Source organism: Streptomyces scopuliridis (genome assembly GCF_042790125.1).
GTDB lineage: Bacteria > Actinomycetota > Actinomycetes > Streptomycetales > Streptomycetaceae > Streptomyces > Streptomyces scopuliridis_A.
The window spans coordinates 211,076-324,216 of the sequence record NZ_JBHTZS010000004.1 but is presented as its reverse complement, the minus strand read 5'-3'; the positions used below and the strand labels follow the sequence as shown (position 1 = coordinate 324,216).

The following is a 113,141-nucleotide window of genomic DNA, read 5'->3' as shown; positions in this document are numbered from 1 at the left end:
CGCGGCCCGGCCGCCGCCCTCGGGCCGTGCGGTGTCCCGGGTGAGCGAGAACCGCCGGCCGCGCTGCTCCGAGGTCCCGGTCCCGTCCGGAGTGTCCGGGGCGTCGCCCGCGCCCGGGGCGTCGGTCACGGAGCCCTGGCCGGGGGCCGTACGGCGTGTGCTCTCCGTACGTCCCGTGCTCTCCGCGCCCGCCGCGCCCTTCGAGCCCGCCGCACCGTTCGTGCCCGCCGTGTCCTTCGCGGTCCGCGGTCCGGGCTCCATGACCGCCTGCCCGTCGGCCTCCGGCGCCTGCCGTGTCCCGCGCCGCGACCGGGCCGCGTCGCCCGCGCTCGTACCAGCACCCATCAGTGGCGCCCCTTTCCGGTTCGGCTCGCGTTCAGCCCGCGTCCGCGACGGCGCGTTCGGCCGCCTCGACCACATTGACGAGCAGCTGGGCGCGGGTCATCGGGCCGACACCGCCCGGGTTCGGCGAGATCCAGCCCGCCACCTCCGCCACGTCCGGGTGGACATCGCCGACGATCTTGCCGGCACCGTCCCGGCTGACCCCGACGTCGAGGACGGCCGCGCCCGGCTTCACATCCTCGGGCTTGATGATGTGCGGCACCCCGGCGGCGGCCACGATGATGTCGGCCTGCCTGAGGTGCGCCGACAGATCGCGGGTGCCGGTGTGGCACTGCGTGACCGTCGCATTCTCCGACTTACGGGTCAGCAGCAGCGGGATCGAGCGGCCGACGGTGATCCCGCGGCCCACGACCACGACATGCGCGCCCTTGATCTCGACGCCGTGGTGGCGCAGCAGCTGGATGATGCCGTACGGGGTGCAGGGCAGCGGGCCCGTCTCGTTGAGCACCAGCCGGCCGAGGCTCATCGGGTGCAGCCCGTCCGCGTCCTTGACCGGATCCATCAGTTCGAGCACCCGGTTGGTGTCGATGCCCTTGGGCAGCGGCAGTTGGACGATGTAGCCGGTGCACTCGGGGTTGGCGTTCAGCTCCGCGACCACGGCCTCGATCTCCGCCTGGGAGGCGGTGTCGGGCAGTTCGCGCTGGATCGAGGCGATACCGACCTGGGCGCAGTCGCGGTGCTTGCCGTTCACGTACCAGCGGCTGCCGGGGTCGTCACCGACCAGCAGCGTGCCGAGGCCGGGGGTGACACCTCGCGCCTTGAGGGCCGCCACGCGGGCGGTCAGATCGGACTTGATCGCGGCTGCGGTGGCCTTGCCATCGAGAATCTGGGCGCTCATACCCCCATCCTCGCGGATGACCCCTCCCCGGTTCCAATTCGCTGCATCTCGTGAGACGACCTGGGGGTTCACCCCTCCCGCCACAGGCGCCGCGCGAGGTTGCACTTGCACAACGCCCACCCAAAGCGACTGGACAAAATAAGAGGTAGATAACACGATTACGGACGCAGTACGCGGCCGTCGACGGGGGGCAGACCGCTCACTTCTGAGAAGTTCCTCCTCCACGTGGGTCGCACCGTCCCCGCATTACCAACGGAGGAACCCCGCCATGAGCTTCGGCGACCCCAACAACCCGTACGGCCAGCAGGGCCAGCCCGGATCCGGCCAGCCCCAGGGTCAGCCGGGCTACGGCTACCCGCAGGGCCAGCCGCAGCAGCCCGGCTACGGCTACCCGCAGGCGCCGCCGGTCCAGCCGTACGGCGGCGGTGGCTTCCCGGGCGCCCCGACCGAGATGCCGGGCGGGGTGAAGGCCGCGCGCGTCATGCTGTGGGTCATCTTCGGCCTCAGCCTGATCGGCACCATCATCTTCGCCCTGGCCGCCGTGGCCGTCTCCGCCGCGAAGAACGACTCCCAGCTCCAGGACGACGTGCAGTTCCAGCAGCTCGCCGACTACTCGGGCAGCCTGCTCTGGGGCATGACCGTCATCGCCGTGCTGACCACCGTGATCTCGATCTACCTCGCCGTGAAGTTCGCCAAGGGCGGCAGCGGTGTCCGTGTCACGGCCCTCGTGTTCGGCATCGTCGTCGCGATCCTCGGCATCTACCCGTTCGTCGGGTTCGGCCTGATCTACACGGTCCTGGCCATCCTGATCGCCGTCTTCGTCGGAAAGTCCGACGGCGCCGCGTGGTTCAACAACCCGCGCCACTGACGCCCCGGCAGTGCGTCTCTTAGCTCGCCGCGCCGAGCAGCAGGCATGAAGGCCGTAATACCCGTCCCCCAGCGGGTTTTACGGCCTTCCGGCGTTTCGGTGGAAGGGGTCTCAGTGGAAGAAGTGGCGCGTCCCCGTGAAGTACATCGTCGCGCCCGCCTTCCGCGCCGCCTCGACGACCAGCTCGTCACGGACCGAACCGCCCGGCTGCACCACCGCCTTGACGCCCGCGTTCAGCAGGATCTCCAGCCCGTCGGGGAACGGGAAGAAGGCGTCGGACGCTGCGTACGCACCGCGCGCCCGCTCCTCGCCCGCCCGCTCCACCGCGAGCTTCGCGGAGTCGACGCGGTTGACCTGGCCCATGCCGACGCCCACCGACGCCCCGTCCTTGGCGAGCAGGATCGCGTTGGACTTGACCGCGCGGGACGCCTTCCAGGCGAAGGCCAGTTCGCGCAGCTCGGCCTCGGAGAGCGCCTCGCCGGTCGCCAGGGTCCAGTTCGCCGGGTCGTCGCCGTCGGCCTGGAGCCGGTCGGTGACCTGGAGCAGCGCGCCCCCGTCGATCGGCTTGACCTCCACGGACGCGGACGGGGCCTCGGGACAGCGCAGTACGCGGATGTTCTTCTTGCGGGCCAGCACCTCGACCGCGCCGTCCTCGTAACCGGGCGCCACGATGACCTCGGTGAAGATCTCGGCGACCTGCTCGGCCAGCGCGACGGAGACCGGACGGTTGACGGCGATCACCCCGCCGAACGCGGACAGCGGGTCGCAGGCGTGCGCCTTGCGGTGCGCCTCGGCGACATCGTCACCGACCGCGATGCCACACGGATTGGCGTGCTTGATGATCGCGACACAGGGCTCGGCGTGGTCGTACGCGGCACGGCGCGCGGCGTCCGTGTCCGTGTAGTTGTTGTACGACATCTCCTTGCCGTGCAGCTGCTCGGCCTCGGCGAGACCGCCCTCGGCGCTGGTGTAGAGCGCGGCGGGCTGGTGCGGGTTCTCGCCGTACCGGAGTACGTTCTTCCGCGCGTACGTGGCGCCCAGGAAGTCCGGGAAACCCGAATCGTCCTGCGCGGCATAGCCGTCGGCGAACCAGGACGCCACCGCCACGTCGTACGCCGCGGTGTGCTGGAACGCCTCCGCCGCGAGCCGCTTGCGCGTCGCCAGGTCGAACCCGCCGTCCCGTACGGCGCCGAGGGCGTCCCCGTACCGCGCGGGGCTGGTGACGACCGCGACCGAGGGGTGGTTCTTGGCGGCGGCGCGGACCATCGAGGGCCCGCCGATGTCGATCTGCTCCACGCACTCGTCGGGGGTGGCGCCGGAGGCGACCGTCTCGCGGAACGGGTAGAGGTTCACCACGACCAGGTCGAAGGGCTCGATGTCCAGCTCCGCGAGCTGCTCGCGGTGAGCGTCGAGCCGGAGGTCCGCGAGGATGCCGGCGTGGACGCGCGGGTGCAGCGTCTTGACCCGGCCGTCCAGGCACTCGGGAAAGCCGGTCAGTTCCTCGACCTTGGTGACCGGCACCCCGGCGGCGGCGATCCTCCCGGCGGTGGAGCCGGTCGAGACCAGGGTGACGCCCGCCTCGTGCAGCCCGCGGGCCAGCTCTTCCAGTCCCGTCTTGTCGTAGACGCTGACCAGAGCCCTGCGAATGGGGCGCTTCGTACCTTCGGCGGTCACTGGATCGTTACCTTTCGTCCCTCAATGCGATAGCCGTGCCGGGCCAGACGCCCCACGACCTCGACGAGCAGGCGTCGCTCGACTTCCTTGATGCGCTCATGGAGAGCGTCTTCATCGTCCTCGTCCCGCACCTCGACCACGCCCTGCGCGATGATCGGGCCGGTGTCGACACCGTCGTCGACGAAGTGGACTGTGCAGCCGGTGACCTTCGCTCCGTAGGCGAGCGCCTCGCGCACACCATGGGCACCGGGAAAGCTGGGGAGCAGCGCGGGATGGGTGTTGACGCACCGGCCGCCGAAGCGCGCGAGGAACTCCTTCCCCACGATCTTCATGAAGCCGGCCGAGATCACCAGATCCGGCTCGTACGCCGCCGTCGCCTCGGCGAGCGCCGCGTCCCAGTCGTCGCGGCTCGGGTAGTCCTTCACCCGGCACACGAAGGTGGGAAGCCCGGCGCGCTCCGCGCGCTCCAGCCCTTCGATGGAGCCGCGGTCCGCGCCGACGGCCACGACGCGCGCGCCGAAGGCCACCGGGTCGTCACCGATCGCGTCGAGCAGGGCCTGCAGATTCGTGCCGGATCCGGAGATCAGGACCACGAGCCGGGCCGGGCGGTCTGAGGAGGGCGGGGAGGCCACGGCGGGCGCCTTTCTGGAGCGAGCACAGCCTGTGCGGGCGGCTGCGTGAATCGTCGTACGGTTTTGTGTGGTCGTACAAACGAATCACGTCCCCCGATACGGGGAACTCTACGAAGAAGCCGACCGTCAGCAACGATACCGGCACACCGAGCGGCCCCCACGGGACGGGGGCTTGGCCGGGAGGTAGCGTCTGGGGACAGGGTTCGTCTCCGGGACGGGCCATACGAGACAAGACCCCCGAGCACTGGGTCTGAGGGGAAGACGTTCACCTGATGCCGGACCGACGCCGCCGCACGGCGCTCCACATCCCGCCGCCTTCCGGGCCGGTGCTGCTGCCGCGGGAACGCCAGTCCTCTTCCACCGGACCTTCGGAGAGCCCCGAGCACTCCGGGACGGGCGCCGGGGCGGGTTCGTCCTCCTCGGGCTCCGTTTCGTCGGGCTCCGGTTCGTCCACGCCGGTCACCGGTTCGTCGGGGTCCGCTTCGTCGGGCTCCGGTTCGTCCGGCTCCGGTTCGTCGGGCTCCGCCGAGGACAATCCGTTCGCGCCGCCGCCCGAGGGCCGGCCCGATCAGCCGTGGCAGCCCCGCCGTCCCGAGCATGGCGGTGACTCGTCGAACGACGGATCCGGACCGGGCCGGGGCGGCTGGGGCAGCCAGTGGAGCAGCCGCCAGCCCGGTCGCTCCCAGGGCGGCTTCGGCAGCCGTCCGGGAGGCCAGAACGGGCAGCACGGCCAGGGCTCCGGCAAGGACGGACCCGACGGCCGCGGCGGACTGCGCTGGGACCCGACGGACCCGGCCCAGCGCCGCGCCCGCTACGCCCTGCTCTCCGGGATGTGGGCCTTCTTCTTCGCGCTCTTCGACTTCCCGGAGATCGCGCTGCTCCTCGGCGCGCTGGCGCTGTACTGGGGCGTCAGCTCGCTGCGCGACAAGTCCAGGAAGCCGTCGACGGACGCCGACGGCACGGCGGCCGGCGGCTCGTCCCCGGCAGCGGTGCGGTCCGCCCCCACGGCACAGGCGGCGCAGACGGGACAGGGGGGACGGCCGGGATCGTTCGGCGGGCCGGCCGCGTCCGGGGCGCCGGTCCCGGGGTCGGGCAGGCCGCAGACCACCGCGGCGGTGAGCGGGCTGGTGACGGCCGTCATCGCGCTGGCGATCGTGGCCACGACCTTCACGGTGCAGCTGGTCTACCGCGACTACTACACGTGCGTGAACGACGCGCTGACGACCACGGGCCAGCTCTCCTGCAACGATCTGCTGCCCGACTCGCTGGTGCCGGTCTTCGGCGTCAAGGAGTAACCACGCCCGGACCCTCCTCGTCCGCTTCGGAGCCGCCTTTCCTTGAGGGGGAGGGCGGCTCCGGCGCGAGCGGCCCCGACGTGGCCCGGAAGTCGGCCATCAGCCCGCCCGACGCCTCCTTGAACGCCGCCCAGCGCGCCTCGCGCGCACCGCGCTCGTGCCAGGCCTCGGCCGGCAGGAAGTCATACGGCTCGAAGCCGGAACCGGAACCGCCGTCGGGATCGGATGCCTCCGATCCCGCGGCCCTCGTGCCGCCCGTGCCTCCCGTACTTCCCGGGCTCACGCCCGCACGCGTTCCCGTTCCCGTTCCCGTACCCGTACCCGCGCCCGCTCGCGGCCCCGCGCCCACCCCCGTCTCCGCCACATCCAGCATGCCCAGGCCGCCGATCGCCTCTCCCCCCTTTGCCGTGGCGAGTGGTCCCGGGCCCGGTGTCGCCGCGCCCTCGCGCGTACCCCTCCGTCCCCTCCGTCCCCTCCGTCCCGTCAGTCCCCGCCAGGGCGCCCGCCACCACGCCCTCTCCATAGCGCCGCCGGCCTCCGCGCCCCCGGTCCCCGCCCCCACCACGGGGAGCGGTTCCGCCGCCGGTACGTCCTTCGGGCGCCGCTCCCGGAGCCGCCAGAGGCGCAGCAGCAGCGCTGTCGGTACGCCGAGCGCCAGCGTCCACGCCAGCGCCGCCGCGCCCGTCAGCCACCAGACGGGACCGAAGGCCGCCAGCCTGCCGTTCCCCAGCGGGCCGCCCGCGAGCCCGGCCAGCACGGCCGTCATTCCGGCGCACACGACGCCCCCGAGCGCCGCCGTCAGCGCCGTCCCGCGCGCGCTCCACGCCTCTTCGCGCAGGGCGTACGGCGGCGCGGCCACCCGTACCGTGAACCAGGCGACCGCCAGCCCCGCGACGACCGGCACCACGGCCGCCGCCCAGTTCAGCGGCGTGCCGGACCCCTCCGGCACGGCGGCGAGCAGCGGGAAGGACGGCAGCGCGGGGGCTCCGACGACCCCGAGCGGGGTGGCCGTCGCCGTCGTACCGAGCGCGAAGCCGGGCCCCAGGCCGTACGCGGTGCCCCAGACCGCCGCGTTCGGCACGAGCGCCAGCCCCAGCAGCAGCACGGCGACCCGCCCCGACCAGTCCCCCGCGAGCTGGACGAACGAGGTGTGCGCCGGGTCTCCGTGCCATACCAGCGAGCCCCCGACCAGGAGCGCGCCGCCGCCCACCAGCAGCAGGAAGGCCGCCGCCCCGGAGCGCCCCGCGACGACGACCCCCCGGCGTCCCGCGGGCGCCCAGACCGTACGGGCCAGAAGCCTCCGTAGCGCCCCGGGCAGCCGCTGGGGCAGCGGGACACGTGGACACCCATGCGCCGTCCATGCCCCGGCCGCCGCCGAGAGCACCGTCAGCACGGGCAGCGTGAGCGCCGCGCGCAGCGGATGCGCGGTGAGCGCGCCGCCCCCCGCGTAGAGCACGGCCGCCGCGCCGACCAGCAGATATCCCCCGGACACGGTGCATACGGCGCCGAGGCCGGTGAGCTGGGGCCGTCCCTCGTCGGGTTCCAGGGCGTCGCGGGCGGCGCGGTACGCCAGCCAGGCGGGCAGACCCATTAGGAGCAGCGGTACGACTCCGATGGGCGCGGGGGTGCCGGAGAGGGTGTCCGGGCGCACCAGCTCCACGCCATGGCCCAGCAGCCAGAGTCCGGCCGCGATACGCAGAGCACCGCCCGCACCGCTGTCGGGGAACGGTGACGTGATCCACATCGCCATCACCAGCATGGCGATCGCGCCGAGCCCCAGGAACGCGGCGATGGCTCCTCGGAGAACGGCGAAGGTCAGCGCCGCGGCCCTACCACGCTCAAGGGCCGAGGCCGAGGACAACGGCGCACTGTGTTCGGTCAATTGGGTCACGACGTCATGCTGCCCATGACACCGGCCTAATTCGCGCAACAGGCGAATAGTCGCCGTGTCGCCCAATATACGGTTATGTGCTTTTTCGCCCAGAACCGTGCTGCGGGGAGCCCGACATGACGCAGAAGACCACGCAGAGCACCGCACGAGGCACCAAGACCGGCGCCCCGTCGCTGCCCACCCCGGAACAACGGCGAAGACTGCGCGAGTCGAAGCCGATGACCGAGAAGCAGGCCGCCGCCGCGGTGGGCGTCACGCGATCGACGCTCAGGTCCTGGGAGACCGGGCGTACGGATCCGCGCGGCCGCAAAAGGGAGTTGTACGCCAAGCTGCTGGCCGGGATCGCGGCGGAGCTGCGGGAGAAGGCGGCGCAGGAGGAACGGGCCAGGAGGGAGGCGGCGAGGGCGGCCGCACAGCGCTCCGCGGCGCGGCACCGGAGCACATCCGCGTCCACGCGGGCCGTGGGTACGGCGCGGAATTCAGCGGCGCCCACGGCCGGCGCCGCACCACCGACCGCGCCCACCGCCGCCGGGCGCGGCCCGAGGGCGAGCGCGCGGACCCTGACCACCCCCGCCGCCACGAGCCGGGCGGCGACAGGAAAGACCACGACCGGAGCAAGCACGACCGGAGCAAGCACGAAGGGGGCGAGCGCGAAGAGGGCGGGCGCGACCGGAACTCGTACGGCTCGTACGATTCCCGCGAAAGGAGCAGGCGAGACGGCACCGGCCGCGCCCGTCGCCGACGTACGCAACACCGCCTGGCCCAGCCCGCTCCCCATCGGGTTTGAGGCCCGTACGCCCGACGAAGCCTTCGACATCCTGTACACGTTCACCGCGCCCGCCCTCGTACGCCAGGCGTATCTGCTCACCGGGCGGCGGGTTCTCTCCGAGCGGTCCGTCGAGCGTGCCTTCCATCTCGCGTGGGCGCGCTGGCCCGAGGTCGCGGTCGACCGGGATCCGGCGGGCTGGCTGCGGGCCGCCGCGTACGAGTACGCGATGTCGCCCTGGCACCGGCTCCGCAGCCCCCGGGAGCGCCCCGATCCGGTCCGCCGCGAACACGAGAGGCCCGAAGAGCGGGCGCTGCGCGAGACGTTGCTCGGTCTTCCCCTGTCGTACCGCCGCACGCTGCTGCTCTACGACGGGCTGGGCCTCGATCTGCCGGAGACGGCGGCCGAGACCGAGGCGAGCACCCCGGCCACCGCCGGCCGGCTGCTGAACGCGCGCAAGGCGGTCGCCGAGCAGCTGCCCGAACTGACCGACACGCGGGTGCTTCAGGAGCGGCTCGGCGAGCTGGTCCGGGCGGTGACACCACCCCCGGAGGGGGCGGCGCCGGCCATAAGGTCCGGCTGCGAGCGGCGGGCCCGGTTCTGGACGCGGGCGGCCATCGCCTTCACCGTGCTGATCGTCGGGGCGACGGGGTTCACCCTGGCCACCGCTCCGAGGCAGTACGAGCCGCCGGTGTCACCGGGCGAACAGGTCGGCGATGTTCCGGGGACCAGCGGTCCGCAGCGGCTGAGCAAGCAGGACCTGGCGCTGCGCGAGAAGCTCCGCCACGAGCAGGTGACCGGACCCCACCGGCTCGTACCGCAACCGCAGTGACCGGCCGGCCTCGGGGGGCCGAACCTCCGCGAACGCGCGTGGGCCCGCACCCGGAAGAGGGTGCGGGCCCACGCGCGTGGTGCCGTAACGGGCCTGCGGGAGGCGGAGGTTCAGCCCCCGAGGATGGAACGGGCCAGCCCGGCCGTCTCGGTCGGCGTCTTGCCGACCTTCACGCCCGCGGCCTCCAGGGCCTCCTTCTTCGCCTGGGCGGTGCCGGAGGAGCCGGAGACGATGGCGCCGGCGTGGCCCATGGTCTTGCCCTCGGGCGCGGTGAAGCCCGCGACGTAGCCGACGACCGGCTTGGTGACGTTCTTGGCGATGAAGTCCGCCGCGCGCTCCTCGGCGTCGCCGCCGATCTCGCCGATCATCACGATCAGGTCGGTGTCGGGGTCGGCCTCGAACGCGGCGAGCGCGTCGATGTGCGTCGTACCGATGACCGGGTCGCCACCGATGCCGACGGCCGAGGAGAAGCCGATGTCACGGAGCTCGTACATCATCTGGTAGGTCAGCGTGCCGGACTTGGACACGAGACCGATCCGGCCGGGCTTCGTGATGTCGCCCGGGATGATGCCCGCGTTGGACTGGCCGGGGGTGATCAGGCCGGGGCAGTTCGGACCGATGATCCGGGTCTTGTTGCCCTTGCTGCCCGCGTACGCCCAGAAGGCGGCGGAGTCGTGCACCGCGATGCCCTCGGTGATCACGACGGCCAGGCCGATCTCGGCGTCGATCGCCTCGATGACGGCGGCCTTGGCGAAGGCCGGCGGCACGAAGACGACGGACACGTCGGCGCCGGTCTTCTCGATGGCCTCGGCGACGGAGCCGAAGACCGGTACGGAGGTGCCGTCGAAGTCGACGGACGTGCCGGCCTTGCGCGGGTTCACACCGCCGACGATGTTGGTGCCGTCAGCGAGCATGAGCTTGGTGTGCTTCATGCCGGTGGCGCCGGTCATCCCCTGGACGATGACCTTGCTTTCCTTGGTCAGGAAAATAGCCATGGTGTTGGAGTCCCTGTCCCTTACTTCGCAGCCGCGAGCTCGGCGGCCTTGTCGGCCGCGCCGTCCATGGTGTCCACGCGCTGCACGAGCGGGTGGTTGGCGTCGGACAGGATCTTGCGACCCAGCTCCGCGTTGTTGCCGTCCAGACGCACGACCAGCGGCTTCGTGACGTCCTCGCCCTTGGTCTTGAGCAGTTCAAGGGCCTGGACGATGCCGTTGGCGACCTCGTCGCACGCGGTGATGCCACCGAAGACATTGACGAACACGGACTTGACGTCCGGGTCGCCGAGGATGATCTCCAGGCCGTTCGCCATGACCTCGGCCGAGGCGCCGCCGCCGATGTCGAGGAAGTTGGCGGGCTTCACGCCGTTGTGGGCCTCACCGGCGTACGCGACGACGTCGAGGGTCGACATGACCAGACCCGCGCCGTTGCCGATGATGCCGACCTCGCCGTCGAGCTTGACGTAGTTGAGGTTCTTGGCCTTGGCCGCGGCCTCCAGCGGGTTCGCGGCGGCCTTGTCCTCCAGCGCCTCGTGCTCCGGCTGGCGGAAGTCGGCGTTCTCGTCGAGCGAGACCTTGCCGTCGAGCGCGATGATCTTGCCGTCACCGGACTTGATCAGCGGGTTGACCTCGACGAGGAGGGCGTCTTCCTTGATGAAGACGGTCCACAGCTTCTGCAGGACGTCGGCGACCTGGTCGGCAATCTCGGCCGGGAACTTCGCGGCGGCGACGATCTCGGCGGCCTTCTCGGGCGTGCAGCCCTCGTTGGCGTCGACCGGGATCTTGGCGAGCGCGTCGGGGTTCTCCTCCGCGACGACCTCGATCTCCACGCCGCCCTCGACGGAGGCCATGGCGAGGAAGGTGCGGTTGGTGCGGTCCAGCAGGAAGGAGACGTAGTACTCCTCCGCGATGTCCGCGGTCTGGGCCAGCATCACCTGGTGGACCGTGTGGCCCTTGATGTCCATGCCCAGGATCTGACCGGCCTTCTCGACGGCGTCGGCCGGGTCGGCGGCCAGCTTCACGCCACCCGCCTTGCCGCGCCCGCCGACCTTGACCTGCGCCTTGACGACGGCCTTGCCGCCGAGCCGCTCGGCCACCTCGCGAGCCGCGTCAGGCGTCGTGATGACTTCACCGGCCAGCACCGGTACACCGTGCTTGGCGAAGAGGTCCCTCGCCTGATACTCGAACAGGTCCACGCGTGTCCGTCCCTTGTCTTTTAAACCGCAGCCTGGTGATCGCGGGTTCGTTGTCTGCGTGGGCGTGCCGCGAAGGGCAACGTGACTGCGCTGTCACAGAGGGAGGCGTACGCGCTGTCCGGTACGCGGCATGTCCGTCTCGCAGGTTATCCCCGTGGGCGGTAGGTCCCTAAATCGCAGATCACAGATGAGCGGTGATACCTGTCACAGAGCGGTGATACCCGTCACACGCCGCGCCGAAGCCCTCTGTGTCACCGGGAGATCGCCCCGTTCGGCAGCTCCTTGTCCGGTATGGGAAGGGGCCGCTTCTCGATCGCCGCCGCCATCACCTCGGGGAAGAGATCGGGGGTGCAGGCGAAGGCCGGCGCACCGAGCGCGGCGAGGGCCGCCGCGTGCTCGCGGTCGTACGCGGGCGCTCCCTCGTCGGACAGCGCGAGCAGCGTCACGAACCGCACGCCCGACGCCTGCATCGCCGCGACCCGCTTGAGCATCCCGTCGCGTATGCCGCCCTCGTAGAGGTCGCTGATCAGTACGACCACGGTGTCGGCGGGCCGGGTGATCCGCGACTGGCAGTAGCCGAGCGCCCGGTTGATGTCGGTGCCCCCGCCGAGCTGGGTGCCGAACAGGACGTCGACGGGGTCGTCGAGCTGGTCGGTGAGATCGACGACGGCGGTGTCGAAGACGACGAGCCGGGTGGCGAGGGAGCGCATGGAGGCCAGGACCGCGCCGAAGACGGAGGCGTAGACGACGGAGGCCGCCATCGAACCGGACTGGTCGATGCAGAGGATGACCTCCTTCTTCACGGACCGCGCGGCGCGCCCGTAGCCGATGAGCCGTTCCGGGACGACCGTGCCGTGGTCCGGGAGGTAGTTCTTGAGGTTGGCGCGGATCGTACGGTCCCAGTCGATGTCGCGGTGGCGCGGCCGGCTGAGCCGTGCCGACCGGTCGAGCGCGCCGGTCAGGGTCGCGCGGGTGCGGGTGGCGAGCCGCTTCTCGATGTCCGCGACCACCTTGCGCACGACGGCGCGCGCCGTCTCCTTGGCCGTCTCGGGCATCGCCTTGTTGAGCGAGAGCAGCGTGCCGACGAGATGGACGTCGGCCTCGACGGCCTCCAGCATCTCCGGCTCCAGGAGCAGCGCGGCGAGCCCGAGCCGGTCGATCGCGTCGCGCTGCATGATCTGGACGACGGAGCTGGGGAAGTACGTACGGATGTCCCCGAGCCAGCGGGCGACCGAGGGCGCGGAGGCGCCGAGCCCGGCGGAGCGGTCGGTGCCGCGGGCGTCGCCCTTCTCCTTGCCCGTGCCGTAGAGGGCGGACAGCGCGCCGTCCATCGCGGCGTCCCGGCCCGAGAGCGCGCAGCCCGTCCCGTCGGCGTTCTCCCCGCCGAGCACCATCCGCCAGCGGCGCAGCCGCTCGTCGGCGGCGCGGTCCGGCCCGTCGGCGCCGATGCCTTCGGTACGGCTCCTGTCGCCCGTCCCGCCGCTCATCCCGTCCCCTCCAGAAGATCGTCGCTGTGGTCGGTGCCTCCGCTGCCGTCGGCGCCCAGCAGCAGCCGGAGCACCGGCAGTACGGCGTCCGCGCGCGCCTCGTCGAGCCCGGGGCCGAAACCGGGCGCGGCGGGCTCGGGCGCCACCGGGCCGCCGGCCGCGGGCCCGCGTCTGACCAGCTCGCCCAGCGTGCGCCGGACGCCCGGTTCGTACGCGGAGAACGTGCGGCGCAGCAGCGGGAGCACATCCGTGAATGCCTCGGCCGACACCCCGGTCAGCCAGGCGTCCACGAGGCCCAGGAGGCGTTCGTCATGGATTAGGAGCATGCCTCCCGCGCTGCTCGCCGCCTGGTGGCGCCCCGCTCCGGAGGCGCCGCCGACGAAGCCCTCGATCCAGGCCGCGGCGTCGGCCGGTGGGGTGCCGGGCGACAGCGCGAGGCCCATGAACCGCGCGGCCTCGTCCTCGGCGAGCCGACCGTCGTCCAGCAGCAGCCGGGCGGCCCGGCCCCTGATCACCCCGGGGACGGCGTCCCGTCCGGCGAGCTTGCGCAGGACGGCCCCCCAGCGCCCGGCCAGATCCCGGCCGTGGCCGTCCGCGCCCTGATCGCCCGACCCCTGTTCGTCCGGGCGCCGATCGTCCGCGCCCTGTTCGTCAGGGAGGAGACCGATCGCGGTGTGCACGCTGTCGAGATGCCCGCGCATCTCGGCCGCTCCGTCCGCGTCGAGCCCGGCGCAGGCGGGCGGCAGTCCGACGCAGATCCGCTCGGCGAGCCCCGCCGCCACCTCGGCGAGCGCGCCGGTGTCGGTGGAGCGTACGTCCCCGTACCGCAGCGAGCGGGCCAGCGCGGGCAGCGCCTGGGCGAGCCGGCCCACATCGGCGTCGAGCGCGGCACGGTCGGCGAGCGCCTTCATCACCACGGGCAGGGCGTCGGGCAGCGCGGCCAGCAGACAGCGCTCGGCCAGCGCCGTGACCTCCGCGAGCGCGGTCGCCGAGAGGGCCCGGGACTCCGCCTTGGCGGTGGCGGCGGAGAGCACCGTCGTGCCCCATACGCCGGCCTCCGCGACCCGTACGTACAGCTCGGGCTCCCAGCGCAGCCGCCAGCTCTCCCGGAACGTGCCGGTGCTCCCCCGCCCGGCGGCCGGTTCGCCCCAGTCGATACCGAGCAGCCGCAGCCGGTGCAGAAGCCTGCCGCGCTCGGCGTCCGTCTCCTTGCGGAGGTCGAGGTCCAGCTCGCGCTCCAGCGCCTCCGGCTTGAGCCGCAGCGTGCGCTGGAGCGCGGTGAGATCGCGCTGGAGCGGCACGGCGGGGGCCGTGTCCGGGATCTCACCGAGCACCTCGCCGACGATGAGCCGGTCGTGGATGAGGCCGAGCGGCACATCCGATCCCTCGCACATCACCGCCCGGACCGCGTCGGTGGTCTCGGTCAGACCGGCGAGCGGACGCCCGCGCATGGCGGCCAGCGTCCCGGCGAGCCGTACCGCCTCGATGACATGAGCGGAGGAGACCGTCCTGTCCTCCTCCCTGAGCAGGCCGGCGACCTTGGTGAGCCAGCGCTCCACGGGGCGGTCGGGGACGCCGAAGAGATGGCCGTACCAGCCGGGCGAGTCGATGCCCGCGCCATAGCCGCTGCGCCGGGCGAGCCTGCGATGGGTCCAGGGCACCCATGTCATGCCGGTCTTGACCTTGGGCAGGCCCTTCAGGAGCGCGCGGTCCGCGGCGACGGTGGTCTTCCGGCCGAGCGCGGGCACATGCCAGGCCCCGCAGACCACCGCGACGCCGTCGTCCCCGAACTCCTTGCGCGCGGTCCTGAGCTGGAGCCGCATCTGGGCCTCGCGGACGAGATCGCGCCGGGGTCCGCCGTCGCCGTGCTCCTCGCGCAGCGCGCCCATCGCCTCGGCGACCGCCGTGAACGGCGCGAAGGGGTCCTCCGCGCGGCCCGGTCCCTGGTGTTCGACGACGTCCTCCCACCACCGCTCGGGGTCGTCGTACCCGGCGGCCCCGGCGAGGACGGCGAGCGGATCGATCCGCAGGCTCTCGTCGTCCTGGGACGTGTCGTCCTCGGATCCGTCGCCCCGGGACTCCTCGTCCGCCGCGGCGAGTGCCAGTGAGTGCGCCGCGGGCAGATCGATGAACCGGGCCGGTACGTCATGTGCCAGCGCCCAGCGGATCGCGACCCACTCCGGGGAGAATTCGGCCAGCGGCCAGAACGCCGCGCGCCCCGGATCGTCCACCGCGTGCGCCAGGAGCGCGACGGGCGGGCGCATCGCCTCATCGGCGGCGAGCGCCAGCAACGCGTCCCCCTCGGGCGGGCCTTCGATGAGGACGACCCGGGGCGCCGCCGCGTCGAGCGCCGCCCCCACCGCGCGCGCGGACCCGGGCCCGTGATGCCGGACCCCGAGCAGCAGCGGTCCGCCCGCGCCGGATCCGCCCCGCACCGCCGCGCCCGCGGTCGCCGCGCCCCCGCCCGGCGCGCGCGTCGTGGTCACGCGCTCACCTCGCGGCAGGCGCGGTAGAAGTCCTTCCAGCCGTCGCGCTCACGGACCACCGTCTCCACGTACTCCTGCCAGATCACCCGGTCCGCCGCCGGGTCGCGGACGACGGCGCCGAGGATGCCGGCCGCGACATCGCCCGGCCGCAGCACACCGTCCCCGAAGTGGGCGGCGAGCGCGAGGCCGTTGGTGACGACGGAGATCGCCTCGGCCGTGGAGAGCGTCCCCGAGGGGGACTTGAGTTTCGTGCGCCCGTCGGTCGTGACTCCGTCGCGCAGTTCGCGGAAGACCGTGACGACCCGGCGGATCTCGTCGATGCCCTCGGGTCCGGCCGGCAGATCGAGCGAACGTCCCATCTGGTCCACGCGCCGGGAGACGATGTCGACCTCGGCCTCCGGGGTGGCCGGCAGTGGCAGGACGACGGTGTTGAAGCGGCGGCGCAGCGCGCTGGAGAGGTCGTTGACCCCCCGGTCGCGGTCATTGGCCGTGGCGATCAGATTGAATCCCCGGACGGCCTGCACCTCTTGGCCCAGCTCGGGGACCGGCAGGGTCTTCTCGGACAGGATCGTGATGAGCGAGTCCTGCACATCGGCGGGGATACGGGTCAGTTCCTCGACGCGCGCGGTCATGCCCTCCGACATGGCCCGCATCACCGGGCTGGGCACCAGCGCGTCACGGCTGGGGCCGTGGGCGAGCAGCTGCGCGTAGTTCCAGCCGTAGCGGATCGCTTCCTCGGGCGTGCCGGCCGTGCCCTGCACGAGCAGGGTGGAGTCACCGCTGACGGCCGCCGCGAGATGCTCGGAGACCCAGGTCTTGGCCGTGCCCGGCACGCCGAGGAGCAGCAGCGCCCGGTCGGTGGCGAGCGTGGTGACCGCGACTTCGACGATCCGCCGCGGCCCCACGTACTTCGGCGTGATCACCGTCCCGTCGGGGAGCGTTCCCCCGAGCAGATACGTGGCCACGGCCCACGGCGACAGCCGCCATCTGGCGGGCCGCTGCCGGTCGTCGGCCGCGGCCAGCGCCTTCAGCTCGTCGGCGAACGCGTCCTCGGCGTGCGGGCGCAGCGCCTCCTCGGTCCCCGCGGGCGCGGTGATTTCGGGCACGGTCATGGATCCCCCTCCAGATCGTTCGACCGGATGTGAGTTCCACGGTGCACCACGCCACTGACAATCGGCCGTCACTGACGATCGGCCGTCGCCGCGGGCCCGGCGGCGCGTACGCGGACGCGCCCGCGTCCGAGGGGAGTTACCCCGCGATCGTCACCCGGCGATCGGGGAGACCGCGATGCAGCCGCCGGCCGCGGCCTTGCCCGCGTCCTTCTCCTCCTTGATGACCTCGCCCTTGTAGATGATCTTGCAGGTGACCTCGGCGCCGGACGGGTCCAGGGCGATCGGCATGACACCGGGCGGCATGATCCCGCGCAGCGTGACCGTCTTCGTCCAGGGCAGCGTGGGCTTCTCGACCGTCTCGATCTTCGGCTCCATGGCGTCGCCGCCCCCGCCGTGGTAGTCGATCGTGTCGATGTTCTTGCCCGAGACCTCGTAGGTCACCTCGTACGTCTCGTTGACGGCCTTGTCGACCTCGTCGGTCACGGCCTTGTCGACCCGGTCCGCGGTCTCGGAGCAGGCGCCGAGGCCCAGCGCGAGGCCGGTGACGGCGAGGGTGGTGAGGGCGGCGCGGACGGTGCGGTTCATCAGTGATCCCCCCGGATCTGGCGTAGGAAGCTGGCACGATATAGCAAAGGAAAAGCAAAGTCATACTGTCGGCTGTTCGCTGAAATCGCAGGTCAGCGCGATTGTCAGTGGGGCGCTCTAACGTCGTGGACATGAATCAAACGGGGGTGCGCTGGACGACGGAACAGGTGCTCGCTCTGGCTCCTGATGAGGCGTCACGCAAAGCGGGCGACAAACTGGGCACGGCCGGGCCGTGGTCGGAGGCGGGCAGCGGCTCCGCGGGCGCAGTGTGGGGCCTGTGCAAAGGCAGCGGTGGCAAGCCGTATCAGACCATTGTGGACACAACGGGCCCCGCTTACAAGTGCAGTTGCCCAAGCCGGAAATTTCCGTGCAAGCACGCGCTGGGGCTGCTGCTGCTCTGGGCGGCGGACGAGCGGAGCGTGCCGGAGACGGCGGAGGAGCCCGGCTGGGCCGGGGAATGGCTCGAAGGGCGCCGGAAACGGGGCGAGGAGCGGCCCGCCGGGGAAGCGGGCGCGGCCGGGTCCGGGAAACCGGCCGATCCCGGGGCCGCCCGGCGCAGGGCGGAGCGCAGGGCCACCCGGATCAGCGCGGGCGCCACGGAGCTTGAGCAGCGGCTGACGGATCTGCTGCGCGGCGGGCTGGCCTCGGCGGAGCAGTCGGGGTACGGGCTGTGGGAGGAGACGGCGGCCCGCATGGTCGACGCGCAGGCGCCGGGGCTCGCGGGCCGGGTACGGGAGCTGGGGGCCATCCCCGGCTCGGGCGCCGGCTGGCCGGTACGGCTGCTGGAGGAGTCCGCGCTACTGCATCTGCTGACCACGGCCTGGCTCGGCCGGGACCGGCTGCCGGAGCCGCTGGCGACGACGGTGCGTACGAGGATCGGCCTGCCGTCGCCGGCCGGCGGTACGCCGATCAGGGACCACTGGCTGGTCCTGGCGCAGGACGACTCCTCGGACGGCAAGCTCGTCACGCGCCGGATCCGGCTGTACGGACGGGACTCGGCGCGTTCCGCGCTGCTGCTCGCCTTCGGCGCGGCGGGGCGCTCCCCGCAACTGGCGCTGCCGGTGGGCCTGATGATCGAGGCCGAGATCACCCCGCACGGCGGCGCGGGGCAGCTACGGGCCGACTGGGGGCGGCAGTTCGGCGCCCCGGCCCCGATCCCGGGCCCGCCGCCCGGCGGCTCCACGACAGCGGCGATCGAGGCGTACGGGGCGGCGCTGCGCGCGGACCCCTGGCTGGACGCGTGGCCGGTGACGCTGACCGACGTCATTCCCGTGCCGGCGCCGGGCGGCTGCTGGCAACTGGCCGACGCGGACGGGGAATCCGCGCTGCCCCTCACGGGCTCGGCGCTCTCACGGCCCGGTCTGTGGAAGCTGGCCGCGCTGTCCGGCGGCGGTCCGGTCACGGTCTTCGGGGAGTGCGGGCACCGCGGCTTCCATCCGCTCGCGGCCTGGACCGAGGAGATACCGGGGCCGGTCCCGCTCACCTGACGGTCCCGCTCATCCGACGGATCCGCTCACCCACGGGGCCGGACAGGACCTGGCCGACCGCGCCGACAACGGAGGGCTCCATGACGGACACGACTCGCACCAACGATCCGGTCGACCCGGCCGGCTCCGCCGGCACGACCCGCGTCACGACGCTCGGGGAAGGGCTCGTCACCTCGGCGCTGCTCGGTACGGAGCGCCGCACACCGCCCGCGGAGATCCTGGCCCCGGGCAAGGAGGCGCCGACGGCCCTGCTGGACGCCGCCGCGCTGCACACCGTACGGCGCAGGGCGGGGCTCCTTCCCGCGCGCGCCGCCGCCCGCCCGGAGCCCGCGGCCCATGACGGCCGCGCGCGGCTGCCGGAGGCGGCCGGAAGACGGCTCGGCCGGCTGCTGGCCGACCGGTCGGGGTCCTCCGGCGGAGGGCGGCGGGGCGCGGCGCCCGATCTCACCGAACTGCTCCCGCAGTGGCTCGCCGCCGCCAATGAGCACGGCTACCGCGCGCCGGCCGCCGTGCTGCCCGCGCTGCTCGACGCGGCCCGCGCGCGTACCGATCTGCGGCCGCAGGCGCTGACGTTCGCCGGGCCGCGCGGGCTCTGGCTGGCGCGGTTCAACCCGGAGTGGAAGTTCGCGCTGCGGGGCGCGTCCGGCGGCGCGCTGCTGCCCGACCCGGGGGACGGCGAGGCCGTCCGACTGCTCTGGGAGGAGGGCCTGTTCGCGGAGCGGGTCGCACTGCTCGCCGCCGTACGGGCCCAGGACGCCGAGGCTTCCCGGGCCCTGCTCGCCTCGACCTGGTCCACCGAACGCGCGGAGGACCGGCTGATGTTCCTCGACTCGCTGCGTACGGGGCTGTCCGGGGCGGACGAGCCGTTCCTGGAGCGGGCCCTGTCGGACCGCAGCCGCAATGTCCGGCACACTGCCGCCGAGTTGCTCTCCTCGCTGCCGGGCTCCGCCCTGGCCGGAAGGATGGCGGCCCGCGCGGCGACCTGCGTCAGCATGGACCGTACGGGCGGCGGCCAGGTCATCACGGTCGAGGCGCCGCACGAATGCGACGCGGACATGCAGCGCGACGGCGTGGTACCGGCCCCGCCCGCCGGCCGGGGCGAACGGTCCTGGTGGCTGGGCCAGTTGGTCGAGGCCGCCCCGCTGGACACCTGGCCGGCCAGGCTCGGCGGCCGTACCCCCGGGGAGATCGTCGCGCTGCCCGTCCTGGACGGCTGGGCCGACGAGCTGCACGCCGCGTGGTGCCGGGCGGCCGTACGGCAGCGGGACGCGCGCTGGTCCACCGTCCTGCTGGGCTCGCCCGCGGCCTCCCCGGCCGCCGGTCCCGGCCCGTCGTCGCTGGCGGAACGGGCGAAGCTGCTGGCCACGCTGCCGCCCGCGGAACGGGCCTCCTGGGTGGCCTCGTTCATAGCCGCCCATGGCCTCTCGGAGGCGTTCCAGCTGCTCGGCGTCTGCGCGGTGCCCTGGGCTCAGCCGCTCGGCCGGGCGGTCGTGGACGCGCTGGACATCGCCCGGGACGCGGGAAGCTACCCCTGGAGCTTCAGCGGGGTCATGGGCCTCGCCGAGCGATGCCTCGACCCCGCGGAGGCGAGCCGGCTGGAGCTGCTCACGGCGGCCCAGGACGAGCCGGAGGACGCGTCACCGGGCGCGGGCGGCTACTGGTCGGAAGCCTTCCGGCGGCTGGTCTCCACGCTGCGTCTGCGCGCGTCGATGCTGGCCGAGCTCAACGGGCACGACGGGCCCGACGACCTCGGCCAGCCCGCCGAACCGGCGGCGCGATGAGCGAGGGCACGAACGCCCCCGCGCGTCACAGCCCCGCGCGTCACGCGCCCGCGCGCTGGCGGACGTTGGCGTTGACCCACGTGACGATGGAAGTCGTCGTCGCGCCGGGGGTGAAGATCTCCGCCACGCCCAGCTCCTTGAGCGGGGGGATGTCCGCCTCCGGGATGATGCCGCCGCCGAAGACCTTGATGTCCGCCGCGTCCCGCTCCTTGAGCAGCGCGATCACCTTCGCGAAAAGCGTGTTGTGCGCCCCGGAGAGGATCGACAGACCGATCGCCTCGGCGTCCTCCTGGATCGCGGTGTCCACGATCTGCTCGGGCGTCTGATGGAGCCCCGTGTAGATGACCTCCATCCCCGCGTCCCGCAGCGCACGCGCGATCACCTTGGCGCCGCGGTCGTGTCCGTCGAGTCCCGGCTTCGCCACCACCACCCGGATCGGGCCGCCGGCCGCGTGCGCTCCGCTCGTCCCGTCCTGGCTCCGCGACTGATTCTCCGGACGCTGGTTCTCCGGATGCCAAGCCACACCCATCACTGCCTCCACATACCGACCGCACTGTCATTGGCACGGGCCCCCGCCCCCCGGTCCGGTCGGGACCGGGCACGCGGAGGTGAACGAACGTTATCCACAGCATCCCGCACGCGTCTGTTTCGCGGAGGTCGGCGAGGGGGAAATCACACGTGGGACATGTTCGCTTTGCGTCGTTCCGGTATGACTCGGCATACCTGGCCGGGTCGGGGCGACCGCAAGGGGAGCCGCAAGAGGAGTCGCCACACGAGCGCCGTTCCACCGTGCCGCCAGCCGCGCGGCGCGGTGGCACGGCTCGCGTGTACCGACCCCGGGCACTTATGGCGTGCCGGAAGCCATCCGACCCGCCGGGCGGCGCCCCGTGAGGGCATGCGGGGGCCAGAGCCGCCCCCCGGTGCCGTTCGGAGGTCGGCCATGAAGGTTTCGCCGTTCTTGCCGCTGTTTCCCTTCGTTCCGCCGCTTCTGCGCCAGGCCGGCCGCGTGTGCCACGCCACGCTCCCGGTTGACGCGCTCCGTGCCAACGCGCTCGATCTGGCGGTGCTCACCGGCCATCTCGTCCTCTACCCGGCCGGGATCGTCCAGGAGCGCCGCGCAGAGCCCCTGCCGCCGGAAACCGCCCAGCTGCCCACGGAGGGCCGCGCCCATCCCCCCGTCGTCCTGCTCCACGGCCTCGTCGACAACCGGTCCGTCTTCGTGCTGCTGCGCCGCTCCCTGGCCCGGCACGGCTGGACCCGGCTCGTCTCGCTCAACTACTCGCCGCTGACCTGCGACATCCGCACGGCCGCCGAATTGCTCGCCCAGCATGTCGAGGAGATCTGCGCCCGCACCGGCCACCGCCAGGTCGATGTGATCGGGCACAGCCTGGGCGGCCTGATCGCGCGGTATTACGTACAGCGTCTGGGCGGTGACTCACGGGTACGTACGCTGGTCACGATGGCCACGCCGCACGAGGGCACGGCCGTCGTCCCGCTGGCGAACGCCCACCCGGTCGTCCGGCAGATGCGGCCGGGGTCGGACGTGATCGAGGAACTGCGGCTGCCCGCGCCCGGCTGCCGTACACGGTTCGTGAGCTTCTGGAGCGATCTCGACCAGCTGATGGAGCCGGCCCTCACCGCACGCATCGCGCACCCCGACCTGAAGGCGGAGAACGTACTGGTGAGCGGGGTGGGGCATCTCGCCATGACGGTGCATCCCGGAGTCGCGGCCGGCATCCGGCACGCGCTCGAATCTCCTGGGCACAGAGGCGAATCCGGTCCGGGTTCCGTCAACTCCGGCCGCGCGCCCGGGAAATCCACGGAGGATGACCCCCACTTCGACGGACCGGCGTCCGTCGCCTGACCTGTGACACCCGTCGGCTGACCCGTGACACCCGTCGGACGACGCGTGAGGTCTGCCCGCCGACGCGTGGCACGTGCCGACTCACGCGGGGCTCCTCGAAATCGCCCTCGAAATTCCGCCCCCGACTCGAACACGCTTCGAACATAGGGCCAAGTCTGCGCCCGTCGTCCCCCGAAACACGGCCGAATGCCCGTTTCAACGGAACGCAAAACCTGCCGAAGATTGTCGCCGTCCTATACCGCCGGGTACAGTCGCGGCCACTGCTTTCCCTCAGGGGTCCTGTCCCTCAGACAGGCTTCCGGAGGAAACCCTGGTTCTGCTGCCGAGGCGAGAGAGAAGTTGGTGAACGACCAGCACGCCCACGCCGGGTACGCCGCATACGACGGTTACCAGACCGGCAGCTTCGAGACCGACCCGCTCTTCGGCACCCTGCCGGACGGATCGGGCGGGTACGAGAACACCCAGGCCCCCACCGGCCAGTACGACAACACGCAGTGGAGCACCGGCGCTCATCAGACGGCCGGATACGACGCGTACGCCACGCCGCAGTACGACACCAGCGGCCAGTGGGCCACCGTCACCGCCGCGCCCGACCACGGCTACCAGCAAACCCAGGTCGTCCCGGGCCAGTCGGCGGAGCCGGATGTCACGGGCCAGTGGGACGCCGACGCCTGGAACCAGGCGAACCACGCGACGCATGCGACGCACGCACCCCAGGACGCCCAGGCACATCAGGGCGACCAGCTGAACGGGACCGGCGGGACAGGCCAGTTCGACGCCACGCAGTTCGGTTACGGCACCTCGGACCACACCGTCGCGGCGTCCTTCGACCCCGCCGCGCCGTTCGCAGGCGCACAGTTCGAGACCGCGCAGTTCGACGCGACGCAGTTCGACGGCACGCAGTTCGACGCAGCGCAGTTCGGGTACGAGGCGACCGCGCAGTGGGCAGCGCCCGCGTTCGACACCGGCGCGTACGACGCCACCGCCTGGAACTCGCCCGCCACGACGGCCGATGCCCCGTACGACAACACACATGAGCGGTACGGCCAGGACGGCGGCCCGTACGAGCAGTACGACCTCGCCGCGGGCACCGAGTACGGCGCCCCCGGGCCCGAGCCTGAACACGCCTTCGACGCGGAGCCCGGCTACGAGGCCGAGAGCGGCGCGGAGACCGACGCCCACGCCAAGACCGGCGAGGCCGGCGAGGTGGGCAAGGCCGGACTCGAAAGCGACACGGACGCGGACTCCGCGCCCGACAAGGCGGAGCCGCTGCACATGGCGGCGACGATGACCACTCCCACCGTCACCGCCCCGCCGCGGAGCGAACGCCGGGCCGGAGGCGGCCCGAGCGGCAGCCGGGGCCGCCGCCGCACCCCCGCCAAGCGTTCCGCGCTCCTCACTGTCGCCGTGCCCTCCGCCTGTGTGATGGGGGTCGCCGGTGTCGCCGCCGCCTCCGTCGGCGGTCTCGGCGGGGGCCAGGAGCCGCAGGCCGACAAGACCACGACCGCCACGGCCGCCGATCCCGGCTCCGTGAAGCCCGTGGCCGCGAACAACAAGCTGGACACGCAGCTCGCCGCCCTCAACGCCGACGCCCGTGACTTCGGTGACCGGGCCAGCCGTACGCAGGAGCGCATCGACCTCCAGGCACGGCAGGAAGCGGAGAAGAAGAGGCGCGAGGCGGAGGCGGCCCGCAAGGAGGCCGAGCGGCCCAAGTTCGTCCTCCCCGTCTCGCAGCACGGGCTCAGCGCGCGCTACGGCCAGGCCGGCGTCAACTGGATGTCCGTGCACACCGGGATCGACTTCCCGGTGTCGTACGGCACGCCGGTGATGGCCGCGACCGACGGCACCGTACGCACGCAGTACAACAGCGCCTACGGCAACATGGCGATCGTGACCGCGCCCGACGGCACCGAGACCTGGTACTGCCATCTCAGCACCACGAAGATCCGCTCCGGTTCGGTCAAGGCCGGTGACGTGATCGCGTATTCGGGGAACTCCGGCAACTCCACCGGACCGCACCTGCACTTCGAGGTACGGCCCGGCGGCGGCGCCGCGATCGACCCGCTGGCCTGGCTCCGCAGCCACGGCGTCGACCCGACGTAACGGGCGCCCCTTCCGGGGCCCCGTCCCGTCGTGCCAATAGTGTCGTGCTGTACCTACAGCGTCGCGTCGTACCTCGTACCGGCGGCCGTCGCGGGTCTGCGCGCCGTACCTACAGCTTCTCGACCGGCGCGTACCGCAGCACCAGCCGCTTGGGCTTCTCGTCCCCGAAGTCGATCGTCGCCTGCGTTTCCGCGCCCGTACCCGTCAGCGCCATGACCGTGCCGAGGCCGAACCGGTCGTGTGTGACGCGGTCCCCGACCGCCAGCGCGATCACCGGCTTGTCCGTCACGCGCCCCGTGGCGAAGCCCGAGGGGCCGCCGCCCGGCCGCGAGCGCGCGGCGGTCGAGGACAGCGAGGACGTGATCCCGGACGTGGGCCCCGCCGGGATCTGCGCGCCGGTCCGCTTCCACTCCAGGTGGTGTCCCGGGATCTCCTCCAGGAACCTCGACGGCGGGTTGTACGAGGGCTGGCCCCACGCGCTCCGCATCGACGAACGGGTCAGATAGAGGCGCTCGCGGGCGCGGGTGATGCCGACGTACGCCAGCCGCCGCTCCTCCTCCAGCTCCTTCGTCTGGCCGAGGGCGCGCATGTGCGGGAAGACGCCGTCCTCCATGCCCGACAGGAACACGACCGGGAATTCGAGGCCCTTGGCGGTGTGCAGCGTCATCAGCGTGATGACACCGGAGCCGTCCTCGTCCTCGTCGGGGATCTGGTCGGAGTCGGCGACGAGCGCCACCTTCTCCAGGAATTCGGCGAGCGTACCGGCCGTGGCGGCCGCGGGAGCCGCGGCCGCCGCACCGGCGGCATCGCCCGCCGCCTCGGCGGCGGCCTGAGCGCGCTCCTGCTCGAACTCCAGCGCCACCGCGGCCAGTTCCTGAAGGTTCTCGATACGCGTCTCGTCCTGCGGATCGGTCGAGGCCTGCAACTCCGCCAGATAGCCGGTCCGTTCGAGCACGGCCTCCAGGACCGTCGCGGGCCCGGCGCCGGACTCGACGACCGTACGCAGGTCCTCCATCAGCGTGTTGAACCGCTTGACGGCGTTGGCCGAGCGCGCGGCCATCCCGTACGCCTCGTCCACCCGCCGCAGCGCCTGCGGGAAGGTGATCTTCTCGCGCAGCGCGAGCGCGTCGATCATCGCCTCCGCGCGGTCCCCGATGCCGCGCTTGGGCACATTGAGGATCCGGCGCAGCGGAACGTTGTCCTCCGGGTTGGCCAGAACGCGCAGATAGGCCAGCACGTCGCGGACCTCCTTGCGCTCGTAGAAGCGCACTCCCCCGACGACCTTGTAGGGCAGGCCGACCCGGATGAAGATCTCCTCGAAGACACGGGACTGCGCGTTCGTACGGTAGAAGACCGCGACATCGCCCGCCTTGGCCTCGCCCGCGTCCGTCAGCCGGTCGATCTCGTCGGCGACGAACTGCGCCTCGTCGTGCTCCGTGTCCGCGACGTAGCCGGTGATCTGGGCGCCCGCGCCGGCCTTCGTCCACAGATTCTTCGGCCGGCGGCTCTCGTTCCGCTCGATGACCGCGTTGGCGGCGCTGAGGATCGTCTGCGTGGAGCGGTAGTTCTGCTCCAGCAAAATAGTCGTCGCGTCCGGGTAGTCCTCCTCGAACTGGAGGATGTTACGGATCGTGGCGCCCCGGAAGGCGTAGATCGACTGGTCGGCGTCGCCGACGACGCACAGCTCGGCCGGGTCGTGTCCCTCGCCGGAGGGGCCCACCAGCTCGCGTACGAGCGTGTACTGAGCGTGGTTCGTGTCCTGGTACTCGTCCACCAGCACATGCCGGAAGCGGCGCCGGTAGTGCTCGGCGACATCGGGGAACGCCTGGAGCAGATGGACGGTGGTCATGATGATGTCGTCGAAGTCCAGCGCGTTGGCCTCGCGCAGCCGCGCCTGGTACATCCGGTAGGCCTCGGCGAGCATCTTCTCGAAGCCGTCGGCGGCCTGGTCGGCGAAGGTCTCCTCGTCGATCAGCTCGTTCTTCAGATTCGAGATCTTGGCACTGAAGGACTTGGGCGGGTAGCGCTTGGGGTCGAGGTCCAGATCGCGGCAGACCAGCGCCATCAGGCGCTTGGAGTCGGCGGCGTCGTAGATCGAGAACGACGAGGTGAACCCGAGCCTCTTCGACTCGCGCCGCAGGATCCGTACGCAGGCGCTGTGGAACGTCATGACCCACATGGCGTTGGCACGCGGGCCGACGAGCTGGCCGACGCGCTCCTTCATCTCGCCCGCGGCCTTGTTGGTGAACGTGATCGCCAGTATCTGACCGGGGTGGACGCTGCGGGTGCCGAGCAGGTGCGCGATCCGGTGGGTCAGCACCCGCGTCTTGCCCGAGCCGGCCCCGGCCACGATGAGCAGGGGCGAGCCGGTGTGCACGACCGCCGCGCGCTGCTCCTCGTTCAGCCCTTCGAGCAGCGCGGCGGGGTCCACGACCGTGCGCGGGGCGCCGTCACGGTGGTACTGGTCCCGCGCCGGGGGCACGTCGTAGGCACCCTGGAAGAGGTCGTCGGGCACCTGCTCCGGTGCGTGCTCCGCGTCGTCCTCGGGCGGCGGCGGATGCTCGTCGCCGGAGGGCTGGAGGTCCGCCAGGAAACTGTCGTCAAAGAGGCTGCTCATCGCCTTCCGAGTCTAGGCCCTGTCCGGCCGATCTTCGCGGGCCCGCGACGCCTGGCACCGCACCTCGCCACGTTGTCGGAGTCGCCCAAGTACGTCCAGTACATGGGCGATCCTCCGCCTTGCGATGTACGGCACCAGACGCCGCGGCCTGATCCGCGAAGATCGACCGGACAGGACCTAGGCCGCCGCACTGACACCCCGCGCCCGCCTTCGGAATTCCCCGGCCGCGTTCCCCGTCACCGTCACCATCACCACAGGCGGCCCCCCGGTCACTCATCGTGGCGAACGGACACCAGGAGCCGGTTTCGCAGATCGCACGCGCAAATAGTCACGAAAATGTATCGGGCATATCGGCCATCGACCTTCACACCAGCACCACACTTTGGCTAGCGTGCTCGACCAGGCAGCCCGTACCCCCAACGGCGACCCACGCCAAGCGGGCGGCCCACGCCGAATTCGGACTTTCCCCAAGGAAGTTCGGAACCGGGGACCCACAGTGCACAACCGGGGTGAATCGGGCCTTTCGCTCAAGACCCGTAGGGCAGCCTTCCGTTCCGCCCGAACCCGACAGCTAACCCGGTAGGCGGTCCACGGAAGGAGATGTCGGCCTTGGCGTCGCATCGCAAACCGCGCAGCTTCGGCGGAGTACGTACCGCCTCTCCCGCCGTCGGGATCACCACGGCCGCACTCGCCTCGGTCACCCTGCTCTCGGCCCAGAGCGCGAGCGCCGCGCCCGTCGAGCCGAAGCCGTCCATGGAGGAGGTACAGAAGAAGGTCGACGATCTGTACCGCCAGGCCGGCAGCGAGACCCAGAAGTACAACAAGGCGAAAGAGGCCACGCAGAAGCAGAAGCGCGCGGTCGACCGGGTGCTCGACGAGGTGGCCAAGCGCGCGGACAAGCTGAACGAGGCCCGGCGTACGCTCGGCTCGTTCGCGGCCGCGCAGTACCGGGAAGGCGCGGTCACCCCGACCGCCGCCCTGCTGTTCGCGGACAGCCCGCAGGCGTTCTTCGAGCAGAAGCAGGTGACGGACCGGCTGACGGAGCGTCAGCGCGGCGTCCTCACCGACTACCAGACACAGCAGGCCGCCGCCGCGAAGAAGCGGGCGCAGGCGGCCAAGGACCTGGAGTCGCTCAACGCCTCGCAGGCCGCCCTGCGCACCAGCAAGCAGACCGTGCAGCAGAAGCTCGGTGCGGCGCGTGCGCTGCTGGCGAAGCTGACCACGGAGGAGAAGGCGCGGCTGGCCGCGCTGGAGCGCAAGAAGGAAGAGGAAGCGCGCCGCAAGGCGGAGGCACGGGCGAAGGTGGAGGCCCGCGCGAAGGCCGAGGCCGAGCGCAAGCGCAAGGAGCAGCAGGCCCAGACCCCGCCGGCCGGCACGGGCTCGGACTCGGGAACCGGCTCGGACTCGGGAACCGGCTCGGGCTCAGGGACCGGCTCGGGGACGGGTACGGGGACGGGCTCGGGCGGCGGGTCCGGTACGAGCGGCGGCACCGGAGCCTCGGACGGCAGCTACGCCACCAAGGCCGCCAAGGTCCTCGCCTTCGCCCGCGCCCAGATAGGCAAGCCGTACGTCTGGGGCGCCACGGGCCCCAGCTCGTACGACTGCTCGGGCCTGACCCAGGCCGCCTGGAAGGAGGCGGGCGTGGAGCTGCCGCGCACCACCTGGGAACAGGTGAAGGCCGGCACGCGCGTCGCGACCGAGGATCTGCTCCCCGGCGACCTGGTCTTCTTCTACGACGACATCAGCCACGTCGGGCTCTACATCGGCGACGGCATGATGATCCACGCCCCCAAGCCGGGCGCGAACGTCCGCGAGGAGTCGATCTACTACATGCCGATCTACGGAAGCGTCCGCCCCGCCTGACGGAACAGCGGGCGGCACGCGGGAGCCGGGGCCCGGGACCAGGAGCGGGAGCGGGCCCCGGGCATCTCCGTGTGGGTCAGGTCCAGAGCGTGGCGATGAAGATATTGGCCACCGTCAGCCCGCCCACCGCGCCGAACAGCGGCTTCGGGGCGGTCTCGTCGTCGCGCTTCACGTACACCACGGCCAGGATCACGACCAGCACCGCGAGCTTGATGCCGACCTTGATGTTGTTCACCGTCTGATCGTCGGCCTGGTTGAGGCCCACCAGGGCCACGCCCGTGACGAGCATCGTCAGCGCGCCGTGCAGCATCGCCTTGTTGAACCGGGCCGTGCCCGTGCTCATCGACTTCATCTGGGTGAGAAAGCCGCCCAGCAGCGAGGCTATGCCGATGATGTGGAGCGCGACGAAGACATTGATGAGTACGTCCATGCCCGGAGCCTATCGAGGGCCATATCAGCACCGACCGGCGAGGTGGGGCGGTGTTCCGGTATCGGTCGGGTCCGGACGGAAAGGCGTTCCGGGGTCGCGATCACACCGGTCACAACACGGCCCGGTTCTGCCACCTCTCGCCAATACCGGCCATGCCGAGGCCGGACTGTGACCTTGCGCCTTAGCGTCCTTCTCCTGGCGACCGGCCATGACCCACCGTGACCGACTAGGGAAGAGGATCGACCCCCGTGGCAGCGCACCGAAAGCCCCGACAGCGCAGGCTCACCGGCCCGGCCGGCCGTACCGCCGCCACCCTCGCACTCGCCGGGGCCGCGACCACCACCGCCGTCGACGGCCCCGCGCAGGCCGAGCCTCAGCTCACCCCGGCGCAGGTCAAGGCGGAGGTCGACGCGCTGTACGAGCAGGCCGAGACCGCCACCGAGCGGTACAACGGGACGAAGGTCAAGGCGGACAGGGCCCGTACCGCGCTCACGCGGCTGCGGGACGAGGCCACGCGCAGGACGGAACGGCTCAACAGCTCACGCGACGCGCTCGGTTCGATCGCCTCCGCGCAGTACCGCGCCGGCGGCCTCGACCCCGCCGTACAGCTCGCGCTCAGCTCCTCGCCCGAGGAGTACCTGGAAGGGGCCTCGCTCGCCGAACGGGCCGGTTCCCGGCAGGCCGCCCGGATCACCGCCGTCCGCAGGGAACTCGCCCGTATCGCCGAACTGCGCGTCCGGGCCGACGGCCGGCTCACGGAGCTGAAGGCGTCCCAGTCCGAGCTGGCCCGGCACAAGTCCGCCATCCAGGAGAAGCTCGGCTCCGCCCAACGGCTGCTGGACCGGCTCACCGCGGCGCAGCGCGCCCAGTACGACCAGCGGCGGGACGGCGGTGACCAGAACGCCGGGTCCATGGCCCAGGGCGCCGCGTCCACGGCCCCGGGCGCGGTGCGGGCGCCCAACGCCCGTGCCGCCGCGGCCGTCGCCTACGCCTACGGGGCGCTCGGCAAGCCGTACGTCTGGGGTGCGACCGGGCCCGGTGCCTTCGACTGCTCCGGGCTCTCCCAGGCCGCCTGGCGCTCCGCGGGCGTCGCGCTTCCCCGTACCACCTACACGCAGATCAACACGGGACAGCGGGTCTCACGCGGCGATCTCGCCCCCGGTGACCTGGTGTTCTTCTTCTCGGGCATCAGCCATGTCGGGATCTATGTCGGCGACGGGCAGATGATCCACGCGCCCCGGCCCGGCTCGGCGGTCCGGCTTGCGCCGATCGACCAGATGCCCTTCGCCGGCGCCAGCCGGCCTGCCTAGGCGTGGGCGCCGGCCGGCCGGTCCAGGAGGGCCGGCAGGCCCACGCCGGGCGGGCCCGCAACTCCGGAATCGCCGAACGGCCCACACCGGAGTGCCGGTTACGCCTCCCCGGGTGACGATGAGCGCAGCATCCCGTCTGCCCTGAAGGGGGAGCCGTGAGACGAGCCATCGCCACCAGAGGAACAGTCCTCGGCGTCGGCGCCCTTCTCGTTCTGGCGCCTGTCGGCCTTACGCCCCAGGGGTGCGGCGATCTTTCCGGCGGCCGGCTCTGTATCGAGGGCCCGGTGGGCGGCGCGGGACCGTTCACCGTGCGCTACGTCCAGTACAAGGGCCACCCCGGTGTCGCCGTACGCCTCGGATACCAGCGCAAGGACGACCGGATCACCGCGTTTCCCGGCTGGCTCGGCACCCAGCAGACCTGGCACGGCCGCGCCGAGCTGACCGCCCGGCTCGACACCGCGCCGGGCGAGTGCATCCGCGGCGTGATGGAGCACCGGGACCGGACGTACGTCACCGAGTGGCACTGCTCGTAGCCAGGACGGCGGCGACGCGTCTCGGACCCGTCCCTCGGACCGGCCCGTGCCTCAGACCAGCCTGCGCGCCGTCGCCCAGCGCGTCAGTTCGTGCCGGTTGGAGAGCTGGAGCTTCCGCAGCACCGCCGAGACATGGGATTCCACGGTCTTCACCGAGATGAAGAGCTGCTTGGCGATCTCCTTGTACGCGTACCCGCGCGCGATGAGCCGCAGCACCTCGCGCTCGCGCTGGGTCAGCCGGTCCAGATCCTCGTCCACCGGCGGCGCGTCCGTCGAGGCGAAGGCGTCCAGGACGAAGCCGGCCAGCCGGGGCGAGAAGACCGCGTCGCCCTCCTGCACCCGGAAGATCGAGTCGACCAGGTCCGTGCCGGTGATCGTCTTGGTGACATAGCCGCGGGCGCCGCCCCTGATCACGCCGATCACATCCTCGGCCGCGTCCGAGACCGACAGCGCCAGGAAGCGCACCGGATGCTCGCCCGCCCCCATCAGCGGCGCGCAGCGGCGCAGCACCTCCACGCCGCCGCCACCGGGGAGGTGGACGTCGAGGAGCACGACCTCGGGCCGGGTCGCCGTGATGACGGTGACCGCCTGGTCGACATCGGCGGCCTCCCCGACGACCTCGACGCCGGTCTCCTCCGTACGGCCGATCTCGGCCTGTACTCCGGTGCGGAACATCCGGTGGTCGTCGACGAGCACGACCCGTACGCGCCGGCCGTCCCCCGCCGGGCCGCCGCTCTCCGCACCGGTGGCCCCGGCCTGTGCGCCCTCGCTCATGGTCTCTGCCCCTCGCCCTTGTCGTTCGTCCGCTCGGTTACGGACCGCTCCTACGCACCGCTCGTATCATCCCCGGCCCCGGCCACCCGTACCGTCGCGCCCGTCCCGGTCTCAGTCTGCCCGTTCCATCTCCAGCTCGACCTCCGTGCCGTTGCCCGGCACCGAACGCAGCCGTGCCGTACCGCCGTTGCGCTGCATCCGGCCGATGATCGATTCCCGTACGCCCATCCGGTCGTCCGGCACCGCGTCCAGGTCGAAGCCGGGGCCTCGGTCCCGTACGGAGAGGAAGACCGTACGGCCCTCCACCTCCGCGAAGACCTGGACGGCGCCGCCCTCGCCACCGTACTTGGCGGCGTTGACCATCGCTTCGCGCGCGGCCTGCATCTGCGCGGCCAGCTTCTCGTCGAGCGGGCAGTCGCCCACGACCACGACCTCGATCGGGACCCCGTGGTAGTCCTCCACCTCCGCCGCCGTGCGCTTCACCGCCTCGGCGAGGGTGGTGGGTTCGTCCTCCTCGTCCTTGCCCGTGCCCTCGGGCCGGTAGAGCCAGGCGCGCAGCTCCCGCTCCTGGGCGCGGGCGAGCCGGCGGACCTCGCCGCCGTCGTCGGCGTTGCGCTGGATGAGCGTGAGGGTGTGCAGCACGGAGTCATGGACGTGTGCGGCGACCTCGGCCCGTTCCTGCGCGCGTATGCGCATCAGCCGTTCCTCGGAGAGGTCCTGCGTCATCCGTACGAGCCAGGGCCCGGCGAGCAGGGCGACCCCGGCCACGACGGCGATCGCCCCGGTCAGTACGTTGCCGAGCTGGGCCGCCGCGCCGCGCACCACCATGAAAACGGCCAGCCCGAGGCCGACCAGCGCGACGCCCGCGAGGCCGCGGGCTAGCTGGAATATCCGGCGGCGTCTGCCGACCTCGGTCCAGCGGGCACGGCGGGCGTTGTCCGCCTGCCGCCAGACCAGGACGACGCCCGCGCCGATCAGCAGGGTGGGCCAGATGTAGCGATCGGCCTGGCTGCGGCCCAGATTGACGTTGCCGACGAAGACGGACGCGCCGATCAGCAGCGCGATGAGCGCGAAGATCTGGCCCCTGTCGGGTTTGCGCAGCCGCCGCCGGCCGTCCGGGGTGGTCTCGAAGAGCGAGCGCGGTTCGGCCGTCGTCCCGCCGACGCCGAGCGGTACGACGATCCAGAAGACGGCGTAGAGCAGCGCGCCGAGGCCCTGGGCGAAGAAGAGGCCGAGGAAGACCAGCCGTACCCAGACGACCGGCAGCCCGAGATGCCCCGCCAGCCCGCGCGCGACACCGCCCAGCATCCGGCCGTCCGCGCTGCGGTAGAGCTTGCGCGTGGCCTGTTCCTCGGGCATCGGGGCGCGGGAGGGCGAGGTCGCGGCGCGTGGCGGGGCGGCAGGCATGTCATCGATGGTCACATGGCGCGGTACGCGGGGACATCAGGGTCGGGTCCCTGAGGCGACCCTGATACCCCGGGGGATGCCAATATCAGGGACAGACCGGGGTCGGGGCCGCTGGAGCCCGCGCCCGCGCGCCGTCACCATGGACGTATGACCCAGCCGCCCCCCGCGCCGCCCGCCGCGCCGCCCCCGGCATCGGCCCCCGGCCCCGGCCCCGCGTCGTCCCGTCCCCTCTCCCCGGATCTGCGGCGCAGCTCCCGGCAGAAGATGGTCGCCGGGGTGTGCGGCGGCCTGGGGCGGTACTGCGACATCGATCCGGTGATCTTCCGGATCGTGATCGGGGTGCTCACCGTCACCGGCGGCATCGGGCTGATCTTCTACGGCTTCGCCTGGCTGCTGATCCCGCTGGAGGGCGAGGACGAGAACGAGCTCCGCAGGCTGCTGTCGGGCCGGGTGGACGGCTCCTCGCTGATCGCGGTGCTGCTCGCGCTGGTCGGCTGCGGACTGCTCCTGTCCATGCTGGGCGACGACAACACGCTCTCCTTCGGTGTGATGCTCTCGGTCGCGGTCGTGGGCTCGGCCGTCTGGTCGCAGCGCCGCCGCGCCGCCGCGCCCGACGGCGCCTCCCCCGCCTCCGCGACGGCGCACGCCGCGGCGGAGGCACCCCCCGAGACCAAGGCGCCGCCGGCGCCCGGCGGCACCCCCTCGTGGTGGCGCGACCCCATCGTCAAGGACGGCACCACGGGCCGGGCCCCGGGCGAGGCGGCCTATCTCTGGGGCCCGCCGGAAGCCGCCGCGGAGCGTCGGGAGCGGCACGACGGCACGACCCCGCTGCTGATACGGACGCCACGTCCCCGGGGTCCGCGCGGGATCGGCGGCACCGTATTCCTGTTCGCCCTGCTGGCGGGCGGACTCGGCACGGGCCTGACCTGGGACGGCCATCCGTTCGGCACGAGTCTGCAGACCGGACTGGCCGCCGCGCTCGCGGTCTTCGGTCTCGGGCTGGTCGTCAGCAGCTTCCTGGGCCGCACCGGCCTGGGCACGATCGTCCTCGCGCTGGTCACCGCCGGGCTGCTCGGGGCGAGCGCGGCGGTGCCGAAGGACATCACCACGGAGTGGGGCCGCCCGCACTGGACGCCGGCTTCGGTCGCGTCCGTGGAGCCCCGGTACCGACTGGGCTCCGGCATCGGCACCCTCGATCTGACCGGCCTCGCGGTCCCCAAGGGCCAGACGGTCCGTACGTCCGCCGAGGTGGGCGCCGGGCAGCTCAAGGTCGTCGTACCGGAAGGAGTGACCGTGAAGGTGCGTGCCACGGCCGGTCTCGGGGACATCAGGCTCCCCGGGGAGCCGCCGAACGATGTGGACATCTCCCCGGACCAGTCGCGCGAGCGCACGCTGTCGCCGGACGCCGGGTCCGCTCCGGCGGGGACGCTGGAGCTGCGGCTCGAAGTCGGCCTCGGCCAGGTGGAGGTGACCCGTGCTGCGTCATGAGTTCAGGCCGGGCAGGCTGGTCGCGGGCCTGGCGGTGCTGGGCGCGGCCGTCACCTACGCGGGAGACGCGGCCGGCGCCTGGCACACACCGTGGTACGTGGCTCTCGTCGTGGTCTGGGACGGTCTCTGTGTGGCGGCCCTGGTGGCCTGGACGCACTACCGCATACGCCGTCGCCGGCCGGCCAGGGCGGCGTCCAGCGAGAACCCCGGCGCACCGGCCAGCACGAGCGGCAGCCAGGCCATGAGATAGGCGAGGTCGTTGCCGTAGTAGTACGGGGTGCTCTGCCAGCTGACGGTCAGCCACAGGCTCAGCGAGATCAGGGCGCCGCCGAACGCGGCGAGCCGGGCGAGCACCCCGAACAGGGTGCCCAGGCCCACGGCGAGTTCCCCGAGGGCGATGGCGTATCCGAACCCCGAGGGGCTCTTGAGCGCCAGATCCACCAGCGCGGGGACGGCCGAGCTGTCGCGCACGGCGCGCATCATCTCGCCGACGGACCCCGCGCCGGTCGCCGAGAAGAATCCGCTCTGGGTGAGTTTGTCGATCCCCGCGTAGATGAAGGTGACGCCGAGGAAGATCCGCAGCGGCAGGAGCGCGTAGCGCGAGGCGTTCGCGCGCCGGCCCGTCCGCTCGTCGTCGAGCCGCCCATAGGTGTCCGTCCGGTGGCCAAGTGTCATCGCCGGTCCGCCTCTCCCTGTCCCACGCCGCTGCCGCGGGGGCGACTGTCCCCGCGTGCCTTGTCCCTGTATACGCATCAGGACACGCTCGGCACTCAGTGAACCGGCCAACAGCCTGTCGGAATCGGCCAGAGTCCGACAGGGCTTGAACGGGAGGCGACCGGATCCGTTCATTACCTGACCGGCCCCTTCACCCGACGCGGACCGACGGGTCAACCCGTCCGGTGATCCCTTCCGTTAATCCATGACCTCGACGATCACGCGGTTGGTCTCGATTCCGGCCGCCGTCACGACCTGCACCTCGACGGGCCCCGGCTCCACATCCACCGGTACGGGCACGGTGAGCGAGGTGTCCGACGGATTGGCGAAGCCGCCGGGGACCGGCACCAGCGGGACATGGACATGGACCGCGCCGATCCTGACGACCATCCGGGCCAGCCGGTCCGGGGTGCCCGCGCCCGGCGGTACGAACCCGGCCCCGCGGATCTCGATGTCGTCGCCGGTACGGATCGGGGCGTCCAGATCGCCCGCCTCCCTGGCCCGTACCACCGACAGGACGACGGGCCGGCCGCCCTCCGCGTACTTCCCCGCGAAGTAGGTGGCGGCGGAGACCGCGACCAGCAGCGCCAGCGCCCAGGGCAGATCGGGCAGCTGCTCGGGCCGCCGGGCCAGCCGGACCGCCGAGAAGACCACGGCGACGGCGCTCACCAGCGTGTACTGCACATCCGTGAAGCTGCCGCGCCCGGCGTCGTCGCAGAGCAGATCGGCCAGCCGAGGCCGCTCGGCCCGTACCTTCTGGAGCCGCTGGCCCAGTACCCGTACGGACACCACCCGGCGTACGACGACGGCGATGGCGCACACCACCGCCAGTACGGTCACCAGGCCCGCGCCCCGGGCCAGTTCGAGACCGGCGATCAGCTCGTCGCGCCGGCCGGGCCCGGCGGCGCCCGCCAGCTGGAGCGCGAGGACGAGCACGGAGAAGACGGCGAGCAGGACCCAGGCGGAGGCGACGGTCCGTGAGGTCGACAGCCGGTTGTCCTCGCCGATCAGCGGCGCGAGCAGGCCGCCCCGGCTCCGGTGCAGCCGGGCGGCGACGGTCAGCAGCCCGGCGACGACGAGGGCGGCGAGCAGTCCGGCCGTACGCGCGAGCGTCCAGCCGGCCCCTATCGCGGTCGCGGACTGGACCAGCGCGAGCAGGGCGACCCCGCCCCACACCACCAGCAGCGTGCGCCGCCAGACGGTGTGCAGCCAGGCGTCGCCCGCCTCACGGCTGCGGTCGGCCACCGCGTTGGCGGACTGGGTGAGTTCGTCGGAGACCCACTGGCGCGAGGCCCCCGCCGAATGCGCCACCGCGGCGGGCAGCCCCTGCCCGGCGGCCAGTTCGTCCCGCTTCACCAGGAACGCGGCCACCGCCCGCCGGTGCCCCTCCCGCGCCCCGTGCGGGCAGTCCCCGCACGTACAGCCCCCGCCGTGCGCGCCCTGCCTCGCTTCTTGCACCGCCACGCCGAACGCCGCCTTCCCCGCCCCGTGCACCGAACTTCCTTGCAACGCAAGGAAATTCTGCCGCACGGAGGGCAACCAGCGCGCCGTAGAGGCGGTCCGGTCGGGTGACAACACCGTTACGGTGTTGACGCCGGAGGCGCGAAGCCCGTCACTCCCACTCGATGGTGCCCGGCGGCTTGCTCGTCACATCGAGGACCACGCGGTTGACCTCCGCGACCTCGTTGGTGATCCGCGTGGAGATCCGCGCCAGTACCTCGTACGGCATGCGCGTCCAGTCGGCGGTCATCGCGTCCTCGGACGAGACGGGCCTGAGCACGATCGGATGGCCGTACGTACGCCCGTCGCCCTGCACCCCCACGGACCGCACATCCGCGAGAAGGACCACCGGGCACTGCCAGATGTCCCGGTCGAGCCCGGCCGCGGTCAGCTCCTCGCGGGCGATCGCGTCGGCCTCGCGCAGCAGGTCGAGCCGCTCGCGCGTGACCTCGCCGACGATCCGGATACCGAGGCCGGGGCCGGGGAAGGGCTGGCGCTGGACGATCTCGTCCGGCAGCCCCAGCTCCTGGCCGACCATCCTGACCTCGTCCTTGAACAGCTTGCGCAGCGGCTCGACGAGCTCGAACTCGATGTCGTCGGGAAGCCCGCCGACATTGTGGTGCGACTTGATGTTGGCGGTGCCGGTGCCCCCGCCCGACTCGACCACGTCCGGGTACAGCGTGCCCTGGACGAGGAACGCGACGTCCTCGCCCTCCGCGCCCGCCTCGGCGACGATCTCGGCCTGCGCCTGCTCGAAGACCCGGATGAACTCACGGCCGATGATCTTCCGCTTCTGCTCGGGATCGGAGACCCCGGCCAGCGCGGTGAGGAAGCGCTCCTCGGCGTCGACGACCCTGAGCTGGACGCCCGTGGCGGCGACGAAGTCCTTCTCGACCTGCTCGGTCTCGCCCTTGCGCATCAGCCCGTGGTCGACATACACACAGGTCAGCTGGGGACCGATGGCCTTCTGCACGAGGGCGGCGGCCACGGCCGAGTCCACCCCGCCCGACAGCCCGCAGATGGCGCGCTTGGTGCCGACCTGCTCACGGATGAGGGCGACCTGCTCGTCCACCACATTGGCGGTGGTCCAGGTCGGCTCGATACCGGCGCCGCGGTAGAGGAAGTGCTCCAGGACCTGCTGGCCGTAGGTGGAGTGCATGACCTCGGGGTGGTGCTGCACCCCGTACAGCTTCTTCTCGTCGTTCTCGAACGCGGCGACCGGCACGACATCGGTGGAGGCCGTGACGGTGAATCCGGCGGGCGCGGCGGAGCAGGCGTCGCCGTGCGACATCCAGACGGACTGCTCGGCCGGGGTGCCCGCGAAGAGGGTGGAGCCGGTCTGGGAGACCCGCAGCTCCGTACGGCCGTACTCCCGCGCCCCCGTGTTGTCGACGGTCCCGCCGAGCGAGGTCGCCATCAGCTGGAAGCCGTAGCACATACCGAAGACGGGGACGCCCGCCTCGAAGAGCGAGCGGTCGACGCTCGGGGCGTTCTCCGCGTACACGGAGGACGGGCCGCCGGAGAGGATGATCGCCCGGGGCTTCTTGGCCAGCATCTCGGCCACCGGCATCGAGGACGGGACGATCTCGCTGTAGACCCGTGCCTCGCGGACGCGGCGGGCGATGAGCTGGGCGTACTGCGCGCCGAAATCGACGACGAGTACGACGTCGGGAGCGGCGGCGGGGGGTGCTGCTGGCACGGGGGCGGCCTTCCGGCGGTGATGGAACGGGGGATGTCGTGGTGCCAATTCTAACGGCGGGCGGACACCGGCCGGGGACGGCCGCTCGTCTCACCATCCGAACCCGCTTTGCCCCGCGCGGGTGCGCCGGGTCCATACTGTCCGCATGCACACGCAGCTGACCTTCGTCTTTACCTATGGCACCGGCCCGTCCGGCTGCCATGGTCGTGCTGCTTGAGCTGACAAGCGACTTCCCAGGCGCCCCGGGCCGACAAGGCCCGGGGCGTCTGTCGTGTTCGGGGCCCTGTGGCCGCCGGGGCCGTCCATCCCCCGAGCCACCCGGAAGGAACCCCGATATGCCCGACATGACTGTCACGGAGAACACCGGCGCCCGTACCGAAGAGGCCGCCGCCCTCATCGGAGACGCGCGCGAACGCGTCGACGCGCTGGACGACCGGATCATCGGTCTCGTCCAGGAACGGATGGCGGTCTCGGCCGTCATCCAGGACGCCCGGATCACCTCCGGTGGCCGCCGGGTCAATCTCTCCCGCGAGATGGAGATCCTCGGCCGCTACCGGGAAGCCCTCGGCAAACCGGGTACGGCGCTGGCGATGACCCTGCTGGAGCTGAGCCGGGGCCGCGTCTGAGCCGTGCCGCGTCCGGGGTCCCGCCGTATCCCTCGCCGTATCTGAGTTCGGGTGCCCTCTCACCCGTACGGCGCGTGACCGGGTCCCGCGAGGCTTCGTTGGACCGTGCGTCCGTGCCCAGCCAGGGGCGGCGAGCATGCAGGAAAAGCAGAGGAAAACCACGCGTGGCTCCGCCGGGGCGTGCGACGTACCGCAGGTGCGTCGTGGGACCTCGCCCCGGCGTTCGTGACCGGTCAGCAGGGGACAGCAGCCCGGTCACCCATGGGCGGTCGGCTCCGGGGACGCCCGGGGCCGACCGCCCTTCGCGGTCCTTCCGACGGGTCATGGACCGGTCATATCCGTGTGACACAGGCCACCTAAAGATTCTGTGAAGAACGCGGCAACCATTCCCGCATGTCACGGGTCTTGCTTGCGAAATCAACGGCCTCACCCGTGAACCCCACTCCTGGGAGGGCCCCACGACTTCACACCGCCCGTCGGGCGGTGTGCCGTACTTCGCTGAGGTCTTCATGAAGCTCCGCCGCGCCATGGCCGTCGCCGCCGCGACCGCAGTCATAGCCCCTGCCGCCTTCTTCTCCGCCCCGGCCGCGTTCGCCACCGACGGTGAGAACGCCCCGCAGCCCGCCACGAGCGAGGCGCCCGAGTCCACCGAGCCCACCGCGCCGGAGACCACCGAGGAGAGCGAGACCCCGCCCACCACGGGCGAGACTCCCGCGGAGGGCGGGGAAGAGGCGCCGCAGTCTCCCGAGAAGGAGGCTCCGCAGTCCGCCGAGGAGGCTCCCGCGCCCGGAACGGAACTCTCCGAGCAGCAGGGTACGAAGCCCTCCGAGCCCGCGCCCGCGTCGTCCGACTCGACGACGAAGCCCGCGACCGAGCCGAGCGACGGCCCGGTCGAATGCGTCGACACCGAGGAGGGCATCTACGACGACCAGCTCCGGACGAGCCTCTCCGGGCTGCCGGAGCGCATCGTCGCGGGCAGCGGCTTCCACTCCTTCAAGCTCAACGTCACGAACAAGGGCAAGAACGACTACGGGCGCGTCGACCTCGGTGTCTTCGCGTTCCAGATCGACGACAAGGACTGGGACCCGAGCACCGGTTATCTCACCCTCCAGTACAAGGACCCCGAGTCCGGCGTCTGGACCCCGATCTCCCTGGACGACAACGACGCGGGCGCCGGTTACCTCGGCTACACGGGCGTCAAGGCGAAGGAGTCGTTCTCCGTCGACCTGCGCCTGAGCGTGGCCAAGTCCGCCCCGGCCGGGCTCGGTTACGCCGTCAGCATCGGTGTCTACGCCAACGACGAGGGCAACTGCGTCTACTCGGACGACGAGTCGTTCTACGAGTTCGACATCGTGGCCGCCGGTACGGACCCGGGCGACCCGAACGAGGCCAAGCCGCAGGAGGGTGGCAAGAAGCCCCTCCCCGCAAAGCCGGCCGGCAACACCGAGATCAAGCCGCAGGGGCACCTCGCCGAGACCGGCTCCTCCTCGGTGGTTCCCGTCATCGGCATGGTCGGTGGCATCGCCATCGTCGCGGGCGCCGGTGTGATGTTCGCGATGAAGCGCCGCAGGAGCGACGCCGCCGCGTAACGCGCACGGCGACGCGCACGGCGACAGGCACGACAGAGAAACACAGAGGCTCAGTGGGGCGCTGCACTCGGAGGGGGGTGCAGCGCCCCGCTGTCTGCGCGTCCGCCGTCACGCCCGCTTCGGCGGGACCTTGGGCATCGCCACGAACGGCAGCCTCAGCGCCCCGAACGCCTCCTCCGGCACCGCCGGGGACACCGGTGCCACCGGATCCTGTCTCACGTACGCGGCGCCCTGCTCGGGACGGGGGTCGGGCTCGCCCTTGTTCGGCCAGAACGACATGGCGCGCTCGGCCTGGGCCGTGATCGTCAGGGACGGGTTCACCCCCAGGTTCGCCGAGACCGCCGAGCCGTCGACCACCGAGATGCCGGGGTACCCGTACAGCCGGTGGTACGGATCGATCACGCCCTCCTCGGCCGACGCCCCGATGACGCAGCCGCCCAGGAAGTGCGCGGTCAGCGGCGTACCCATCAGCTCGCCCACATTGCTGCCCGCGAAGCCGTTGATCTCCTCCGCGATCAGCGTCGCGGCCCGGGTCGCCTCGGGTATCTGCTTCGGGTTGGGGGCGCCGTGGCCCTGGCGCGCGGTGAGCAGTCCCTTCCCCAGGCCGCCCGGTTTCCGGTAGGTCGTCAGGGAGTTGTCCAGCGACTGCATGACGAGGCCGATGATGGTCCGCTCCGACCAGCGGCGGTTGGAGAGCGAACGGAGCAGCCGCAGGGGGTGCCTGGCCGCGTTCCCGAGCCAGCTCCGTACCCGCCGCTCGCTCCGCGGCACCTGGAGGATCGACAGCGCGCCCATCGCGTTGGAGCCCCTGCCGTAGCGCACCGGCTCGATATGGGTGGTGTCGTTCGGGTGGATCGAGGACGTGATGGCGACGCCCCGGGTGAAGTCGGCCCGCGCCGCGCCGTGCCGGGCGCGGTAGCGGCGGTCGTCGGTCTGCGCGCCCACCAGGGCCTCGGAGTTGCTGCGGGTCAGCTCGCCGAGCCGGGCCGAGAGGCGCGGCAGGAGTCCGCGGTCCCGCATGGTGTGCAACAGGGTCTGGGTGCCGTACGTACCGGCGGCGATCACGACGCGGCGGGCGCGCAGGACGCGCGCCCGGCCCTTCCGGCGGCCCTTCCCGCGCACCTGGGTGGGCACCGTCGTGACGCGGAAGCCGCCCTTCCCGTCCTCCGTCACCGCGACCACCGAGGTCATCGGATGGACGACCGCCCCGGCGCGCTCGGCCAGATACAGATAGTTCTCGTTGAGGGTGTTCTTGGCGCCGTGCCGGCAGCCCGTCATGCACTCGCCGCACTCCCGGCAGGCGTTGCGCGAGGGGCCCGCCCCGCCGAAGTACGGGTCGTCCACGGCCTCCCCGGGCCGCGCCCTCGCCGTACCGTCCGCGTCCTGGCCGTCCCCGAAGAAGACCCCGACCGGCGCCGGATGGAAGCTCTCGCCGACGCCCATCGCCTCGGCCGCCGCCTTCAGATGGACGTCCGAGGGGGTCATGGTCGGGTTGAGCCGTACGCCGAGCATGCGCCGCGCCTGGTCGTAGTAGGGCTTCAGCTCCTGCCGCCAGTCGGTGATGGCGGCCCACTGCGGGTCGTCGAAGAACGCGGCGGGCGGTACATACAGCGTGTTGGCGTAGTTGAGGGAGCCGCCGCCGACCCCGGCGCCCGCCAGCACCATCACATTGCCGAGGAGATGGACGCGCTGGATGCCGTACAGCCCGAGGGCGGGGGCCCACAGATAGTTCTTGAGGTCCCAGGAGTTCCTGGGGAGGGTGGCACGGGTGAAGCGGCGGCCCGCCTCCAGGACGCCGACCCGGTATCCCTTCTCGGTCAGCCGCAGCGCGGAGACCGAGCCGCCGAAGCCGGAGCCGACGACGATCACGTCGTAGTCGTACGCGTCACTGTCCTGTGCCACTGGCTCTCCTCATTGAGAACGTCCGTGTGCTGAACCGGCGCGTCACGGCCCGCCGCGTCACAAACCGGCGCGTCACGAACCGGCGCGTCACGGCCCGGCGCGTCACCGACTACCGCAGCCGCAGCGCCTTCATGATCCGCAGACTGTGGCTCATGAAGGCCGCGTGCTTCTCGTCGTCCATCCCGAAGGACGGTGCCAGGGGCAGGATCCGCTGCTGCGCGACCGTCTGGGCCTCGGTGAACTTGAGGATCCCCTCGGCGCCGTGCCGCCGGCCGAGACCGGAGTCCTTCATGCCGCCCATCGGCGAGCGCACGCTGCCGTACGCCGGCGCGTATCCCTCGTTGATGTTGACCGTGCCCGTACGCAGCCGGGCCGCGACCGCGTGGCCGCGCCGGGAGTCCTTCGTCCACACGCTCGCGTTGAGGCCGTACGGCGTGGCGTTGGCGAGGCCGATCACCTCGTCCTCGTCGCCGAACCGGTAGACGGAGACGACCGGGCCGAAGGTCTCCTCCGTGCACACCGCCATCGGCGCGTCGACCCCGTCCAGGATGGTCGGCTCGTAGAAGAGCGGTCCGATGTCGGGACGGGCGACGCCGCCCGCGAGGACCGTGGCGCCCTTGGCGACGGCCTCCTCGACATGGCGGGTGACCGTCTCCAGCTGGCGTTCGCCCACGAGGGAGCCCATGTCGGCGCCGTACGCGAGGGAGTTGCCGAGCCGCATGGCCTTCGTACGGGCGGCGAACCGCTCCAGGAACGCGTCCGCGACCGAGTCATGGACATACAGCCGCTCGATGGAGATGCAGAGCTGTCCGGCGGAGGAGAAGCAGGCGCGCACCGCGCCCGCCGCCGCCTTCTCCACATCGGCGTCCGCGAGAACCAGCATGGCGTTCTTGCCGCCGAGTTCGAGCGAGACGCCGACGAGCCGGTCGGCGGCGCCCCTGGCGACCTCGCGGCCGGTACGGGTCGAGCCGGTGAAGGAGACGTAGTCGGCGTGCCTGACGACCTCCGGGCCGATGACCGGGCCCTCGCCGAGGACGACGAGGAAGACCTCGGGCGGCAGCCCGGCCTCGATCAGCAGATCGCGGGCCCACAGCGCGGTGAGCGCGGTCTCGGTGTCCGGCTTCATCACGACGGCGTTGCCCGCCACGAACGCGGGCAGCGCGTCGCCCGCGGACAGCTCCAACGGGTAGTTCCAGGGCGCGATCTGGCCGATGACCCCGCGCGGCTGACGCAGCTCGGTGACCTTCGTCAGGGTCGGGATGACGCCGGTGTGGCGCCTGGGCCGCAGATACGACCCCGCCGCCCGCCCGTAGTGCCGGGCCTCGACGGCCAGCCCCTGGACCTCTTCGTGCGCGTGCAGCCTGGCCTTGCCGGTCTCCAGCTGGATCAGGTCGAGCACCTCGGCCTGGCGTTCCAGCAGGAGATCGTGGAAGCGGAGCAGCACCGCGGCCCGCTGCCGCACGGGCAGGGCCGCCCAGAGGGGCTGGGCCGCGCGGGCGCGCTCGAAGGCCGTCGCCACGTCCTCGGGCGTGGACTCGGGCAGCTCCGCCAGCCGCTCCCCGGTGAAGGGCGCGTGGTTGGCGGTACGGCCCGAGCCGACGACACCGCGGGTGAGCCGGACGACCACCTCGGGGGTGACCACATCGGCCGCGGTCCGCACACCGGCCGGGGCGACGGCCACCGGGTTGGTACCGAGGGTCCCGGGGGCGCCGTGGACGGTGGTGGGCGTGGCGGCGGGGGCCTGCGAGTCCGTCATGAGGGCGAGCGTATGCCGCGATCCCGGCTTTGGGTACCCGTCGGTAACAGCTTTTCACCGGGTGCTCACATCGCGCCAGCGATCACTGGCACATCACCCCTGATCAGCGGTTCACGGCGGCCCGGGGCGTGGCCGGCGCGGCATCCGGTCGCTGCGACTGCTCGGGGGCATCCAGTCAATGTGACTGCCCAGGGGCGTCCGGTCGTTACGACTGCTCAAGGTCGAGATGCTCGGCGACCGTCGCGTACAGCTCCTCGCCGTCCTTCACCACGGCGCCCTCGGCGGGCATGAGCACGCTCAGCCGCAGATAGGAGTCGTCCTTGCCGGGAATGACGAGTTGGTGCCGGCGGTGGCGGATGGGGAAGTCGTCCGAATCGCTGTAGCCGGTGAAGTCGACGACCAGCTCGAAGCCCGGCTTGCCCTGGTGCTCGACCTCCTTGGTGGTGACCTCGGCGTCCTTCATCTCCGTACCGTTCTCACCACCGCTCTCGTAGTACGCCTTCCAGACGTCCGCCTTCGGCTCCAGAACGTCGTTGTCCGGCAGCTTCTGGTTCCGCTCGAAGAAGATGCCGAAGACGCCGCTGGGGTCGTTGTAGGTGACGCCGGTGTCATCGGTGCGCTGCTCGCGCCGGTAGTCGTTGGGGACCCCGACCTTGGCGCGGAGGATCTCGTTCTCCGGACGGATCCCCCAGCCCTCGGGGAGCCCTCCGCCCCCGAACGGGTTGACGAAGATCAGTACGAGGGCGACGGCCACGGCCAGCACGCCCGCGCCCAGGCCGTACCGCGCCGGACGGCTCCGCCGAAGGACCGGAGGGACCCATCCGCCGAGGCCCGTGGCAGCGAGTTCGGGGCCGGGTCCGGGTCCGGAGTACGCCCGGGTGGCGGCCGGCGGACGCGCCACCGACTCCAGGACCGCCCGGATCTCCGCCGCGTCCGGCCGCGCCGCCGGGTCCTTGCGCAGCAGCCGCATCACGAGCGTGCCGAACGCCCCCGAGCCGCGCGCGGGCATCTGCGGCTCCGCCGACAGCACGGCCTGGAGCGTGGCGGGCACGTGGGAGCGGCGGTACGGCGACACGCCCTCGACCGCCGCGTACAGCACCACGCCCAGCGACCACAGGTCCGACTCAGGACCCGGCTGCTGGCCGAGCACCCGCTCGGGCGCGATGAACTCGGGCGAGCCGACGAACGCGCCGGTCTCCGTCAGCCCCTGCTCGCCCTCGACCTGCGCGATCCCGAAGTCGCTGAGGACGACGCGGTCGCCGCGCCCGAGGAGCACGTTGTCCGGCTTGACGTCACGGTGCAGTACGCCCTTCTCGTGGGCCGCCGTGAGCGCGTCCAGTACGGCGAGTCCGATACGGGCCGCCTCGCGCGGGTCGAGCGTGCCCTCCTGGAGCCGGTCGGCGAGCGACTGACCGCGCACCAGCTCCATCACGATCCAGGGTTTGGCGTCCTCGATCACCACATCGTGCATGGTGACGACGGCCGGGTGCTCGATCTTGGCGGCGGCGCGGGCCTCTCGCTGCATCCGCAGATACACACGGTCCCGGTCGCGCTCGCCCACGTTGTCCGGGACCCGCGGCTCCTTGATCGCCACCTCGCGGTCCACGACCTCGTCGTGCGCCAGCCAGACCGTGCCCATCCCGCCGTGTCCGAGCCGGGAGACCAGCCGGTAGCGGCCACCGAGCAGGTGCCTGGCGGCCGGATCGGCGACGGAAGCCTGCGCGGGGGCGTGCCCGGTCTGTGTGGGCGGATATCCGGTGCTCTGTGGTCCGGCGTTGTGTGCTCCGGCGCTCTGTGGTCCTGCGTTCTGCGGTCCGGCGCTCTGTGGCGGCACCTGCGGCGCGTCCGGCGGCCTGAGTTCGTAACTGGTGGGCTCGTTCACCCGTCCCCCGTCGTTGTTCATGTACGCATCCTCACGAAGTACGGCCGCGAGCGCGGGGCCGTATCACTGGCCGGTGTCGGTCGCCGGCGCCTGCCAACTGCGCAGTACGGCGTCGAACTGCTTGCGCGTCGTCGCCCAGTCCTCCTCGGGACCGGCCATATAGATCGCGTACTCCGTACCGCTGTCGTCCGAGTAGTAGATCTGGTCGATCGCGTGCCGCTTGCCGGGGTTCCCGGTCTTCTCGGTCCAGGTGAATTCCCAGAGGGCGGCCTTCGCCTTGTCGCGGTAGTTGTTCGGGGCCAGTTGGAGCCGGGCGTACTCCGGGAAGTTCTGGACGGACTTCTCCATGTTCAGCAGGTGCGCGTACGGGGTGTCGAAGTCGGGCGTGCCGACGCTGATGCGTATGAGGTGGCGGCCGTTGTCCGGGGTGAAGTCGATCTGGTCGCCGCTCGTCCGGCGCTCCCAGCCCTGGGGGACGTTGAGGCTGAAGCCCTCCTCGGCCTCGACACGGGTCCAGCCTTCTGGCGTGGTCCCGCCGCCGGCGTCTCCCGCGCCCGCCGTAGCGCCGGCCGTGCCGTCCGCGCCGTCTTCCGTCGTACCGTCCGTCGGGTCGTCCGCCGGATCTCCGCCCGCCGAACCGTCCTTCGCCGAACCGTCGTTCGCGGACTGACCGCCCGTGTTGCCGGTGGAGGCACCGGCGTCGCCGTACTTCAGGGCGGCGAAGCCGGCGCCGCCGCCGAGGACCGCCGCGGCGACCACGGCGACGAGCGTCGTACGCCACCGTTTCCGGCGGGCGGAGCCCGAGGGCGCGGCCGGTGACGCGGGAACGGCCGGGGAGCCCGGCGCCGGGCCGGGCACGGAGCTGGTGACGGGAACGGTCGCGGGGCCGGTGACGGGAACGGTCCCGTGGCCGGTGACGGGAACGGTCGCGGCGGGCGCGAAGGGCGGCCCGGCGGGCGGCGGTTGCGGGGCCGCCGGCGGTTGCGCGGCGACCGGCTGCGGCTCTCCGTACGGCAGTTGGCGCGTCGGCTCCTGCTCCGCCGCCCCGGCGGCCGTCCGCCCCTCCGCCACCTCGCGCAGCATGCGCTCGCTCTGCTCGGCCCCGGGCCGCCCGTCCGGGTCCTTCCGCAGCAGCGCGGCGATGACGGGCGCGAGCGGGCCCGCCTGGTCGGGGTGGTCGGGCTCGTCCGTCACCACGGCCTGCATGGTGGTCAGCGGAGAACTCCGGCGGAACGGCGAGACCCCCTGCACCGCCGTGTAGAGCGTGACCCCGAGCGACCAGAGGTCGGAGGCGGGGCCGGGGTCGCCGCCCCGTACCCGTTCGGGCGCCAGATAGTCGATGGAGCCGATGAGTTCACCGGTCCTGGTGATGGTCGAGTCGCCCTCTATCGCCGCGATGCCGAAGTCGGTGAGCAGCACCCGGCCGTCGCGCGCGAGCATGACATTGCCCGGCTTCACATCGCGGTGCAGCACCCCGGCCGCGTGCGCCGCGCGCAGCGCGTCGAGGACCGCGAGACCGATCCTGGCCGCCTCGCGGTGGTCGATCCGGCCGGACTCCTTCACGGCGTCGGCGAGGGAGGGACCGTCGACGTACTGCATGACGATCCACGGCCGGCCGTCGTGTTCCAGCACATCGTGGACGGTGACGACAGCCGGGTGGCTGATCCGGGCGGCGGCCCGCGCCTCCTTCTGCGTCCGCTGGTGCAGTACGGCACGGTCGGCCTCGGAGACGTAGCGTCCCGCGGTCAACTCCTTGATGGCGACGACCCGGTGGAGCACTTCGTCATGCGCTCGCCACACCTTGCCCATGCCGCCGCTGCCGATGGACTCGGCCAGCCGGTAACGCCCGGCGAGCAACGACCCCGCGTTCACCGCGTTCCCGCCCGAGTCCGTTCCCATGCTCTGTGTTCGCTCCACGTCCCAGCCCCGTTCCTTGGGGTCACAGATTACGGAGGGGGCATACGGGACGGAACCTCGGGTCGCTCACGGAAACCGCACTGTGACGCGTGACCAGCGTTGTACGGGGCATGAGTTGGGACTCATGTGACTCATACCTGATGCCTCGAACCTGCTGCCTGCTGCCTGCTGCCCGACGCTCAGCCGGTGACCCGGTAGGCGCCGGTCGCCTGCTGGTAGATCTCGTTGACCTTGTCCCGCTGTCCGTCCGGGCCGATGACCTGGATGATGTGGTACCGGCCGTCGACGATCATCGCGAGGTTCCGTACGAACACGTCACGCCCGCTGCTGTCCTGCCAGGTGTACTGCCCCTCCGCCATGGCCTGCCGGCCCACATCGATCCTGCGCACGCCGGAGGCCGTGGACCAGGACGAGTCCCGGAACGGCTGGAGTTCCCGCTCCTTGTCGCGCTGATAGGCGATCGGGTCGCCGCCGTTCTCCGCCACGCTGTCCCGGCCGGGCACCACGATCAGCGTGAAGTCGCCCCCGACATAGCGGACTTGACCGCTGTCGTTGATGGGACGCCGCTGCCAGCTCTTGTCGACCGCGACCCGGAAGCCCTCGGAGTCCGTGCGCAGGACATAGCCGTCGGCGAGATCGACACCGGGACCCGAGGTCTGGGGCGCCGAGCCATCGGACGCGGTCGAGCCGGAGCTGCCAGGACCCGGCGACTCCGGCGCGGCGGACGCGCTGGGGCTCGCCTCACCGACGCTCTGGCCCTGCTGCTGCGTATCCGCCTTCGGCAGGAACATCACGGCGTAGACGATGGCCGCCACGAGCAGCAGCAGGATGAGGATCAGCAGGTTGCGGCCGAGGGAACGGGGGCCGCGGCCGACGCCCTTCCCGGTCTTCCCGCCCCTGTCGTACCTGTCGTACCTGTCCGGACCGTCGAATCCGTCCGACCTGTCGAACCGCTCCGGTCCGGCCGTCCGCTCGGGCCCGTCCAGCAGCCGGTCCAGTCGTTCCGTGCGCTCATGCGGCGCGTCGGCCCTGAGCGCGTGCTCGTTCTCGCGCTCGTGCTCCCGCTCGTACGGCCGTCGCTCGTCGAGACCTGCCCGGCCGCCCTTCTCCCTGCGCTCCTTGACGCGCTCCTTGCCCTTCTTGTGGCGGTGGCGTCCGCCCAGGTCACGGCCACGCCCGCGACGCCTGCGCACCAGCTCGCCCCGGCGGCGCACGATCGGCAGCCGGGTCTCGTCCGCGGGCACCGGTACGACATCGAGACCGGCCTCCGGCTCGGGCGCGGACCGTACGAGCGAGCGCAGCCAGCCGCGCAGCTCCTCGAAGTCCGGCCGCTCGGTGGGGTCCTGACGCAGCAGCGACTCCACGACGGGGCGCAGCGGACCGCACTCCTCGGCGAAGGCGGGCGGTTCGGCGCAGACGAGCTGCACCAGCTCGATGGCGCTCTCCTCGGGGTACGGGGCATGGCCCTGCACCGCGCGGTACAGCAGCGCGCCGAGGGCCCACAGGTCGGTGGCGGGCCCGATGGGCGGTGCCAGCTGCCAGTTCTCGTGGACGGGACCGGCCTGCTCGGGCGCCCAGCGCTCGGTGACGGCGCCGACGACCGCGATCCTGGCCTGCCGGGCGCGCTCGGCGGCGAGCGGGGTGGCTGGGCCGCGGTACGCGGGCACGGAGCCGCTCGCGACTATCTCGTCCCAGCGCCCGGCGCCCGCGCCCTGCCCGGTGACGGCGGGCAGCTGGGCGGAGTGGCGCTGCGAGTCGGCGCGGAACGCGTCGCGCGCCCCGCCGGTCTGCCAGTTGCCGCCGCCTCCGCCGCTGCCGCCGTGTCCGGAGTACGGGGTGTCGCCGCCACGGGCGACGAGGGCGCCCGAGCCGGACTCGGAGCCGGAGCCGCCTGGCGGCAGCGCGGGAATGCCGGACGTACCACCCGAGGACGCGTCGCCGCCGCCCCCGAAGGGGCCCGCCGAGTCCGGGCCGTACGGGCTGCCGCCCGCCGGTACCGAGCCCGAGGCGTCGTTCCAGGGCGCCGGGCCGTCCCGCCAGACACCGGCCAGCTGGGCGCGGTAGGGCGTGGGCGGGTCGTCGTCCTCGTCGATGTCGGCATCGGCGTCCGTGTCCGCGAAGGTGCGCGGCTTGGCCCACCAGTCCGGGTCGAGGCTCGTGCCCTGCGGACCGCTGCCTGCGCCGGAGCCGGTGGTCGCGCCCCCGGCGCCTCCCGTACCCGCCGAGCCCCTCGTACCCGTCGGACCGCCACTGCCACTGCCCGCCGTACCGCCCGAGGGCCCCGGGCCGGCGGGGATGCCTGTGCTGCTCGCGCCGGTCGTGCCGGTCGTACCGCTCGTGCCGGAGCCCTGGTCCTCGGTGGCGCGCGCGGCGGCACGCGCTCCCGCGCGGTACGCGGCGATGGCTCCGGCGCGCGCGGCACGGATGTCGCCCGACGCGCTCCCGCCCGGCAGCGCCGGCTGGCCGCCGTACGGCGCGGGGATGCCGGGGGTGCCGTGGTGCGGACGCGGCATGGCACCGGACGTACCGGACGAGGTGCCGTCGTCGTACGGACTGTCCGCGCCGCGGCCCGTCCCCAGCGCGGCGCGGCCCGGCGCGCCGGGCACCCCCGCCGTCGGCCCGGGGTCGTACGGCAGAGCCGACGTCCGCGAGCCGGTCAGCCCTTCCGTCGGCGCGTACTGTCCGGGCGGGCCGAGCTGTTCGTACGACCCCTGCTGTCCGCGCGCTCCCAGTTCCTCGTGCGGCGCGTGGGGCTCATGGAGTCCGTGCTGCTCGCGTGGTGCCTGGTGGTCCTGCTCCTCGAACCGGTCCGGCGGCTCGGGCACCGGCGCGTATCCGCACAGCGCCTCTTCCGCCGCGCCCGCGGCGAGCCCGGTGAGCACCACGCGCCCGTCGTCGCAGACGAGGACGGTACGGACGGTGATGTTCCGGTGGGTCCAGCCGTGCGCGTGCACCACGCGCACCGCGGTGAGCACATCGGAGGCGATCTCGGCGGCCCGGAAGGGGTTCAGCGGGCGCTCGGCGAGCAGCGCGGCGAGCGGTCTGGCCGCGACCAGTTCACTCACTATCCACAGGGAACCGGCCTCCGCGAACACGTCGAAGACCTGGTCGAGCCGGGGGTGATCGGGGATCTGGGCGGCGCTCTGCGCGGCCTCGATGGCCCGCCGCACCGCCGGATCCGTATGCCTGCGTGCCGAACGCCCCGAGGTCCGGCGCGGCGCCGCGGCGCCGTCCGCGTCCACCACCTCCGCGTCCACGACCTCCGGCAACGGCACCTGTCTGACGAGGACTTCCTGCCCGCTGTACGTATCGAAGGCGCGGGTCTCGACAAGGTCGTACTCATCGGAGGGTGGCAACGGCAGGCGATAGCGGTCGGCAAGCACCCGTCCCGCGTAGTCGTCCACAACGCCTCCCCACAACACGCTGTCTCCCGGTCCCGGAGACCCGCGAAACCGCCAATTCCGGTCGTTTACCGGCTCATTGTGGATGCGTACGGTTCGCGAGTTCTCACGATACGTGGCCGCGGGCCAACATGCCGCCGGGTCGCGGCAACCCGCTGCGTAACGTTCAGTTCTCGTAGGCCGAACTACCCACCACAGCGGCCGGAACTCATCGCTCCGCCCATTCGCTCGCCGACGGACTCAGGCCATCCGCGCGCGGGCCGGGCTCGGGCCGCCGCTCAGCCCTTTGGCTTGAATGTCGCGAACGCCGTCTTGCGCAGCGTCTCGCACTCCTCGTCGCTCCACTCGCTCGCCTCGCAGCTGACCATGATCGAGTAGCCGCGCTTGGCGTCGATCTTGAAGCCCCGGTTGAGGACCCTGATCCGCTCGCCCTTCTGGTCACGCTCGAACTCCCAGTCGGCGACGGTCTGGTAGCCGTTGTAGTCGACCTTCTTGATGCCGCGCAGCTTGTAGTTGTCGCTGCTGCCCCTGACCGCCGACTGGAGCCCCTGCCAGGCGGCCACCGCGTCATCGGTCGGGCTGTCGTTGAAGTCGACCTGGACCCGGGGGAATCCGCCGTCCTCGCTGTAAATGCCACCGGAGTTGGCTCCGGCTATGCCGGTTCTGTGGAACCCCTCGGGCATGGCCATCGAGAAGCGGAACCGGTCGTCGGTGACCTTGGCGTAGCCGTCGGGCAGCGCGTCGCCCTTCTTACCGCCGCCCTCCTTCCCGTCGCCGGAGTCACCGGAGTCACCCGACGGATCGGAACCGGAACCGTCGGACCCGCGCCCGGCCGTGGTGGCGGTGTCCCCCTTGCCGTCCCCCGCCGCGCTCGCGCCCGGAGCCGGGTCCTGCCCCTTGCCGTCGCCCGAGCCGTCCTCACCGGCGGTCGCCCCGGCCGAGGCGGAGGAGTCCTTGCCCTGATTGCTCCCTGACGCGTCGTCGGCGTTCCCGTTCAGCGCGACCATCAGGACCGTGGAGATGAGCGCGAGCGCGGCGACGACCGCGATGATCACCAGCGTGCGCCGGGGCACCACATCCGTGAGCGACGCGCGCGGCGGCGCGGGCCGCTGCGGAACCCCGGGCTCCGGGGCCGGCCGGCTCTCGGACACGCCGACCGCCGCGTTCCGTACGGAGCGCAGCGCACCGCGCACCCGGTCCGCGCCCGCGTCCCCGGCGGAACCCCGCCCCGGCCGCGCGGCCGGGGCCTCGCCGGGCACCGGCGGAAGCGGCACGACACGCGTCGCGTCCGGCCCGGGTTCCGGAGCGCGCCGGGGCTGCTCGGGCGCGTCGACGATGGCCTGGAGGAGCGCCCGCGCGCCCGCGTCGTCGAGCCGCTGCTCGGGGTCCTTGGCGAGCAGCCCGTAGATGACCTCTTCGAGCGGGCCCGCGTTCTTGGGCGGGTCGAGCGGCTCGGTCATCACGGCGGTGAGCGTGGCGATGGCGGAGCCCTTGTCGTACGGAGGGCAGCCCTCCACCGACGCGTACAGCAGTCCGCCGAGCGACCAGAGGTCCGCCGCGGGGCCCGGCTTGTGGCCGCGGGCGCGCTCAGGCGAGATATACGAGGGGGCGCCGACGAGCATGCCGGTGGAGGTGACCGACGGGTCGCCCTCGACCTGGGCGATACCGAAGTCGGTGAGGACGACGCGGCCGTCCTCGGCGATCAGCACATTGGACGGCTTCACATCGCGGTGCAGGATGCCCTCGCGGTGCGCGGAGCGCAGCACGTCGAGGATCGCGAGCCCGACCTCGGCGGCCCGCCTGGGCGTCAGCAGCCCGTCCTCCCGGACGGCTTCGGCGAGCGACTTGCCCTCGACCAGCTCCATCACGATCCAGGGCCGGTCGTCCTCGTCCACGACGTCATAGACCGTCACCGCGCCGTTGTTGCGGATCCGCGCGATCGCCTTGGCCTCGCGCAGCGTGCGGGTGATCAGCCGGCGCTTCTCGTCCTCGTCGATGCTGGAGGGAAAGCGCAGTTCCTTCACCGCGACCGTACGGCCGAGCGTCTCGTCGAGCGCCCGCCAGACCGTGCCCATGCCACCGCGCCCCAGCACCCCGCCGAGCCGGTACCTGCCGGCGAGCAGGCGCCCTTCCGGAGTGCCGTCGGCGCTCTTCCTCGCGTCCTGCTGGGGCTCCTGCGCCGTGTCCCGCGACTGCTCCGACTCCGACATGCGTCCCCTCTGCGATCCCTGATCCTGGCCCGCGACTCCACCGACCCCGCGCGGTGCCGTAACGCGCTCTGGCAGAGGCTTCATTGTCCCTCATTCCGGGACCGTCACCGCTCCCGGGTCCGGCGTCCGCCAGGATGGTGCCGGAGGAAGGGACCCCCACCATGCCACTACCCCGGGCCCGGTTGACCATCCTGTTGGTCATCACCCTGTTCGGTGTGGGCACATGCGTGCCAGGTACCGACGTGACGGATGTGCCGGACGGGGCGGGTGTGACACGCACGGAGGCGGCCCGTCCCGCACCCTCCCTTACGGAGAAACCGCCCGGCTCGTCTCAGCCCTCGCCCACATCCGGGGTCCTCCCCCTGCTGGTCTCCGACGGCGGCGCCCCCGGCGCCGCCCTGGTCTCCCGCACCCCCGCCTCCTCACGGTTCGAATCCGCCGGCTCCGGAATCCGCCGCGCCGACCGCTTCCGGGCCGCCAGCACCACCAAGACGCTGGTGGCGACGATCGTCCTCCAACTCGCCGCCGAGGGGCGGCTGCGCCTCTCCGACACCGTCGAACGCCATCTGCCGGGACTGGTCCGCGGCCAGAGCAACGACGGCCGGCGGCTCACCCTGCGCATGCTGCTGAGCCACACCAGCGGGCTCTACGACTACACCGCCGCCGCCTCGGCGCCCGCCCCCACCACCCCCCGGGCGGCGCTCCGTATCGCGCTCGCGCACGCACCGGCGCCGCTCGGCTCGTATCTGTACTCCAATACGGATTACGTCCTGCTCGGCCTCGTCGTCAAGAAGGTGACGGGCCGTTCGTACGCGGCCGAGGCCAAGGACCGCATCATCGTTCCCCTCGGTCTCACCGGCACCTCCTTCCCCGGCGACCGCGCCACGCTCCCCTCCCCGCACGGCCGCGCCTACACCCGTGATCCGGACTCCGGCGGACCCCTGCGCGAGGCCACCGAACTCGACCCGCGTCCGGCGGGCGCGGCCGGTGAGCTGATCTCCACCCTCGACGATCTCAACCGCTTCTACTCCGCCCTGCTCGGCGGACGGCTGCTCGCCGCGCCCCAGTTGCGCGAGCTGCTGGACACCGCCGCCACCCGCGGCGTCTACGGTCTTGGCATCTACCCGGAGCGGCTCTCGTGCGGCCTCACCGTCTGGGGCCACAACGGCCGGATCACCGGCAGTTATGTCCGTACGGCCACCACCGCCGACGGCCGACGGGCCCTCACCTTCCGCGTCAACACCGACGCGCTCGCGGACGGACCCCTCGAATCGACCGAACGGGCCCTGCTGGAAGCGGAGTTCTGCCGATCCGGAAAGGCCCGCCCCTTGAATTCGCCCTGAGCGGGCCCTTCCGCCGGCGCGACGGCCACGCCGACGGCCGGGGCACGACGATCGAGGCACGACGGCCGGGGCGCGACGGCCGCGGCGCGTCAGATCGGCACGATGTCCGGCGCGCCGAGCCGCGCCGCGTCCGCCGTCTGGTCGTCCGGCTGCCGCTGCGACTCCCGCTCCGCCTCCACCCGCTTCTCGTAGTGCGCGACCTCCCGCTCTATCCGGTCCTTGTCCCAGCCGAGGACCGGCGCCATCAGCTCCGCGCACTCCCGCGCGCTGCGCGTGCCCCGGTCGAACGTCTCGATCGAGATCCGCGTACGCCGGGTGAGTACGTCGTCGAGATGGCGCGCCCCTTCGTGCGAGGCCGCGTAGACGACCTCGGCGCGCAGATAGTCGTCGGCGGCGGCCAGCGGCTCACCGAGCGTCGGGTCCGCCGCGATCAGTTCGAGCAGTTCCTCGACGAGCGTCCCGTACCGGTTCAGCAGATGCTCCACGCGGGCGACATGGATCCCGGTCCGCGCGGCCATCCTCGCCCGCGCGTTCCACAGCGCGTGATAGCCCTCGGCGCCGAGCAGCGGCACGTCCTCGGTGACGCACTCCGCCACCCGCTGGTCGAGACCGTGCACCGCCTCGTCCACCGCGTCCTTGGCCATCACCCGGTACGTCGTGTACTTGCCGCCGGCGACGACCACCAAGCCGGGCACGGGATGCGCGACCGTGTGCTCGCGCGACAGCTTGCTGGTGGCGTCGGACTCCCCGGCGAGCAGCGGGCGCAGCCCCGCGTAGACGCCCTGTACGTCGTCCCTCGTCAGCGGCGTGTGCAGCACCGAGTTCACATGTTCGAGCAGGTAGTCGATATCCGCGCTGGAGGCCGCCGGATGGGCCTTGTCCAGATCCCAGTCGGTATCGGTGGTGCCCACGATCCAGTGCCGGCCCCAGGGGATGACGAACAGCACCGACTTCTCGGTCCGCAGGATCAGCCCCGTCGTCGAATGGATCCGGTCCTTGGGCACGACCAGATGGATGCCCTTGGAGGCCCGGACATGGAACTGCCCGCGCTCGGCGATCAGCGCCTGGGTGTCGTCCGTCCAGACCCCGGTGGCGTTGACGACCTGCTTGGCCCGGATCTCGTACTCTCCGGCCCCTTCCCGCTGTGAGCTGCCCACATCCCGTACCCGCGCGCCCACCACCCGCTCCCCCTCCCGCAGGAAGCCGACAACCCGCGCCCGGCTGGCGACATGCGCGCCATAGGTCGCGGCCGTACGCACCAGCGTCGCCACATAGCGCGCGTCGTCCATCTGCGCGTCGTAGTACTGCAACGCCCCGACCAGCGCGTCCTTCTTGAGGCAGGGCGCGACCCGCAGCGCGTGGCGCCGGGAGAGATGGCGGTGGACCGGCAGCCCGCGTCCATGCCCGGACGAGACGGACATCGCGTCGTACAGCGCGACGCCCGAGCCGGCGTAGAGCCGCTCCCAGCCCTTGTGCCGCAACGGATAGAGGAACGGCACCGGCTTCACCAGATGGGGTGCCAGCTTCTCCAGCAGCAGCCCCCGCTCCTTCAGGGCTTCGCGTACGAGCGCGAAGTCGAGCATCTCCAGATAGCGCAAGCCGCCGTGGATCAGCTTGCTCGACCTGCTGGAGGTACCCGACGCCCAGTCACGCGCCTCGACGAGGCCGGTCGCCAGCCCTCGGGTGACGGCATCGAGGGCGGTCCCCGCTCCGACCACGCCCGCGCCCACCACCAGCACGTCCAGTTCACGCTCGGCCATCGCCGCGAGCGCCTGGCCGCGCTCCGCGGGTCCCAGTGTCGCTGTCCTCACCGCTGCCTCCCGTCGTCCCCCGTGTGGTCGGGCTCACACCATCGATTCTGTCCGCACTCCACGACTTCAGCCACCGCCTGTGGATAACACCGGTCACACAGCTGTCGACGAATGGCGTCATCCCTCGTGCGAAACGGACTTCCCCGGCCACGCAATGCCACATAACGGTCATATTTACGCCTAGTCTGACATTGCGCGTGCCCATTCTGTCCACAGGGTTTGCGCTCTCTGTCCACTCCGGCTAAGGGAAGGGCGGTCATCGCCGTGCCCGCAGATCTCGCCGTCATCGGACTCGGCCATCTCGGCCTGCCCCTCGCCCAGGCCGCCGTGGCCGCCGGTATCGACACCATCGGCTATGACACCGACCCACGCCCCGTCGCGAAACTGGCCGCCGGCCACTCCCCGGTCGACGGCCCGCTCACCGCCTCGGACGTACGCCGGATGCTCTCGGGGGGCTTCCGGCCGACCACCGACCCGGCCGATCTCGGCCGGGTCCGTACCGCCGTCATCTGCGCGCCCACCCCGCTCGGCGCCGACCGCACCCCCGATCTGACCGCGATCGGCGACGCGGCCCGCGCGCTGGCCGCCCGGCTGCGCCCGCACACCACCGTGCTGCTGGAATCACCCGCCGCGCCCGGCACCACCGAGGGCTTCCTCCGCACCGTCCTGGAAGAGGGCTCCGGGCTGCGCGCCGGCCGCGACTTCCATCTCGCGTACTCCCCCGGCCGGCTCGACCCCGGCAACCGCACCCACGGCTTCGCCAACACCCCCAAGGTGATCGGCGGTCTCACCCCCGCCTGCACCGAATCGGCGGCGGCCTTCTACAGCCGCCTCACCGACAAGGTCGTCCGGGCCCGCGGCCCGCGCGAGGCCGAGACCGTCAAGCTCCTCGAAACCAACTTCCGGCACGTCAACATCGCGCTCGTCAACGAGATGGCCGTGCTCTGCCACGACCTCGGCGTCGACCTCTGGGACGTCATCCGCTGCGCCGAGACCAAGCCCTACGGCTTCCAGGCGTTCCGGCCGGGACCCGGCGTCGGCGGCCACGGCGTACCGATGGACCCCAGCTATCTGCCGCACGCGGGCCGCACCCCCGGCCATCCGCTGCGGATGGTCGGCCTCGCCCAGGAGATCAACTCGCGGATGCCGCAGTACGTCATCCAGCGCGGCGCCACCCTGCTCAACGAGCACGGCAAGTCCGCGCGCGGCGCCCGCGTACTGCTCCTCGGCGTCACCTACAAACCCGACCTCGCCGACCAGGAGGCCTCACCGGCCACCGAGATCGCCTGTCGGCTGATGGATCTGGGCGCCACCGTCAGCTACCACGATCCGTACGTCCCGGACTGGCGCGTACGCGAACTCCCCGTGCCGCGCGCCGACTCGCTCTACGAGGCCGCCGCCCACGCGGATCTGACGGTGCTGCTCCAGCACCACCGCACGTACGACCTGCAAGGTCTGGCGGTCAAGGCCCAGTTGCTGCTGGACACCAGGGGCGCGAGCCCGGCGGGCGCCGCGTACCGCCTGTGAATCCGGTACGGGACTGTCCGAGCTGACTGCTACTGTCCAGGGCCATCGAGCGCAGGTCATGCGCACGACACTTTCCCTGGGGGGATTCTCAGCATGAGCCAGTCCGTTCCACCACCCGGCAACCCCTTCGCCGGCGGCGCCGTTCCGCCCGGCCCGTACACCCCGCCTCCGCCGCCCGCGCCCGTGCGCGACAATCTCGCGCTCGGTCTGGTGACGGCCCTGGTCGCCGCTCTCGTCGCCGGCGGGGTCTACGGCGGGATCGCCGGGGCCATCGAGCGCGAGATCGGCTGGGCCGCCATCGGCGTCGGCTTCCTGGTCGGGTTCGCCGCGGGCAAGGTCGGCGGGTCCAACCCCGTACTGCCGATCGCCGGCGCCGTCCTGTCCCTGGGCGCGGTCTACCTGGGCCAGCTCCTCGGCATCGCGATCATCATCGCCAAGGAACTGAACGTGTCCACGACGGATGTCTTCCTCGACAACTTCGGTCTGCTGACCGAGGCGTGGAACGGGGGCAAGGACATCATGACGTTCCTGTTCTTCGCGCTCGCCGCCTTCGCGGCCTTCTCGGGCGCCAAGAAGGCCGCCGAGTAAGGCAGCCGGACCGGACGGGCAGGTCCGCCCCGCCACAGACAGCGGGAGACAGCGAGATGCCCCGGACCGCGCGGTGCGGCCCGGGGCATTTCCGCTTCACACGGACAGACGTTCCTCAGCGGCGGTGCTGCGAGTCCGCCACCGTCACCTCGACGCGCTGGAACTCCTTCAGCTCGCTGTAGCCCGTCGTCGCCATGGCCCGCCTCAGCGCGCCGAAGAAGTTCATCGACCCGTCCGGGATGTGCGAGGGGCCCGTGAGGACCTCCTCCGTCGTCCCGACGATGCCCAGATCCACCAGCTTGCCGCGCGGCACGTCCTCGTGGACCGCCTCCATGCCCCAGTGACGCCCCTTGCCCGGCGCGTCCGTCGCCCGCGCCAGCGGCGAGCCGATCATCACCGAGTCCGCGCCGCACGCGATCGCCTTGGGCAGATCGCCCGACCAGCCGACCCCGCCGTCCGCGATGACATGCACATACCGGCCGCCGGACTCGTCCATGTAGTCCCGGCGGGCCGCCGCCACATCCGCGACGGCCGTCGCCATCGGCACCTGGATGCCCAGCACATTGCGGGTGGTGTGCGCGGCGCCGCCGCCGAAGCCGACGAGCACACCCGCCGCGCCCGTACGCATCAGATGCAGAGCCGCGGTGTACGTGGCGCAGCCGCCGACGATGACCGGCACATCCAGCTCGTAGATGAACTGCTTCAGGTTCAGCGGCTCCGCGGCCCCCGAGACATGCTCGGCGGAGACGGTCGTACCGCGGATGACGAAGATGTCGACGCCCGCGTCCACCACGGCCTTGGAGAACTGCGCGGTGCGCTGCGGCGAGAGCGCGGCCGCCGTGACCACGCCCGAGTCCCGCACCTCCTTGATGCGCAGCCCGATCAGCTCTTCCTTGATCGGCTCGGCGTAGATCTCCTGGAGCCGACGGTTGGCGGTCGCCTCCTCAAGACCGGCGATCTCGTCGAGCAGCGGCTCCGGGTCCTCGTACCGGGTCCACAGACCCTCCAGGTTGAGCACCCCCAGACCGCCCATCTCGCCGATCCGGATCGCGGTCCGCGGGGAGACGACGGAGTCCATGGGAGCGGCCAGGAACGGCAGCTCGAACCGGTAGGCGTCGATCTGCCAGGCGATCGAGACCTCCTTCGGGTCCCGGGTGCGCCGGCTCGGGACGACGGCGATGTCGTCGAAGGCGTACGCCCTGCGGCCGCGCTTGCCGCGCCCGATCTCGATCTCAGTCACGATGTGTGGCCTTTCCCTCTACGTCTGCCCGTCCAGTATCCCCGACGCACCAGTGAGGGGCGGTCCCGGAATCCGGGCCGCCCCTCACGGAATCACTCGCTCAGTTCGCGGTGTAGTTCGGTGCCTCGACCGTCATCTGGATGTCGTGCGGGTGGCTCTCCTTGAGGCCCGCCGACGTGATCCGTACGAAGCGGCCCTTGCGCTCCATCTCCTCGATGGAGGCGGCGCCCACGTACCCCATGGTCTGGCGCAGCCCGCCGACCAGCTGGTGCAGTACGGCGGCGAGCGGACCGCGGAAGGGGACCTGGCCCTCGATGCCCTCGGGCACCAGCTTGTCGTCCGAGGACACCTCGGCCTGGAAGTAGCGGTCCTTGGAGAACGAACGCCCCTGGCCGCGCGACTGCATCGCGCCGAGCGATCCCATGCCCCGGTACGACTTGAACTGCTTGCCGTTGATGAACTGGAGCTCGCCCGGCGACTCCTCGCAGCCCGCGAGCAGACTGCCGAGCATGACCGTGCTGGCTCCGGCGGCGAGCGCCTTGCCGATGTCGCCGGAGTACTGGAGGCCGCCGTCGCCGATCACCGGAATACCGGCCGCGTGACAGGCCACCGACGCCTCGTAGATCGCCGTGACCTGCGGGACCCCGATGCCCGCGACCACGCGGGTGGTACAGATCGAGCCGGGTCCGACGCCGACCTTGACGCCGTCGACACCCGCGTCGATCAGCGCCTGGGCGCCGTCGCGGGTGGCGACGTTGCCGCCGATGATGTCGACCGCGACACTCGACTTGATCTTGGACATCCAGCTGAGCGCGTTGCTGTTGTGGCCGTGCGAGGTGTCCACGACCAGGAAGTCCACGCCCGCCGCGACCAGCGCCTGGGCCCGCTCCAGCGCCTCAGGGCTGGCCCCCACCGCGGCGCCGACCAGCAGCCGGCCCTCCGCGTCCTTGGCCGCGTGCGGGTACTTCTCCGCCTTGACGAAGTCCTTGACGGTGATCAGGCCCTTGAGGATGCCGGCGTCGTCGACCAGCGGCAGCTTCTCGATCTTGTGACGGCGCAGCAGCTCCATGGCGTCCACACCGGAGATGCCGACCTTGCCGGTGACCAGCGGCATCGGGGTCATGACCTCGCGCACCTGGCGCGTACGGTCCGCCTCGAAGGCCATGTCACGGTTGGTGACGATGCCGAGCAGCTTGCCCGCGCGGTCGGTGACCGGGACGCCGCTGATCCGGAACTTGGCGCAGAGCTGGTCGGCCTCGGCGAGCGTCGCGTCGGGGTGCACCGTGATCGGGTCGGTGACCATGCCGGACTCGGAGCGCTTCACCAGATCGACCTGGTTGGCCTGGTCCGCGATGGAGAGATTGCGGTGCAGCACACCGACGCCGCCCTGCCGCGCCATGGCGATCGCCATCCGGGCCTCGGTGACCTTGTCCATCGCCGCGGACAGCAGCGGGATGTTCACCTTGACGTTCCGCGAGACCAGCGAGGCGGTGTCCACCTGGTTCGGCAGCACTTCCGAGGCCCCCGGCAGCAGCAGCACGTCGTCGTATGTCAGCCCGAGCGTCGCGAATTTCTCGGGCACTCCGTCGACGTTTGCAGTCATGACACCTTCCCCAAATGGCCTTGATCGGTGCGGATGTCCATGCTAACGGGCTCCGCGGGCCGCTCATTCCACGATCGAGATCACCGATCGGCTTCGTATGTTCATACGTTCGCATGCCCCCGGACACGGTTCGCGGCGGCCACAGAGGCGGGGAAGCGCCGGTACGACGGTCCGTTCAGCAGCCCGGACGACCGGCCTGATCCCACGGGCAGCCGCCCCGGTGTCACTGCTCGGCCAGGGCCCGCAGCCTGCTGAGCGCGCGGTGCTGGGCGACCCGTACGGCGCCCGGCGACATCCCCAGCATCTGCCCGGTCTCCTCGGCGGTCAGCCCGACCGCGACCCGCAGCACCAGCAGCTCGCGCTGGTTCTCCGGCAGATTGGCGAGCAGTTTCTTGGCCCACTCCGCGTCACTGCTGAGCAGCGCGCGCTCCTCGGGCCCCAGGGAGTCGTCCGGCCGCTCGGGCATCTCGTCGGACGGCACGGCCGTGGATCCCGGGTGCCGCATGGCGGCCCGCTGGAGATCGGCGACCTTGTGCCCGGCGATGGCGAAGACGAACGCCTCGAAGGGCCGGCCGGTGTCGCGGTAGCGCGGCAGCGCCATGAGGACCGCGACACAGACTTCCTGCGCGAGGTCCTCCACGAAGTGCCGCGCGTCACCGGGCAGCCGGTTCAGTCGCGTACGGCAGTAACGCAGCGCGAGCGGATGGACCCGGGCCAGCAGATCGTGCGTGGCCTGTTCGTCGCCGTCGACGGCACGGTGAACGAGCGCACCAATCACCGTGGTCTCGTCATCGCGCATCGGTCCATGGTGCCTTGGCGGCTGCTGATCGGTGGCACCGCGTCCATAGTTGTGCACCGAAGCGTTATGAGCGGGTGCGGCAGAACTCATTTCCTGCGCTCTCCCCTCGCGCTCGTCCGACTCGTCCCCGAGGAACTCCACATCTCAAGGATGCGGCATCGCGCGGGAAACGGGTGTGTACGAGCGTACGTTGCCCCGCCCGCCGGCTCCGCGGAAACAGAACGCGAGGCGGCGGGCGGGGCGCTAAGGCGTGTCAGGCCCTGTCGTGTCGGGCCTTGTCGTGTCAGGCCCTGCCGTGTCAGCGGACGAGGCCCCAGCGGAAGCCGAGCGCCACCGCGTGCGCGCGGTCCGAGGCGCCGAGCTTCTTGAAGAGCCGCCGGGCGTGCGTCTTGACCGTGTCCTCGGAGAGGAACAGCTCACGGCCGATCTCCGCGTTCGACCGGCCGTGACTCATGCCTTCGAGCACCTGGATCTCGCGCGCGGTGAGCGTGGGAGCCGCGCCCATCTCGGCCGAGCGGAGCCGGCGCGGCGCGAGCCGCCAGGTCGGATCGGCGAGCGCCTGCGTGACGGTCGCGCGCAGTTCGGCGCGCGAGGCGTCCTTGTGGAGATAGCCGCGGGCACCGGCGGCGACCGCGAGCGCGACCCCGTCCAGATCCTCGGCGACCGTGAGCATGATGATCCGGGCGCCGGGGTCCGCCGAGAGCAGCCGGCGGACCGTCTCGACACCGCCCAGTCCCGGCATGCGTACATCCATCAGAATCAGGTCGGACCGGTCGGCACCCCAGCGGCGGAGGACTTCCTCCCCGTTGGCCGCGGTCGTCACGCGCTCGACACCGGGCACGGTCGCGACCGCGCGGCGGAGCGCCTCTCGGGCAAGCGGGGAGTCGTCGCAGACGAGGACGGATGTCATGACCGTCCTCCGCAGCTGATGCGCGTCACCTTGAGCCTCCAGGCTGGGTACATATCGTCACCTGTGCGATTGACGCTCTCGGACATGCGCCCGAGCGCTCGTTCTCTCAACCGCCTCGCACCTTCAACGACGGTCACTCGAAAGAGTTACGGGTCGGACAGCCCTCTTCGGCACTCCCTGTGAGGGGTCGCACACGGAGGAGAGCGTCAGGGGTTGACCGGTACCCAATCGGAGGTATGCCCCATTTAGCGGCTTTTCTTCACTTTTACTGGTGTCTGTGGCTAGATTCGCAATGAGTCATATTTACATCTACTTACATAGTAGATGTACGGTCGTGAGCACCGGTGCGAGTACGCGCTGGGCTCGTACCCGGCGTCCAAGCGGCCCGTATCCGCCTCAGCACGGTTTCAAGGGGACATGAGCAATGGCAGATTTCTCCCGCCTTCCCGGACCGAACGCAGACCTGTGGGACTGGCAGCTCCTCGCGGCATGTCGGGGCGTCGACAGTTCGCTCTTCTTCCACCCCGAAGGAGAAAGAGGCGCGGCACGAAGCGCGCGTGAGAACTCGGCGAAAGAGGTGTGCATGAGATGCCCCGTCCGCGCGGAGTGCGCGGCGCACGCCCTGGCGGTGCGGGAGCCGTACGGCGTGTGGGGCGGACTGACCGAGGACGAACGCGAGGAGCTGATGGGGCGGGCGCGGACCCGGCTCATCACGGCGTCGACCTCGGGTCACGGCGGCGGCCACAGCCACAGTCATGGCCACGGGGGCCACGAAACCGGCTGAGTGTCCGCCACCGCAAAGAGAAGAAACGTTCCTCCAAGGCAGCACCACACCGCACAACCCGCGCCCCGCCCCCCACGCGCCCGGCCCACGTGCCGCGTCAGCGCGTACCGGCCAGAACCAGCTGGTCCAGCGTCGCCGCCACGGCCGGCACCTGCGCCAGATCGGGCAGGGTGAGCGCGACGATCTCCCGGTGAACGGACGGCTCGACCGTGAGCGTACGGACGCCTTCTGTGCGTACGGACTCCATCGCCAGCTCCGGCAGCACCGCCACCCCCAGCCCCGCGGCGACCAGGCCGATCACGGCCGGGTAGTCATCCGTCGCGAAGTCGATCCGGGGCGTGAATCCCGCCGCCTCACAGGCGTCGACCAGTTGTGTACGGCAGCGCGGACAGCCCGCGATCCACGACTCGGCGGCCAGCTCCGCGATCGCGACCGTACCGGCGTCCGCGAGCCGGTGGCCCTCGGGGACCAGACCGACGAGCCGGTCCACGAGCAGCGGGCGCACGACGAGGTCGTCCCACTCCGCGCCGTGTCCGCCGTACCGGAACGCCAGCGCCACATCGCACTCGCCGTCCCTCAGCATCACCGCCGAACTCGGCGGCTCGGCCTCGACCAGCGAGACCCGCGTGCCCGGATGGGCCGCGCGCAGGGCGGCCAGCGCGGTCGGCACCAGCGTGGAACTGCCGCTGGGGAACGACACCAGCCTGACCCGGCCGGCCCGCAGCCCCGCGATGGCCGCGATCTCCTCCTCCGCCGCGGTGAGTCCGGCGAGGATCCCCGTCGCGTGCCTCACGAGCGCCTCGCCGGCCTGGGTCAGCCGCATCTCGCGGCCGGTACGGACGATCAGTGGCGTGCCCGCGGACGATTCGAGCGCCTTCATCTGCTGGCTGACGGCCGGCTGCGTACAGCCCAGTTCGCGTGCCGCGGCGGAGAAGGAGCCCGTGGCGGCCACGGTGCGCAGAACACGGAGATGACGGGCTTCGATCACCACTCGACTATAAGCGAGTCTTTGGGGTATTGCTGAATAACAGGTGGATCATTTGAGAGGGGGGCGGATAGCGTGGCAGGTATGAAGCTTCTGACCGTAAATGTGGGGCGGCCGACGGCCGTGGAGTACACGGACGCCCCGGGTGGGGTCACGGGGATCGACAAGCGCCCGGCCGACGGTCCCGTACGGGTGGCGGATCCCGGGCCCAAGGGCGAGGGCGCGAGCGGGGTCGCCGGTGACACGGTCTGCGATCTGCGCCATCACGGCGGCAGCGACCAGGCGGTGTACGCGTTCGCGCGGGAGGATCTGGACTTCTGGGAGCGGGAGCTCGGACGGCCGCTGGCCAACGGCGCCTTCGGGGAGAACCTCACCACGTCCGGCCTGGACATCACCGGCGCCAGGATCGGCGAGCGCTGGCGGATAGGCCCCGATGTGGTGCTGGAGGCGACGAGCGGGCGGATCCCGTGCCGTACGTTCCAGGGCTGGCTCGGCGAGAAGGGCTGGGTGCGGCGGTTCACCGGGCAGGCCGTGACCGGGGTGTATCTGCGGGTCATCACCCCCGGCGAGATCCGCGCGGGCGATCCGATCGAGATCGTCCACCGGCCGGACCATGACGTGACGGTGGCCCTTGCCTTCCGCGCCGTCACCACCGAGCGCGAGCTGCTGCCGCGGATCCTCGCCGCCGGTGACGCCCTGCATGCCGAGAAGCTGCGCACGGCACGGGAGTACGTCGAGAGGAGCGCCGCGAAGAACGCCGCGAAGTAGCCCTTTCCCGGGCGTCGCCGGGTCCCCCCGCACAGGCACTAACGTGCCTGCGTATGACGACTGCTTTGATTACCGGCGCGACGGCGGGGATCGGCGCCGCCTTCGCTCGGCGGCTGGCCGCGGACGGGCACAATCTCGTCCTGGTGGCCCGCGACACCGAGCGTTTGCGGGTCCAGGCCACCGAACTGCACGACCGGCACGGCATCGAGGCCGAGGTGCTGACCGCCGACCTCTCCACCGATGACGGGATCGCCTCGGTGGAGAAACGGCTCTCGGACCGGAAGCAGCCGGTCGATCTGCTGGTCAACAACGCGGGGTTCGGCAACAAGGGACGGTTCCTCGACGTCTCGATGGCCGACGAGCTGACGATGCTGAAGGTGCACTGCGAGGCGGTGCTGCGGCTGACCTCGGCGGCGGTTCCCGGGATGAGGGCGCGCGGCCGGGGCGGGGTCGTCAATGTGGCGTCGGTGGCGGCGTTCGTACCGCGCGGGACGTACGGCGCCTCGAAGGCCTGGGTCGTGCAGTTCACCCAGGGCGTGGCGCGGGATCTTGCCGGGACGGGTGTACGGCTGATGGCGCTGTGCCCCGGTTTCGTGCGGACCGAGTTCCATGAGCGGGCCGGGATGGGCACGGACAACATCCCGGGCTGGATGTGGCTGGACGCGGACAAGCTGGTGGCCGCCGCGCTGCTGGACCTGGCGCGCGGGAAGACCGTGTCCGTACCGGATCCGCGTTACAAGGCGCTGATGGGAGCGGTGAAGCTGGCTCCGCGCGGGCTGCTCGGCGGGATCACGTCGAAGACGGGCCGCAAGTACGGCCCGCAGTAGGCCCGTTGCGGCCGACCCCGTCGAGAGCGCGCGCGACGCACCGAGGCCCGGCACCCCCGCGGAGGGGTACCGGGCCTCGGTGCGTTCGTCCTGCCGGACGCCTACAGGTCAGTGGCTGTGGCCGTGGCCGCCGTGACCCGCCTCGGCCTCTTCCTCGGCCGGCTTCTCGACGACCAGGGTCTCGGTCGTGAGCAGCAGCGAGGCGATGGACGCGGCGTTCTCCAGGGCGGAGCGCGTGACCTTGACCGGGTCGATGACGCCGGCCTTCACCAGGTCGACGTACTCGCCGGTCGCGGCGTTGAAGCCGCTGCCCTTGTCCAGCTCCGCCACCTTGGACGTGATGACGTAGCCCTCGAGGCCGGCGTTCTCGGCGATCCAGCGCAGCGGCTCGACGACGGCGCGGCGGACGACCGCGACACCGGTGGCCTCGTCGCCGTCCTTGCCGAGGTTGCCGTCGAGCACCTTGGCGGCGTGCACCAGAGCGGAGCCACCACCGGAGACGATGCCCTCCTCGACCGCGGCGCGGGTCGCGGAGATGGCGTCCTCCAGACGGTGCTTCTTCTCCTTCAGCTCCACCTCGGTGGCGGCGCCGACCTTGATCACGCACACGCCGCCGGCCAGCTTCGCGAGGCGCTCCTGGAGCTTCTCGCGGTCCCAGTCGGAGTCCGTGGACTCGATCTCGGCCTTGATCTGGTTGACCCGGCCGGCGACGTCGGTGGAGTTGCCGCCACCGTCGACGATGGTCGTGTCGTCCTTGGAGATGGTGACGCGGCGGGCCGAACCCAGCACGTCCAGACCGGCCTGGTCGAGCTTGAGGCCGACCTCCTCGGCGATGACGGTCGCACCGGTGAGGGTGGCGATGTCGCCGAGCATGGCCTTGCGGCGGTCACCGAAGCCGGGGGCCTTCACCGCGACGGCGTTGAACGTGCCGCGGATCTTGTTGACGACGAGGGTGGAGAGCGCCTCGCCCTCGACATCCTCGGCGATGATCAGCAGCGGCTTGGAGCCACCCGCCTGGATGACCTTCTCCAGCAGCGGCAGCAGGTCCTGGATGCCGGCGATCTTGCCCTGGTGGATCAGGATGTACGGGTCGTCGAGGACGGCCTCCATACGCTCCTGGTCGGTCACCATGTACGGGGACAGGTAGCCCTTGTCGAAGGCCATGCCCTCGGTGAAGTCCAGCTCCAGACCGAAGGTGTTGGACTCCTCGACGGTGATGACACCGTCCTTGCCGACCTTGTCCATCGCCTCGGCGATCAGCTCGCCGACCTGCTCGTCCTGGGCGGAGAGCGCGGCGACGGCGGCGATGTCGGACTTGTCGTCGATCGGACGGGCGGTCGCGAGCAGCTCGTCGGACACGGCCTTGACCGCGGCGTCGATGCCCTTCTTCAGGGCGGCCGGGGAAGCGCCCGCGGCGACATTGCGCAGACCCTCGCGGACCAGCGCCTGGGCCAGCACGGTGGCGGTGGTGGTGCCGTCACCCGCGATGTCGTTGGTCTTGGTCGCCACCTCCTTCACCAGCTGGGCGCCGAGGTTCTCGTACGGGTCCTCGATCTCGACCTCGCGGGCGATCGTGACACCGTCGTTGGTGATGGTCGGGGCGCCGAACTTCTTGTCGATGACGACATTGCGGCCCTTGGGGCCGATCGTCACCTTCACCGTGTCGGCAAGCTTGTTGACGCCGCGCTCAAGGGCGCGACGGGCGTCCTCGTCGAACTTCAGGATCTTCGCCATGGGAGCTTCTCTGTCCTCTCAAAGAACTGCGCCCCTGTCCGCCCGGCAATCGCAGGGGGGCCAGGGGCGCAGTCCAAAAGCAATTAGGTGAATTACTTCTCGATGATCGCGAGCACGTCGCGAGCCGAGAGGACGAGGTACTCCTCGCCGCTGTACTTCACTTCGGTGCCGCCGTACTTGCTGTACAGAACGACGTCGCCGACGGAGACGTCGAGCGGAAGCCGCTCGCCGTTCTCGAAGCGGCCCGGGCCCACAGCCAGGACGACGCCCTCCTGGGGCTTCTCCTTGGCGGTGTCCGGGATAACCAGGCCAGAGGCCGTGGTCTGCTCGGCGTCGAGCGGCTGGACCACAATGCGGTCCTCGAGCGGCTTGATGGCAACCTTGGTGCTGGCGGTCGTCACGATCCGACCTCCCCCTTCGGAGATCTCACGGGGTTAACTGTCTGAGGGTGGCGACCAAGTGGACCCGTCGTCGCGGGTGCCGGATCCGTCGGTCGCGCTTGGCACTCTCCAGTGGGGAGTGCCAGACCCGAGACTATGACTGCGATTAGCACTCGGTCAAGCGGAGTGCCAATGAGCGTGGTCGTGGCGCATCTGTTCCCGCTATGGAAACGCGGCTCCGGGGGCCGGGGTTCCGTACGAGCCGGCGCCCGCACCCTCGTGGCCGTACGACCCCGGCAGGACCGAGGGGCAGTGCCGGAGCGGTGGCGACGGCGGCGCGGGCGCGGAGAACGGCGGAGGCGACCGCACGGGCGACGGGGACAGCGTCGGCGGCGCGGGCGACATCTCGTGCAGCCCGCAGACGGGGCGTACGGGAGCGCCGGGCGCGGACGGGTCCACGGACGGGGACGCCGCCCCAGGGCTCGTGGCCCCCGGTCCGGGCCCCGGCAGCGGCATCGGCACCGGCACCCGGGGCGAGACCGAGGAGTGCGGGCCCACCCGCTGCGCCGCCTTGCGGCCGAGCCGTTCGATCGGGTCCATCGGATCCATCGCGTCGGCCGACTGCGCACAGCCGGCCGCGAGGAGCGCACCGGCTGCCAGCACCCCGGCCAGCAGCCGGTGCGCGGGTCTCATACGTAGTCCTCCAAGCGGCCCACGGCGTACCCCTTGTCCGTGACGACCTTCATCACATGGCGGATCATGTCGGGCATGGTGCCCTTCCACTCGTCCCGCCCGCGGAAGTGGGTCAGGATGATGTCGCCGGGGTGCATGTCCCGGTCCCACTCACGCCACTCCATGTGGTCGGGATACGCCTCGGAAGCCCAGATCGGGGCGGCCTTGATCCCGCACTCCTTCGCGGCGCGCAGCGTGTCGGCGTTGTAGTTGCCGTACGGCGGCCGGAAGAGCGTGGGCCGCTTCCCGTAGTTCTTCTCCAGCAGGTCCTGCTGACCGCAGATCTCCCGCTTCTGCTGCTCGTACGAAAGACCCGGCATATACGGGTGGTTGAGGGTGTGGTTCTGGATCGCGACCCCGCGGTCCTGCATCTGCTTGAAGTAGCCGTAGTTGTTGTTGATCACGTAATCGCTGAGGAAAGCGGTGTACGGGATCTTCAGCTCGCTCATCATCCGCAGCAGCTCGGGGTCCTTCTCCGAGCCGTCGTCCATCGTCAGGAAGACGACCTTCTTGCCGTCGACCGGGACGGTGGTGAACAGCGGCGGCAGATCGTCGCCGCCCTCGACCTCGAAGCCCTCGCGGGTGCTGATCACCGGCTTGACGGCGGGCGGCCGGGGCGCGGGCAGGGGGGTGCTCGCGAGGCCCCACTTCTTGGCGGCGACGGCGCGCGCGGCCTGGGTGCGGCGTACGTTCTCGGGCGAGTAGAGCGCGTCCAGTCCGGCGGCCTTCTGCTCGTGCGGCGCCCCGGCGCCGGCCTGGCCCGGCTTCCCGGCGGCGGACGCGCCGGGCGCGGAATTCGCCGGTTCGCCCGAGCCCGCGGCGCATCCTGAGCCGAGGGCGGCGACCAGGAGAGCGACCAGCACCGTACGGCCGCGCCATCGCCCGATTCCCGGTGCATGGTATGCGGCTTGTGTGATCATTTCTTCTTTTTGTCGTACTAGCTGCATGGTGTCGCATCCTGTCAGCGCGCGGAGCCTCCGAGCGCCCGACACCGCCGCCCCGACGCGTACCGTCCCCCGGCTGGCCCACAATGGGGCGGGTGACCGACCGCGCCTCCTCCCCCGCCGCCTCGCCCCCTCCCGTACCGGCTCCCGCCACGCCGCTCCTCGCGCCCCTCCTCTCCGCCGAGGGGCAGGCGCTGCTCGCCGAACTGCGTGACCACGACCCGGCCCAGGAGCTCGCCCTCGCCACCCGGCTGCGCCGTGACCATCCGGCCGAGCTGGTGTCGGCGGCGCTGGCGCAGGCGCGGCTGCGGCAGCGCGGCGTGGCGAAGTTCGGCGCGGAGGACGCGTACCGCATGTACTTCACGCCCCATGGCATCGAACAGGCCACGCGCGGCAGCGTCGCCGCCCACCGGGCCGCGCGCTTCCGCGCCCTCGCACCGGACTCGCGGGTCACGGACCTCTGCTGCGGCATCGGCGGCGACGCGATCGAGCTGGCGCGCGCGGGCCTCGCCGTGACGGCGGTCGATCTCGACCCGCTGACCTGCGAGATCGCCCTCACCAATGTGCGCGCCCTGGCGCCGGACGGCCCGCCCATGACGGTGACCCGGGCGGATGTCCTGGAGTACGACACCACCGGGGCCGACGCCCTCTTCATCGACCCCGCGCGGCGCGGCGGCCGGGGCAGGATCTTCGATCCCGAGGCGTACTCGCCACCGCTGTCCTGGGCGGTCGACGCGGTACGGCGGGCCGGCGCGGGCGCGGTCAAGATCGCGCCCGGCATTCCGCACGAGCTGATCCCCGACGACTTCGAGGCCGAGTGGATCTCGGACGGCGGCGACGTGAAGGAAGCGGTGCTCTGGCACCGGCGCGAGGGCGGGCGCGGGGACGGACGCGAGGCCGGACGCGGGGACCGGCTCGGGGACGGCGGGCCGGAGATCATCGTCCCCGGTAGGCGCCGCGCCACCCTCCTGCCCTCCGGCGCCACCCTCACCGGCCGGGGCCTGCCCGATCCGCCGGTCCGTCCGGTCGGCCGTTTCCTGTACGAGCCGGACGGCGCCGTCATCCGCGCGCATCTGGTCGCCGAGGTCGCCGAGGACCTGGACGGCGGACTGCTCGACGAGACGATCGCGTACATCACGGCCGACGAACCGCGCGCGACGCCGTTCGCCACGGTCTACGAGATCACCGACCAACTCCCCTTCGGGCTCAAGAAACTGAAGGCCCTGCTGCGCGAGCGCGAGGTCGGCGTGCTGACCGTGAAGAAGCGCGGCTCGGCGGTGGAACCGGAGGAGTTGCGCCGCCGGCTCAAACTCAAGGGCCCCCACGCGTCCACGGTCTTCCTCACCAGGGTCGCGGGCGCCCCGACGATGCTCATCGGCCACCCGGCGGAATAGCCCCCGTACGGCGGGAGTTGGCAGCGGCATGACCAGCGAGCAGACCAGCGAGCAGAGCAGCGAACCGGGCACTGACCAGAGCAGCGGGCCCGCCCCGAGGATCCTGACCGACGCGGCGCTCTCCGACTTCCTCGGGGAGCGGCAGTTCGGAACCCTCGCCACCGTCAAGCGCGATGGGCACCCGCATCTGACGACCATGGTGTACGGCTGGGATCCCGGGGAGCGGATCGTACGGTTCTCCACCACCGCCGACCGGCTCAAGGTGCGCCAGATCCGGAACAACCCCCGGGTGGCACTGCATGTCTCCAGCGACGACCACTGGACCTTCGCGGTCGCGGAGGGCGAGGCGGAACTCTCCGGGCCCTCGGCGGTGGCAGGTGACGCGGTCGGGCGCGAACTGCTCACGCTGCTGCCCGCCGCCGCCCGCCCCCAGGACCCCACGGACGAGGCGGAGTTCCTGGCGCGACAGGTGACCGAGCGCCGGCTGGTGATCCGGCTCAGGGTCGGGAAGCTGTACGGGACCGCCCTGGACATCGCCTGACCGCTGCGGGCGGCCGGGAGGGCAGGTCGCGCAGGTCGTCAGTCCAGGTCCGTGAGTTCGTCCGCGTAGATCTGTGACAGCGGCTGCGGGCCGATGTACTGCTGGCAGTTGCACTGCCGGCGCTCGTACCGCAGGGGCTTCTTGTTCTCGTCCCACTCCATCGGCGCCTCCACGTCCTCATGGCACTTGCCCTGCCGGTCGTGCTTCGCCAGATGGTGCGAACAGCCGCAGACCGGCTCCGGGGGCTTGTTGGCCTGTTCGAGGGCGAGCCGTTCGTGCTCCTGGAGCTTGAAGCGCTCAATTCTTCGTTCGTGCCGGGTCCGGAGCGCGGTGCGGCCGGTGTCGGCGATCCAGCCGAAGCCGCCCACGATGAAGAAGACGAAAATCCACCAAATCCATTCCATCCGCCGCCCCTTAACCCTGAATGGCGCATGCGTTCCCTCTTCAGGATAGGACGGACACGGTAAGACCCGCCTCAGCGATGTGCGCCCCCGCCCCTGCGGACCGGCACGGTCCGCATCAACCGCCCTGACCAGCACTGATGCCGGACCGATGGGACGAGCCCGAGCAGACCGGTGACCAGGAGCGTGATGCCGAGCCCCAGCGCGTACGCCGTCTCACCCAGCGTGACCGATTCCCTGCCGGTCACGCCCCCGCTCCCGGCCTCGGCGAGGGCCCGGCCGGTCACCCACACCCCCACCAGGCACAGCAGTACCGAGGGCAGCAGCCACATCACGGACCGCCGGTGCACCTCCAGCCGTGTGTCCGTCACGGGCTCCGGGGCGAACCGCGCCCAGGCGTCCAGCCGCTCCCGTATGACACGCCCCCGGCTCAGCCAGAAACCGACCGCGACCCCCGCCGGGATCAGCAGGACCGCCGCGAGGCCCAGCGCCACCAATCCGGTCATCACACCGAGGCCACCACCCTCGAAGCTCTGTATCGCCGTCCCCACGGCCGCCCAGCCGACCACGGCGAGCGCCCCCGTCAGCCAGAGCACCACCAGCCGTCCGAAGGAGAGACCGCGCCTGCTCAGCTCCACCATGGTCTGAGCCCGCTCGGCGAGCCGCACCGCATGGTCGGGCCACGGGCCCTGCTCCTGGGACGGCGGGGGCGGCGGCAGCGGAGCACGGCTGATCATTCGCCAGAGGTTAGCGGTGCGGAAGTGCGTCGACGGAGCGGGGTCGGACGTCACCGGTAGCGCCGCCCGCGCTCGTCATTCGCGGGTGTCCGACACCCAGTTCGGGTCGTCGTTGTCCGAGCGGCGCCCCACCACACCCTCGGCCGGCCCGCTCCCCACCGGCAGCCCGAACCGCTCCCCCTGCGTCTTACGGCTTACGGCTCCGCGATCTCCCGGAGCTCGACGGTGATGTCGTATTCATCGCCGTGGATCTCCACAAAGCGCCGGGTCCACTCGATGGCCTGCTCCTTGTCCTTGGCCTGCACGATCGCGTACCCACCGATGACCTCCTTGGCCTCGGTGAACGGCCCGTCGGTGACACTGAGCCTCCCGCCGCTCTGCCGGAAGCGCACACCCTGCGCGGACGGCGTCAGCCCGGCGGTGTCGAGCAGCACACCGGCCTTGGTCATCTCCTCGATCAACTCGCCCATGCGCCGCATCAGCTCAGGGCTGGGTCCGCCGGCGGGCGCGTTCTTCTCACTGCTGCTGACGGTCGACAGATAGCGCGGCATGGGTGACTCCTCGGTGTGTACGGCGCGGGGTGTGTACGGCGGGCTGCTCCCGCCCTCTCACCCCTACGTCGAACGGGAACCCCCCGGATCGACACACGCCGGCCGGCTATTCCGTCGCGACCGACTCGAAGCGCCAGCGGTGGGGTGGGCGGGCGAGGAGGTCCGGGGGTGGGGGTGGGAGTTCGGGGAGATCGGCGTCGTAGGGCGCGTCCCACCAGGTGATGACCAGGACACGGTCCCGGGGCGCGCGCAGGAGTTCGCGGCGGAGGGGCGCGTACGGCGGTTCCGGCGCGCGGGCCGGCGTCCGCGTCCGCGCCCACTCCAGCAGTTCCGCGCCCCGGCCCGGCGCCGCTTTCGCCTCCCACATCAGCGCGACCGTCATGAGTACAGGTTGTCCTTCGCCACTTCGTGCACATGGTCGTGATCGTGCGGGGCAGGTGGCTGCCCCGGCACATGCGGCTCCGTCACCGGCAGCGACGAGTCCGCCGACAGCTCCCAGTCCGACGCCGGCCGGTTGCGCGCCACCATCTCCGCGCCCAGAGCGGCCACCATCGCGCCGTTGTCCGTGCACAGCCCCGGGCGCGGCACGCGCAGCCGGATGCCCGCCCGCTCGCAGCGTTCCTGGGCGAGCGCGCGCAGCCGGGAGTTGGCCGCGACGCCGCCGCCGATCATCAGATGGTCCACGCCCTCGTCCTTGCAGGCGCGTACGGCCTTCCGCGTCAGTACGTCGACCACCGCCTCCTGGAACGACGCCGCCACATCCCGTACGGGCACCTCCTCGCCCGCGTTCCGCTTCGCCTCGATCCAGCGGGCCACCGAGGTCTTCAGGCCCGAGAAGGAGAAGTCGTACGGCGCGTCGCGCGGCCCGGTCAGTCCGCGCGGGAACGCGATCGCGGACGGGTCGCCCTCCCTCGCCAGCCGGTCGATCACCGGGCCGCCGGGGAAGCCCAGCTGGAGCACCCGCGCGATCTTGTCGAACGCCTCGCCCGCCGCGTCGTCGATCGTCGCGCCCATCGGCCGCACATCCGCGGTGATGTCCGGCGCGAGCAGCAGCGACGAATGGCCGCCGCTGACCAGCAGCGCCATGGTCGGCTCGGGCAGCCGGCCGTGTTCCAGCTGGTCGACGCAGATGTGCGAGGCCAGGTGGTTCACGCCGTACAGCGGCTTGCCCAGGGCGTACGCGTACGACTTCGCCGCCGAGACCCCCACCAGGAGGGCCCCCGCGAGGCCGGGGCCCGCGGTCACGGCGATGCCGTCCAGATCGCGCGCGGAGACCCCCGCCTCCTTCAGCGCGCGCTGGATCGTCGGCACCATCGCCTCCAGATGCGCGCGCGAGGCAACCTCCGGGACCACACCGCCGAAGCGCGCGTGCTCGTCGACGCTCGACGCGATGGCGTCGGCGAGCAGGGTCGTCCCCCGGACGATGCCGACGCCGGTCTCGTCGCAGGAGGTCTCGATACCGAGGACGAGGGGTTCGTCAGCCATGGTTCTCAGTTCCTTGATGGGTCTTCACGTGGTGGCGCATGACGAGCGCGTCGACATTGCCCGGCTGGTAGTAGCCGCGCCGGAAACCGATCCGCTCGAAGCCGAACCGCTCGTACAGCCGCTGCGCGCGGAGGTTGTCGACCCGCACTTCGAGCAGCACCTCCTCGCACTCGAAGGCGGTGGCGTGCTGGAGGAGATCGGTGAGCAGCCGGGCTCCGAGGCCGGTGCCCCACTGGTCGCGGGCGGCGGCGATGGTCTGTACGTCGCCGAGTCCCCCGGCGGCGGCGAGTCCCGCGTAGCCGACGATCCGGGCGCCGCCGGTGCCGCTCCGTCCGCTCCCTCCTTGCCCGCCCCTCCCGGACTCCGTCGTCTCGGCCACCACATAGCGGCGGGTGGCCCGGGGGCCGCGCGCGTGGGCCAGTTCCGACCAGAACATGCCCGGGGACCAGGCGTCCTCGGGGAAGAGGTCATGTTCGAGCGCGAGCACCGGCTCGATGTCCCACCAGCGCATCTCGCGCAGGGCGACGGCGGGCGCCGCCGCTCCGGCGGCCCCGGCATCTCCCGCCGCTGCCGCCGCTCCCGCCGCCTCGGCCGCGTTCACGTCAGCGGCGTCCGTCGCGTCCGTCACTTCGGCGTGACCACCTTGTAGTTCTTGGGCACCTGCGCGTCGGGCCGGCGCAGATAGAGCGGCAGCGCCGGCAGGAACTCCCCGCCGGCGGCCAGCCTCTCCGCCGCCAGCGAGGCGAGCGCCGCGGCCGACTGGTGCTCGGGGCCGCGGGCGTCCGGGAAGGTGTCGGGGTAGAGCAGCGCCCCGGCGCCGACGGCGGGCAGCCCCGCGACCGCCTCCGCGATATCGGCGGGCCGGTCGACCGCGGGTTCGGTCAGCCGGGTACGGGCGTCCGCGTACCGCGCCCAGTAGATCTCCTTGCGCCGCGCGTCCGTCGCGACGACGAAGGGGCCCTCGGCCCCGGAGGCGTACGCGAGCCCGTCCAGCGTGCACACCCCCCGCACCGGCACGCCGAGCGCGGAACCGAGGGTCAGCGCCGTGACCAGGCCGACGCGCAGCCCCGTGTACGGGCCGGGACCGACACCGACGATCACATCCGTGACGGCGTCGAGTTTCAGTCCGGCCCCGGCGAGGATCCGGTCGACGGCGGGCAGCAGCAGTTCCCCATGGCGGCGCGCGTCGACCTGACTCTCCTCGGCCAGGACGGAGCTGCCGTCGTGGAGAGCGACGGTGACGGCGGGCGTGGCGGTATCAACGGCGAGCAGAAGCACGCAAACAGCCTACGGCTCCCGGCCCCAAGGCACGGCGCCCCGTCCCGTCAGCCGCCTGCTGCTAACGTCACCACGGAGTCATACGTACGAGAGGTGGATCAAGGTGTCCAGGAGCAGCTCGGGAATCGTGGCCGGGCTCACCGCGGCTGCCATCGCCGTGGTCGGTTTCCTCGCCTACCAGGCGTCGGCGCATGTGCCCGACACCCTCGCCAAGCCCAAGACACCCCGCACCGCCCCCTCCGGCTCCGCCGGGTCCCCCGCGCAGAAGCCCAAGGACCCCAAGGCCCTGCCCGCCGAGTCGGGCGAGGGCGAACGGGTCGTCTACGCGCTGGCCGACCGGCGGGTGTGGCTGGTGGAGAAGAGCGGGCGGGTGATGCGGACGTTCCCGGTCATGCCGAGCACCGTCAGCCCCGAAGCCGGTTCGTACCAGGTGACCTCGCGGTCCGGATCGGTCACGGGCTCGGACGGGGTACGGATCGAGCATGTCGTGCGGTTCGCGCTCGTCGGCGATGTCGCGATCGGCTTCAGCGCCGCGGTGGACGGCACGCTGTCGAGCCCCGACCCGACGCTGAAGACGGGCGGGGTCAGGATGAAGGTGGCGGACGGAAACGCGATGTGGACGTTCGCGACGGTCGGTTCCAAGGTCGTGGTCGTCCCGTAGGTCCGGACCCGTACGTCAGGGCCCGTGGGTCAGGGCCGTACGCGAGGTTTACGCGGCGTCGCGCTCACGCGTGGCGTCGCGTCTCTGTTCCCGCTCGCGCCGCGACTCCAGTTCCCCGGCCTCGGCATCCTTGGCGTCCTTAACGTCCTTGCCCGCCGCCGCTTCGGCGGCCGACACGGCCGACGGCTCGCACGGCGGCGTGGACACGGCCGCCGCCGACGCGCAGGAGGCCAGCAGATCCTTCATGGGAACGGACGACGGCGAGAGCGTGCGCGTCAGATGCGAAGCGGAGCGCGGACGCGGCTCATGTGCTGGCGCCGGCATGGATGCCTCCTGGTGTTCGGGGGCAGGCGTAGTTAGGTAGACCTAACCACCTCTCCGTACCATGTCACCACGTACGGCACGGCACGCGCAACATTTTGCCGACGTCTTGTCGGAATGTACGGAACGGCTGGCCGAATCAGTGGGCCGGTCCGGTGAGTCCCGCCAGATCCGCCTCCGACCAGCGGCTGCCGAAGCCGGTGAGCGTGACCGTGCGCCGTTCATCAGTACCTTCAGCACCATCAGTACCGTCAGCACCGTCGGCGCCCGGGTCGGCTTCCGTATCGACGTTCGTACCGGCGTTCGTACCGGCGCCCACGGTCCGGTGGATCACCACATGCAGCCGGTCGTCCGACAGATCCTCGACCTTGCCCTCACCCCACTCCACGACCATCACGGAGTCCGGCAGCGAGACATCCAGATCGAGGTCCTCCATCTCGTCGAGCCCCCCGCCCAGCCGGTACGCGTCGACATGGACCAGCGGCGGGCCCCCGACCAGGGACGGATGGACCCGGGCGATCACGAACGTCGGGGAGGTGACGGCGCCGCGGACGCCGAGGCCCTCGCCGAGGCCGCGGGTGAGGGTGGTCTTGCCCGCGCCGAGTTCGCCGGTCAGCATCACCAGATCGCCGGGGCGCAGGAGGGCCGCGAGGCCGCGGCCCAGCTCCCGCATCCGCTCGGGGGTCTCGACGGTGAGGCGGACAGCGGGACGGCCGGTACGGCGGGTGGCGGGCGCGGCGTCAGCCGCCGGGCTGTGCGGTGCTTCCATGAGTGCCAACGTTAGCCGCTGCCGGCATCGCGCCCACCCGTGCCAGCAGGTCGGCGAGGCGGTCCGTGACGGCCTCCGGATGCTCCAGGATCACCAGATGCCCGGCGTCCGGTACGAGCACCAGCTCCGCGTCCGGCAGCAGATCGCCGATGGCCTCGCTGTGCGTGCTGGGCGTCACCAGATCGCTCTCCCCGGCCAGGACCAGCGCCGGGATCTCCAGGAAGACCGAGAGCGCCTGCACCTTGTCGTGATCGGTGAAGGCCGGATAGAACTCCGCGACCACATCGATCGGGGTCGACTCGATGAGCCGCTCGGCGAACCGTACGACCGCCGGGTCCACGTCCTTCGAGCTGAAGGAGTACCGCTTGATCAGCCCCGCGAAGAGATCCGCCGTGGCCCGCCGGCCGCGCTCGACCAGCTCGGCCTGGGAGCCGAGCGCCTTGAGCACGCCGGGCAGGACGCGGCGTACGGCGTTCACGCCCGCGACCGGCAGGCCGTAGTTGACCTCGCCGAGCCTGCCGCTCGACGTACCGATGAAGGCGACGCCGACGACCCTCTCCCGTACCAGCTCCGGGTACTGGTCGGCGAGGGCCATGATCGTCATGCCGCCCATGGAGTGGCCGACCAGCACCAGCGGGCCCTCGGGCGCCGCCGCGTCGATGACGGTCTTCAGATCGCGGCCGAGCTGGTCGATGGAGACCGGGACCGCGCCGGGGCCCTGCTGGGCGGCGCCGCGCGCGGAGCGGCCATGGCTGCGCTGGTCCCAGTGGACGGTACGGACGAGCCCGCGCAGGGCGGCGCGCTGGAAGTGCCAGGAATCCTGGTTGAGGCAGTAGCCATGGCTGAAAACGACCGTGACCGGCGCGGGTGCCTTCCGGCCGAAGAGCCTCCGGCGGCGCGGGCCGGCCGCCGGATCCGCGCCGGTCGCGGCCTCCGGGTCGACCTCGTCGATCTCGTAGTACAGCTCCGTACCGTCGTCGGAGAGCGCGGTTCCCGGGGTGCCGCGCAGCGCGCCGTACGGTCCCGACGCGTCGAGCGCGAGCCGGGCCCTTCTGCGCATCCCGCGGCCGACCGTCAGTCTCTCGATCGCGACCCCGGCCGCCGCGCCCGCGGCGATCACGCCTATCGCGGCCCCGGCGACGCCCGCTTTGCGCCAGTTGCCCGTGACCGACGCCACCGCGGCCGCCGCCCTGGCCGCCGCGTCACCCGCCGCGCTGCTCTCGCTCACCGTGCGCTCCTCGTCGTTCCCGCCGGAATCTTCCCCGTCGTACTGAGCCTCACCCGGCTGCGGTCACACGGGCCGTTGCCCCTTCAACATACTCATCCGGGCAACGCATGCATTCAGGCCACTCGTTCGAGTGGCCGCGCGGGCCGCTCGTTGACGTGGTCACGCGGGCCGCTCATTGACGTAGACGCGAGGGACACGTGAACCGATGCGTGTGACGATCTCGTAGGCGATGGTGTCCGCCGCCTCGGCCCAGTCCTCGGCGGTCGGCTCGCCGCGGTCGCCGGGCCCGAACAGGATGGCGGTCGCGCCCGGCTCCGGGGTGTCGCCGCCGAGGTCGACGACGAACTGGTCCATGGCGACCCGCCCCGCCACCCGCCGCCTGACCCCGCCGACGAGGACGGGCCCGCGGTCGGAGGCATGGCGCGGGATGCCGTCGGCGTAACCGAGGGGTACGAGCCCGAGCGTCGTCTCCCGGGACGTCACATAGCGGTGGCCATAGCTGACGCCGTGGCCCTCCGGCGCCCGCTTGACCAGGGCGACGGAGGCGGAGAGCGTCATCGCGGGCCGCAGGCCGAAGTCCCGGGAGGTGCCGAGCTCCGGGCTCGGGGAGATGCCGTACATCGCGATGCCGGCCCGGACGAGGTCGAAGGACGCCTCGGGAAGCGTGAGCGTGGCCGCCGAGTTGGCGATATGCCGGACCTCGGGCTCGACGCCCTGCTTCTCGGCGTACGCGACCATCTCGTGGAACGCGTCGAGCTGCGCGGCGATGGAGGGGTGGCCCGGCTCGTCGGCGCACGCGAAGTGGGACCAGAGGCCGGTGACCCGGATCAGACCGGCGGCCTGCGCGTCGAGCGCGGCGGCCACGAGTTCCGGCCAGTCGGCGGGCTGGCAGCCGTTCCGGCCGAGGCCGGTGTCCGCCTTGAGCTGGATACGGGCAGGACGCCCGGCCACGCGCGCGGCGGCGGTCACCTCGCGAAGCGCCCACATCGCGCTGACGGACATGTCGAGATCGGCCTCGATGCCCTCCCGCCAGGGGTCGCCGGGCGTCCAGAGCCAGCACATGACCCGGCTCTCGATGCCCGCCGCGCGCAGGGCGAGCGCTTCGTGGGGGGTGGCCGTACCGAGCCAGGTGGCGCCCGCGTCGAGGGCGGCCCGCGCGGTGGGCACCATGCCGTGTCCGTAGCCGTCGGACTTCACGACGCCCATCAGCGCGACGCCGGGTCCCACACGGGAGCGCAGCGCGCGGACGTTGCCCCGCAGGGCGGCGAGATCGACTTCGGCCCGCGCGCGCACACCGGCCGAAGTGTGCTTGTTTTCGGTCATCGTGCCCAGTCTCTCAGAGCGATGTCCCGGGCCGGTGCGGACGCGTGACCGGTGCTGGGCCGGTGCCGGGCCTGTGCGAGGGCGCCGCGGGGGCGCCGCCGGGCCGCCGCTGGTGCGGAGGCGCAGCCGCTCAGCCCATGACGTTCCGCCACGCCTCCGGCAGGTTCTCCGCCACCTCGTCCGACACCAGCGGCGCGTTCCTCGCGGCGAGCCGGGCCGCGAGGCCATGGAGGTAGGCCGCCGCCGACGCCGCGTCACGGGCCGGCAGGCCGGCCGCGAGCAGGGAGCCCGCCAGGCCCGAGAGGACGTCCCCGCTGCCCGCCGTGGCCAGCCAGGGCGTGCCCGTCGGATTCACCCGGACCGGTACGGCCGGGTCCCGGTCCGCGACCAGTGTCGTCGAGCCCTTCAGCAGCACCGTCGCTCCGTACCGCGCCGCCAGCTCCCGAACCGCCGTCAGCCGGCCCGCCTCCACCTCCGGCCTGGCCACGCCGAGCAGCGCCGCCGCCTCGCCCGCGTGCGGGGTGAGGAGGGTCGGGGCGGTACGTCCTCGTACGGTCTCCGCGTCCAGCAGCCGCAGCCCGTCCGCGTCCACCAGCACCGGGACGTCCGAGGCCAGTACGTCCGACACGGCGGCCTCGGGGCCCGAGCCGTCGCCCAGGGCGTCCCCGAGACCGGGGCCGACCGCCCAGGCCTGGACCCGGCCCGCCTTCGACGGCGGTCCCTCGTGCACCAGCGTCTCCGGGAAGCGCGCGATCACCGCGTCGCCGCCGGGGCCCACATAGCGGACCGCGCCCGCGCCGCCCCGCAGGGCGCCCGCGACCGCGAGCACCGCCGCGCCCGGATAGCGCGTGGATCCGGCGACCACACCGACCACACCGCGCCGGTACTTGTCGCTCTCACCCGTCGGCACCGGCAGCAGCCGGGCCACATCCTCGTGCTGGAGCGCCTCCAGCTCGGGCACGGACGGCAGATGGGGCGCGAGGCCGATGTCCACGAGCCGTACCACGCCCGCGTGTTCCCTGGCCGGGTCGATCAGCAGGCCCGGCTTGTACGTACCGAACGTCACCGTCACGTCCGCGCGCAGCGCCTCCCCCGTCACCTCCCCGCTGTCCGCCTCGACCCCGCTCGGCAGATCGACGGCGACGACCACCGCGCCGGAGCCGCGGGCCGCCCGCGCCACCGGTACGGCGTCGGGGCGCAGCCCGCCGTGTCCGCCGATGCCTGTGATGCCGTCGAGTACGAGATCGGCGGCGGCCAGTACGTCGTAGGGGTCGTCGGCGACGCGTCCGCCCGCGCCGAGCAGCGCCGTCAGCCCGCCCTCGTGGGTCCGGCCGGGGGCCAGTGGTACGACGGTGACGGACGCGCCCCGACGGGCCAGCCGGGCGCCGGCGTAGAGCGCGTCGCCGCCGTTGTCGCCGCTGCCGGCGAGCAGGACGACCCGCGCCCCGTACACCCGCCCGAGCAGATCCCGCAGCAGGTCCGCGCAGACCGCGGCGATACCGGCGGCGGCGCGCCGCATGAGCGCGCCCTCCGGCAGCCGTGCCATCAGCTCGCGTTCGGCGTTCCGTACCGTCTCCACGCTGTACGCAGTACGCATTCGACCAGCCTCTCCACCGTCACCCGCCGTTGACCGCCGTCCACCCTCAACCCTCCGCGATCACCACGGCGGACGCCACCCCCGCATCGTGGCTGAGCGACACGTGCCAGGTCCGTACGCCCAGTTCCGCGGCGCGCGCCGCGACCGTCCCCCGTACCCGCAGCCGCGGCTGCCCGCTGTCCTCGACGCACACCTCGGCGTCCGTCCAGTGCAGCCCGCCGGGCGCGCCCAGCGCCTTGGCCACGGCCTCCTTGGCGGCGAACCGCGCCGCCAGGGAGGCCACTCCGCGCCGCTCGCCGCTCGGCAGCAGCAGCTCCGACTCCGAGAAGAGCCGGTCGGCGAGCTGCGGGGTCCGCCGCAGGGACTCCTCGAACCGGTCGATCTCCGCGACGTCGATCCCCACCCCGATGATCAACTCATCCTCCTTGTCCGGCTTCTCGCCGTCTCCACTCCACGATCACCGCTCACTCCACGGTGACGGACTTCGCCAGATTCCTCGGCTGGTCCACCTCATTGCCGCGCGCCGTCGCCAGCTCGCACGCGAACACCTGCAACGGCACCGTCGAGACCAGCGGCTGAAGCAGTGTCGGCGTCACCGGGATACGGATCAGATGATCCGCGTACGGCACCACCGCGTCGTCCCCCTCCTCCGCGATCACGATCGTGCGCGCGCCCCTGGCCCGGATCTCCTGGATGTTCGACACGATCTTGTCGTGCAGCACCGAACGCCCGCGCGGCGAGGGTACGACCACCACCACCGGCAGATCCTCCTCGATCAACGCGATCGGGCCGTGCTTCAGCTCACCGGCCGCGAAGCCCTCGGCGTGCATGTACGCCAGTTCCTTGAGCTTGAGCGCACCCTCCAGGGCGACCGGATAGCCCACGTGCCGGCCCAGGAACAGCACCGTCGGCTTGTCCTTGAGAGTGCGCGCCAGGGCCCGTACCGGCTCCATCGTCTCCAGGACGCGCTCCACCTCGCAGGAGATCCGCGACAGGTCCCGGATGACGGCCCTGATCTCGTCGCCCCACTTCGTACCGCGCCGCTGCCCCAGATACAGCGCGACCAGATAGCAGGCCACCAGCTGGGTCAGGAACGCCTTGGTCGACGCGACGGCGACCTCCGGGCCCGCGTGCGTGTAGAGGACGGCGTCCGACTCCCTCGGGATGGTCGAACCGTTCGTATTGCAGATGGCCAGCACCTTCGCGCCCTGCTCGCGGGCGTGCCGCAGCGCCATCAGCGTGTCCATGGTCTCGCCGGACTGCGAGATCGCGATCACCAGCGTGCGCCGGTCCAGGATCGGGTCCCGGTAGCGGAACTCACTGGCCAGCTCCACCTCGCAGGGCAACCTCGTCCAGTGCTCGATGGCGTACTTCGCGATCAGCCCGGCGTGGAAGGCCGTCCCGCACGCCACGATGACGACCTTGTCCGCCTCGCGCAGCACGGCGGCCGGGATACGCACCTCATCGAGCGTCAGCGAGCCCTCGGCGTCGATCCGTCCGAGGAGGGTGTCCGCGACCGCCTTGGGCTGCTCGGCGATCTCCTTCAGCATGAAGTAGTCGTAGCCGCCCTTCTCGGCGGCGGACGCGTCCCAGTCCACGTGGTACGCGCGGACCTCGGCCGGGGCGCCGTCGAAGTCCGTCACCACCACCCCGTCCCGGCGCAGTTCGACGACCTGGTCCTGGCCGAGCTCGATCGCGGAGCGCGTATGGGCGATGAACGCGGCGACGTCCGAGGCGAGGAAGGACTCGCCGTCCCCGACGCCCACCACCAGGGGGGAGTTGCGGCGCGCGCCGACCACCACGTCCGGCTCGTCCGCGTGGACGGCGACGAGCGTGAACGCGCCCTCCAGCCGCCGGCACACCTGCCGCATGGACTCCGCGAGATCGCCGCACGACGAGAACGCCTCGGCGAGCAGATGCGCCACGGCCTCGGTGTCGGTCTCCGACTCCAGGTCGTGGCCGCGCCCGGCCAGTTCGGCGCGGAGCGCGGCGAAGTTCTCGATGATGCCGTTGTGTACGACGGCGACGCGTCCCGCGTTGTCCAGATGGGGATGGGCGTTGACATCGGTCGGGCCGCCGTGCGTGGCCCACCGGGTATGTCCGATACCGGTGGCGCCGCTCGGCAACGGCCGTTCCACCAGCGTCTTCTCCAGGTTGACGAGCTTGCCCGCCTTCTTCGCCGCGGCCAGTCCGCCGTCGGCGAGTACCGCGACTCCGGCGGAGTCGTACCCCCGGTACTCAAGCCGCTTGAGACCCGCGATGACCACATCGAGCGCCGACTGTCCGCCGACGTAACCCACAATTCCGCACATGTCCGCAGCCTAGGTGCTGTCCCGTCGATCTTCGTGGACCGGCCGGTGCGGTGCCTGATGCGTCCCCCGCGTCGCCCGCCACGTGACCTAGCACACCACCCAGAAGGGTCCCGCACCCCCGACAATGGCGGGGTGATCACTTCGCCGCCACGAAGCGCCCCACGCCGGGGCGAGCACGGGCCGACCCCCTATGTCGACCTCAGCCGGGCCGAGTGGAGCGCGCTGCGCGACAAGACGCCGCTGCCCCTCTCCGCCGAGGAGGTCGAGCGGCTGCGCGGGCTCGGCGACGTCATCGATCTCGACGAGGTACGGGACGTCTATCTGCCGCTCTCCCGGCTGCTCAACCTCTATGTCCAGGCCACGGCGGGGCTGCGCGGCGCGCTGAACACCTTCCTCGGGGACGCGGGCAACGGGCACGGCGCCCAGCGCGGCACACCGTTCGTCATAGGCGTGGCGGGCAGTGTCGCCGTCGGAAAGTCCACCGTGGCCCGGCTGTTGCAGGCACTGCTCGCCCGCTGGCCGGAGCACCCGCGGGTGGAACGCGTCACCACCGACGGCTTCCTGCTCCCGATGAAGGAGCTCCAGTCCCGCGGGCTGATGTCACGCAAGGGTTTCCCGGAGTCGTACGACCGCCGCGCGCTGACCCGGTTCGTCGCCGACATCAAGGCGGGCAAGGACGAGGTCACGGCCCCGGTCTACTCGCATCTGATCTACGACATCGTGCCCGGCGAACTGCTCACCGTACGGCGGCCCGACATCCTCATCGTCGAGGGCCTCAACGTCCTCCAGCCCGCGCTGCCCGGCAAGGACGGCAGGACCAGGGTCGGGCTCGCCGACTACTTCGACTTCAGTGTGTATGTCGACGCGCGCCCCGAGGACATCGAGACCTGGTACCTCAACCGCTTCCGCAAGCTCCGCGAGACGGCCTTCCAGGACCCGGCCTCGTACTTCCGGAAGTACACCCAGGTCTCCGAGGAAGAAGCCCTCGACTACGCCAGGACGATGTGGCGGACCATCAACAAGCCCAATCTCCTGGAGAATGTGGCGCCCACGCGCAGCCGCGCCACACTGGTCCTGCGCAAGGGCCCCGACCACAAGGTCCAGCGGCTGTCGCTGCGCAAACTCTGACGAACTGAGGGGCTGTCAGCGTGCTCCATCTGCGCCTGCTCGTGCCGGACGGCCGTACCGACGAGGTCGTACAGGCCGTGGAGCGGACCGTCGGCACCGCGCATCTCGTCGTCGTGCCGGGGGCCTCCCGCGATCCGCGCGGCGATCTGGTCATGTGCGATGTGGCGCGCGAGGCGGGCAGCGGACTGATCGGGGAACTGCGCGCCCTCGGGATCGACGAGACCGGTTCGATCTCGGTGGAGAACATCGATCTGTCGCTGTCGAGGACGGCGGACGAGGCGGAGGAGGAAGCGCCCGGTGAGGGCGCCGACGCCGTGCTGTGGGAGCAGTTGGAGGAGGTGACCCACGAGGAGTCCTCGCTCTCCCTCACCTATCTGGCGTTCCTGGCGCTGGCGACGATGATCGCGGCCTGCGGCGTGGTGCTGGACAACGCGATCCTGATCGTGGGCGCGATGGCGGTGGGTCCGGAGTTCGGCCCACTGGCCGGGATCTGTACGGCGCTGGTGCAGCGCGCCCCGCTGCTGGCGTGGCGTTCGCTGATCGCGCTGATCGCCGGGTTCGCGGTGGCGATGGGGCTGACGACGGTCTTCAGTCTGGTGATGGACGCCTTCGGGCTCTTCACGGAATCCATGCTGGCGGCCGACCGGCCCAACACCTCGTTCATCTGGAACCCGGACCTGTTCTCGCTGGTGGTGGCGGCTCTCGCGGGGGTGGCCGGGATGCTCTCGCTGACGTCCGCGAAGTCGGGCGCGCTGGTGGGGGTGGCCATCTCGGTGACCACGGTCCCGGCGGCGGCCAACGCGGCGGTCGCCCTCGGCTACGGCGAACTCACGCAGGTATGGGGCTCCACCAGCCAGCTCCTGCTGAACCTCGCGGGCATCGTGGCCGCCGGTACGCTCACCCTGCTCACCCAGAAGGCGCTGTGGGCGGCGCGGCGGGGACGCGAACGGCGTACGGGCATCGCCCGCGTACGGCCCTGAACCGCCCCGAACCGAGGCGGCCCGGCCCCGAGACGGAACCGGAACGCACTGGGCCGGCACCCGAGGCGGCCCGGCCCCGGGGCGGAACGCGCCGCGGCCCGGACCCGCCGTGGGTCCGGGCCGCCGGAGTACTTCACCGGTTCAGCTCAACGCCTTCAGCCGAGCGCCGACTTCACCGCGTCCGCCAGCCGGCTCGCCACCGACCGCGCCTGGTCGATGTCCGCCGCCTCGACCATGACCCGTACCAGCGGCTCGGTGCCCGAGGGGCGCAGCAGGACGCGGCCCGTGGAGCCCAGTTCGCGTTCGGCCTCGGCGACCGCCGAGGCCAGTTCCGCGGAGGTCCCCACCCGCGATTTGTCGACATCGGGCACATTGATCAGCACCTGCGGCAGCCGCCGCATGACGCCCGCGAGGTCGGCCAGCGTACGGCCCGTCGCGGCGACCCGGGCCGCGAGCATCAGGCCGGTGAGGGTGCCGTCGCCGGTGGTGGCGTGGTCGAGGACGATGACATGGCCCGACTGCTCGCCGCCGAGGGCGTAGCCGTGCTCCTTCATCGACTCCAGTACGTAGCGGTCGCCGACCGCGGTCTCGACGAGATGGATGCCCTCGCGCTCCATCGCGATCTTGAACCCGAGGTTGGACATGACCGTTCCGACCACCGCGTCGCCGCGCAGCGTGCCCGCCTCGCGCATCGCGAGGGCCAGTACGGCGAGGATCTGGTCGCCGTCGACCTCTTCGCCTGCGCCGTCCACGGCCAGACAGCGGTCCGCGTCACCGTCATGGGCGATGCCGAAGTCCGCGCCGTGCTCGACGACCGCGGCCTTGAGCTGGTCCAGATGTGTGGAGCCGCATCCGTCGTTGATATTCAGCCCGTCCGGCTCAGCGCCGATCGTGACGACCTCGGCGCCGGCGCGGGTGAACGCCTCCGGTGACACCCGGGCCGCCGCGCCGTGCGCCTCGTCCAGGACGACCTTCAGCCCGTCGAGCCGGTTCGGCAGCACAGCGATCAGATGTGCCACGTACTGATCGAAACCTTCGTCGTACGAGCGGACCCGGCCCACTCCGCCACCGGTCGGCCGCTCCCAGGGGGCGCCGGTGCGGTGCACGGTGTTCTCGTAGTAGGCGGCCTCGATCCGGTCCTCCAGCTCATCGGCGAGTTTGTGCCCGCCGCGCGCGAAGAACTTGATGCCGTTGTCGGGCATGGCGTTGTGGCTCGCGGAGAGCATCACGCCGAGGTCGGCGCCCAGCACCCCGGTGAGATACGCCACCGCGGGGGTGGGCAGCACACCGACACGCAGGACGTCCACGCCCGCGCTCGCGAGTCCCGCCACGACAGCGGCCTCGAGGAATTCACCGGAAGCACGAGGATCACGTCCGACCACCGCCGTGGGCCGATGCCCCTCGAACGTTCCCACCTCGGCGAGCACATGTGCCGCCGCGACCGAAAGACCGAGCGCCAGCTCGGCCGTCAGATCGGCGTTGGCCACACCGCGCACGCCGTCCGTGCCGAAGAGTCGTCCCACAGCTCTCCCTCCGAGAACACCCGGAACCGGTAGTCACCGATAACGCCCCGAGCGAAAAGATTTCGAAAACGCAAACCCATGCAAAGTTTTGAGCGCCTGATGCTGTTATACGCCCGAGTAACCAATAAAACGAACGCCCCGGCAGCACGGAGTGCCGCCGGGGCGTTCGGGTGCCGTAGAGGCCGGCCAGCGAGGCCGTAATGCCAGTACCGGCAAGCGAGCGATTTAGCGCTTGCTGTACTGCGGCGCCTTGCGGGCCTTCTTCAGACCGGCCTTCTTGCGCTCGACCGCGCGGTCGTCGCGGCTCAGGAAGCCGGCCTTCTTCAGCGGGGCGCGGTTGTTGTCCACGTCCGCCTCGTTCAGCGAGCGGGCCACACCGAGGCGCAGGGCGCCGGCCTGGCCGGAGACGCCGCCACCGGAGATACGGGCGATGACGTCGTAGCGGTTGTCGAGCTCAAGCACCTTGAAGGGCTCGTTGACAGCCTGCTGGTGCACCTTGTTGGGGAAGTAGTCCTCAAGGGTGCGACCGTTGATCTTCCACTTGCCGGTGCCCGGGACGATCCGGACGCGGGCGATGGCGTTCTTGCGACGGCCCAGGCCGGCCGCCGGCTGCGGGTCGCCGAAGCGGGACGCCAGCGACTCGGAGGTGTACTCGCCCTCGACCGGGGTCTCCGACTCGAAGGTCGTCACCTCGGCGTACGTCTCTTCCGCCTCAGGCGCTTCGACGGGGGTCTCTGCAGTGGTCTCGGCCACGATGCTCCTCAGATTTCTTTTCGTCTTAGGGGGTGGCCGGAACTACTGCGCGACCTGGGTGATCTCGAACGGGACCGGCTGCTGAGCAGCGTGCGGGTGCTGGTCACCCGAGTAGATCTTCAGCTTCGAGATCATCTGACGGCCCAGGCTGTTCTTGGGGATCATGCCCTTGATGGCCTTCTCGACGGCCTTCTCGGGGTTCTTGGCGAGCAGCTCGTCGTAGCGGACGGAGCGCAGACCACCCGGGTAACCGGAGTGGCGGTACGCCATCTTCTGGGTCCGCTTGTTGCCGGACAGGTGCACCTTGTCGGCGTTGATGATGATGACGAAGTCACCGGTGTCGACGTGGGGCGCGTAGATCGGCTTGTGCTTACCGCGCAGAAGGTTGGCGGCGGTGGTCGCCAGACGGCCCAGGACGATGTCCTGCGCGTCGATGATGTGCCACTGGCGCGTCACATCGCCGGGCTTGGGGCTGTACGTACGCACGGTCGTATGCCTTCGCTTCTTCAGTGATGGGGTCTCCCCCAGCCCCCCAGGGCTGAGGGGACGGGTCCTGTACAGGGGCCACCCGGACGATCACGACAGCCCTGGTGGTGCTCCGGGGACGCAACCCGTGCACCTACCGCTGTCCATCGGCCCGGTGGACCGGCGTAAGGGCCCCTCGCGTGAGAACGACCAAGCCAATACGCATAACGAACCAGAAGAATACCGTCGCTGCCCCGTACGGGTCAAAACGGGGGCAGGCCCCCAAGCGCGGGGCCTCCCAAGGGCCGGACGGCCGCCCACAGGCCGGGCCGCCTGTGAGGGCCGGGCCGTCGTCCGGCCGGCGCCTACCGCGCCCGTACCACCCGTCGCTCGTCCCACACCGGCTCCGGCGTCTCCCGTACGACCCCGTCCGAGCCGAATACCAGATACCGGTCGAAGGAGCGAGCGAACCAGCGGTCGTGGGTGACCGCCAGCACCGTCCCGTCGTACGCCTCAAGGCCGTCCTGGAGCGCCTCCGCGGACTCCAGGTCCAGGTTGTCCGTCGGCTCGTCCAGCAGCAGCGCGGTCGTACCGCACAGTTCGAGCAGCAGGATCTGGAAGCGCGCCTGCTGGCCGCCCGAGAGCTTCTCGAAGGGCTGGTCGCCCTGGCGCTCCAGCTCGTACCTGCGCAGCACGCTCATCGCGCCGCCCCGGTCCTTCGCGTGCTCCGTCCACAGGATGTCGACCAGTGTGCGGCCGAGCAGCTCGGGGTGGGCGTGGGTCTGCGCGAAGTGGCCCGGTACGACCCGCGCGCCCAGCTTCCATCCGCCGGTGTGCCGTACGTCCTCGCCGGCCAGCAGCCGCAGGAAGTGGGACTTGCCGGAGCCGTTCGAACCGAGCACCGCGACCCGCTCGCCGTAGTAGATCTCCAGCGAGAACGGCTTCATCAGCCCGGTCAGCTCAAGATTCTCGCAGGTCAGGGCTCGTACGCCGGTACGGCCGCCGCGCAGCCGCATGGAGATCTCCTGCTCGCGCGGCGGCTCCGGCGGCGGGCCCGCGTCCTCGAACTTCTTGAAGCGCGTCTGCATCGCCCGGTAGCGCGAGGCCATGTCGGGGCTGATCGCCGCCTGCTGCCGCAGCCGGTGCACCAGCGCCTTCAGCCGGGCGTGCTCCTCGTCCCAGCGCCGCTTCAGCTCCTCGAAACGCGCGAAGCGCTCCTTGCGGGCCTCGTGGTACGTGCCGAACCCGCCGCCGTGCACCCACACGTCGGAGCCGGCCGGGCTGGGCTCCACGCTCACGATCTTCTCGGCGGCCCTGGCCAGCAGCTCCCGGTCGTGGGAGATGAAGAGGACCGTCTTACGGGTCTCCTTCAGCCGCTCCTCCAGCCACCGCTTGCCCGGCACGTCCAGATAGTTGTCCGGCTCGTCCAGCAGCAGCACCTGGTCGGGCCCGCGCAGCAGCGCTTCCAGCACCAGCCGTTTCTGCTCGCCGCCGCTCAGGGTGCGCAGCTCGCGCCACTGCGCCTTCTCGTACGGGACGCCGAGCGCCGCCGTCGTGCACATGTCCCAGACCGTCTCGGCCTCGTAGCCGCGCGCCTCCGCCCAGTCGCTCAGCGCCTGCGCGTACCGCATCTGCGCGGCCTCGTCGTCGACCGTCATGATGCCGTGCTCGGCCGCGTCGACGGCCGCCGCGGCTTCCCGTACGCGCGGCTGCGCGACCGAGACCAGCAGGTCACGGACCGTGCGCTCGTCCCGTACCGACCCCACGAACTGCGACATCACACCGAGCCCGCCGCTGACCGTCACCGAGCCGCCGTGCGGCTGGAGGTCCCCCGCGATCAGCCTCAGCAGGGTGGTCTTGCCCGCGCCGTTGGCCCCGACGAGAGCGACGACGGAGCCTTCCGCGACGCGGAACGAGGCGTCGGCGAGCAGCACCCGTCCGTCGGGCAGGTAGTACTCCAGGTGCGCGGCCTCAACATGTCCCATGTCCGGCATTGTCGGTGCAGGCGGCGCGGGAGCCCAATCCTTTTCCGATTCCCGCGCGGTTTCCCGGCCGCCGGGCGGTCTAAACTCGCGCCATGAGCTTTGGGCAAGGGGGGCCCTCCTGGGGCGGCCCCGGTTCACCGGACCATGACCCGCACGGCACACAGACACCGGACTGGGCCGCTCTCGCGGACGCCTCCGCCGCGCGCACCCGCCGCAAACGCTGGCTGATGATCGGCGGCGGCGTGCTCGCGACCGGCGCGATAGCCGCGATCGTGGCGACCGCCGTCGTCTCCATGAACGGCGGGAACGACCGCGGCTCGGAGAACACCTCCAACGAGCTGCCCACGCCCAGCGGTCTGCCGGACCAGAGCCCCGAGACCGAGCCCACCTTCTCGTCGGTCGCGCCGCTGCCGCCGCCGAACCCGAAGGACTACGTCTCCAGCGCCGACAAGGACAAGGCGCCGCTGAGCGCCGACACCCTCTTCCCCGGCGACAAGCTCACGATGAGCGACCGCGTCTACGCGAAGGGCGCCACGGCCCGCACCACCAACTGCGCCGCGGCGGCGCAGGGCCGGCTCGGCTCCATCCTCGCCTCGAACAGCTGCGACGAGGTCATCCGCGCCACGTACAGCAAGGACGGGGTCGCCGTGACCGTCGGCGTCGCGGTCTTCCAGACCGAGGCGCTGGCGCTGAAGGCCAAGGAGCAGGCGAAGGACGGCGTCGCCTCGCTCTCCGGCGCCGGTGTCCCGACCTTCTGCCGGGCCCCCTCCATCTGCCGCAAGACCACCAACTCGTACGGCAGGTACGTCTACTTCACGGTCGGCGGCTTCACCTCCGGGACGAACGTCACCGAATCGGACAAGGACGTCTTCACCGTCGGGGACGATGTCGCGGAGTTCACCTTCCGCCAGATCCTCGCCCGGGGCAGGGCCCAGGCGTCTGCCGCGGCCACCGCCCCCGGCCAGCGGTAACCGGCGCTCGTCAACCCCCGTCGTCACAACTCGGCTGTCAACCCCGGGCCGTCAACCCCGGGCCGTCAACCCCGGCCGTCATCCGCGTCGCGGCCCCGCCGTCGGCACCGCCCGCGCTCTCCGCTGGGTACAGTCAGCGCACATTGTGTGGCGCTGGTGAACGTTCAGAGGGCGTGGGGTGGATGGCGGTCAAAGTCACCGTGGTGGTACCGACGTACAACTCGGGAATCCACATCGAGCCGCTGGTCGGCTCGCTCCTGGGGCAGACCCTGCCCAGCGACGAGTTCGAGGTGCTCTTCGTCGACGACGGCTCGACCGACGAGACCCCGGAGCGGCTGGCGGCCCTGGTCGCCGAGCACGACCACTTCCGGCTGGAGCGCATTCCCAACTCGGGCTGGCCGGGAAAGCCGCGCAACATCGGTGTGGAGCGGGCGAACGGCCACTACGTGCAGTTCGCCGACCACGACGACCGGCTGGCGCCCGAGGCGCTGGAGCGGCTGTACGCCATGGCCGCGCGCAATGACTCCGACATCGTCATCGGCAAGGTCGCCAGCAACTTCCGCAGCCGGGGCGTCCCGTACGGTCTGATGACCCGGACCCGGGAGAGCTGCACGGTACGGAACGCGCCGCTCATCGACAGCCTCACCCCGCACAAGATGTTCCGCACCGCGTTCCTGCGCGAGCACGGCATCGCGCACCCCGAGGGGCCCTGGATCCTGGAGGACCAGCTCTTCATGGTCCGCGCCTATCTCAAGGCGTCCGTGGTCTCCGTACTGGGCGACTACGTGTGTTACGCGTACTGGGCCCGGGAGGACGCCGAGAACGCCGGTACGGCCGCCATGGACCCGCGCCGGTACTACGGGAATCTCCGCGAGGTCATGGCGACCGTCGTCGCGGGCACCGAGCCGGGGCCCGAGCGCGACCGGCTGCTGCGCCGCTTCTACCGGGTGGAGATGCTGCACCGGCTGGGCGAGCCGCCCCGGGGCCTGCTGGTCGACCCGCCGTTCCGGGACGACCCGTTCGAGGTCGTGCGCGAGCTGGCCGAGGAGTTCATGACGGACGGCGTGCACACGGGGCTGGCCGCCGTACAGCGGACCAGATCGGCCCTGCTCCGGGCGAACAGACCGGCGGAACTCACCGAGTTCACCCGCAGACAGACGGATCTGAGCGCCCGGTGCGCGATCGAGCGCGCGGGCTGGAGCCGCGACCGGTTCAAGGCGTCGTTCACGGCCCGTTTCGCGGGCGAACCGGGCCCCGGCGGCGCCCATGACGGGTCCGGCCTGCTGCTGGCCCGGCGCGGCGACCGGTACTTCCTCGCGCCCGCCCTGACGGACGGGGTCCTGCCCGAACCCGTCGAGGTGACCGACGAGTTGAAGTCCTTCAAGGCCGATGTGCTGCTGCGCCACGCGGAGACCGCGCATGTGTGGCTCCCCCAGCGCGAGACCTCGCTCGTCCTGGAGGAGGAGCCCGCCCCGGACGCTCTCGCGGGCGCCCTGCCCGAGGGCACCGTTCTCGTACGGCCCGTCGTCCGCGGCACGGTCGCCATCGACCCGCTGCGCGACGCGGGCGGCGGGCCCCTGGCCGAGGGCGTGTGGGAGGTGCGGGTCAGGCTCACCGGCGCGGGCTTCGACCGGTACACCCGTCTCGGCGGGGACACGGCCCCCGGGGAGGCGGCCCTGCCCGCCCCCGAGATCCTCGGCGGGCACGAGATCAGCGGCGCCCTGACCGAGGACGGACTGACCCTGACCGTACGCGCGACCGACGCGGTGCCCGGTCCCCGGCCGCCGAAGGTCAGCGTCGTCGTACCGACCGCCGGAGCGGCGCCCGAGGCCGTGGAGACCACCCTCGCCTCACTGGCCGACCAGACGCTGCCGTCGGACGGCATCGAGGTGATCACCGTGGCGGACGCGGCGCCGGGCACCGACCCCCGGAACGCCGGCACCGACCGCGCGACCGGTGAGTACGTGCTGTACATGGAGCCCGGCGACCGGCTCGGCACGGAAGCCCTGGAACGGATGTACGCGTACGGCATCGAGCACGACGCCGACATCGTCGCCGGCAAGCTCGCGGGCAGGGGCCGGCCCGTCCCCCGCGAGCTGTTCGTACGGGACCGGCCGCGCGCCACCCTCGCCAAGGACCCGCTGGCCGACAGCCTGACCGCCAACAAGCTGTTCCACCGCGCGTTCCTCGACGGGCACGGGCTGCGCTTCCCGGCGGGCGGCGGCAGCCGGGCCCTGGCCGAGCAGGCGTTCACCGCCGAGGCCACCCTCCGGGCGGGCCGTACCGCCGTCCTCGGCAGCTATGTCTGCTACCACTACGGTCCGGGCGGCGCGGGTCCCGCCGTACCGCCCGGGGAGTTCTACGCCGAGCTGCGCACCCTGCTGAAGACCGTCGACGGCCTTGTCGCGCCCGGGGCGGCACGCGACCGGCTGCACCGGCGCTGGCTGCGCGTGGAGATCCTGGACCGGCTGAGCGGCAAGCGGCTGCTCGACCTGGACGAGGACGCGCGGCGCGAGCTGTTCCGGGCGATCCGCGGGGTCGTCGTGGACGGGATCTCGGAGACGTCGGTGGCCGGGCTGCCCGCCGCCCGCCGGGTGGCCGTCGGGCTGATCACCGACGACCGGCTCGACGATCTGGTGGCGCTGGCCGCGTGGGAGTCCTCGGTCGGCTGCCACGCGCGGCTGGACGCGCTGTCCTGGCTGAACGACGGCGGCTGCCTGCGGATCGCCTTCACGGGCGAGCTGCACGGCGCCGACGGCCCTCTGGGCGTCACCGACGCCGCCCCGGACACGGCCGCCGCCACAGAGACGGGCACGGGCACCGGCACGGGCAGCACGGGCACGGATCAGGAGGCTCTGGCCCCGGCCGGTCTCTCCCCGGCCCTACGGGACCGCCTCGCCCGTGAGCCACTGACCGGCGCCGCCGCCCCCGCCAAGGCGTCCGTCGTCCTCGTCCTGCGCGAGCGCGCCAGCGGCGCCGAATACCGGCTGCCCACGAAGACCACCGTCTTCCGCCCCGAAGGCGTGCTGAGCGTCGCCGGAACCGCCCGGCTCGACCTCGCCACGGCGCTGGACGGCGCCCCGCTCGGCGACGGCGTCTGGGATCTGTCCGTACGCCTCACCGCGCTCGGCTTCACGAAGTCCGCGCGGCTCGGCTCCCGGCGCGGCCCCGAGGTGCCCGAGCGGCCCACGCCCGTGCCGCACCCGACCGCGCGGGACCGCCGCGTCACGCCGTACTGGACCAATCCGCAGAGCGATCTGTCCCTGCGCGTCGCGGCCCCGAAGCCGGAGCCCGCCCCCACCGCGGCCACGCCGTCCCGTACGCCAGGACCGCTGCGCCGCCTGGCCCGCCGGCTGCGGAGCAGCTGACTCAGCAGCAGCCCGCATCGCCATTCAGGTTCGCGCCCAGCGTCCGCTTGTTGCGCGCCGCACGGTTCCGCTCGCCCAGCAGCTCGTCGGCCGGATAGCCGACCTCCTCCAGGGTGAGCCCGTGCGGCCGCACGACATGCACCGCCGAGTCCCGCACCCCCGCCGCCAGCACCTTCGCCGGCCACTCCACGGGCCGGTGCCCGTCGCCCACGAACAGCAGCGCGCCCACCAGCGAGCGCACCATGTTGTGGCAGAAGGCATCGGCCCGCACGGTCGCGGTGATCACCCCGTGCGCGTCCCGCTCCCACTCCAGCCGCTGGAGCGTACGGATGGTGGTCGCGCCCTCGCGACGCTTGCAGTACGCCGCGAAGTCGTGCTCGCCGCGCAGCCCGGCGGACGCCGCGTTCATCGCCGCCACGTCCAACGGCCAGTCGTGCCACAGCACATGACCCCGCAGCAGCGGATCGACACCCCCGGGATGATCGGTCACGCGGTACGCGTAGCGCCGCCAGACGGCCGAGAAGCGCGCGTTGAATCCCGGGGGCGCCTCGGTGACCTTCCAGACCCGTACGTCATGGCTCAGCCGCCCCGCGAGCCGCCGCACCAGCCGCTCCCGGTGCTCGGCCCACACGTCCTCCGGCAGATCGACATGCGCGACCTGCCCGCGCGCGTGCACGCCCGCGTCCGTACGCCCGGCGACGGTCAGCTCGTACGTACGCGAGGACCGCGTCACCGTACGCAGCGCGTCCTCGATCTCGCCCTGGACGGTCCGCCGGGTCCGCTGCCTCGCCCAGCCGGAGAAGTCCCGGCCGTCGTACGACAGGTCCAGCCGTATCCGTACGTGTCCGGGCGCCGCGCCCTCGATGTCCCCGCTCACCTGACCCACCTGACCCACCCATCCGTCCTCTCCATACAGAACGGGTCCGCCCCCCATGAGGGAGCGGACCCGTCCGTCAGTCGTCAGAACGCTCAGGCGTCCTTGGACTCCGACTCGGCCTCGGCGGCCGGCTTGGCGTCCTCGACGGCCTCGGCCGGAGCCTCGTCCTTCTTGAGGGCGTCTTCCTTGACCGCGCGCTTCGTCGCCGCCTCGGCCTCACCGGTGGCCTGCTGCGCCACGGTCAGGGCCTCGACCAGCTCGATGACCGCCATCGGGGCGTTGTCGCCACGACGGTTGCCGATCTTGGTGATACGCGTGTAACCACCGGGGCGGTTCTCGTACCGCGGGGCGATCTCGGTGAAGAGCGTGTGGACGACGCTCTTGTCCGTGATCGACTGCAGCACCAGGCGACGGTTGTGGATGTCGCCCTTCTTCGCCTTGGTGATGAAACGCTCCGCGATCGGGCGCAGGCGACGGGCCTTGGCCTCGGTCGTGGTGATGCGGCCGTGCTCGAAGAGCGACTTCGCGAGGTTCGCGAGGAGCAGCTTCTCGTGCGCGGCGCTGCCGCCCAGACGGGCACCCTTGGCGGGCTTCGGCATGTGTATCTCCTTGTGTCTGCACCGGCCGTATCAGGTACCGGTGTCAGTTCCCGCGGGGCGGCTGCCCCGCGGAAGCGCAATCACGCCGGTCCGGGCTGTCCAAGCCCCGGACCCGGCAAAATCAGCCTCAGTACTGCTCGGTCTCCACGAAACCCGCGTCCGCGTCGTCGTCGGCGCCGAAGGCGTCCGCCGCTGCGGTCGGGTCGAATCCGGGCGGGCTGTCCTTGAGGGCCAGGCCCATGCCGGCCAGCTTCGCCTTGACCTCGTCGATCGACTTGGCACCGAAGTTACGGATGTCGAGGAGATCGGCCTCGGAGCGCGCCACCAGCTCACCCACGGAGTGGATGCCCTCGCGCTTGAGGCAGTTGTACGACCGGACGGTGAGCTCAAGCTCCTCGATCGGCAGGGCGAGATCGGCGGCGAGCGCCGCGTCCGTCGGCGACGGGCCCATGTCGATGCCCTCGGCGTCGATGTTGAGCTCGCGCGCCAGACCGAACAGCTCGACCAGCGTCTTACCGGCGGACGCCATGGCGTCACGCGGCCGCATGGCCTGCTTGGTCTCGACGTCGACGATCAGCTTGTCGAAGTCGGTGCGCTGCTCGACACGGGTCGCCTCGACCTTGTACGTGACCTTGAGCACCGGCGAGTAGATGGAGTCGACCGGGATACGGCCGATCTCCTGGCCCACCTGCTTGTTCTGGACGGCGGAGACATAGCCGCGACCGCGCTCGACGGTCAGCTCCATCTCCAGCTTGCCCTTGCCGTTCAGCGTCGCGAGCACGAGGTCCGGGTTGTGCACCTCGACACCGGCCGGCGGGGCGATGTCAGCGGCCGTGACCAGGCCGGGACCCTGCTTGCGCAGGTACATCACGACCGGCTCGTCGTGCTCCGAGGAGACGACCAGCTGCTTGATGTTCAGGATGAGGTCGGTGACGTCCTCCTTGACGCCCGGCACGGTGGTGAACTCGTGCAGGACACCGTCGATCCGGATCGACGTGACCGCCGCGCCGGGAATCGAGGAGAGGAGCGTACGCCGAAGCGAGTTGCCGAGCGTGTAGCCGAAGCCCGGCTCCAGCGGCTCGATCACGAACCGCGAGCGGTATTCGTCGACGACCTCTTCGGTCAGCGAGGGACGCTGAGCGATAAGCATGTTGCGATCCTCCAGTCTTGGCACCCGCTATTTGATGCCAACAGAACAAGGGTACGGGCGGCACGGCACCGAAGCGCCGTACCGCCCGCGAGCCGTTCCCCCTCAGCGGGGGAAAGGGTCAGACGCGGCGGCGCTTCGGGGGGCGGCAGCCGTTGTGCGGGGTGGGGGTGACGTCCTGGATCGAGCCCACCTCCAGGCCGGTGGCCTGGAGCGAACGGATCGCGGTCTCACGGCCGGAGCCGGGACCCTTGACGAAGACGTCGACCTTGCGCATGCCGTGCTCCTGCGCGCGGCGGGCGGCCGACTCGGCGGCCATCTGCGCGGCGAAGGGGGTGGACTTGCGCGAGCCCTTGAAGCCGACGTGGCCGGCGGAGGCCCAGGAGATCACGTTGCCCGAGGGGTCGGTGATCGAGACGATCGTGTTGTTGAACGTGCTCTTGATGTGGGCGTGCCCGTGAGCGACGTTCTTCTTTTCCTTGCGGCGCACCTTCTTGGCAGCGCCCTGACGACCCTTGGGGGGCATCTGTTTCTCCTACAGGGAGGTGGTCGGTCCTACAGCGAAGACCGCGGATGAGCGTCCGCTGAGGACTACTTCTTGCCCGGCTTCTTCTTACCGGCGATGGCGCGACGCGGGCCCTTGCGGGTACGAGCGTTCGTGCTGGTGCGCTGTCCGTGCACCGGCAGGCCACGGCGGTGACGCAGACCCTGGTAGCAGCCGATCTCGACCTTGCGGCGAATGTCGGCGGCGATCTCGCGACGGAGGTCACCCTCGGTCTTGAGGTTGGCGTCCACGTACTCGCGGATCTTGACGAGGTCTTCCTCGGCGAGGTCGCGGACGCGGAGGTTCGGGTCGACGCCAACGGCGGCGAGGGTCTCCTTGGACCGGGTGCGCCCGATACCGAAGACGTAGGTGAGGGCGACCTCGACGCGCTTGTCGCGCGGGAGGTCAACGCCTGCGAGGCGTGCCATTCATGGCTCCTGATGATGTCGGAGGTCTTCCACAGCGTCGTCCTGGATGTACGGCATACACACCAGGTCCCCGGCCTCCGCCGGAGGTGTCGGTCCCCACCGGGTGGGAGCCGGACACTGCGTCATTACGATTTTGCTCGCGTCGCGCGAAGTACTGCGAGAGGCAGGTGGTCTTGCGTCAGCCCTGGCGCTGCTTGTGGCGCAGGTTGTCGCAGATGACCATGACCCGGCCGTGACGGCGGATCACCTTGCACTTGTCGCAGATCTTCTTGACGCTCGGCTTGACCTTCATGGGATTGAGGTTCTCCGGGTCAGTGCGGACACCCCGAGGGGGATGTCTGCAAGATCTACTTGTATCGGTAGACGATCCGGCCACGCGTCAGGTCGTACGGAGACAGCTCCACCACGACCCGGTCATCGGGGAGGATTCGGATGTAGTGCATCCGCATCTTGCCGCTGATGTGCGCGAGGACCTTGTGACCGTTCTGCAGCTCCACCTTGAACATGGCGTTCGGGAGGGACTCGATCACGGTGCCCTCAATTTCGATGGCACCTTGCTTCTTGGCCACGCTTCGCCCTTCGAATCGGCTACCTTGATCGATTCTGATGGCCGCATGAAGACACACGGGTACACCAGAGCCGACGCGTCAGTCTACGGGAGCGCACTCGAAAAGACGAATCCGTTCAGTTTGCCCACCGAACGAGATTATTAAGCCAACGGGTCCGGAGCCGCAGTGATACCCAGCTCGGCGAGCTTCGCCTTGCCGCCGTCGGGGGAGGTCAGGACCAGCGGGCCCTCCTCGGTCAGTGCCACCGAGTGCTCCCAGTGCGAGGACCAGGTGCCATCGGTCGTGATGACCGTCCACTCGTCCTCCAGCACCTCCGTACGCGGCGTACCGAGCGAGACCATCGGCTCGATCGCCAGACAGAAGCCCGGGACCAGCTTCGGACCCTTGCCGCGCTTGCGGGAGACATAGTTCAGCAGATGCGGGTCCATGTGCATCTCGGTGCCGATGCCGTGGCCGCCGTAGTCCTCGATGATCCCGTACTTGCCGCCGCCGGGGCGGGGCTGGCGGCGGATGTACGTCTCGATCGCCCGGGACACGTCCACCAGCCGGCCGCCGTTGCGCATCGCCGCGATCCCGGCCCACATCGACTCCTCGGTCACCCGGGACAGCTCGACCAGCTCCGGAGCGTGACCGGTGCCGACGAACGCCGTGAAGGCCGCGTCGCCGTGCCAGCCGTCGATGATCGCGCCGGCGTCGATGGAGATGATGTCGCCGTCCTTGAGGACGGTCCTGTCGTCCGGGATGCCATGGACGACGACCTCGTTGACCGAGGTGCAGATGGTCGCGGGGAACCCGCCGTACCCGAGGAAGTTCGGCTTGGCGCCGTGCTCGGCCAGTACCTTGCGGGCGACCTGGTCCAGATCCCTGGTGGTGGCGCCGGGCACCGCCGCCGCGCCGGTGGCCGCGTGCACGGCGGCGACGACCAGTCCCGCCTCACGCATCTTCGCGATCTGCTCGGGGGTCTTGATCTGCACCATGCCTGTGCCTTCCACCTGACTGTGACTGATTCGATACGCACTGCTCACCGCGCCCGCTTCATACGGACCGCTCAACAGTACGGCCGTGGTGTCCGAGGGACGCCACGGCCGTACAGGTACTGCTCGCTCGTCTACGCGGCCCGGCCCCGCTCAAGCGCCGCCATCGCGCGCTCGGTCACTTCCGTGACCTTGCCGAGCGCGGAGATCGTCACCACCAGGCCCTGGGCCCGGTAGTGGTCGATGATCGGCTCGGTCTGCGTGTGGTAGACCTCAAGACGGGTGCGCACCGTCTCCTCGGAGTCGTCGTCCCGCTGGTACAGCTCGCCACCGCAGAGGTCACAGACGCCCTCGGTCTTCGGCGGGCTGTACGTGACATGGAAGACATGCGCGCTGTCGTTGCGGCAGACCCGGCGCCCCGCGATCCGCGTGACGACCTCGTCCTCCGGGACCTCCAGGTCCAGCACCGCGTCCAGCTTCACGCCGTCCGTCGCGAGGGCCTGGTCCAGCGCCTCCGCCTGCGAGACATTCCGCGGGAAGCCGTCCAGCAGAAAGCCGTTGGCGGCGTCCGGCTGGGCCATCCGGTCCTGGGCCATCGCGATGGTCACCTCGTCGGGCACCAGGTTCCCGGCGTCCATGTACGACTTCGCCAGCTTGCCGAGGGTCGTGCCCTGGCTGATGTTGGCTCGGAAGAGGTCGCCCGTGGAGATGTGCGGGACCTTCAGGTTCTTGGCAAGGAACGCGGCCTGCGTTCCCTTGCCGGCACCGGGCGGCCCGACGAGGACGATTCGCATCAGCGGAGGAACCCTTCGTAATTACGCTGCTGAAGCTGGCTCTCGATCTGCTTCACGGTTTCCAGACCCACACCCACGATGATGAGGATGCTCGTCCCGCCGAACGGGAAGTTCTGGTTCGCACCGCCGAAGCCTGCCAACGCCATCGTCGGGACGAGAGCAATCAGACCCAGGTACAGCGAGCCCGGCCAAGTGATCCTGTTGAGCACGTAGCTCAGATACTCGGCTGTAGGTCGACCTGCCCGGATACCCGGGATGAAGCCACCATACTTCTTCATGTTGTCGGCGACTTCTTCGGGGTTGAAGGAGATGGCCACGTAGAAGAAGGCGAAGAAAACGATCAGCAGGAAGTACGTCGCGATGTAATACGGGTGGTCACCCTTGACGAAGTGCGCTTCGATCCAGGTCTTCCACGCGGAGTTCCCGCTGGAGAACTGCGCGACCAGCGCCGGGATGTAGAGCAGCGACGACGCGAAGATGACGGGGATCACACCCGCCTGATTCACCTTCAGCGGGATGTACGTGGACGTACCGCCGTAGGACCTGCGGCCGATCATGCGCTTCGCGTACTGCACGGGGATCCGGCGCTGCGCCTGCTCGACGAAGACGACCAGGCCCACCATCACGAAGCCGATCAGAATGACCGTGCCGAACTCGATCCAGCCCTTGGCGAGCGTGCCGCTCTCCTTGATGGCCCACAGCGCGCCGGGGAAGCCAGCGGCGATCGAGATGAACATCAGGATGGACATGCCGTTGCCGATGCCGCGGTCGGTGATGAGCTCACCGAGCCACATGACCGCCGCGGTGCCCGCGGTCATGGTGATCACCATGGTGATGGTGACGAAGATCGACTGGTCGGGCACGATCTCCGAGGCGACCGGGCAGCCGCTGAAGAGCGCGCCGCTGCGGGCGGTGGCGACCAGGCCGGTGCCCTGCAGCACGGCGAGGGCGACCGTCAGATAGCGGGTGTACTGCGTGATCTTGGCCTGACCGGACTGCCCCTCCTTCTTGAGGGCCTCCAGCCTGGGAATGACCACGGTCAGCAGCTGCAGGATGATGCTCGCGGTGATGTACGGCATGATGCCGAGCGCGAAGATCGTGATCTGCAGCAGCGCCCCGCCGCTGAACATGTTCACCAGACCGAACAGGCTGTTATTGCCCTTCTGGGCCGCGTCGACACACGTCTGGACATTCTCGTAGCTGACGCCCGGTACCGGGACATGTGCCCCGAGCCGGTACAGCACGATGATGGCGAGTGTGAAGAGCAGCTTCTTGCGCAGGTCGGGCGTCTTGAACGCCCGGGCGAACGCGGTGAGCACGGTGCCTCCTGCGACCCCCGCGCTACTGCGTCAGAGGTGACGGTATTGAGGATCGACGGATACGGAACAAGCGGAACCGCGCGGCGCACCCCTGCGGACACACCGCGCGGCGGGGGTCCGGGGGCGAGCCCCCGGCTTCATTACAGCAACAATGCACGCCACCTTACCGGCGACAGTGCCCCCCTTGGAACGACCAACCGGGGATGCCCCTTTTGAGAGGCATCCCCGGTCGGATGTTCAGGCCATCGAGTTGTCTCAGACGAGCTCGGTGACGGTGCCGCCGGCGGCGGCAATCTTCTCCTTGGCGGAGCCGGAGACGGCGTCAACCGAAACCTGCAGCGCCACGGAGATCTCGCCCTGGCCCAGGACCTTGACGAGGCTGTTCTTGCGGACCGCGCCCTTGGTGACCAGATCGGCCACCGTGACCTCGCCGCCCTCGGGGTAGAGAGCGGAGAGCTTGTCCAGGTTCACGACCTGGTACTCGGTGCGGAACGGGTTCTTGAAGCCCTTGAGCTTCGGGAGACGCATGTGGAGGGGCATCTGCCCACCCTCGAAGCGCTCCGGAACCTGGTAGCGGGCCTTGGTGCCCTTGGTGCCACGACCTGCGGTCTTACCCTTGGACGCCTCACCACGACCCACACGGGTCTTGGCGGTCTTGGCGCCCGGGGCAGGACGGAGGTTGTGGACCTTCAGCGGGTTGTTCTCCGCCATGTCAGTCGACCTCCTCAACCGTCACGAGGTGGCGGACGGTGTTAGCCATGCCGCGGAACTCGGGGCGGTCCTCCTTGACAACCACGTCGTGCAGGCGCTTGAGCCCGAGCGAACGCAGGGTGTCGCGGTGGTTCTGCTTGCTGCCGATGTACGACTTCGTCTGCGTGATCTTGAGACGGGCCATTACGCACCCGCTCCCGCACGCGCACGGAGCAGAGCCGCGGGGGCGACGTCCTCAAGGGGCAGACCGCGGCGGGCCGCGATCTCCTCGGGACGCTGCAGGCCCTGGAGGGCCGCCACGGTCGCGTGCACGATGTTGATCGCGTTGTCCGAGCCGAGCGACTTCGACAGGATGTCGTGCACGCCCGCGCACTCCAGCACGGCACGCACCGGGCCGCCGGCGATCACACCGGTACCGGGGGAAGCAGGCTTGAGCAGGACGACGCCCGCGGCCTTCTCGCCCTGGATCGGGTGCGGGATGGTGCCCTGGATACGGGGGACCTTGAAGAAGTGCTTCTTGGCCTCCTCAACACCCTTGGCGATGGCGGCCGGCACCTCCTTGGCCTTGCCGTAACCGACACCCACGGTGCCGTCACCGTCGCCCACCACGACCAGCGCGGTGAAGCTGAAGCGACGACCACCCTTCACAACCTTGGCAACGCGGTTGATCGCGACAACGCGCTCAACGTAAGCGGTCTTCTCGGCGGCAGCGCCACCGTCGCGACCCTTCCGGTCCCGCCGCTCGCCGCCACCGGCACCGCTTCCGCGGCGCTGGGGTCCAGCCATTGGATTTACCTCTCTCTGTTACGTCCGCTAGCTCCGGAACCGGGGCTTAGAACTTCAGCCCGGCTTCGCGGGCGGCGTCAGCCAGAGCGGCAATGCGCCCTGCGTACTGGTTACCACCGCGGTCGAACACGACGGCCTCGACGCCGGCGGCCTTGGCGCGCTCGGCGACCAGGGATCCGACCTGCTTGGCCTGGGCGCTCTTGTCGCCCTCGGCACCACGGATCGAGGTGTCCAGGGTCGACGCCGACGCGAGCGTGTGGCCCGCGATGTCGTCGATGACCTGAGCGACCATGTGGCGGTTGGAACGCGTCACGACCAGGCGCGGACGCTCCGGCGAACCGGAGATGCGCTTGCGAACGCGGATGTGACGACGCTTGATGGCAGCGGCCTTGTAGGCCTTGCCCTTAGCAATCTTGACACCGTATGCCATGGCTTACTTACCCGCCTTTCCGACCTTGCGGCGGATGACCTCGCCCGCGTACTTGACGCCCTTGGCCTTGTACGGGTCGGGCTTCCGCAGCTTGCGGATGTTAGCGGCGACCTCGCCGACCTTCTGCTTGTCGATGCCCTCGACAGTGAACTTCGTGGGCGTCTCGACCTTGAAGGTGATGCCCTCGGGGGCCTCGATGAGGATCGGGTGGCTGTAGCCCAGGGCGAACTCCAGGTTGGAGCCCTTCGCCTGGACGCGGTAGCCGACCCCGCTGATTTCGAGCGCCTTGACGTATCCCTGGGTCACGCCGGTGATCATGTTCGCCACCAGCGTGCGGGACAGGCCGTGCAGGGCCTTGTTCTGACGCTCGTCGTTCGGGCGCAGCACCTGAAGGATGCCGTCCTCGCCCTTGGTGACCTCGATCGGCGCGGCAACGGTGTGCGAGAGGGAACCCTTGGGGCCCTTCACCGCGACCGTACGGCCATCGATGGTGACGTCCACACCGGCGGGAACCTGGATGGGGAGCTTGCCGATTCGCGACATGAGCTATTCCTCCGTTCCCGACTACCAGACGTAGGCGAGGACTTCCCCACCTACGCCCTTCTTGCTGGCCTGCTGGCCGGTCAGGAGACCGTGGGACGTGGAGATGATGGCCACGCCCAGGCCGCCGAGAACCTTCGGCAGATTGGTGGACTTCGCGTACACACGCAGACCCGGCTTGGAGATGCGCTTGATGCCGGCGATCGAACGCTCGCGGTTCGGGCCGAACTTCAGCTCCAGGACGAGGTTCTTGCCGACCTCGGCGTCCTCGACCTTCCAGCCGGTGATGAAGCCCTCCTGCTGGAGGATCTCCGCGATGTGCGACTTGATCTTGCTGTGCGGCATCACGACGTCGTCGTGGTACGCCGAGTTCGCGTTGCGCAGACGCGTGAGCATGTCTGCGATGGGATCAGTCATGGTCATGAATTGGCCTTCGGCCTCTCTCGCCGGGGTTTCCTGTATGCGCCATCCCTCTCCCCGATCAGAGTCGGGACGGGTGCGGTGCGGGGACCTACGGCGTAGTAAGTCTTCAATGGACGGCGGGCGCCCAACCCCCCAAGCCTACGGCATGTGAGGGAGGGCTCCCGCCAACCAAATTGCTTACCGAGAGCTTCGGGTGGTCCTGAAAAAGCAGGACTACCAGGAGCTCTTGGTCACGCCCGGCAGCTCGCCGCGGTGGGCCATCTCACGAAGGCACACACGGCACAGGCCGAACTTGCGGTAGACGGAGTGGGGACGGCCGCAGCGCTGGCAGCGGGTGTAACCGCGCACACCGAACTTCGGCTTGCGGGCGGCCTTAGCGATCAGAGCCTTCTTCGCCACGGTCAGTTCTCCTTGAACGGGAAGCCGAGGTGACGAAGGAGGGCACGACCCTCGTCGTCATTGGTCGCCGTGGTGACCACGGTGATGTCCATGCCCCGGACCCGGTCGATCTTGTCCTGGTCGATCTCGTGGAACATGACCTGCTCCGTGAGACCGAAGGTGTAGTTGCCACGCCCGTCGAACTGCTTCGGGGACAGACCGCGGAAGTCACGGATACGCGGCAGCGCGAGCGACAGCGTACGGTCCAGGAACTCCCACATACGGTCACCGCGGAGAGTGACGTGGCAACCGATCGGCTGGCCCTCGCGCAGCTTGAACTGCGCGATGGACTTCCGGGCCTTGGTGACGGACGGCTTCTGGCCGGTGATCGTGGTGAGGTCCTTGATGGCACCCTCGATCAGCTTGGAGTCGCGGGCGGCGTCGCCCACACCCATGTTGACCACGATCTTGACGAGACCGGGGATCTGCATGACGTTCTCGTACGAGAACTCCTCACGCAGCTTTCCGGCGATCTCCTCGCGGTAGCGCAGCTTCAGACGCGGCGCGGTAGTGGTCGCAGTCATCAGATGTCCTCACCGGTCCGCTTGGCAACGCGGATCTTGTTGCCCTCGTCGTCAAAGCGGTAGCCGACGCGGGTGACGACCTTCTTGCCGTCCTTCTCCACGACCAGCTGAACATTGCTGACGTGAATGGGGGCTTCGGTCGTCACGATGCCGCCGGTCTGCGAACCGCGAGCCGTCTGGCCGGCCTTGGTGTGCTTCTTGACCCGGTTGACACCCTCGACGAGAACACGGTCCTGCGTGGGGTAGGCCACGATGACCTTGCCCTGCTTGCCCTTGTCCTTGCCGGTGATGACCTGAACCAGGTCGCCCTTCTTGATCTTCATGCTTACAGCACCTCCGGCGCGAGCGAGATGATCTTCATGAACTTCTTCTCGCGCAGCTCACGGCCCACCGGGCCGAAGATACGGGTGCCACGAGGGTCGCCGTCGTTCTTCAGAATGACGGCGGCGTTCTCGTCGAAGCGGATGTACGAGCCGTCCGGACGGCGGCGCTCCTTGACGGTGCGAACGATGACCGCCTTGACGACGTCACCCTTCTTCACGTTGCCACCGGGGATCGCGTCCTTGACGGTGGCGACGATGACGTCACCGATGCCCGCGTAGCGGCGACCCGAGCCACCGAGAACACGGATGGTGAGAATTTCCTTCGCACCCGTGTTGTCGGCGACACGCAGTCGCGACTCCTGCTGGATCACGTCTATCTCCTGATCGTCTGCCGGTTCCCCGGGGGCCGATTGCTCGGCCCCCGGAGCCTGGCGGAACTAGTCCGAGGGAAATGCCCTGATGGCAAACCCCTCAGGGATTACTTGGCCTTCTCGAGGATCTCGACGATGCGCCACCGCTTCGTGGCGGACAGCGGCCGGGTCTCCATCAGGAGGACGCGGTCGCCGATGCCGGCGGCGTTCTGCTCGTCGTGCGCCTTGAGCTTGTTCGTACGGCGGATGACCTTGCCGTACAGGGCGTGCTTGACGCGGTCCTCGACAGCGACGACGACGGTCTTGTCCATCTTGTCGCTGACGACGAGACCCTCACGGGTCTTGCGGAATCCGCGGTCGGCGGTGTTGGTCTCGGTCACGTTGCTCTCAGTCATCAGGCGCTCTCCACCGTCTCGATGCCCAGCTCGCGCTCACGCATCAGGGTGTAGATCCGCGCGATGTCCTTGCGCACGAGCTTCAGCCGCCCGTGGTTTTCGAGCTGACCCGTCGCCGCCTGGAAGCGGAGATTGAACAGCTCTTCCTTGGCCTCACGGAGCTTCGCGAGAAGCTCCTCGTTGCCCAGTTCGCGCAGTTCGGACGCCTTGGTCACGGCCGCCATCACGCCTCACCTGCCTCGCGCCGAACGATCCGGCACTTCATCGGAAGCTTGTGAGCAGCGCGGGTAAGCGCCTCACGCGCAATCTTCTCGTTCGGGTAGGACAGCTCGAACATCACCCGACCGGGCTTGACGTTCGCGATCCACCACTCGGGGGAACCCTTACCGGAACCCATGCGGGTCTCGGCAGGCTTCTTGGTGAGCGGACGGTCCGGGTAGATGTTGATCCAGACCTTGCCGCCACGCTTGATGTGACGGGTCATCGCGATACGAGCGGCCTCGATCTGACGGTTCGTCACGTACGCGGGGGTCAGCGCCTGGATGCCGTACTCGCCGAACGCAACCTGCGTCCCACCCTTGGACATTCCGCTGCGCTTCGGGTGGTGCTGCTTGCGGTGCTTGACCCTACGGGGGATCAGCATTTCGGTCAGGCCTCCGTTCCGCCGGTAGAAGAGGACGTCGCCTCAGCGGCCGGAGCAGCGGCGGCGTCGGCCTTGGGGGCCTCGGCTGCCGGGTTCTGCTGCGGCTTGCGGCCACGGCCGCCACGCTCGCCACCGCGGCCACCACGGCCGGCGGGACGGTCGTTGCCACCACCACGGGCCGGACGGTTGCCGGCGCGGGCCGCGGCGTTCTCGGCGCGCACCTCGGCGATGTTCTTGACGTCGCCCTTGTAGATCCAGACCTTCACACCGATACGGCCGAAGGTCGTCTTGGCCTCGAAGAAGCCGTAGTCGACGTTCGCACGGAGCGTGTGCAGGGGCACGCGGCCCTCACGGTAGAACTCCGAGCGGGACATCTCGGCGCCGCCGAGACGGCCACCGCACTGGATCTTGATGCCCTTGGCGCCGGCCTTCATCGTCGACTGCATGCTCTTACGCATGGCGCGACGGAAGGAGACACGCGAGGACAGCTGCTCGGCGACGGCCTGGGCCACCAGCTGAGCGTCCACCTCGGGGTTCTTGACCTCGAGGATGTTCAGCTGGACCTGCTTGCCGGTCAACTTCTCCAGCTCGCCGCGGATGCGGTCGGCCTCGGCGCCGCGGCGGCCGATGACGATGCCCGGACGTGCGGTGTGGATGTCAACGCGGACGCGGTCGCGGGTGCGCTCGATCTCCACCTTGGAGATGCCGGCCCGCTCCATGCCCTTCGTCATCATGCGACGAATGGCGACGTCTTCCTTGACGTAGTCCTTGTACAGCTTGTCGGCGTACCAGCGGGACTTGAAGTCCGTGGTGATACCGAGCCGGAACCCATGCGGGTTAACCTTCTGGCCCATTACCGGGTTCCTTCCTTGCTGCTGACGACCACGGTGATGTGGCTGGTCCGCTTACGGATCCGGTAGGCACGACCCTGGGCACGCGGACGGAACCGCTTCAGGGTCGGGCCCTCGTCCACGTACGCCTCGCTGATGACCAGCGAAGAGGCGTCGGTGTGGTCGTAGTTGTGCGCGGCGTTGGCGATGGCGCTGTCAAGCACCTTGCCGACCGGCACGCTCGCGGCCTGCGGGGCGAAGCGCAGGACCGCCTGAGCCTCCGTGGCATCCATGCCACGGATGAGGTCCACCACGCGGCGGGCCTTCATGGGCGTGACGCGGATGTACCGCGCCTGGGCCCTGGCTTCCATGGTTGTCCCTTCGGTGTAAGTCATAGTCAGTCACCCCGCGTTAGCGGCGCTTCGACTTCCGGTCGTCCTTGACGTGGCCGCGGAAGGTGCGAGTCGGCGAGAACTCGCCGAGCTTGTGGCCGACCATGGACTCGGTGACGAACACCGGGACATGGATCTTGCCGTTGTGCACCGCGATCGTGTGGCCCAGCATGGCCGGGACGATCATCGAGCGACGGGACCAGGTCTTGATGACGTTCTTGGTGCCTGCTTCGTTCTGGACGTCCACCTTCTTGATCAGGTGGTCGTCGACGAAGGGCCCCTTCTTGAGACTGCGCGGCATCTAAACCCGCTCCTAGCGCTTCTTGTTCGTCTTGCGGCGGCGGACGATGTACTTGCTGCTTGCCTTCTTCGGCGAGCGAGTACGACCCTCCTTCTGACCCCACGGGCTGACCGGGTGGCGACCACCGGAGGTCTTGCCCTCACCACCACCGTGCGGGTGGTCAACCGGGTTCATCGCGACACCGCGGACGGTCGGGCGTACGCCCTTCCAGCGCATACGGCCGGCCTTGCCCCAGTTGATGTTCGACTGCTCGGCGTTGCCGACCTCGCCGATGGTGGCGCGGCAGCGGACGTCGACCAGCCGGATCTCACCGGACGGCATACGAAGGTGGGCCATGGAGCCCTCCTTCGCCAGCAGCTGCACGGAGGCACCCGCGGAGCGGGCGAACTTCGCGCCGCCGCCGGGCCGCAGCTCGATGGCGTGGATGGTCGTACCGACCGGGATGTTGCGCAGCGCCAGGTTGTTGCCGGGCTTGATGTCGGCGGCCGGACCGTTCTCGACACGAGCGCCCTGCGACAGGCCACGCGGCGCGATGATGTAGCGCTTCTCGCCGTCCGCGTAGTGCAGCAGCGCGATGCGCGCGGTGCGGTTCGGGTCGTACTCGATGTGCGCGACCTTGGCCGGCACGCCGTCCTTGTCGTGACGACGGAAGTCGATCACTCGGTAGGCGCGCTTGTGTCCACCACCCTGGTGGCGAACGGTCACACGACCGGCGTTGTTACGGCCGCCCTTGCTGTGCAGCGGGCGGACCAGCGACTTCTCCGGCGTGGACCGCGTGATCTCGACAAAGTCGGCGACGCTGGAGCCACGACGGCCCGGGGTCGTCGGCTTGTACTTGCGGATACCCATTGTCTCTCAGTCCTCGGAAGAATTCCGGATCCTGGACGTCTCGACCTCCGTCAGGAGGTCGGGCCGCCGAAGATGTCGATACGGTCGCCCTCTGCGAGGGTCACGATGGCGCGCTTGGTGTTCGCGCGCTTACCGAAACCGGTGCGGGTGCGCTTGCGCTTGCCCTGGCGGTTGATCGTGTTGACCCCGGTGACCTTGACCGAGAAGACCGCTTCCACGGCCTGCTTGATCTGGGTCTTGTTGGCGGTGGGCAGCACGATGAACGTGTACTTGTTCTCGTCGAGCAGCGCGTAGCTCTTCTCGGACACCACGGGCTTGACGAGAACGTCACGCGGGTCGTCGAAGGTCTTGCTGGTGATCTCGGCCATCAGGCTTCGCTCCCTTCGGTCTCTACGGCCTTGGAGGGGCCAGACACGAAAGACTCGAAGGCGGCCTGGGTGAAGACCACGTCGTCGGAGACGAGCACGTCGTACGTGTTCAGCTGGCCCGGCGCCAGGATGTGCACCTGGGGCAGGTTGCGGGCGGACAGCCACGCGGCCTCGTCGGACCTCTCGGCGACCAGCAGCACGTTCTTGCGCTCGCTGATCTTGCCGATGAGGGTCCGGGCGGCCTTGGTGGACACCGCGTCCTCGACCAGGCCGGAAACGACGTGGATACGAGAGTGACGGGCCCGGTCGGTGAGGGCACCGCGCAGGGCGGCGGCCTTCATCTTCTTGGGGGTCCGCTGCGAGTAGTCACGCGGCACGGGGCCGTGGACGACGCCACCACCGGCGAACTGCGGAGCGCGGGTCGAACCCTGACGGGCGCGGCCGGTGCCCTTCTGGCGGTACGGCTTCTTGCCACCGCCACGGACTTCGCCGCGGGTCTTGGTCTTGTGCGTGCCCTGTCGGGCAGCGGCCAGCTGGGCGACAACGACCTGGTGGATCAGCGGAATGCTGACCTTCGCGTCGAAGATCTCCGAGGGGAGCTCGACGGTCCCGGCCTTGTCGCCTGCCGGCGAAAGGATGTCAACGGTGCTCATCAGTTACCTCAGGCCCCCTTGGCCGCGGTACGGACCAGGACGAGGCCGCCGTTCGGACCAGGAACCGCGCCCTTGATCAGGAGCAGGCCCTTCTCCGCGTCAACGGCGTGAACGGTCAGGTTCTGGGTGGTGACCCGCTCGTTGCCCATACGGCCCGCCATGCGGAGGCCCTTGAACACACGGCCCGGGGTGGCACAGCCACCGATGGAGCCGGGAGAGCGGTGCTTGCGCTGGGTGCCGTGACCGGCGCCGAGG

General features: G+C 71.0%; 109 protein-coding genes and 1 riboswitch (2 of these 110 running past the window's edge). Of the genes, 26 read left to right on the top strand and 83 right to left on the bottom strand.

Going from position 1 to position 113,141, the window contains the following annotated elements; genetic code table 11:
- Together ACFRKB_RS08255 and ACFRKB_RS08250 are read right to left on the bottom strand one after the other, a co-directional pair.
- Positions 1-345 carry the 5' portion of a DUF3017 domain-containing protein gene (locus tag ACFRKB_RS08255; protein WP_383104277.1) on the bottom strand. 330 nt of this gene lie to the left of the window's left edge, so 345 of the gene's 675 nt are visible here — the first part of the coding sequence; it begins with the start codon at positions 343-345; its stop codon lies beyond the left edge, outside the window.
- Between the two features lie 31 nt (positions 346-376).
- Positions 377-1,240 (bottom strand): bifunctional methylenetetrahydrofolate dehydrogenase/methenyltetrahydrofolate cyclohydrolase, encoded by an 864-nt coding sequence (locus ACFRKB_RS08250; RefSeq protein ID WP_383104275.1) that lies wholly within the window; start codon positions 1,238-1,240, stop codon positions 377-379.
- Between the two features lie 268 nt (positions 1,241-1,508).
- On the opposite strand from ACFRKB_RS08250, the gene ACFRKB_RS08245 reads away from it, so the two are divergent.
- Positions 1,509-2,108, top strand: coding sequence for a hypothetical protein (locus tag ACFRKB_RS08245; protein WP_383104274.1), 600 nt, complete (start codon positions 1,509-1,511; stop codon positions 2,106-2,108).
- A 111-nt stretch (positions 2,109-2,219) separates the two neighbouring features.
- On the opposite strand, the gene purH is transcribed toward ACFRKB_RS08245, so the two are convergent.
- Positions 2,220-3,782 carry a bifunctional phosphoribosylaminoimidazolecarboxamide formyltransferase/IMP cyclohydrolase gene (gene purH / locus ACFRKB_RS08240; RefSeq protein ID WP_383104272.1) on the bottom strand — a complete coding sequence of 521 codons (1,563 nt, stop codon included), beginning with the start codon at positions 3,780-3,782 and terminating at the stop codon, positions 2,220-2,222.
- Entirely contained in the window at positions 3,779-4,414 is a 636-nt protein-coding gene (purN, locus tag ACFRKB_RS08235; RefSeq protein ID WP_383104270.1) for a phosphoribosylglycinamide formyltransferase, read from the bottom strand. The genes purH and purN overlap by 4 nt, the downstream gene beginning before the upstream one ends.
- A 272-nt stretch (positions 4,415-4,686) precedes the next feature.
- Between purN and ACFRKB_RS08230 the strand changes: the two genes are divergently transcribed.
- Entirely contained in the window at positions 4,687-5,709 is a 1,023-nt protein-coding gene (locus tag ACFRKB_RS08230) for a hypothetical protein (RefSeq protein ID WP_383104268.1), read from the top strand.
- Here the strand turns inward: ACFRKB_RS08230 and ACFRKB_RS08225 are convergent.
- On the bottom strand, positions 5,699-7,600 hold the full coding sequence (locus tag ACFRKB_RS08225) for a cell division protein PerM (protein ID WP_383104266.1): 1,902 nt from the start codon (positions 7,598-7,600) through the stop codon (positions 5,699-5,701). The two genes, ACFRKB_RS08230 and ACFRKB_RS08225, sit on opposite strands and share 11 nt — an antisense overlap.
- 116 nt (positions 7,601-7,716) lie before the next feature.
- Between ACFRKB_RS08225 and ACFRKB_RS08220 the strand changes: the two genes are divergently transcribed.
- Positions 7,717-9,198, top strand: a complete 1,482-nt coding sequence (locus ACFRKB_RS08220) for a helix-turn-helix domain-containing protein (protein ID WP_383104264.1) — start codon at positions 7,717-7,719, stop codon at positions 9,196-9,198.
- Positions 9,199-9,308: 110 nt separating this feature from the next.
- On the opposite strand, the gene sucD is transcribed toward ACFRKB_RS08220, so the two are convergent.
- The 6 genes from sucD to ACFRKB_RS08190 form a co-directional block, all read right to left on the bottom strand.
- The gene (sucD, locus tag ACFRKB_RS08215; protein WP_383104263.1) at positions 9,309-10,193 is read right to left on the bottom strand and encodes a succinate--CoA ligase subunit alpha; all 885 of its coding nucleotides are present in this window, start codon (positions 10,191-10,193) and stop codon (positions 9,309-9,311) included.
- 20 nt (positions 10,194-10,213) lie between these two features.
- Positions 10,214-11,389 (bottom strand): ADP-forming succinate--CoA ligase subunit beta, encoded by a 1,176-nt coding sequence (sucC, locus tag ACFRKB_RS08210; RefSeq protein ID WP_365972309.1) that lies wholly within the window; start codon positions 11,387-11,389, stop codon positions 10,214-10,216.
- 251 nt (positions 11,390-11,640) lie between these two features.
- Complete coding sequence (locus tag ACFRKB_RS08205) at positions 11,641-12,783, bottom strand: VWA domain-containing protein (protein ID WP_383104497.1); 1,143 nt, start codon at positions 12,781-12,783, stop codon at positions 11,641-11,643.
- 89 nt (positions 12,784-12,872) lie between these two features.
- Positions 12,873-15,311 carry a DUF5682 family protein gene (locus tag ACFRKB_RS08200; protein WP_383104496.1) on the bottom strand — a complete coding sequence of 813 codons (2,439 nt, stop codon included), beginning with the start codon at positions 15,309-15,311 and terminating at the stop codon, positions 12,873-12,875.
- A gap of 47 nt (positions 15,312-15,358) precedes the next feature.
- Positions 15,359-16,474, bottom strand: a complete 1,116-nt coding sequence (locus ACFRKB_RS08195) for an ATP-binding protein (RefSeq protein ID WP_365972310.1) — start codon at positions 16,472-16,474, stop codon at positions 15,359-15,361.
- A gap of 150 nt (positions 16,475-16,624) precedes the next feature.
- Positions 16,625-17,059 carry an MmpS family transport accessory protein gene (locus ACFRKB_RS08190; RefSeq protein WP_383104261.1) on the bottom strand — a complete coding sequence of 145 codons (435 nt, stop codon included), beginning with the start codon at positions 17,057-17,059 and terminating at the stop codon, positions 16,625-16,627.
- 131 nt (positions 17,060-17,190) lie between these two features.
- On the opposite strand from ACFRKB_RS08190, the gene ACFRKB_RS08185 reads away from it, so the two are divergent.
- Together ACFRKB_RS08185 and ACFRKB_RS08180 are read left to right on the top strand one after the other, a co-directional pair.
- Entirely contained in the window at positions 17,191-18,546 is a 1,356-nt protein-coding gene (locus tag ACFRKB_RS08185; RefSeq protein ID WP_383104259.1) for an SWIM zinc finger family protein, read from the top strand.
- 80 nt (positions 18,547-18,626) lie between these two features.
- On the top strand, positions 18,627-20,327 hold the full coding sequence (locus tag ACFRKB_RS08180) for a DUF5691 domain-containing protein (protein ID WP_383104257.1): 1,701 nt from the start codon (positions 18,627-18,629) through the stop codon (positions 20,325-20,327).
- Between the two features lie 40 nt (positions 20,328-20,367).
- Here ACFRKB_RS08180 and ACFRKB_RS08175 read toward each other — a convergent pair whose 3' ends face one another.
- Complete coding sequence (locus ACFRKB_RS08175) at positions 20,368-20,856, bottom strand: cobalamin B12-binding domain-containing protein (RefSeq protein WP_383104253.1); 489 nt, start codon at positions 20,854-20,856, stop codon at positions 20,368-20,370.
- Between the two features lie 411 nt (positions 20,857-21,267).
- Between ACFRKB_RS08175 and ACFRKB_RS08170 the strand changes: the two genes are divergently transcribed.
- On the top strand, positions 21,268-22,191 hold the full coding sequence (locus tag ACFRKB_RS08170) for an esterase/lipase family protein (protein WP_383104251.1): 924 nt from the start codon (positions 21,268-21,270) through the stop codon (positions 22,189-22,191).
- Positions 22,192-22,533: 342 nt separating this feature from the next.
- The gene (locus ACFRKB_RS08165; RefSeq protein WP_383104249.1) at positions 22,534-24,294 is read left to right on the top strand and encodes a M23 family metallopeptidase; all 1,761 of its coding nucleotides are present in this window, start codon (positions 22,534-22,536) and stop codon (positions 24,292-24,294) included.
- 109 nt (positions 24,295-24,403) lie between these two features.
- Here the strand turns inward: ACFRKB_RS08165 and pcrA are convergent, their stop codons facing one another.
- Positions 24,404-26,911, bottom strand: a complete 2,508-nt coding sequence (gene pcrA / locus ACFRKB_RS08160) for a DNA helicase PcrA (RefSeq protein WP_383104247.1) — start codon at positions 26,909-26,911, stop codon at positions 24,404-24,406.
- A 438-nt stretch (positions 26,912-27,349) separates the two neighbouring features.
- Positions 27,350-27,513: riboswitch (cyclic di-AMP (ydaO/yuaA leader) on the top strand.
- Between the two features lie 7 nt (positions 27,514-27,520).
- On the opposite strand from pcrA, the gene ACFRKB_RS08155 reads away from it, so the two are divergent.
- Entirely contained in the window at positions 27,521-28,774 is a 1,254-nt protein-coding gene (locus tag ACFRKB_RS08155) for a C40 family peptidase (RefSeq protein WP_383104245.1), read from the top strand.
- Between the two features lie 76 nt (positions 28,775-28,850).
- Here ACFRKB_RS08155 and ACFRKB_RS08150 read toward each other — a convergent pair whose 3' ends face one another.
- Positions 28,851-29,204: a hypothetical protein gene (locus tag ACFRKB_RS08150; protein WP_030351510.1), complete on the bottom strand. Its 354-nt coding sequence runs from the start codon at positions 29,202-29,204 to the stop codon at positions 28,851-28,853.
- Positions 29,205-29,452: 248 nt separating this feature from the next.
- On the opposite strand from ACFRKB_RS08150, the gene ACFRKB_RS08145 reads away from it, so the two are divergent.
- Together ACFRKB_RS08145 and ACFRKB_RS08140 are read left to right on the top strand one after the other, a co-directional pair.
- Positions 29,453-30,514 (top strand): C40 family peptidase, encoded by a 1,062-nt coding sequence (locus tag ACFRKB_RS08145; RefSeq protein ID WP_383104244.1) that lies wholly within the window; start codon positions 29,453-29,455, stop codon positions 30,512-30,514.
- Between the two features lie 155 nt (positions 30,515-30,669).
- Complete coding sequence (locus tag ACFRKB_RS08140) at positions 30,670-31,047, top strand: hypothetical protein (protein WP_383104243.1); 378 nt, start codon at positions 30,670-30,672, stop codon at positions 31,045-31,047.
- A 51-nt stretch (positions 31,048-31,098) separates the two neighbouring features.
- Here the strand turns inward: ACFRKB_RS08140 and ACFRKB_RS08135 are convergent, their stop codons facing one another.
- Together ACFRKB_RS08135 and ACFRKB_RS08130 are read right to left on the bottom strand one after the other, a co-directional pair.
- Entirely contained in the window at positions 31,099-31,821 is a 723-nt protein-coding gene (locus tag ACFRKB_RS08135) for a LuxR C-terminal-related transcriptional regulator (RefSeq protein WP_383104241.1), read from the bottom strand.
- Positions 31,822-31,932: 111 nt separating this feature from the next.
- A complete protein-coding gene (locus ACFRKB_RS08130) occupies positions 31,933-33,228 on the bottom strand; it encodes a PspC domain-containing protein (RefSeq protein ID WP_383104240.1) in 1,296 nt (431 codons plus the stop codon).
- Positions 33,229-33,375: 147 nt separating this feature from the next.
- On the opposite strand from ACFRKB_RS08130, the gene ACFRKB_RS08125 reads away from it, so the two are divergent.
- Positions 33,376-34,716 carry a PspC domain-containing protein gene (locus ACFRKB_RS08125; RefSeq protein WP_383104238.1) on the top strand — a complete coding sequence of 447 codons (1,341 nt, stop codon included), beginning with the start codon at positions 33,376-33,378 and terminating at the stop codon, positions 34,714-34,716.
- Between the two features lie 156 nt (positions 34,717-34,872).
- Here the strand turns inward: ACFRKB_RS08125 and ACFRKB_RS08120 are convergent, their stop codons facing one another.
- The 3 genes from ACFRKB_RS08120 to guaA form a co-directional block, all read right to left on the bottom strand.
- Complete coding sequence (locus ACFRKB_RS08120) at positions 34,873-35,391, bottom strand: DoxX family protein (protein WP_383104237.1); 519 nt, start codon at positions 35,389-35,391, stop codon at positions 34,873-34,875.
- 237 nt (positions 35,392-35,628) lie between these two features.
- Positions 35,629-36,894: a hypothetical protein gene (locus ACFRKB_RS08115; RefSeq protein WP_383104494.1), complete on the bottom strand. Its 1,266-nt coding sequence runs from the start codon at positions 36,892-36,894 to the stop codon at positions 35,629-35,631.
- 148 nt (positions 36,895-37,042) lie between these two features.
- The gene (gene guaA / locus ACFRKB_RS08110) at positions 37,043-38,629 is read right to left on the bottom strand and encodes a glutamine-hydrolyzing GMP synthase (protein WP_383104236.1); all 1,587 of its coding nucleotides are present in this window, start codon (positions 38,627-38,629) and stop codon (positions 37,043-37,045) included.
- A 335-nt stretch (positions 38,630-38,964) separates the two neighbouring features.
- Here guaA and ACFRKB_RS08105 point away from each other — a divergent pair, with 335 nt between their 5' ends.
- Together ACFRKB_RS08105 and ACFRKB_RS08100 are read left to right on the top strand one after the other, a co-directional pair.
- Positions 38,965-39,255: a chorismate mutase gene (locus tag ACFRKB_RS08105; RefSeq protein ID WP_365972328.1), complete on the top strand. Its 291-nt coding sequence runs from the start codon at positions 38,965-38,967 to the stop codon at positions 39,253-39,255.
- A gap of 485 nt (positions 39,256-39,740) precedes the next feature.
- Positions 39,741-40,844, top strand: coding sequence for a hypothetical protein (locus ACFRKB_RS08100; protein WP_383104235.1), 1,104 nt, complete (start codon positions 39,741-39,743; stop codon positions 40,842-40,844).
- A 108-nt stretch (positions 40,845-40,952) separates the two neighbouring features.
- On the opposite strand, the gene ACFRKB_RS08095 is transcribed toward ACFRKB_RS08100, so the two are convergent.
- From ACFRKB_RS08095 to ACFRKB_RS08070, 6 genes are all read right to left on the bottom strand, one after another.
- A complete protein-coding gene (locus ACFRKB_RS08095; protein ID WP_383104233.1) occupies positions 40,953-42,746 on the bottom strand; it encodes a GMC oxidoreductase in 1,794 nt (597 codons plus the stop codon).
- A 109-nt stretch (positions 42,747-42,855) separates the two neighbouring features.
- Positions 42,856-44,502 (bottom strand): succinic semialdehyde dehydrogenase, encoded by a 1,647-nt coding sequence (locus ACFRKB_RS08090; protein WP_383104231.1) that lies wholly within the window; start codon positions 44,500-44,502, stop codon positions 42,856-42,858.
- A 205-nt stretch (positions 44,503-44,707) separates the two neighbouring features.
- Complete coding sequence (locus tag ACFRKB_RS08085) at positions 44,708-46,405, bottom strand: serine/threonine-protein kinase (protein WP_383104230.1); 1,698 nt, start codon at positions 46,403-46,405, stop codon at positions 44,708-44,710.
- A 42-nt stretch (positions 46,406-46,447) separates the two neighbouring features.
- A complete protein-coding gene (locus ACFRKB_RS08080; protein ID WP_383104229.1) occupies positions 46,448-48,283 on the bottom strand; it encodes a serine/threonine-protein kinase in 1,836 nt (611 codons plus the stop codon).
- A 197-nt stretch (positions 48,284-48,480) separates the two neighbouring features.
- Positions 48,481-51,705, bottom strand: coding sequence for a serine/threonine protein kinase (locus ACFRKB_RS08075; RefSeq protein WP_383104227.1), 3,225 nt, complete (start codon positions 51,703-51,705; stop codon positions 48,481-48,483).
- A gap of 275 nt (positions 51,706-51,980) precedes the next feature.
- Positions 51,981-53,912 carry a protein kinase domain-containing protein gene (locus tag ACFRKB_RS08070; RefSeq protein WP_383104226.1) on the bottom strand — a complete coding sequence of 644 codons (1,932 nt, stop codon included), beginning with the start codon at positions 53,910-53,912 and terminating at the stop codon, positions 51,981-51,983.
- 161 nt (positions 53,913-54,073) lie between these two features.
- On the opposite strand from ACFRKB_RS08070, the gene ACFRKB_RS08065 reads away from it, so the two are divergent.
- Positions 54,074-55,255, top strand: coding sequence for a serine hydrolase domain-containing protein (locus ACFRKB_RS08065; protein WP_383104225.1), 1,182 nt, complete (start codon positions 54,074-54,076; stop codon positions 55,253-55,255).
- An 89-nt stretch (positions 55,256-55,344) separates the two neighbouring features.
- Here ACFRKB_RS08065 and ACFRKB_RS08060 read toward each other — a convergent pair whose 3' ends face one another.
- Positions 55,345-57,066: a glycerol-3-phosphate dehydrogenase/oxidase gene (locus ACFRKB_RS08060; RefSeq protein ID WP_383104223.1), complete on the bottom strand. Its 1,722-nt coding sequence runs from the start codon at positions 57,064-57,066 to the stop codon at positions 55,345-55,347.
- 264 nt (positions 57,067-57,330) lie between these two features.
- Between ACFRKB_RS08060 and ACFRKB_RS08055 the strand changes: the two genes are divergently transcribed.
- The gene (locus ACFRKB_RS08055) at positions 57,331-58,593 is read left to right on the top strand and encodes a nucleotide sugar dehydrogenase (protein ID WP_383104222.1); all 1,263 of its coding nucleotides are present in this window, start codon (positions 57,331-57,333) and stop codon (positions 58,591-58,593) included.
- Positions 58,594-58,686: 93 nt separating this feature from the next.
- Positions 58,687-59,181 carry a hypothetical protein gene (locus tag ACFRKB_RS08050; RefSeq protein WP_383104221.1) on the top strand — a complete coding sequence of 165 codons (495 nt, stop codon included), beginning with the start codon at positions 58,687-58,689 and terminating at the stop codon, positions 59,179-59,181.
- Between the two features lie 115 nt (positions 59,182-59,296).
- Here ACFRKB_RS08050 and ACFRKB_RS08045 read toward each other — a convergent pair whose 3' ends face one another.
- The 4 genes from ACFRKB_RS08045 to ACFRKB_RS08030 form a co-directional block, all read right to left on the bottom strand.
- Positions 59,297-60,421, bottom strand: a complete 1,125-nt coding sequence (locus tag ACFRKB_RS08045) for a GuaB3 family IMP dehydrogenase-related protein (protein WP_365972344.1) — start codon at positions 60,419-60,421, stop codon at positions 59,297-59,299.
- 100 nt (positions 60,422-60,521) lie between these two features.
- Positions 60,522-62,024 carry an IMP dehydrogenase gene (gene guaB, locus ACFRKB_RS08040; RefSeq protein WP_383104219.1) on the bottom strand — a complete coding sequence of 501 codons (1,503 nt, stop codon included), beginning with the start codon at positions 62,022-62,024 and terminating at the stop codon, positions 60,522-60,524.
- Between the two features lie 223 nt (positions 62,025-62,247).
- Positions 62,248-62,823 (bottom strand): sigma-70 family RNA polymerase sigma factor, encoded by a 576-nt coding sequence (locus ACFRKB_RS08035; RefSeq protein ID WP_030351487.1) that lies wholly within the window; start codon positions 62,821-62,823, stop codon positions 62,248-62,250.
- Between the two features lie 298 nt (positions 62,824-63,121).
- Positions 63,122-63,733, bottom strand: coding sequence for a response regulator transcription factor (locus ACFRKB_RS08030; RefSeq protein WP_003948568.1), 612 nt, complete (start codon positions 63,731-63,733; stop codon positions 63,122-63,124).
- Between the two features lie 424 nt (positions 63,734-64,157).
- On the opposite strand from ACFRKB_RS08030, the gene ACFRKB_RS08025 reads away from it, so the two are divergent.
- Positions 64,158-64,517: a WhiB family transcriptional regulator gene (locus tag ACFRKB_RS08025; RefSeq protein WP_383104217.1), complete on the top strand. Its 360-nt coding sequence runs from the start codon at positions 64,158-64,160 to the stop codon at positions 64,515-64,517.
- A gap of 97 nt (positions 64,518-64,614) precedes the next feature.
- Here ACFRKB_RS08025 and ACFRKB_RS08020 read toward each other — a convergent pair whose 3' ends face one another.
- Complete coding sequence (locus tag ACFRKB_RS08020) at positions 64,615-65,505, bottom strand: LysR family transcriptional regulator (RefSeq protein ID WP_365972347.1); 891 nt, start codon at positions 65,503-65,505, stop codon at positions 64,615-64,617.
- An 81-nt stretch (positions 65,506-65,586) separates the two neighbouring features.
- Between ACFRKB_RS08020 and ACFRKB_RS08015 the strand changes: the two genes are divergently transcribed.
- A complete protein-coding gene (locus tag ACFRKB_RS08015) occupies positions 65,587-66,270 on the top strand; it encodes an MOSC domain-containing protein (RefSeq protein WP_383104215.1) in 684 nt (227 codons plus the stop codon).
- A gap of 53 nt (positions 66,271-66,323) precedes the next feature.
- Entirely contained in the window at positions 66,324-67,097 is a 774-nt protein-coding gene (locus ACFRKB_RS08010) for an SDR family NAD(P)-dependent oxidoreductase (RefSeq protein WP_383104213.1), read from the top strand.
- 108 nt (positions 67,098-67,205) lie between these two features.
- On the opposite strand, the gene groL is transcribed toward ACFRKB_RS08010, so the two are convergent.
- The 4 genes from groL to ACFRKB_RS07990 all read right to left on the bottom strand — a co-directional run bounded on the left by groL (position 67,206) and on the right by ACFRKB_RS07990 (position 70,890).
- Positions 67,206-68,831: a chaperonin GroEL gene (groL, locus tag ACFRKB_RS08005; protein ID WP_383104211.1), complete on the bottom strand. Its 1,626-nt coding sequence runs from the start codon at positions 68,829-68,831 to the stop codon at positions 67,206-67,208.
- A gap of 92 nt (positions 68,832-68,923) precedes the next feature.
- Positions 68,924-69,232: a co-chaperone GroES gene (gene groES / locus ACFRKB_RS08000; protein WP_023539274.1), complete on the bottom strand. Its 309-nt coding sequence runs from the start codon at positions 69,230-69,232 to the stop codon at positions 68,924-68,926.
- A 201-nt stretch (positions 69,233-69,433) separates the two neighbouring features.
- A complete protein-coding gene (locus tag ACFRKB_RS07995; RefSeq protein WP_383104209.1) occupies positions 69,434-69,904 on the bottom strand; it encodes a hypothetical protein in 471 nt (156 codons plus the stop codon).
- Positions 69,901-70,890 (bottom strand): polysaccharide deacetylase family protein, encoded by a 990-nt coding sequence (locus ACFRKB_RS07990; RefSeq protein ID WP_383104207.1) that lies wholly within the window; start codon positions 70,888-70,890, stop codon positions 69,901-69,903. Before ACFRKB_RS07990 ends, ACFRKB_RS07995 begins: the two co-directional genes overlap by 4 nt.
- An 83-nt stretch (positions 70,891-70,973) precedes the next feature.
- On the opposite strand from ACFRKB_RS07990, the gene ACFRKB_RS07985 reads away from it, so the two are divergent.
- Entirely contained in the window at positions 70,974-72,281 is a 1,308-nt protein-coding gene (locus tag ACFRKB_RS07985; protein WP_383104205.1) for a class I SAM-dependent methyltransferase, read from the top strand.
- 28 nt (positions 72,282-72,309) lie between these two features.
- The gene (locus ACFRKB_RS07980) at positions 72,310-72,822 is read left to right on the top strand and encodes a pyridoxamine 5'-phosphate oxidase family protein (RefSeq protein ID WP_383104203.1); all 513 of its coding nucleotides are present in this window, start codon (positions 72,310-72,312) and stop codon (positions 72,820-72,822) included.
- A 38-nt stretch (positions 72,823-72,860) separates the two neighbouring features.
- On the opposite strand, the gene ACFRKB_RS07975 is transcribed toward ACFRKB_RS07980, so the two are convergent.
- The 7 genes from ACFRKB_RS07975 to tsaB all read right to left on the bottom strand — a co-directional run bounded on the left by ACFRKB_RS07975 (position 72,861) and on the right by tsaB (position 77,274).
- Positions 72,861-73,226, bottom strand: coding sequence for a hypothetical protein (locus tag ACFRKB_RS07975; protein WP_383104201.1), 366 nt, complete (start codon positions 73,224-73,226; stop codon positions 72,861-72,863).
- Between the two features lie 71 nt (positions 73,227-73,297).
- The gene (locus ACFRKB_RS07970; RefSeq protein ID WP_383104199.1) at positions 73,298-73,960 is read right to left on the bottom strand and encodes a hypothetical protein; all 663 of its coding nucleotides are present in this window, start codon (positions 73,958-73,960) and stop codon (positions 73,298-73,300) included.
- 194 nt (positions 73,961-74,154) lie between these two features.
- On the bottom strand, positions 74,155-74,511 hold the full coding sequence (locus ACFRKB_RS07965) for a YciI family protein (protein ID WP_383032003.1): 357 nt from the start codon (positions 74,509-74,511) through the stop codon (positions 74,155-74,157).
- A 106-nt stretch (positions 74,512-74,617) separates the two neighbouring features.
- Positions 74,618-74,893, bottom strand: coding sequence for a hypothetical protein (locus ACFRKB_RS07960; RefSeq protein ID WP_383104197.1), 276 nt, complete (start codon positions 74,891-74,893; stop codon positions 74,618-74,620).
- Positions 74,890-75,996, bottom strand: coding sequence for a tRNA (adenosine(37)-N6)-threonylcarbamoyltransferase complex transferase subunit TsaD (gene tsaD, locus ACFRKB_RS07955; RefSeq protein ID WP_383104195.1), 1,107 nt, complete (start codon positions 75,994-75,996; stop codon positions 74,890-74,892). The genes ACFRKB_RS07960 and tsaD overlap by 4 nt, the downstream gene beginning before the upstream one ends.
- Positions 75,989-76,507 carry a GNAT family N-acetyltransferase gene (locus ACFRKB_RS07950; protein WP_383104492.1) on the bottom strand — a complete coding sequence of 173 codons (519 nt, stop codon included), beginning with the start codon at positions 76,505-76,507 and terminating at the stop codon, positions 75,989-75,991. The genes tsaD and ACFRKB_RS07950 overlap by 8 nt, the downstream gene beginning before the upstream one ends.
- A gap of 113 nt (positions 76,508-76,620) precedes the next feature.
- Positions 76,621-77,274 carry a tRNA (adenosine(37)-N6)-threonylcarbamoyltransferase complex dimerization subunit type 1 TsaB gene (tsaB, locus tag ACFRKB_RS07945; RefSeq protein ID WP_383104193.1) on the bottom strand — a complete coding sequence of 218 codons (654 nt, stop codon included), beginning with the start codon at positions 77,272-77,274 and terminating at the stop codon, positions 76,621-76,623.
- A gap of 103 nt (positions 77,275-77,377) precedes the next feature.
- Between tsaB and ACFRKB_RS07940 the strand changes: the two genes are divergently transcribed.
- Positions 77,378-77,935: a L,D-transpeptidase gene (locus tag ACFRKB_RS07940; protein WP_383104191.1), complete on the top strand. Its 558-nt coding sequence runs from the start codon at positions 77,378-77,380 to the stop codon at positions 77,933-77,935.
- Positions 77,936-77,983: 48 nt separating this feature from the next.
- On the opposite strand, the gene ACFRKB_RS07935 is transcribed toward ACFRKB_RS07940, so the two are convergent.
- From ACFRKB_RS07935 to glmS, 7 genes are all read right to left on the bottom strand, one after another.
- Positions 77,984-78,259: a hypothetical protein gene (locus ACFRKB_RS07935; protein ID WP_383104189.1), complete on the bottom strand. Its 276-nt coding sequence runs from the start codon at positions 78,257-78,259 to the stop codon at positions 77,984-77,986.
- A 136-nt stretch (positions 78,260-78,395) separates the two neighbouring features.
- Positions 78,396-79,025, bottom strand: a complete 630-nt coding sequence (tsaE, locus tag ACFRKB_RS07930; protein ID WP_383104188.1) for a tRNA (adenosine(37)-N6)-threonylcarbamoyltransferase complex ATPase subunit type 1 TsaE — start codon at positions 79,023-79,025, stop codon at positions 78,396-78,398.
- Positions 78,997-80,253 (bottom strand): alpha/beta fold hydrolase, encoded by a 1,257-nt coding sequence (locus ACFRKB_RS07925; RefSeq protein ID WP_383104186.1) that lies wholly within the window; start codon positions 80,251-80,253, stop codon positions 78,997-78,999. The genes tsaE and ACFRKB_RS07925 overlap by 29 nt, the downstream gene beginning before the upstream one ends.
- A gap of 159 nt (positions 80,254-80,412) precedes the next feature.
- Positions 80,413-81,576: an alanine racemase gene (alr, locus tag ACFRKB_RS07920; RefSeq protein ID WP_383104184.1), complete on the bottom strand. Its 1,164-nt coding sequence runs from the start codon at positions 81,574-81,576 to the stop codon at positions 80,413-80,415.
- A 130-nt stretch (positions 81,577-81,706) separates the two neighbouring features.
- The gene (locus ACFRKB_RS07915; protein ID WP_383104182.1) at positions 81,707-83,173 is read right to left on the bottom strand and encodes an NAD(P)H-hydrate dehydratase; all 1,467 of its coding nucleotides are present in this window, start codon (positions 83,171-83,173) and stop codon (positions 81,707-81,709) included.
- A gap of 46 nt (positions 83,174-83,219) precedes the next feature.
- A complete protein-coding gene (locus ACFRKB_RS07910; RefSeq protein WP_383104181.1) occupies positions 83,220-83,588 on the bottom strand; it encodes a holo-ACP synthase in 369 nt (122 codons plus the stop codon).
- Between the two features lie 49 nt (positions 83,589-83,637).
- Positions 83,638-85,485, bottom strand: coding sequence for a glutamine--fructose-6-phosphate transaminase (isomerizing) (glmS, locus tag ACFRKB_RS07905; RefSeq protein WP_383104179.1), 1,848 nt, complete (start codon positions 85,483-85,485; stop codon positions 83,638-83,640).
- A gap of 132 nt (positions 85,486-85,617) precedes the next feature.
- On the opposite strand from glmS, the gene coaA reads away from it, so the two are divergent.
- Positions 85,618-86,613: a type I pantothenate kinase gene (gene coaA / locus ACFRKB_RS07900; RefSeq protein ID WP_365972372.1), complete on the top strand. Its 996-nt coding sequence runs from the start codon at positions 85,618-85,620 to the stop codon at positions 86,611-86,613.
- 20 nt (positions 86,614-86,633) lie between these two features.
- A complete protein-coding gene (locus ACFRKB_RS07895) occupies positions 86,634-87,593 on the top strand; it encodes a DUF389 domain-containing protein (RefSeq protein WP_383104177.1) in 960 nt (319 codons plus the stop codon).
- A 155-nt stretch (positions 87,594-87,748) separates the two neighbouring features.
- Here ACFRKB_RS07895 and glmM read toward each other — a convergent pair whose 3' ends face one another.
- The 4 genes from glmM to ACFRKB_RS07875 form a co-directional block, all read right to left on the bottom strand.
- The gene (glmM, locus tag ACFRKB_RS07890; protein WP_383104175.1) at positions 87,749-89,116 is read right to left on the bottom strand and encodes a phosphoglucosamine mutase; all 1,368 of its coding nucleotides are present in this window, start codon (positions 89,114-89,116) and stop codon (positions 87,749-87,751) included.
- 225 nt (positions 89,117-89,341) lie between these two features.
- Positions 89,342-89,869, bottom strand: a complete 528-nt coding sequence (rpsI, locus tag ACFRKB_RS07885) for a 30S ribosomal protein S9 (protein ID WP_365972376.1) — start codon at positions 89,867-89,869, stop codon at positions 89,342-89,344.
- A 42-nt stretch (positions 89,870-89,911) separates the two neighbouring features.
- On the bottom strand, positions 89,912-90,355 hold the full coding sequence (rplM, locus tag ACFRKB_RS07880) for a 50S ribosomal protein L13 (RefSeq protein ID WP_365972377.1): 444 nt from the start codon (positions 90,353-90,355) through the stop codon (positions 89,912-89,914).
- 344 nt (positions 90,356-90,699) lie between these two features.
- Positions 90,700-92,319 (bottom strand): ABC-F family ATP-binding cassette domain-containing protein, encoded by a 1,620-nt coding sequence (locus tag ACFRKB_RS07875; protein WP_383104174.1) that lies wholly within the window; start codon positions 92,317-92,319, stop codon positions 90,700-90,702.
- A 92-nt stretch (positions 92,320-92,411) separates the two neighbouring features.
- Between ACFRKB_RS07875 and ACFRKB_RS07870 the strand changes: the two genes are divergently transcribed.
- Positions 92,412-93,290: a hypothetical protein gene (locus ACFRKB_RS07870; protein ID WP_383104173.1), complete on the top strand. Its 879-nt coding sequence runs from the start codon at positions 92,412-92,414 to the stop codon at positions 93,288-93,290.
- Positions 93,291-93,472: 182 nt separating this feature from the next.
- A complete protein-coding gene (locus tag ACFRKB_RS07865; RefSeq protein WP_383104171.1) occupies positions 93,473-96,658 on the top strand; it encodes a glycosyltransferase in 3,186 nt (1,061 codons plus the stop codon).
- Position 96,659: 1 nt separating this feature from the next.
- Here the strand turns inward: ACFRKB_RS07865 and truA are convergent, their stop codons facing one another.
- The 30 genes from truA to rplC all read right to left on the bottom strand — a co-directional run.
- Positions 96,660-97,535: a tRNA pseudouridine(38-40) synthase TruA gene (gene truA, locus ACFRKB_RS07860; protein WP_383104169.1), complete on the bottom strand. Its 876-nt coding sequence runs from the start codon at positions 97,533-97,535 to the stop codon at positions 96,660-96,662.
- A gap of 92 nt (positions 97,536-97,627) precedes the next feature.
- Positions 97,628-98,134: a 50S ribosomal protein L17 gene (gene rplQ, locus ACFRKB_RS07855; protein WP_030351453.1), complete on the bottom strand. Its 507-nt coding sequence runs from the start codon at positions 98,132-98,134 to the stop codon at positions 97,628-97,630.
- A gap of 127 nt (positions 98,135-98,261) precedes the next feature.
- Complete coding sequence (locus ACFRKB_RS07850) at positions 98,262-99,284, bottom strand: DNA-directed RNA polymerase subunit alpha (RefSeq protein WP_003956430.1); 1,023 nt, start codon at positions 99,282-99,284, stop codon at positions 98,262-98,264.
- Positions 99,285-99,402: 118 nt separating this feature from the next.
- The gene (gene rpsK / locus ACFRKB_RS07845; protein ID WP_003956432.1) at positions 99,403-99,807 is read right to left on the bottom strand and encodes a 30S ribosomal protein S11; all 405 of its coding nucleotides are present in this window, start codon (positions 99,805-99,807) and stop codon (positions 99,403-99,405) included.
- Positions 99,808-99,872: 65 nt separating this feature from the next.
- Positions 99,873-100,253, bottom strand: a complete 381-nt coding sequence (gene rpsM, locus ACFRKB_RS07840) for a 30S ribosomal protein S13 (protein ID WP_365972383.1) — start codon at positions 100,251-100,253, stop codon at positions 99,873-99,875.
- A gap of 178 nt (positions 100,254-100,431) precedes the next feature.
- On the bottom strand, positions 100,432-100,545 hold the full coding sequence (gene rpmJ / locus ACFRKB_RS07835) for a 50S ribosomal protein L36 (RefSeq protein WP_003956441.1): 114 nt from the start codon (positions 100,543-100,545) through the stop codon (positions 100,432-100,434).
- A gap of 55 nt (positions 100,546-100,600) precedes the next feature.
- Complete coding sequence (gene infA / locus ACFRKB_RS07830) at positions 100,601-100,822, bottom strand: translation initiation factor IF-1 (protein WP_003956442.1); 222 nt, start codon at positions 100,820-100,822, stop codon at positions 100,601-100,603.
- A gap of 140 nt (positions 100,823-100,962) precedes the next feature.
- Positions 100,963-101,799 (bottom strand): type I methionyl aminopeptidase, encoded by an 837-nt coding sequence (gene map / locus ACFRKB_RS07825; protein WP_383104167.1) that lies wholly within the window; start codon positions 101,797-101,799, stop codon positions 100,963-100,965.
- Between the two features lie 131 nt (positions 101,800-101,930).
- Positions 101,931-102,590, bottom strand: coding sequence for an adenylate kinase (locus tag ACFRKB_RS07820; protein WP_383104165.1), 660 nt, complete (start codon positions 102,588-102,590; stop codon positions 101,931-101,933).
- Positions 102,590-103,909 (bottom strand): preprotein translocase subunit SecY, encoded by a 1,320-nt coding sequence (secY, locus tag ACFRKB_RS07815; protein ID WP_383104164.1) that lies wholly within the window; start codon positions 103,907-103,909, stop codon positions 102,590-102,592. The genes ACFRKB_RS07820 and secY overlap by 1 nt, the downstream gene beginning before the upstream one ends.
- Positions 103,910-104,164: 255 nt before the next feature.
- Complete coding sequence (gene rplO / locus ACFRKB_RS07810; RefSeq protein ID WP_030351448.1) at positions 104,165-104,620, bottom strand: 50S ribosomal protein L15; 456 nt, start codon at positions 104,618-104,620, stop codon at positions 104,165-104,167.
- Position 104,621: 1 nt separating this feature from the next.
- Positions 104,622-104,804, bottom strand: a complete 183-nt coding sequence (gene rpmD / locus ACFRKB_RS07805; protein WP_024491595.1) for a 50S ribosomal protein L30 — start codon at positions 104,802-104,804, stop codon at positions 104,622-104,624.
- Positions 104,804-105,406: a 30S ribosomal protein S5 gene (rpsE, locus tag ACFRKB_RS07800; protein ID WP_030351447.1), complete on the bottom strand. Its 603-nt coding sequence runs from the start codon at positions 105,404-105,406 to the stop codon at positions 104,804-104,806. Before rpsE ends, rpmD begins: the two co-directional genes overlap by 1 nt.
- A gap of 46 nt (positions 105,407-105,452) precedes the next feature.
- Positions 105,453-105,836 (bottom strand): 50S ribosomal protein L18, encoded by a 384-nt coding sequence (gene rplR / locus ACFRKB_RS07795; protein WP_030351446.1) that lies wholly within the window; start codon positions 105,834-105,836, stop codon positions 105,453-105,455.
- A gap of 3 nt (positions 105,837-105,839) precedes the next feature.
- Positions 105,840-106,379 carry a 50S ribosomal protein L6 gene (gene rplF, locus ACFRKB_RS07790; RefSeq protein WP_030351445.1) on the bottom strand — a complete coding sequence of 180 codons (540 nt, stop codon included), beginning with the start codon at positions 106,377-106,379 and terminating at the stop codon, positions 105,840-105,842.
- A 21-nt stretch (positions 106,380-106,400) separates the two neighbouring features.
- Positions 106,401-106,799, bottom strand: a complete 399-nt coding sequence (rpsH, locus tag ACFRKB_RS07785) for a 30S ribosomal protein S8 (protein ID WP_030351444.1) — start codon at positions 106,797-106,799, stop codon at positions 106,401-106,403.
- 213 nt (positions 106,800-107,012) lie between these two features.
- Complete coding sequence (locus ACFRKB_RS07780; protein WP_003948630.1) at positions 107,013-107,198, bottom strand: type Z 30S ribosomal protein S14; 186 nt, start codon at positions 107,196-107,198, stop codon at positions 107,013-107,015.
- Positions 107,199-107,200: 2 nt separating this feature from the next.
- Entirely contained in the window at positions 107,201-107,761 is a 561-nt protein-coding gene (gene rplE / locus ACFRKB_RS07775) for a 50S ribosomal protein L5 (RefSeq protein WP_030351443.1), read from the bottom strand.
- The gene (gene rplX / locus ACFRKB_RS07770) at positions 107,761-108,084 is read right to left on the bottom strand and encodes a 50S ribosomal protein L24 (protein ID WP_249948330.1); all 324 of its coding nucleotides are present in this window, start codon (positions 108,082-108,084) and stop codon (positions 107,761-107,763) included. The genes rplE and rplX overlap by 1 nt, the downstream gene beginning before the upstream one ends.
- Positions 108,085-108,086: 2 nt before the next feature.
- Complete coding sequence (rplN, locus tag ACFRKB_RS07765) at positions 108,087-108,455, bottom strand: 50S ribosomal protein L14 (RefSeq protein ID WP_003974257.1); 369 nt, start codon at positions 108,453-108,455, stop codon at positions 108,087-108,089.
- 107 nt (positions 108,456-108,562) lie between these two features.
- Entirely contained in the window at positions 108,563-108,850 is a 288-nt protein-coding gene (gene rpsQ, locus ACFRKB_RS07760) for a 30S ribosomal protein S17 (RefSeq protein ID WP_030351441.1), read from the bottom strand.
- The gene (rpmC, locus tag ACFRKB_RS07755) at positions 108,850-109,074 is read right to left on the bottom strand and encodes a 50S ribosomal protein L29 (protein WP_129770858.1); all 225 of its coding nucleotides are present in this window, start codon (positions 109,072-109,074) and stop codon (positions 108,850-108,852) included. The genes rpsQ and rpmC overlap by 1 nt, the downstream gene beginning before the upstream one ends.
- Positions 109,074-109,493, bottom strand: a complete 420-nt coding sequence (gene rplP / locus ACFRKB_RS07750; protein ID WP_072485538.1) for a 50S ribosomal protein L16 — start codon at positions 109,491-109,493, stop codon at positions 109,074-109,076. The genes rpmC and rplP overlap by 1 nt, the downstream gene beginning before the upstream one ends.
- Before the next feature lie 5 nt (positions 109,494-109,498).
- Complete coding sequence (gene rpsC / locus ACFRKB_RS07745) at positions 109,499-110,347, bottom strand: 30S ribosomal protein S3 (protein WP_030351439.1); 849 nt, start codon at positions 110,345-110,347, stop codon at positions 109,499-109,501.
- Entirely contained in the window at positions 110,347-110,694 is a 348-nt protein-coding gene (rplV, locus tag ACFRKB_RS07740) for a 50S ribosomal protein L22 (protein ID WP_004571827.1), read from the bottom strand. The genes rpsC and rplV overlap by 1 nt, the downstream gene beginning before the upstream one ends.
- Before the next feature lie 40 nt (positions 110,695-110,734).
- Positions 110,735-111,016, bottom strand: coding sequence for a 30S ribosomal protein S19 (gene rpsS, locus ACFRKB_RS07735; RefSeq protein ID WP_030351437.1), 282 nt, complete (start codon positions 111,014-111,016; stop codon positions 110,735-110,737).
- Positions 111,017-111,028: 12 nt separating this feature from the next.
- Positions 111,029-111,865 (bottom strand): 50S ribosomal protein L2, encoded by an 837-nt coding sequence (rplB, locus tag ACFRKB_RS07730; protein ID WP_030351436.1) that lies wholly within the window; start codon positions 111,863-111,865, stop codon positions 111,029-111,031.
- A gap of 50 nt (positions 111,866-111,915) precedes the next feature.
- Positions 111,916-112,233: a 50S ribosomal protein L23 gene (gene rplW, locus ACFRKB_RS07725; RefSeq protein ID WP_351396514.1), complete on the bottom strand. Its 318-nt coding sequence runs from the start codon at positions 112,231-112,233 to the stop codon at positions 111,916-111,918.
- A complete protein-coding gene (gene rplD / locus ACFRKB_RS07720) occupies positions 112,233-112,886 on the bottom strand; it encodes a 50S ribosomal protein L4 (protein ID WP_351396517.1) in 654 nt (217 codons plus the stop codon). The genes rplW and rplD overlap by 1 nt, the downstream gene beginning before the upstream one ends.
- Before the next feature lie 8 nt (positions 112,887-112,894).
- Positions 112,895-113,141: the 3' portion of a 50S ribosomal protein L3 gene (gene rplC, locus ACFRKB_RS07715; protein WP_030351433.1), read on the bottom strand. Its footprint extends 398 nt past the window's final position; 247 of the gene's 645 nt are visible here — the last part of the coding sequence; its start codon lies off the right edge, out of view; the stop codon is at positions 112,895-112,897.

Coding starts and splice junctions, on each gene's coding strand:
- rpmD (WP_024491595.1), bottom strand. CDS start 104,804: ATGGCCCGTCTCAAGATCACGCAGACGAAGTCGTACATCGGCAGCAAG.
- rplB (WP_030351436.1), bottom strand. CDS start 111,865: ATGGGTATCCGCAAGTACAAGCCGACGACCCCGGGCCGTCGTGGCTCC.
- ACFRKB_RS07820 (WP_383104165.1), bottom strand. CDS start 102,590: ATGCGAATCGTCCTCGTCGGGCCGCCCGGTGCCGGCAAGGGAACGCAG.
- groL (WP_383104211.1), bottom strand. CDS start 68,831: ATGGCGAAGATCCTGAAGTTCGACGAGGACGCCCGTCGCGCCCTTGAG.
- map (WP_383104167.1), bottom strand. CDS start 101,799: ATGGTGCAGATCAAGACCCCCGAGCAGATCGCGAAGATGCGTGAGGCG.
- ACFRKB_RS08220 (WP_383104264.1), top strand. CDS start 7,717: ATGACGCAGAAGACCACGCAGAGCACCGCACGAGGCACCAAGACCGGC.
- ACFRKB_RS08085 (WP_383104230.1), bottom strand. CDS start 46,405: ATGAACAACGACGGGGGACGGGTGAACGAGCCCACCAGTTACGAACTC.
- ACFRKB_RS07960 (WP_383104197.1), bottom strand. CDS start 74,893: ATGACGGTCGCGCTGATGTGGGAGGCGAAAGCGGCGCCGGGCCGGGGC.
- ACFRKB_RS08150 (WP_030351510.1), bottom strand. CDS start 29,204: ATGGACGTACTCATCAATGTCTTCGTCGCGCTCCACATCATCGGCATA.
- tsaD (WP_383104195.1), bottom strand. CDS start 75,996: ATGGCTGACGAACCCCTCGTCCTCGGTATCGAGACCTCCTGCGACGAG.
- guaB (WP_383104219.1), bottom strand. CDS start 62,024: ATGACTGCAAACGTCGACGGAGTGCCCGAGAAATTCGCGACGCTCGGG.
- ACFRKB_RS07975 (WP_383104201.1), bottom strand. CDS start 73,226: ATGGAATGGATTTGGTGGATTTTCGTCTTCTTCATCGTGGGCGGCTTC.
- ACFRKB_RS07970 (WP_383104199.1), bottom strand. CDS start 73,960: ATGATCAGCCGTGCTCCGCTGCCGCCGCCCCCGCCGTCCCAGGAGCAG.
- ACFRKB_RS08175 (WP_383104253.1), bottom strand. CDS start 20,856: ATGGGTGTGGCTTGGCATCCGGAGAACCAGCGTCCGGAGAATCAGTCG.
- ACFRKB_RS08025 (WP_383104217.1), top strand. CDS start 64,158: ATGGCAGATTTCTCCCGCCTTCCCGGACCGAACGCAGACCTGTGGGAC.
- ACFRKB_RS08205 (WP_383104497.1), bottom strand. CDS start 12,783: ATGGTGCTCGGCGGGGAGAACGCCGACGGGACGGGCTGCGCGCTCTCG.
- rplE (WP_030351443.1), bottom strand. CDS start 107,761: ATGACTGCGACCACTACCGCGCCGCGTCTGAAGCTGCGCTACCGCGAG.
- rpsS (WP_030351437.1), bottom strand. CDS start 111,016: ATGCCGCGCAGTCTCAAGAAGGGGCCCTTCGTCGACGACCACCTGATC.
- rplF (WP_030351445.1), bottom strand. CDS start 106,379: ATGTCGCGAATCGGCAAGCTCCCCATCCAGGTTCCCGCCGGTGTGGAC.
- ACFRKB_RS08185 (WP_383104259.1), top strand. CDS start 17,191: ATGAATCAAACGGGGGTGCGCTGGACGACGGAACAGGTGCTCGCTCTG.
- rpmC (WP_129770858.1), bottom strand. CDS start 109,074: ATGGCGGCCGTGACCAAGGCGTCCGAACTGCGCGAACTGGGCAACGAG.
- rplQ (WP_030351453.1), bottom strand. CDS start 98,134: ATGCCGAAGCCCGCCAAGGGTGCCCGTCTGGGCGGCAGCGCCGCGCAC.
- pcrA (WP_383104247.1), bottom strand. CDS start 26,911: ATGAGCAGCCTCTTTGACGACAGTTTCCTGGCGGACCTCCAGCCCTCC.
- ACFRKB_RS08065 (WP_383104225.1), top strand. CDS start 54,074: ATGCCACTACCCCGGGCCCGGTTGACCATCCTGTTGGTCATCACCCTG.
- ACFRKB_RS07850 (WP_003956430.1), bottom strand. CDS start 99,284: ATGCTTATCGCTCAGCGTCCCTCGCTGACCGAAGAGGTCGTCGACGAA.
- ACFRKB_RS08230 (WP_383104268.1), top strand. CDS start 4,687: ATGCCGGACCGACGCCGCCGCACGGCGCTCCACATCCCGCCGCCTTCC.
- ACFRKB_RS08010 (WP_383104213.1), top strand. CDS start 66,324: ATGACGACTGCTTTGATTACCGGCGCGACGGCGGGGATCGGCGCCGCC.
- rpsK (WP_003956432.1), bottom strand. CDS start 99,807: ATGCCCCCCAAGGGTCGTCAGGGCGCTGCCAAGAAGGTGCGCCGCAAG.
- rplR (WP_030351446.1), bottom strand. CDS start 105,836: ATGGCATACGGTGTCAAGATTGCTAAGGGCAAGGCCTACAAGGCCGCT.
- ACFRKB_RS07915 (WP_383104182.1), bottom strand. CDS start 83,173: ATGCGTACTGCGTACAGCGTGGAGACGGTACGGAACGCCGAACGCGAG.
- ACFRKB_RS08015 (WP_383104215.1), top strand. CDS start 65,587: ATGAAGCTTCTGACCGTAAATGTGGGGCGGCCGACGGCCGTGGAGTAC.
- ACFRKB_RS07995 (WP_383104209.1), bottom strand. CDS start 69,904: ATGAGACCCGCGCACCGGCTGCTGGCCGGGGTGCTGGCAGCCGGTGCG.
- rpsQ (WP_030351441.1), bottom strand. CDS start 108,850: ATGACTGAGAGCAACGTGACCGAGACCAACACCGCCGACCGCGGATTC.
- rplW (WP_351396514.1), bottom strand. CDS start 112,233: ATGGCCGAGATCACCAGCAAGACCTTCGACGACCCGCGTGACGTTCTC.
- ACFRKB_RS07985 (WP_383104205.1), top strand. CDS start 70,974: ATGGGGCGGGTGACCGACCGCGCCTCCTCCCCCGCCGCCTCGCCCCCT.
- ACFRKB_RS07990 (WP_383104207.1), bottom strand. CDS start 70,890: ATGCAGCTAGTACGACAAAAAGAAGAAATGATCACACAAGCCGCATAC.
- ACFRKB_RS08195 (WP_365972310.1), bottom strand. CDS start 16,474: ATGACCGTGCCCGAAATCACCGCGCCCGCGGGGACCGAGGAGGCGCTG.
- rplX (WP_249948330.1), bottom strand. CDS start 108,084: ATGAAGATCAAGAAGGGCGACCTGGTTCAGGTCATCACCGGCAAGGAC.
- rpsC (WP_030351439.1), bottom strand. CDS start 110,347: ATGGGCCAGAAGGTTAACCCGCATGGGTTCCGGCTCGGTATCACCACG.
- glmS (WP_383104179.1), bottom strand. CDS start 85,485: ATGTGCGGAATTGTGGGTTACGTCGGCGGACAGTCGGCGCTCGATGTG.
- ACFRKB_RS07870 (WP_383104173.1), top strand. CDS start 92,412: ATGAGCTTTGGGCAAGGGGGGCCCTCCTGGGGCGGCCCCGGTTCACCG.
- ACFRKB_RS08105 (WP_365972328.1), top strand. CDS start 38,965: ATGCCCGACATGACTGTCACGGAGAACACCGGCGCCCGTACCGAAGAG.
- rpsM (WP_365972383.1), bottom strand. CDS start 100,253: ATGGCACGCCTCGCAGGCGTTGACCTCCCGCGCGACAAGCGCGTCGAG.
- ACFRKB_RS08135 (WP_383104241.1), bottom strand. CDS start 31,821: ATGAGCGAGGGCGCACAGGCCGGGGCCACCGGTGCGGAGAGCGGCGGC.
- ACFRKB_RS07865 (WP_383104171.1), top strand. CDS start 93,473: ATGGCGGTCAAAGTCACCGTGGTGGTACCGACGTACAACTCGGGAATC.
- rplO (WP_030351448.1), bottom strand. CDS start 104,620: ATGGCGGAGAACAACCCGCTGAAGGTCCACAACCTCCGTCCTGCCCCG.
- ACFRKB_RS07875 (WP_383104174.1), bottom strand. CDS start 92,319: ATGGGACATGTTGAGGCCGCGCACCTGGAGTACTACCTGCCCGACGGA.
- ACFRKB_RS08125 (WP_383104238.1), top strand. CDS start 33,376: ATGACCCAGCCGCCCCCCGCGCCGCCCGCCGCGCCGCCCCCGGCATCG.
- ACFRKB_RS08180 (WP_383104257.1), top strand. CDS start 18,627: ATGACGGACACGACTCGCACCAACGATCCGGTCGACCCGGCCGGCTCC.
- ACFRKB_RS07950 (WP_383104492.1), bottom strand. CDS start 76,507: ATGCGCTGGTGGGACATCGAGCCGGTGCTCGCGCTCGAACATGACCTC.
- ACFRKB_RS08170 (WP_383104251.1), top strand. CDS start 21,268: ATGAAGGTTTCGCCGTTCTTGCCGCTGTTTCCCTTCGTTCCGCCGCTT.
- ACFRKB_RS07980 (WP_383104203.1), top strand. CDS start 72,310: ATGACCAGCGAGCAGACCAGCGAGCAGAGCAGCGAACCGGGCACTGAC.
- ACFRKB_RS08245 (WP_383104274.1), top strand. CDS start 1,509: ATGAGCTTCGGCGACCCCAACAACCCGTACGGCCAGCAGGGCCAGCCC.
- alr (WP_383104184.1), bottom strand. CDS start 81,576: ATGACCGAAAACAAGCACACTTCGGCCGGTGTGCGCGCGCGGGCCGAA.
- rpmJ (WP_003956441.1), bottom strand. CDS start 100,545: ATGAAGGTCAAGCCGAGCGTCAAGAAGATCTGCGACAAGTGCAAGGTG.
- ACFRKB_RS08130 (WP_383104240.1), bottom strand. CDS start 33,228: ATGCCTGCCGCCCCGCCACGCGCCGCGACCTCGCCCTCCCGCGCCCCG.
- ACFRKB_RS08080 (WP_383104229.1), bottom strand. CDS start 48,283: ATGGGAACGGACTCGGGCGGGAACGCGGTGAACGCGGGGTCGTTGCTC.
- ACFRKB_RS08190 (WP_383104261.1), bottom strand. CDS start 17,059: ATGAACCGCACCGTCCGCGCCGCCCTCACCACCCTCGCCGTCACCGGC.
- ACFRKB_RS08090 (WP_383104231.1), bottom strand. CDS start 44,502: ATGACGGACTCGCAGGCCCCCGCCGCCACGCCCACCACCGTCCACGGC.
- ACFRKB_RS08050 (WP_383104221.1), top strand. CDS start 58,687: ATGAGCCAGTCCGTTCCACCACCCGGCAACCCCTTCGCCGGCGGCGCC.
- rplD (WP_351396517.1), bottom strand. CDS start 112,886: ATGAGCACCGTTGACATCCTTTCGCCGGCAGGCGACAAGGCCGGGACC.
- ACFRKB_RS07935 (WP_383104189.1), bottom strand. CDS start 78,259: ATGCCGGCGCCAGCACATGAGCCGCGTCCGCGCTCCGCTTCGCATCTG.
- rpsH (WP_030351444.1), bottom strand. CDS start 106,799: ATGACCATGACTGATCCCATCGCAGACATGCTCACGCGTCTGCGCAAC.
- rpsE (WP_030351447.1), bottom strand. CDS start 105,406: ATGGCTGGACCCCAGCGCCGCGGAAGCGGTGCCGGTGGCGGCGAGCGG.
- sucD (WP_383104263.1), bottom strand. CDS start 10,193: ATGGCTATTTTCCTGACCAAGGAAAGCAAGGTCATCGTCCAGGGGATG.
- rplV (WP_004571827.1), bottom strand. CDS start 110,694: ATGGAAGCCAGGGCCCAGGCGCGGTACATCCGCGTCACGCCCATGAAG.
- ACFRKB_RS08030 (WP_003948568.1), bottom strand. CDS start 63,733: ATGACATCCGTCCTCGTCTGCGACGACTCCCCGCTTGCCCGAGAGGCG.
- ACFRKB_RS08070 (WP_383104226.1), bottom strand. CDS start 53,912: ATGTCGGAGTCGGAGCAGTCGCGGGACACGGCGCAGGAGCCCCAGCAG.
- ACFRKB_RS08120 (WP_383104237.1), bottom strand. CDS start 35,391: ATGACACTTGGCCACCGGACGGACACCTATGGGCGGCTCGACGACGAG.
- tsaE (WP_383104188.1), bottom strand. CDS start 79,025: ATGGAAGCACCGCACAGCCCGGCGGCTGACGCCGCGCCCGCCACCCGC.
- ACFRKB_RS08035 (WP_030351487.1), bottom strand. CDS start 62,823: ATGCGCGATGACGAGACCACGGTGATTGGTGCGCTCGTTCACCGTGCC.
- ACFRKB_RS07965 (WP_383032003.1), bottom strand. CDS start 74,511: ATGCCGCGCTATCTGTCGACCGTCAGCAGCAGTGAGAAGAACGCGCCC.
- rplP (WP_072485538.1), bottom strand. CDS start 109,493: ATGCTGATCCCCCGTAGGGTCAAGCACCGCAAGCAGCACCACCCGAAG.
- ACFRKB_RS08250 (WP_383104275.1), bottom strand. CDS start 1,240: ATGAGCGCCCAGATTCTCGATGGCAAGGCCACCGCAGCCGCGATCAAG.